107 protein-coding genes (2 of these 107 only partly in view) are annotated in these 113932 nt (G+C 65.8%); 60 read left to right on the top strand and 47 right to left on the bottom strand.

Annotation, left to right across the window (positions count from 1 at the left end):
* Together R9B84_RS33435 and R9B84_RS33430 are read left to right on the top strand one after the other, a co-directional pair.
* Positions 1–220, top strand: partial view of a histone deacetylase family protein gene (locus R9B84_RS33435; protein ID WP_423761691.1) — the end only. It extends 818 nt beyond the left edge of the window; 220 of the gene's 1038 nt are visible here — the last part of the coding sequence; its start codon lies beyond the left edge, outside the window; the stop codon is at positions 218–220.
* 70 nt (positions 221–290) lie between these two features.
* Positions 291–1433, top strand: a complete 1143-nt coding sequence (locus tag R9B84_RS33430; protein ID WP_423761690.1) for a branched-chain amino acid ABC transporter substrate-binding protein — start codon at positions 291–293, stop codon at positions 1431–1433.
* A gap of 60 nt (positions 1434–1493) precedes the next feature.
* Here R9B84_RS33430 and R9B84_RS33425 read toward each other — a convergent pair whose 3' ends face one another.
* Positions 1494–2363 carry a mechanosensitive ion channel family protein gene (locus R9B84_RS33425; protein ID WP_423761689.1) on the bottom strand — a complete coding sequence of 290 codons (870 nt, stop codon included), beginning with the start codon at positions 2361–2363 and terminating at the stop codon, positions 1494–1496.
* 328 nt (positions 2364–2691) lie between these two features.
* Here R9B84_RS33425 and R9B84_RS33420 point away from each other — a divergent pair, with 328 nt between their 5' ends.
* Together R9B84_RS33420 and R9B84_RS33415 are read left to right on the top strand one after the other, a co-directional pair.
* Complete coding sequence (locus R9B84_RS33420) at positions 2692–4065, top strand: M23 family metallopeptidase (protein WP_423761688.1); 1374 nt, start codon at positions 2692–2694, stop codon at positions 4063–4065.
* A gap of 88 nt (positions 4066–4153) precedes the next feature.
* Complete coding sequence (locus R9B84_RS33415) at positions 4154–4261, top strand: hypothetical protein (RefSeq protein WP_423761687.1); 108 nt, start codon at positions 4154–4156, stop codon at positions 4259–4261.
* A 114-nt stretch (positions 4262–4375) separates the two neighbouring features.
* Here the strand turns inward: R9B84_RS33415 and R9B84_RS33410 are convergent, their stop codons facing one another.
* From R9B84_RS33410 to R9B84_RS33400, 3 genes are all read right to left on the bottom strand, one after another.
* Complete coding sequence (locus R9B84_RS33410; RefSeq protein WP_423761686.1) at positions 4376–5215, bottom strand: AraC family transcriptional regulator; 840 nt, start codon at positions 5213–5215, stop codon at positions 4376–4378.
* A 149-nt stretch (positions 5216–5364) separates the two neighbouring features.
* Positions 5365–6105 (bottom strand): fucose-binding lectin II, encoded by a 741-nt coding sequence (locus R9B84_RS33405; RefSeq protein WP_423761685.1) that lies wholly within the window; start codon positions 6103–6105, stop codon positions 5365–5367.
* Between the two features lie 202 nt (positions 6106–6307).
* On the bottom strand, positions 6308–6697 hold the full coding sequence (locus R9B84_RS33400) for a fucose-binding lectin II (protein WP_047901918.1): 390 nt from the start codon (positions 6695–6697) through the stop codon (positions 6308–6310).
* A gap of 928 nt (positions 6698–7625) precedes the next feature.
* Here R9B84_RS33400 and leuA point away from each other — a divergent pair.
* The 6 genes from leuA to arsH all read left to right on the top strand — a co-directional run bounded on the left by leuA (position 7626) and on the right by arsH (position 12866).
* Entirely contained in the window at positions 7626–9335 is a 1710-nt protein-coding gene (leuA, locus tag R9B84_RS33395; RefSeq protein ID WP_423763533.1) for a 2-isopropylmalate synthase, read from the top strand.
* A 123-nt stretch (positions 9336–9458) separates the two neighbouring features.
* Entirely contained in the window at positions 9459–9866 is a 408-nt protein-coding gene (locus R9B84_RS33390) for a peptide ABC transporter ATPase (RefSeq protein WP_321790985.1), read from the top strand.
* A 218-nt stretch (positions 9867–10084) separates the two neighbouring features.
* Positions 10085–10420 carry an ArsR/SmtB family transcription factor gene (locus R9B84_RS33385; protein ID WP_423761684.1) on the top strand — a complete coding sequence of 112 codons (336 nt, stop codon included), beginning with the start codon at positions 10085–10087 and terminating at the stop codon, positions 10418–10420.
* A 22-nt stretch (positions 10421–10442) separates the two neighbouring features.
* Complete coding sequence (locus tag R9B84_RS33380) at positions 10443–10937, top strand: arsenate reductase ArsC (protein WP_423761683.1); 495 nt, start codon at positions 10443–10445, stop codon at positions 10935–10937.
* A gap of 64 nt (positions 10938–11001) precedes the next feature.
* Positions 11002–12072: an ACR3 family arsenite efflux transporter gene (arsB, locus tag R9B84_RS33375; protein ID WP_423761682.1), complete on the top strand. Its 1071-nt coding sequence runs from the start codon at positions 11002–11004 to the stop codon at positions 12070–12072.
* 71 nt (positions 12073–12143) lie between these two features.
* Positions 12144–12866 carry an arsenical resistance protein ArsH gene (gene arsH, locus R9B84_RS33370; RefSeq protein WP_423761681.1) on the top strand — a complete coding sequence of 241 codons (723 nt, stop codon included), beginning with the start codon at positions 12144–12146 and terminating at the stop codon, positions 12864–12866.
* A gap of 35 nt (positions 12867–12901) precedes the next feature.
* Here arsH and R9B84_RS33365 read toward each other — a convergent pair whose 3' ends face one another.
* The 3 genes from R9B84_RS33365 to R9B84_RS33355 form a co-directional block, all read right to left on the bottom strand.
* Positions 12902–13222, bottom strand: coding sequence for a helix-turn-helix domain-containing protein (locus R9B84_RS33365; protein ID WP_423761680.1), 321 nt, complete (start codon positions 13220–13222; stop codon positions 12902–12904).
* A gap of 2 nt (positions 13223–13224) precedes the next feature.
* The gene (locus R9B84_RS33360) at positions 13225–13584 is read right to left on the bottom strand and encodes a type II toxin-antitoxin system RelE/ParE family toxin (protein WP_423761679.1); all 360 of its coding nucleotides are present in this window, start codon (positions 13582–13584) and stop codon (positions 13225–13227) included.
* 150 nt (positions 13585–13734) lie between these two features.
* Positions 13735–14094, bottom strand: a complete 360-nt coding sequence (locus R9B84_RS33355) for a SymE family type I addiction module toxin (RefSeq protein ID WP_423761678.1) — start codon at positions 14092–14094, stop codon at positions 13735–13737.
* Positions 14095–14602: 508 nt separating this feature from the next.
* Between R9B84_RS33355 and R9B84_RS33350 the strand changes: the two genes are divergently transcribed.
* Positions 14603–14794: a hypothetical protein gene (locus R9B84_RS33350; protein ID WP_423761677.1), complete on the top strand. Its 192-nt coding sequence runs from the start codon at positions 14603–14605 to the stop codon at positions 14792–14794.
* On the opposite strand, the gene R9B84_RS33345 is transcribed toward R9B84_RS33350, so the two are convergent.
* From R9B84_RS33345 to R9B84_RS33315, 7 genes are all read right to left on the bottom strand, one after another.
* Complete coding sequence (locus tag R9B84_RS33345) at positions 14784–15593, bottom strand: TlpA family protein disulfide reductase (RefSeq protein WP_423761676.1); 810 nt, start codon at positions 15591–15593, stop codon at positions 14784–14786. The two genes, R9B84_RS33350 and R9B84_RS33345, sit on opposite strands and share 11 nt — an antisense overlap.
* A gap of 19 nt (positions 15594–15612) precedes the next feature.
* Entirely contained in the window at positions 15613–16464 is an 852-nt protein-coding gene (locus R9B84_RS33340; protein WP_423763532.1) for an ion transporter, read from the bottom strand.
* A 581-nt stretch (positions 16465–17045) separates the two neighbouring features.
* The gene (locus tag R9B84_RS33335) at positions 17046–18047 is read right to left on the bottom strand and encodes a hypothetical protein (RefSeq protein ID WP_423761675.1); all 1002 of its coding nucleotides are present in this window, start codon (positions 18045–18047) and stop codon (positions 17046–17048) included.
* Positions 18048–18322: 275 nt separating this feature from the next.
* The gene (locus R9B84_RS33330; RefSeq protein ID WP_423761674.1) at positions 18323–19666 is read right to left on the bottom strand and encodes a type II toxin-antitoxin system HipA family toxin; all 1344 of its coding nucleotides are present in this window, start codon (positions 19664–19666) and stop codon (positions 18323–18325) included.
* A gap of 1 nt (position 19667) precedes the next feature.
* Positions 19668–19931: a helix-turn-helix domain-containing protein gene (locus tag R9B84_RS33325; protein ID WP_423761673.1), complete on the bottom strand. Its 264-nt coding sequence runs from the start codon at positions 19929–19931 to the stop codon at positions 19668–19670.
* Between the two features lie 313 nt (positions 19932–20244).
* The gene (locus R9B84_RS33320) at positions 20245–20721 is read right to left on the bottom strand and encodes a GNAT family N-acetyltransferase (protein WP_423761672.1); all 477 of its coding nucleotides are present in this window, start codon (positions 20719–20721) and stop codon (positions 20245–20247) included.
* Between the two features lie 211 nt (positions 20722–20932).
* On the bottom strand, positions 20933–21970 hold the full coding sequence (locus R9B84_RS33315; protein ID WP_423761671.1) for an aldo/keto reductase: 1038 nt from the start codon (positions 21968–21970) through the stop codon (positions 20933–20935).
* A gap of 133 nt (positions 21971–22103) precedes the next feature.
* Between R9B84_RS33315 and R9B84_RS33310 the strand changes: the two genes are divergently transcribed.
* From R9B84_RS33310 to R9B84_RS33285, 6 genes are all read left to right on the top strand, one after another.
* Positions 22104–22991, top strand: a complete 888-nt coding sequence (locus tag R9B84_RS33310) for a LysR family transcriptional regulator (protein ID WP_423761670.1) — start codon at positions 22104–22106, stop codon at positions 22989–22991.
* A gap of 179 nt (positions 22992–23170) precedes the next feature.
* Positions 23171–23470, top strand: a complete 300-nt coding sequence (locus R9B84_RS33305) for an ArsR/SmtB family transcription factor (protein WP_034181860.1) — start codon at positions 23171–23173, stop codon at positions 23468–23470.
* A 29-nt stretch (positions 23471–23499) separates the two neighbouring features.
* Positions 23500–24852 carry a pyridoxal phosphate-dependent decarboxylase family protein gene (locus tag R9B84_RS33300; protein ID WP_423761669.1) on the top strand — a complete coding sequence of 451 codons (1353 nt, stop codon included), beginning with the start codon at positions 23500–23502 and terminating at the stop codon, positions 24850–24852.
* A 172-nt stretch (positions 24853–25024) separates the two neighbouring features.
* Positions 25025–25492, top strand: coding sequence for a cupin domain-containing protein (locus tag R9B84_RS33295; RefSeq protein ID WP_423761668.1), 468 nt, complete (start codon positions 25025–25027; stop codon positions 25490–25492).
* A gap of 323 nt (positions 25493–25815) precedes the next feature.
* Positions 25816–28284 (top strand): GH92 family glycosyl hydrolase, encoded by a 2469-nt coding sequence (locus R9B84_RS33290; RefSeq protein ID WP_423761667.1) that lies wholly within the window; start codon positions 25816–25818, stop codon positions 28282–28284.
* A 105-nt stretch (positions 28285–28389) separates the two neighbouring features.
* On the top strand, positions 28390–31059 hold the full coding sequence (locus R9B84_RS33285) for a GH92 family glycosyl hydrolase (RefSeq protein WP_423761666.1): 2670 nt from the start codon (positions 28390–28392) through the stop codon (positions 31057–31059).
* Between the two features lie 56 nt (positions 31060–31115).
* Here the strand turns inward: R9B84_RS33285 and R9B84_RS33280 are convergent, their stop codons facing one another.
* Positions 31116–31790, bottom strand: coding sequence for an ArsR/SmtB family transcription factor (locus tag R9B84_RS33280; protein WP_423761665.1), 675 nt, complete (start codon positions 31788–31790; stop codon positions 31116–31118).
* 72 nt (positions 31791–31862) lie between these two features.
* On the opposite strand from R9B84_RS33280, the gene R9B84_RS33275 reads away from it, so the two are divergent.
* Genes R9B84_RS33275 through R9B84_RS33265 form a run of 3 tightly spaced genes read left to right on the top strand, consistent with a single transcriptional unit; the run spans position 31863 to position 34100 of the window.
* Positions 31863–32018: a hypothetical protein gene (locus R9B84_RS33275; RefSeq protein WP_423761664.1), complete on the top strand. Its 156-nt coding sequence runs from the start codon at positions 31863–31865 to the stop codon at positions 32016–32018.
* Positions 32019–32022: 4 nt separating this feature from the next.
* Positions 32023–33264, top strand: coding sequence for an MFS transporter (locus tag R9B84_RS33270; RefSeq protein ID WP_423761663.1), 1242 nt, complete (start codon positions 32023–32025; stop codon positions 33262–33264).
* Between the two features lie 14 nt (positions 33265–33278).
* Positions 33279–34100 (top strand): SDR family NAD(P)-dependent oxidoreductase, encoded by an 822-nt coding sequence (locus R9B84_RS33265; RefSeq protein ID WP_423761662.1) that lies wholly within the window; start codon positions 33279–33281, stop codon positions 34098–34100.
* 265 nt (positions 34101–34365) lie between these two features.
* Here the strand turns inward: R9B84_RS33265 and surE are convergent, their stop codons facing one another.
* The 3 genes from surE to R9B84_RS33250 form a co-directional block, all read right to left on the bottom strand.
* Positions 34366–35145, bottom strand: a complete 780-nt coding sequence (surE, locus tag R9B84_RS33260) for a 5'/3'-nucleotidase SurE (protein ID WP_423761661.1) — start codon at positions 35143–35145, stop codon at positions 34366–34368.
* A 296-nt stretch (positions 35146–35441) separates the two neighbouring features.
* Positions 35442–35750 carry an AzlD family protein gene (locus R9B84_RS33255; RefSeq protein ID WP_321791049.1) on the bottom strand — a complete coding sequence of 103 codons (309 nt, stop codon included), beginning with the start codon at positions 35748–35750 and terminating at the stop codon, positions 35442–35444.
* A complete protein-coding gene (locus R9B84_RS33250; protein WP_423761660.1) occupies positions 35743–36477 on the bottom strand; it encodes an AzlC family ABC transporter permease in 735 nt (244 codons plus the stop codon). The genes R9B84_RS33255 and R9B84_RS33250 overlap by 8 nt, the downstream gene beginning before the upstream one ends.
* A 125-nt stretch (positions 36478–36602) precedes the next feature.
* Here R9B84_RS33250 and R9B84_RS33245 point away from each other — a divergent pair, with 125 nt between their 5' ends.
* The 3 genes from R9B84_RS33245 (at position 36603) to R9B84_RS33235 (ending at position 38701) form a co-directional block, all read left to right on the top strand.
* Positions 36603–37061, top strand: a complete 459-nt coding sequence (locus R9B84_RS33245) for an Lrp/AsnC family transcriptional regulator (RefSeq protein ID WP_006749370.1) — start codon at positions 36603–36605, stop codon at positions 37059–37061.
* Positions 37062–37280: 219 nt separating this feature from the next.
* Positions 37281–37850 (top strand): hypothetical protein, encoded by a 570-nt coding sequence (locus R9B84_RS33240; RefSeq protein ID WP_423761659.1) that lies wholly within the window; start codon positions 37281–37283, stop codon positions 37848–37850.
* A gap of 152 nt (positions 37851–38002) precedes the next feature.
* On the top strand, positions 38003–38701 hold the full coding sequence (locus tag R9B84_RS33235) for a YebB family permuted papain-like enzyme (protein WP_423761658.1): 699 nt from the start codon (positions 38003–38005) through the stop codon (positions 38699–38701).
* 79 nt (positions 38702–38780) lie between these two features.
* On the opposite strand, the gene R9B84_RS33230 is transcribed toward R9B84_RS33235, so the two are convergent.
* From R9B84_RS33230 to R9B84_RS33205, 6 genes are all read right to left on the bottom strand, one after another.
* Complete coding sequence (locus R9B84_RS33230) at positions 38781–39068, bottom strand: helix-turn-helix domain-containing protein (RefSeq protein WP_146254629.1); 288 nt, start codon at positions 39066–39068, stop codon at positions 38781–38783.
* Complete coding sequence (locus tag R9B84_RS33225) at positions 39055–39396, bottom strand: type II toxin-antitoxin system RelE/ParE family toxin (RefSeq protein WP_423761657.1); 342 nt, start codon at positions 39394–39396, stop codon at positions 39055–39057. The genes R9B84_RS33230 and R9B84_RS33225 overlap by 14 nt, the downstream gene beginning before the upstream one ends.
* Before the next feature lie 215 nt (positions 39397–39611).
* Complete coding sequence (locus tag R9B84_RS33220; protein ID WP_423761656.1) at positions 39612–40244, bottom strand: LysE family translocator; 633 nt, start codon at positions 40242–40244, stop codon at positions 39612–39614.
* A 210-nt stretch (positions 40245–40454) separates the two neighbouring features.
* On the bottom strand, positions 40455–41342 hold the full coding sequence (locus tag R9B84_RS33215; RefSeq protein WP_423761655.1) for a PASTA domain-containing protein: 888 nt from the start codon (positions 41340–41342) through the stop codon (positions 40455–40457).
* Between the two features lie 273 nt (positions 41343–41615).
* On the bottom strand, positions 41616–41948 hold the full coding sequence (locus R9B84_RS33210; protein WP_423761654.1) for a DUF2322 family protein: 333 nt from the start codon (positions 41946–41948) through the stop codon (positions 41616–41618).
* Between the two features lie 53 nt (positions 41949–42001).
* Positions 42002–42712 carry a flavin reductase family protein gene (locus tag R9B84_RS33205; RefSeq protein WP_423761653.1) on the bottom strand — a complete coding sequence of 237 codons (711 nt, stop codon included), beginning with the start codon at positions 42710–42712 and terminating at the stop codon, positions 42002–42004.
* A 288-nt stretch (positions 42713–43000) separates the two neighbouring features.
* On the opposite strand from R9B84_RS33205, the gene R9B84_RS33200 reads away from it, so the two are divergent.
* Entirely contained in the window at positions 43001–43327 is a 327-nt protein-coding gene (locus R9B84_RS33200; RefSeq protein WP_176114483.1) for a thioredoxin family protein, read from the top strand.
* Between the two features lie 10 nt (positions 43328–43337).
* On the top strand, positions 43338–43757 hold the full coding sequence (locus R9B84_RS33195; protein WP_423761652.1) for a secondary thiamine-phosphate synthase enzyme YjbQ: 420 nt from the start codon (positions 43338–43340) through the stop codon (positions 43755–43757).
* A 73-nt stretch (positions 43758–43830) separates the two neighbouring features.
* Here the strand turns inward: R9B84_RS33195 and atsR are convergent, their stop codons facing one another.
* Genes atsR through R9B84_RS33180 form a run of 3 tightly spaced genes read right to left on the bottom strand, consistent with a single transcriptional unit; the run spans position 43831 to position 47062 of the window.
* A complete protein-coding gene (gene atsR / locus R9B84_RS33190) occupies positions 43831–45642 on the bottom strand; it encodes a hybrid sensor histidine kinase/response regulator AtsR (RefSeq protein WP_423761651.1) in 1812 nt (603 codons plus the stop codon).
* Between the two features lies 1 nt (position 45643).
* Complete coding sequence (locus tag R9B84_RS33185; RefSeq protein WP_423761650.1) at positions 45644–46147, bottom strand: molybdopterin-dependent oxidoreductase; 504 nt, start codon at positions 46145–46147, stop codon at positions 45644–45646.
* Between the two features lie 42 nt (positions 46148–46189).
* Positions 46190–47062 (bottom strand): response regulator, encoded by an 873-nt coding sequence (locus tag R9B84_RS33180; protein WP_423761649.1) that lies wholly within the window; start codon positions 47060–47062, stop codon positions 46190–46192.
* Between the two features lie 366 nt (positions 47063–47428).
* Between R9B84_RS33180 and R9B84_RS33175 the strand changes: the two genes are divergently transcribed.
* The 7 genes from R9B84_RS33175 to R9B84_RS33145 all read left to right on the top strand — a co-directional run bounded on the left by R9B84_RS33175 (position 47429) and on the right by R9B84_RS33145 (position 57266).
* Entirely contained in the window at positions 47429–48016 is a 588-nt protein-coding gene (locus R9B84_RS33175) for a tetratricopeptide repeat protein (RefSeq protein WP_423761648.1), read from the top strand.
* A gap of 117 nt (positions 48017–48133) precedes the next feature.
* Positions 48134–48961, top strand: coding sequence for a hypothetical protein (locus R9B84_RS33170; RefSeq protein ID WP_423761647.1), 828 nt, complete (start codon positions 48134–48136; stop codon positions 48959–48961).
* 46 nt (positions 48962–49007) lie between these two features.
* The gene (locus R9B84_RS33165; RefSeq protein WP_423763585.1) at positions 49008–49202 is read left to right on the top strand and encodes a hypothetical protein; all 195 of its coding nucleotides are present in this window, start codon (positions 49008–49010) and stop codon (positions 49200–49202) included.
* A gap of 366 nt (positions 49203–49568) precedes the next feature.
* The gene (locus R9B84_RS33160) at positions 49569–52655 is read left to right on the top strand and encodes an ATP-binding protein (protein ID WP_423761646.1); all 3087 of its coding nucleotides are present in this window, start codon (positions 49569–49571) and stop codon (positions 52653–52655) included.
* 131 nt (positions 52656–52786) lie between these two features.
* Positions 52787–52954, top strand: coding sequence for a hypothetical protein (locus tag R9B84_RS33155; RefSeq protein ID WP_423761645.1), 168 nt, complete (start codon positions 52787–52789; stop codon positions 52952–52954).
* 418 nt (positions 52955–53372) lie between these two features.
* A complete protein-coding gene (locus R9B84_RS33150; protein WP_423761644.1) occupies positions 53373–54047 on the top strand; it encodes a response regulator in 675 nt (224 codons plus the stop codon).
* Positions 54048–54221: 174 nt separating this feature from the next.
* The gene (locus tag R9B84_RS33145) at positions 54222–57266 is read left to right on the top strand and encodes an ATP-binding protein (protein WP_423761643.1); all 3045 of its coding nucleotides are present in this window, start codon (positions 54222–54224) and stop codon (positions 57264–57266) included.
* A 238-nt stretch (positions 57267–57504) separates the two neighbouring features.
* Here R9B84_RS33145 and R9B84_RS33140 read toward each other — a convergent pair whose 3' ends face one another.
* From R9B84_RS33140 to R9B84_RS33125, 4 genes are all read right to left on the bottom strand, one after another.
* A complete protein-coding gene (locus R9B84_RS33140; RefSeq protein WP_423761642.1) occupies positions 57505–58545 on the bottom strand; it encodes a fimbrial protein in 1041 nt (346 codons plus the stop codon).
* Positions 58546–58691: 146 nt separating this feature from the next.
* Positions 58692–61181, bottom strand: a complete 2490-nt coding sequence (locus tag R9B84_RS33135) for a fimbria/pilus outer membrane usher protein (RefSeq protein ID WP_423761641.1) — start codon at positions 61179–61181, stop codon at positions 58692–58694.
* A 117-nt stretch (positions 61182–61298) separates the two neighbouring features.
* Positions 61299–62018, bottom strand: a complete 720-nt coding sequence (locus tag R9B84_RS33130; RefSeq protein WP_423761640.1) for a fimbrial biogenesis chaperone — start codon at positions 62016–62018, stop codon at positions 61299–61301.
* 70 nt (positions 62019–62088) lie between these two features.
* Complete coding sequence (locus tag R9B84_RS33125; protein ID WP_423761639.1) at positions 62089–62685, bottom strand: fimbrial protein; 597 nt, start codon at positions 62683–62685, stop codon at positions 62089–62091.
* A 1182-nt stretch (positions 62686–63867) separates the two neighbouring features.
* On the opposite strand from R9B84_RS33125, the gene R9B84_RS33120 reads away from it, so the two are divergent.
* The gene (locus tag R9B84_RS33120) at positions 63868–65271 is read left to right on the top strand and encodes an undecaprenyl-phosphate glucose phosphotransferase (RefSeq protein ID WP_423761638.1); all 1404 of its coding nucleotides are present in this window, start codon (positions 63868–63870) and stop codon (positions 65269–65271) included.
* On the opposite strand, the gene R9B84_RS33115 is transcribed toward R9B84_RS33120, so the two are convergent.
* Positions 65249–65410 carry a hypothetical protein gene (locus R9B84_RS33115; protein WP_423761637.1) on the bottom strand — a complete coding sequence of 54 codons (162 nt, stop codon included), beginning with the start codon at positions 65408–65410 and terminating at the stop codon, positions 65249–65251. The two genes, R9B84_RS33120 and R9B84_RS33115, sit on opposite strands and share 23 nt — an antisense overlap.
* Between R9B84_RS33115 and R9B84_RS33110 the strand changes: the two genes are divergently transcribed.
* From R9B84_RS33110 to R9B84_RS33065, 10 genes are all read left to right on the top strand, one after another.
* Positions 65409–66542: a polysaccharide biosynthesis/export family protein gene (locus R9B84_RS33110; RefSeq protein WP_423761636.1), complete on the top strand. Its 1134-nt coding sequence runs from the start codon at positions 65409–65411 to the stop codon at positions 66540–66542. The two genes, R9B84_RS33115 and R9B84_RS33110, sit on opposite strands and share 2 nt — an antisense overlap.
* Positions 66539–67030 (top strand): low molecular weight phosphotyrosine protein phosphatase, encoded by a 492-nt coding sequence (locus R9B84_RS33105; protein ID WP_423761635.1) that lies wholly within the window; start codon positions 66539–66541, stop codon positions 67028–67030. The genes R9B84_RS33110 and R9B84_RS33105 overlap by 4 nt, the downstream gene beginning before the upstream one ends.
* Before the next feature lie 7 nt (positions 67031–67037).
* Positions 67038–69287 carry a polysaccharide biosynthesis tyrosine autokinase gene (locus tag R9B84_RS33100; RefSeq protein WP_423761634.1) on the top strand — a complete coding sequence of 750 codons (2250 nt, stop codon included), beginning with the start codon at positions 67038–67040 and terminating at the stop codon, positions 69285–69287.
* A gap of 19 nt (positions 69288–69306) precedes the next feature.
* Positions 69307–70485, top strand: a complete 1179-nt coding sequence (gene wecB, locus R9B84_RS33095; protein WP_423761633.1) for a non-hydrolyzing UDP-N-acetylglucosamine 2-epimerase — start codon at positions 69307–69309, stop codon at positions 70483–70485.
* A gap of 28 nt (positions 70486–70513) precedes the next feature.
* Positions 70514–71758, top strand: a complete 1245-nt coding sequence (gene wecC, locus R9B84_RS33090) for a UDP-N-acetyl-D-mannosamine dehydrogenase (RefSeq protein ID WP_423761632.1) — start codon at positions 70514–70516, stop codon at positions 71756–71758.
* 20 nt (positions 71759–71778) lie between these two features.
* The gene (locus R9B84_RS33085; RefSeq protein ID WP_423761631.1) at positions 71779–73065 is read left to right on the top strand and encodes a hypothetical protein; all 1287 of its coding nucleotides are present in this window, start codon (positions 71779–71781) and stop codon (positions 73063–73065) included.
* Between the two features lie 26 nt (positions 73066–73091).
* Positions 73092–74312, top strand: a complete 1221-nt coding sequence (locus R9B84_RS33080) for a hypothetical protein (RefSeq protein WP_423761630.1) — start codon at positions 73092–73094, stop codon at positions 74310–74312.
* Entirely contained in the window at positions 74309–75325 is a 1017-nt protein-coding gene (locus R9B84_RS33075) for a glycosyltransferase (RefSeq protein WP_423761629.1), read from the top strand. The genes R9B84_RS33080 and R9B84_RS33075 overlap by 4 nt, the downstream gene beginning before the upstream one ends.
* The gene (locus tag R9B84_RS33070; RefSeq protein ID WP_423761628.1) at positions 75322–76086 is read left to right on the top strand and encodes a WecB/TagA/CpsF family glycosyltransferase; all 765 of its coding nucleotides are present in this window, start codon (positions 75322–75324) and stop codon (positions 76084–76086) included. Before R9B84_RS33075 ends, R9B84_RS33070 begins: the two co-directional genes overlap by 4 nt.
* Before the next feature lie 97 nt (positions 76087–76183).
* Positions 76184–76846 carry a heparin lyase I family protein gene (locus R9B84_RS33065; RefSeq protein WP_423761627.1) on the top strand — a complete coding sequence of 221 codons (663 nt, stop codon included), beginning with the start codon at positions 76184–76186 and terminating at the stop codon, positions 76844–76846.
* 81 nt (positions 76847–76927) lie between these two features.
* Here the strand turns inward: R9B84_RS33065 and R9B84_RS33060 are convergent, their stop codons facing one another.
* On the bottom strand, positions 76928–77944 hold the full coding sequence (locus tag R9B84_RS33060) for a 1-aminocyclopropane-1-carboxylate deaminase (protein WP_423761626.1): 1017 nt from the start codon (positions 77942–77944) through the stop codon (positions 76928–76930).
* Between the two features lie 198 nt (positions 77945–78142).
* Between R9B84_RS33060 and R9B84_RS33055 the strand changes: the two genes are divergently transcribed.
* On the top strand, positions 78143–78643 hold the full coding sequence (locus tag R9B84_RS33055; protein ID WP_423761625.1) for an Lrp/AsnC family transcriptional regulator: 501 nt from the start codon (positions 78143–78145) through the stop codon (positions 78641–78643).
* Between the two features lie 122 nt (positions 78644–78765).
* On the opposite strand, the gene mdeB is transcribed toward R9B84_RS33055, so the two are convergent.
* Positions 78766–81501, bottom strand: coding sequence for an alpha-ketoglutarate dehydrogenase (mdeB, locus tag R9B84_RS33050; RefSeq protein WP_423761624.1), 2736 nt, complete (start codon positions 81499–81501; stop codon positions 78766–78768).
* A gap of 149 nt (positions 81502–81650) precedes the next feature.
* Here mdeB and R9B84_RS33045 point away from each other — a divergent pair, with 149 nt between their 5' ends.
* From R9B84_RS33045 to R9B84_RS33020, 6 genes are all read left to right on the top strand, one after another.
* Complete coding sequence (locus R9B84_RS33045; RefSeq protein WP_047901851.1) at positions 81651–82178, top strand: Lrp/AsnC family transcriptional regulator; 528 nt, start codon at positions 81651–81653, stop codon at positions 82176–82178.
* 237 nt (positions 82179–82415) lie between these two features.
* A complete protein-coding gene (gene poxB / locus R9B84_RS33040) occupies positions 82416–84137 on the top strand; it encodes a ubiquinone-dependent pyruvate dehydrogenase (protein WP_423761623.1) in 1722 nt (573 codons plus the stop codon).
* Between the two features lie 282 nt (positions 84138–84419).
* Entirely contained in the window at positions 84420–85010 is a 591-nt protein-coding gene (locus tag R9B84_RS33035) for a class I SAM-dependent methyltransferase (protein WP_423761622.1), read from the top strand.
* Positions 85011–85164: 154 nt separating this feature from the next.
* Positions 85165–86598, top strand: a complete 1434-nt coding sequence (locus R9B84_RS33030) for an alkaline phosphatase (protein WP_423761621.1) — start codon at positions 85165–85167, stop codon at positions 86596–86598.
* Positions 86599–86630: 32 nt separating this feature from the next.
* Positions 86631–88022 carry an alkaline phosphatase gene (locus R9B84_RS33025; RefSeq protein WP_423761620.1) on the top strand — a complete coding sequence of 464 codons (1392 nt, stop codon included), beginning with the start codon at positions 86631–86633 and terminating at the stop codon, positions 88020–88022.
* A 33-nt stretch (positions 88023–88055) separates the two neighbouring features.
* On the top strand, positions 88056–88811 hold the full coding sequence (locus tag R9B84_RS33020) for a hypothetical protein (RefSeq protein ID WP_423761619.1): 756 nt from the start codon (positions 88056–88058) through the stop codon (positions 88809–88811).
* A gap of 154 nt (positions 88812–88965) precedes the next feature.
* On the opposite strand, the gene R9B84_RS33015 is transcribed toward R9B84_RS33020, so the two are convergent.
* Both R9B84_RS33015 and R9B84_RS33010 read right to left on the bottom strand, forming a co-directional pair.
* Positions 88966–90105, bottom strand: a complete 1140-nt coding sequence (locus tag R9B84_RS33015; protein ID WP_423763531.1) for an acyltransferase family protein — start codon at positions 90103–90105, stop codon at positions 88966–88968.
* A 278-nt stretch (positions 90106–90383) separates the two neighbouring features.
* Complete coding sequence (locus R9B84_RS33010) at positions 90384–91535, bottom strand: porin (protein WP_423761618.1); 1152 nt, start codon at positions 91533–91535, stop codon at positions 90384–90386.
* 571 nt (positions 91536–92106) lie between these two features.
* Between R9B84_RS33010 and R9B84_RS33005 the strand changes: the two genes are divergently transcribed.
* From R9B84_RS33005 to R9B84_RS32975, 7 genes are all read left to right on the top strand, one after another.
* Positions 92107–93144, top strand: a complete 1038-nt coding sequence (locus R9B84_RS33005) for an ABC transporter substrate-binding protein (protein ID WP_423761617.1) — start codon at positions 92107–92109, stop codon at positions 93142–93144.
* A gap of 70 nt (positions 93145–93214) precedes the next feature.
* Positions 93215–94180, top strand: coding sequence for an ABC transporter permease (locus R9B84_RS33000; protein WP_423761616.1), 966 nt, complete (start codon positions 93215–93217; stop codon positions 94178–94180).
* A gap of 14 nt (positions 94181–94194) precedes the next feature.
* Positions 94195–95016, top strand: coding sequence for a quaternary amine ABC transporter ATP-binding protein (locus R9B84_RS32995; RefSeq protein ID WP_096475285.1), 822 nt, complete (start codon positions 94195–94197; stop codon positions 95014–95016).
* Between the two features lie 688 nt (positions 95017–95704).
* Complete coding sequence (locus R9B84_RS32990; protein ID WP_423761615.1) at positions 95705–96949, top strand: hypothetical protein; 1245 nt, start codon at positions 95705–95707, stop codon at positions 96947–96949.
* Between the two features lie 231 nt (positions 96950–97180).
* Positions 97181–97669, top strand: coding sequence for a hypothetical protein (locus R9B84_RS32985; RefSeq protein WP_423761614.1), 489 nt, complete (start codon positions 97181–97183; stop codon positions 97667–97669).
* 3 nt (positions 97670–97672) lie between these two features.
* Complete coding sequence (locus tag R9B84_RS32980) at positions 97673–98365, top strand: C39 family peptidase (protein ID WP_338640834.1); 693 nt, start codon at positions 97673–97675, stop codon at positions 98363–98365.
* Between the two features lie 8 nt (positions 98366–98373).
* Positions 98374–99084 carry a hypothetical protein gene (locus tag R9B84_RS32975; protein ID WP_423761613.1) on the top strand — a complete coding sequence of 237 codons (711 nt, stop codon included), beginning with the start codon at positions 98374–98376 and terminating at the stop codon, positions 99082–99084.
* A 119-nt stretch (positions 99085–99203) separates the two neighbouring features.
* On the opposite strand, the gene R9B84_RS32970 is transcribed toward R9B84_RS32975, so the two are convergent.
* The 6 genes from R9B84_RS32970 to R9B84_RS32945 form a co-directional block, all read right to left on the bottom strand.
* Entirely contained in the window at positions 99204–100580 is a 1377-nt protein-coding gene (locus R9B84_RS32970) for an acetate kinase (RefSeq protein ID WP_423761612.1), read from the bottom strand.
* 618 nt (positions 100581–101198) lie between these two features.
* A complete protein-coding gene (locus R9B84_RS32965) occupies positions 101199–102866 on the bottom strand; it encodes a GMC family oxidoreductase (RefSeq protein WP_423761611.1) in 1668 nt (555 codons plus the stop codon).
* A 17-nt stretch (positions 102867–102883) separates the two neighbouring features.
* Positions 102884–104101: a mandelate racemase/muconate lactonizing enzyme family protein gene (locus tag R9B84_RS32960; RefSeq protein WP_423761610.1), complete on the bottom strand. Its 1218-nt coding sequence runs from the start codon at positions 104099–104101 to the stop codon at positions 102884–102886.
* Positions 104098–105429 (bottom strand): MFS transporter, encoded by a 1332-nt coding sequence (locus R9B84_RS32955; RefSeq protein ID WP_423761609.1) that lies wholly within the window; start codon positions 105427–105429, stop codon positions 104098–104100. Before R9B84_RS32955 ends, R9B84_RS32960 begins: the two co-directional genes overlap by 4 nt.
* Positions 105430–105543: 114 nt before the next feature.
* Entirely contained in the window at positions 105544–106968 is a 1425-nt protein-coding gene (aldA, locus tag R9B84_RS32950; RefSeq protein WP_423761608.1) for an aldehyde dehydrogenase, read from the bottom strand.
* Between the two features lie 413 nt (positions 106969–107381).
* On the bottom strand, positions 107382–108320 hold the full coding sequence (locus R9B84_RS32945) for a LysR substrate-binding domain-containing protein (RefSeq protein ID WP_047901832.1): 939 nt from the start codon (positions 108318–108320) through the stop codon (positions 107382–107384).
* Positions 108321–108544: 224 nt separating this feature from the next.
* On the opposite strand from R9B84_RS32945, the gene R9B84_RS32940 reads away from it, so the two are divergent.
* Entirely contained in the window at positions 108545–109420 is an 876-nt protein-coding gene (locus R9B84_RS32940; protein WP_423761607.1) for a LysR substrate-binding domain-containing protein, read from the top strand.
* Positions 109421–109595: 175 nt separating this feature from the next.
* On the opposite strand, the gene R9B84_RS32935 is transcribed toward R9B84_RS32940, so the two are convergent.
* The 3 genes from R9B84_RS32935 to R9B84_RS32925 form a co-directional block, all read right to left on the bottom strand.
* Complete coding sequence (locus R9B84_RS32935) at positions 109596–109958, bottom strand: hypothetical protein (RefSeq protein ID WP_423761606.1); 363 nt, start codon at positions 109956–109958, stop codon at positions 109596–109598.
* A complete protein-coding gene (locus tag R9B84_RS32930; protein ID WP_423761605.1) occupies positions 109955–110680 on the bottom strand; it encodes a hypothetical protein in 726 nt (241 codons plus the stop codon). Before R9B84_RS32930 ends, R9B84_RS32935 begins: the two co-directional genes overlap by 4 nt.
* Before the next feature lie 107 nt (positions 110681–110787).
* The gene (locus R9B84_RS32925; RefSeq protein ID WP_423761604.1) at positions 110788–111060 is read right to left on the bottom strand and encodes a hypothetical protein; all 273 of its coding nucleotides are present in this window, start codon (positions 111058–111060) and stop codon (positions 110788–110790) included.
* Positions 111061–111297: 237 nt separating this feature from the next.
* Between R9B84_RS32925 and R9B84_RS32920 the strand changes: the two genes are divergently transcribed.
* Together R9B84_RS32920 and R9B84_RS32915 are read left to right on the top strand one after the other, a co-directional pair.
* Positions 111298–111555 (top strand): type II toxin-antitoxin system ParD family antitoxin, encoded by a 258-nt coding sequence (locus R9B84_RS32920; RefSeq protein WP_047901829.1) that lies wholly within the window; start codon positions 111298–111300, stop codon positions 111553–111555.
* Positions 111552–111851: a type II toxin-antitoxin system RelE/ParE family toxin gene (locus tag R9B84_RS32915; protein ID WP_423761603.1), complete on the top strand. Its 300-nt coding sequence runs from the start codon at positions 111552–111554 to the stop codon at positions 111849–111851. Before R9B84_RS32920 ends, R9B84_RS32915 begins: the two co-directional genes overlap by 4 nt.
* 164 nt (positions 111852–112015) lie before the next feature.
* Here the strand turns inward: R9B84_RS32915 and R9B84_RS32910 are convergent, their stop codons facing one another.
* Positions 112016–113350, bottom strand: a complete 1335-nt coding sequence (locus R9B84_RS32910; RefSeq protein ID WP_423763530.1) for an MFS transporter — start codon at positions 113348–113350, stop codon at positions 112016–112018.
* A gap of 154 nt (positions 113351–113504) precedes the next feature.
* Positions 113505–113932 carry the 3' portion of an NAD-dependent succinate-semialdehyde dehydrogenase gene (locus tag R9B84_RS32905; RefSeq protein WP_423761602.1) on the bottom strand. The gene runs 1024 nt beyond the window's last position, so the window shows 428 of its 1452 coding nt (coding positions 1025–1452); its start codon lies beyond the right edge, outside the window — the gene reads right to left on this strand; it ends in the stop codon at positions 113505–113507.

The following is a 113932-nucleotide window of genomic DNA, read 5'->3' as shown; positions in this document are numbered from 1 at the left end:
GCATGCACCCGACCTGCTCGTCGTGTCGCTCGGCGTCGACACGTTCGAGCACGATCCGATCAGCCATTTCCGGCTGCGCTCGCCCGACTACCTGCGCATCGGCGAGGCGCTCGCGCGCCTGAACCTGCCGACGCTGTTCGTGATGGAAGGCGGCTACATGGTCGACGAGATCGGCATCAACGCGGTGAACGTGCTGCTGGGTTTCGAAGGGCGCGCGTGAGCGCGTTGTTTTGCCTTCAACGAACGACGTATCCAAACACAGACGAAGAGCGACAAGGAAGGAGACAGCCATGAATCGACATCACAAGACGGCATTCGCTACCGCGGCTGCATTGGCGAGCGCACTGTCGGCGTTCCCGGTGCACGCGGATGAAGTCGTGCGCATCGGGCACGTCGCGCCGCTGACCGGCGCGATCGCGCATCTCGGCAAGGACAGCGAAAACGGCGCGCGGCTCGCCGTCGAGGAAATCAACGCGAAGGGGCTCGCGATCGGCGGCAGGACGGTCACGCTGCAGCTCGACGCGCAGGACGACGCGGGCGATCCGCGCACCGCGACGCAGGTTGCGCAGCGGCTCGTCGACGACAAGGTCGTCGGTGTCGTCGGCCATCACAACTCGGGCACGTCGATCCCGGCGTCGCGCGTCTATCGCGACGGCGGCGTCGTGCAGATCTCGCAGGCCGCGACCAACCCGACGTACACGCAACAAGGCTTCAAGACGACCTATCGCGTCGTCGCGACCGATGCGCAGCAGGGGCCGGCGCTTGCGATGTACGCGGCAAGGAACATGGGTATCAAGACGGTGGCCGTGGTCGACGATTCGACCGCATACGGGCAGGGCCTCGCGACCGAGTTCGAGAAGGCCGCGAAGGCGGCCGGCATGAAGGTCGTGTCGCGCGACGCGACGAACGACAAGGCGATCGACTTCCGCGCGATCCTCACGAAGATCAAGGGCGCGAACCCGGACGCGATCATGTACGGCGGGATGGACGCGACGGGTGGCCCGCTCGCGAAGCAGGCGCGCCAGCTCGGCATGCGCGCGAAGATCCTCGCAGGCGACGGCGTGTGTTCGACCGACTTGCCGAAGCTCGCGGGCCCGGCGTCGGACAACGTCGTGTGCTCCGAGGCCGGCATCGCGCTCGAGAAAATGCCGGGCGGCGCGGCGTTCGCGAAGCGCTACGAAGCGCGTTACCACCAGCCGATGCAGGTGTATGCGCCGTTCTCGTACGACGCGGTATACATCATCGTCGACGCGATGAAGCGCGCGAATTCGACCGACCCGGCGAAGGTGCTGGCCGCGATGCCGGCCACCGACTATCGCGGCGTGATCGGCGAAACCAGCTTCACGCCGCAGGGCGACCTGAAGCACGGCGCGATCTCGGTGTTCACATACAAGAGCGGCAAGAAGGCGCTGCTCGATATCGTGAAGATGTGACGGCGAAGCCGGGGCGCGCCGCGCGTGATGCGCGGTTGCGCGCCCCGATGTCGTTACGCGTTACGACGCCCGTACGCGCACGCTGTCCTCACGACGTTCCGCGTCGTGCACGATGTGCAGCTCGCGCGTGCGGATCGGCAGCGCGCAGTCCGCATCGGCGAGCACCTTGCGCACCTGGCGCGCGAGGCGCCAGCGCATTGCCCAGAACGTGTCGGTATGCGTCCACACGCGCATGTTCGCGACGGCCGTGCTGTCGTCGAAGCGCATCACCATCACGTCCGGCGCGGGATCCTGCAGCACGTCGGGATCGGCGGCGGCCAGCGCGCGCAGCGCGTCGAGCGCGCGATCGATATCGTCATGCACGGACACTTCCACTTCGAGATCGAGGCGGCGCGTCGGATTGCGCGTGTAGTTGCGGATCGAGCTGCCCCACAGCGCGCTGTTCGGCACGAATTCGCAGATGCCGTCCGGCTTCGTCAGCCGCGTCATGAACAGGCCAACCTCGTCGACGGTGCCCGCGACGCCGGTGCCGCCGTCGATATAGTCGCCGACCTTGAACGGCCGCAGCAGCAGGAGCATGATGCCGGCCGCGATGTTCTGCATCGTGCCCTGCAGTGCGAGCGCGATCGCGAGGCCGGCCGCGCCGAGCACCGCGACGATGCTCGCGGTTTCGACGCCGAGCTGCGACAGCGCGCCGACGATCGCGACGATGCGGATGCCCCACACGGCGACGTCGCAGAGAATCGGCCGCAGCGTGTCGTCGACGCGCTCCTTGTTCGAGAGCAGCCGGTTCAGCCAGTTGCCGATGCGTTTCGACAGCCACCAGCCCGCGACGAGCAGCGCAAGGCCCGCGCACAGCTTGATGGAAAGGGTGGACAAGGCGTTCCACAGGAACGTCCAGCGTTCCGGATGTAGTTGATCGAGAAACATGACGGGATACCGGGTTGAATGCACATGGCGCAACGCATCGCGCGCCCGCCGTTGTCGGACCGGCATGCGCTCGCGCGGGCAGCCCTCGACTGTACACGCCACGCGATGTTTCGCGCGAATGCATGGGGTCGGGCTGCCGATGCTATCGGACGGTGAAATCCGGAATTCGTTCGAGTACTAAGCGGCGTTTCAAAAAAATAAGACTCGTCTCATTTTGTCGTTTCAAGCATGCCGGTACACTCGGTTTCGAGTTGCCGGATCGCGACGATAGTCCCTCCGCGATACCCGGTCCTTTCCCGATTTTTCATCGATAGCGAGTGACGACGTCATGCGGTTGGACCTGCGTTTCCGTCTCGCACGCGAACAAGGTCAATCCGCCCGACGCGGTGTCCGCTGTTTCCCGATTCGCCGCGTGCTGCTGCGCGGTGTCATCGCGGCGGCCTGTGCGGCCGGTACACAGGGTGCGACAGCGCAGGCGTTTCACGACGCCGCGCCGTTCACGCCCGTGATGGCGGAAACGGCAGACCTTGTCGACGTGCCTTTTTTCAGTTCCGCCCGGACGACGTGGGGCGGCTTGCGGGCATCGTCGGCAGCGCCGCTCGACGTCGCGTACGCATTGCATGCGTCGAACGTGCCGACAGGTGCCGATCGCGACGATCCCGTTGCCCGCTTCGGCGCATGCGTGGCTTACCGCGTGCTCTGCGACGCGGCGCGCGGTGCGATCGAACGTGGATATGCAACGCGGTTCGCCTACGGCATTGCATCGCCGTTGCCGTCGATGGGTGCGCAGCCGGCATTCGGGCGGGGCTCCGTCGATCTGGCATCCGCCGAGCCGTTCATGCTCGCCGAGCCGGATCGCGGTACGCGCGCCGGTGCGATTACCGGCAGCCTGCGGGCGTCGCTGGCGCGCGCCGACCTGCCGGCCGGCGTCGCGGCGCAGGTCATCCGTTTGCTGGCCGGGCGCATCGACCCGAAGCAGCGCGGCGAGGCAGGCGATACCTTCCGCGTCGCATTCGAACCCGACGTCGGCGCGACACGGCAGGGCGGCGTGCGCGTGACGGCGCTCGACATCCGCTTTCGCGGCCAGCAGGTCGCGGGCGTGTGGTTTGCGCCCGACGCGGGTTCGCCGGGTGCGTACTACGACCTCGACGGCATGCCGCTCGCCGGCGCGCGGTTCGCGATGCCGGTCGCCGTGACGCGGATCAGCTCGCAGTTCGGCGCGCGCGTGCATCCGGTGACCGGCGCGCGCCACGTGCATTCGGGCGTCGATCTGGCTGCGCCGGCGGGCCGTGCCGTCCATGCGTCGGAGCGCGGTGTCGTGACGTTCATCGGCACCGAGCCGCGCGGCTACGGCAAGTATGTGGTGATTCGTCATGACGGCGGTTATGCGTCGTACTACGCGCACCTGTCGGCGTTCGAGCCGACGCTGCGAACCGGCGCGCGCGTCGCTCGCGGTCAACGGGTCGGCGCGGTCGGCAGCACCGGGACGGCGACCGGCCCGCATTTGCACTTCGAGGTCCGGCGGCATGACCGTCTCGTCGATCCGGTCGCGCTGGTGCAGGCAGCCGAAGCGGCGACGCTGAAGGGCGAGCGGCGTGTGGCGTTCAACCGCTTGGCTCATGCCGCGCGTACGCAGTTGGCCGCGGCTATGTGGTCGCAGCCGGTCGCAATGTCGACGGCTGCCGCATCGCATGCCGGCTGACCGCTGACCGGACGCCGGTCACGCCGGCCGGCATCGTTGCAGGCGCGCATCGACGGCAGGGCAGATCGGCGCGGGGCTCGTCGCGCAGTTGACGAAGCGCGGCAGCGTGTATGCGACGGTCAGCTACCTGACGAACAACGGCGGCGAGCATCAGCGCACGATTACCGGGAATGCGGGCGCGCGGTGGGCGTGGTGATGACGCGTTGACCGATCGGCCGCGGCGTGTGTCGTCGCGGCCGATCGGTTCGTTGCGCAGCCCGGATTCATCACGAGATCCGTTCTCGCGTCGGCGAATCCGCGCACAGATCGATCACTGCGCGCTTTCGATCGGCAACCAGATTTCGAGCACCCCGGTGCCGGTAACCGGATCGTAGTCCCCGCTGTAACGCTCGAACTCGGGCGCGTCCACCGCGTTGAACCCCGACGTCGGCAGCCAGCCGTTCCAGATGCTGTAGAAGGTCTGGTGAAGCGTGGAGATGTGTCCGCTGTGTTCGAAGACCGCATAACGTTGCGGTTCGAGTTCGACGCAACGAAATGGAGCCGGCAACCGGTCGCGACTCCTGACCTCCACGCCCGCGATGTATTCGAAGCTGCCATCCGCATCCGGGTTGCAGCACACGCCATACGTCACGTCGCCGACCTGGCCGGGGATGTTGCCGATGTACGGGATAAAGGCTTGCCAGAGCGCCGGAATCCCTTCATTGGTTTCGAAGGTATAGCGGCTGCTCATGCCCGCGATCAGCTGCCTTTCGGCGACTTCGAAGCGTGATGGTGCAACGGCGATGATTTTCAGCTCTTTCATGCGAAGCGGCTCCACAAGAGACAATCCGTCGAGAGTGCGCCGTGCCCGCACTTCTTCCGGCGTGACGCCGAACAGATCGCGGAAGGCGCGCGTGAACGCCTCATGGGAGCCATATCCGGCATCGAGTGCCACGTGAAGGATGTCCGGCGCGCCTTGCGCCAATGCCCGCGCCGCACGCGTCAGCCGCCTCGACCGGACATAGCGCATCACCGGCCAGCCGGTATTCATCGAGAACAGGCGCGAAAAACCGAAGCGCGTCATGTCGCAATCGGCGGAGATCCTGTCGAGTGTCAGTTCCCTGTCCAGTTCGGTTTCGATAAACCAGAGTGCTTGTCCAACCGGGTTCATGGTGTGCCAATGAGGGTGTCGGGCGGACTATATGGTATCGGTGGCGGGCGCATTTGATCGTTCTTGCGGCACGCGGCCTGGCCTGGCGGGGGCTCAAAAGCAAATCGCCACGCCGGGCGGCGTGGCGATGGTCGGCAGGATCGCGCTGCTTAACCGAGCGGCCAGTTCAGGACGGCGATGCCGTCGTTGTAGTCGCCGTCCGCACCGTCTTCCGACCCGACCAGCCCGAAGTAGGTCTTCTTGAAGATGTCGACCTGACGCGAGCCGATCTTCGACGGCTTGCCGTTCGCCGTCACGACCACGCGCACCTTCCCCTTGCCCGAATTCAGCACTTGCGTGTTCAGGTTCGCGTCCTGCGTGCCGGCGCCCTGGAATGTCGCGGCCGGTTTCGGATTGTCGTCGACGAAGACCTCGATCGTCTGCTGGGCGGACGAGTTAACGAGCGCCGTCACGCCGAACGCGATGTTCGGCGGCAGGTTGAAGACCCCGTCGCGTTCGCCGCCTGCGTTCGTCACGGGGTCCGGCTGCGCGGGTTGCGGTTGCGCCGTCGCTTTCGCGAAGTACGTGACCACGGCGCCGATGCCGAACCTGGCGGCTGCGCCCGGCAGCACGCCGGGCGCGCCGGCCCACGTCACCGTGCAGGCGACCACCTGCCCCGTTGCATCGGTCTTGACCTTGTTCTGCCAGTTGCTGATGTCGAAGCTGTACGGCACGGTGGAGAGGTCGACGAACACGTCGTATTGCGGCAGTTTCTCCACGAGTTGCGCGGTCATGAACTGACGCATCCTGTCCAGCACCGCCTGGTCGCCGCCGGCCTGCACGGCGAGCGCGTCGTTGCCGGCGAGTTGCAGAAGTGCATACAGGTCGTCATGGGTAAAGGGTTGTGACATGTCGTCCTCGTCGGAATGAAAGGTCTCGCGTCGCGCGGCCGACGAACCGGTTTCGCCGTTTCGCGCGCGGAGCAAAACGTGGGGCAGCCGTGACTGCCCGAACGATTCGCAAGGTGGTTGGCGTCGTCGCCATTGTGATATCGGCAGCGGCGCGCAACGCATGCCGGGCGCCGGATCACCGATCGCGTCGGCGTTCAGCCGTTCAGCCGATCGGCCATTGCAGCACGACGATGCCGTCGTTGTAGTCGCTGTCGTGGCCGTCTTCCGACACGACGATCCCGAAGTTGACCGTGTACGGCGAGCCGTCCGATTTCTTGCCGTTGATCGGCGCGAGGCGCGCGTCGGTGGCCGACGGCTTGCCGTTCACCGACACTTCGAAACGGATCTTGCCGTTGCCGGAATTCAGCGTGACTTCGCGCGTGCCGTCGCGCGTGGTCAGCTTGTGATAAGCGGCGGGTTCCTTGCTGTCGCCGATAAACAGCTTGATGTGCTGTTGTTCAGCGGCATTCGCGAAGAAAATCGCGCGGAAATCGGTATTCGGCGGAATCGAAAATTCGCCGGCGCGATTGGATGACGTTTGAGAATCGGCCATGCTTTCCTCCTGAAGAACAGTGGTGAGGCGTCTCGCCGCGTTGTGCAAACGTTTGCCGTTTGAAACGCGGTTCGGCAAGCATGTCGAAAAATAAATAAAAAAATATTCATCCGAGAATGGTAATTGTTCAGTAAATCGAAAATCGAGGTTAATCGATTTAATGAGATGCGTTTAATCGAGCGTGTTTTTATATATTCCGGAAATTATGCCGACGCACGTGCCGTTTTTCTGAATAGTGCGCGGTCGCACGGGCGGATCGGGAGAGACGGGGCAATCAGGCTTCGGGGCGGACGCTCGGTGTTCGCATATGGCAGCGTTCGTTTCAACATCAGCATCGCTGTCATGGCCACGCCCACCGGCCACCACCGAACACCCACGCCGAAGCCCGATTGCAAAGGGAAGGCGTGCGGCGACCGGCGAAGAGGATGGACCGACTCACTCCGAACATGAATAGGACGTCACCGGCGCCGCACCCACGACGCATATCGACGGGGCAGGTCGCAGCCTATCGGACAAGGCTGATTCCGCAGGCGACTCGGCCACAAGATTCACGCGCGCGCCGTTGACAGCCCCCACCGCCCTGTGATCTGATTCCGGCCATGCAAGCCGCCCAGCCCCTCTTCTCGCTACGACTACTAGCCCGCTTCTCCGGGCTGGGTCTGCGGCTGCGCGCTTTCCATCTGCTTCTTTCCTGAAGCGCGAGATTTCCCCCGCATCACCGACCTGGCCCCGGTTGTCGACCGGCGCCTGAGTTCGTCTTTCCTCCGTATCGCTCCGCTCCGTCCCGGTCGCTCAACCGCCAAGGCTGTCGTTTGCCGTACCGCTTTGCCGTTGTGCCGTTTCATCGCTGCGCGCGCAGCCGGCCTCCGCTGCTGATGGCCGCCGCGCCGCGGTTTCCCGATAAACAGACCGAGGACCGAACACCATGATGCTGAAGAACCCCGCGACGAAGTACCGACCGTTTACGCCTGTCAACCTGCCGAACCGCACGTGGCCGACGCGCACGATCACGCACCCGCCGATCTGGATGAGCACCGACCTGCGCGACGGCAACCAGGCGCTGTTCGAACCGATGGACGCGACGCGCAAGATGCGGATGTTCAAGACGCTCGTCGCGATCGGTTTCAAGGAGATCGAGGTCGCGTTCCCGTCGGCGTCCGAAACCGATTTCAACTTCGTCCGTGAACTGATCGAAGGCGGCCACATTCCCGACGACGTGACGATCGAGGTGCTGACGCAGGCGCGCGACGACCTGATCGAGCGCACGTTCGAATCGCTGCGCGGCGCGAAGCGCGCGATCGTGCACCTGTACAACGCGACCGCGCCGGAATTCCGCAAGATCGTGTTCGGCCTCGACCGCGACGGCGTGAAGCAACTCGCGGTGAACGCAGCGCGCACGATCAAGCGCTGCGCCGATGCGGCGACCGATACGCAGTTCACGCTGCAATACAGCCCCGAAACCTTTACGGCGACCGAACTCGACTTCGCGAAGGAAGTCTGCGACGCCGTGTTCGACGTGTGGCAGCCGACGCCCGAGCGCAAGTCGATCGTGAACCTGCCGGCGACCGTCGAAATCGGCACGCCGAACTTCTATGCGGACCAGATCGAATGGATGCACAGCAACCTCGCGCGACGCGATTCGCTGATCCTGTCCGTGCATCCGCACAACGACCGCGGCACCGCGGTCGCGGCGGCGGAGCTCGCGGTGATGGCCGGTGCGGACCGGATCGAGGGCTGCCTGTTCGGCAACGGCGAGCGCACCGGCAACGTCGATCTCGTGACGCTCGCGCTGAACCTGTACACGCAGGGCGTCGATCCGGGCCTCGATTTCTCGCAGATCAACGAAGTCGCGCGCACGTCCGAGGAATGCACGCAGTTGCCGATCCATCCGCGTCATCCGTACGTCGGCGACCTCGTGTTCACCGCGTTCTCCGGCTCGCACCAGGACGCGATCAAGAAGGGCTTCGCGGTGCAGCGCGCCGATGCCGTGTGGGAAATGCCGTATCTGCCGATCGATCCGAGCGACCTCGGCCGCACGTACGATTCGATCATTCGCGTGAACAGCCAGTCGGGCAAGGGCGGCATCGCGTACCTGCTCGAACAGGGGTATGGCATCGCGCTGCCGCGTCGCCTGCAGGTCGACTTCAGCGCGGCCGTGCAGCGCCTGACCGACGACAGCGGGCACGAGGTGACGAGTGCGCAGATCTGGTCGCTGTTCCAGCAGGAATACGTGGAGGGCGACGCACCGCTGCGTTATGTCGGCCATGAGCTGATCGAACGCGACGGTCGCGAAACGATCGTGCTGACTGCCGACGTGCACGGCGAGCGCCGCGTGCTGCGCGGCGAAGGCAACGGCCCGCTCGACGCGCTGATGCACGCGCTGCGCACGCCGCTGCGGATCCAGCACTACGAGGAACGCGCGTTGTCGCAGGGCGCCGATGCGAAGGCGATCGCGATCGCGGAACTGGCCGGCTCGGGCGTGCGCGGCAGCGCGTTCGGCGTGGGCGTCGACGCGAACCTGACGACCGCGTCGATTCGCGCGGTGATCAGCGGCGTCAACCGCGCGTATGCGCGGGCGGACGAAGCGGCGCAGGAGACGTTTTTCGACGTGCAGCACGCGGTGAAGGCTGTCGCGTAAGCGGTGCGGTGATGGGGGCGGGCCTGACAACCCTGGCAGGTGATGACTTCCTGCAACGGGCGTATCGTGCAAGCGGCGCGCGCGGGGCCATTTTCCCGCGCCCATCACCATGAGGAATGCGTCATGTCGAAGCTCGATGCCCTGCGGGGCGACATCAAGGGGCAGGCCCAGGAAGCGGATCGCCACAACCTGGTTCGGCCGGATGCGAACGGTGCACTGTGGGCGCGCGGCCTGACGACGAAGCGGGTCGCCGACCTGTTCCGGACGCTGCCGGGTTTGCCGGGGCACTGGATGCAGTTGCAGAACGAGGTCAATGCAGGGAATCGCTACTTCTATGGCGGCATCCAGAACGGCAGCGTGACGACCGACGAAGGGAAGGCGCTGATCCGCTGGATCGCCGATGCGGTCGTGAGTGCCGCCGGGAAGGCCTCGTTCGATTTTCCGCTGCAGCAACTGCGCTTCACCGCCGACATGGGCTGGCTCAAGCTGCAGCGCGTGTCGGGGCGCGTGATGGTGTTCTCGCGGCCGTGAGTCGTGAGCTGTGAGCCGTGCGTCGGGCCCGATGCTGACCGCCCGGGAGCGCATCGGGAAGTGCATCGGAAGGCGCGCGACGCGTAGTTGAAGGCTGGGCTGTCGTCGGGCGAAGGGTTCGTCCGCTGGCGCAGTCGTTGTGTTTGTCCCCGTTCGTTGGCCACCGCTTCATCCCGAGGTGGCTTTTCTGAATTCGATATTTCGACTATTATCGAAAAATGGAAACGAACCAGACCATCGCCGCCCTTGCGGCGCTCGCGCACGAATCCCGGCTCGCCGTCTTCCGCGCGCTCGTGCAGGCGGGGCCGCAGGGCCTGCCTGCCGGGCAGATCGCCACGCTGCTGGATGTGCCCCCTTCATCGCTCTCCTTTCATCTGAAAGAACTGACCCATGCAGCGCTCGTCACGAGCCGGCAGGAGGGCCGCTTCGTCATCTATTGCGCGAACTTCGCGACGATGAACGGCTTGCTGGCCTATCTCACGGAGAACTGCTGTGGCGGCAATCCGTGCTCGCCGATGTCGGCCTGTTCGACATCCGGCAAGCAACCTTCCTGAAGCGCCTTCGCGTACCTCGCCCATGACCACGAACGTCCTGATCCTCTGTACCCACAACTCCGCGCGCAGCGTGCTCGCGGAGGGCATGCTCAATCATTGGGCCGCGAAGCTCGGCAAGGACGTGCGCGCGTACAGCGCCGGCAGCGCACCGAGTGGCCGGCTCAATCCGTTTGCGCTGGAAGCGTTGACGAACGCCGGTGTCGACGTCGGCGGCTACAGCAGCAAGAGCTGGGACGAATTCGTCGGCGACAACGTGCCTGAAATGCGCGTCGTCATCACGGTGTGCGACAGCGCGGCCGCGGAGACGTGCCCGTACTGGCCCGGCAGCCCCGTCAAAGTGCATTGGGGCTATGCCGATCCGTCGAACGCCGAGGGCGGCGACGAAGGCAAGCGGCTCGCGTTCGAACTCACGCGTCAGGCGATCGGTTATCGGATGTTGCAGTTGCTGGCGCTGCCGCTCGATCGCATGAGCAACGCCGAACTCCAGGCGGCTCTGACCGATATCTCGCGAAACTGAGTATTCACGCGGCGGCCGGGCGAATCCACCTGCCGCCAGCGACCTCAAGACCGATACCCGTCCAATGAACACGTCCAACGTCGCCCCGCCGGAGCAGGCCGTCGCAAAGCCTTCCATCAACTTCTTCGAACGCTATCTGACCGTCTGGGTCGCGCTGTGCATCGTCGCCGGCATCGCGCTCGGCCAGGCGCTGCCCGGCCTGTTCCAGCAGATCGGCCGGATGGAATACGCGCAGGTCAATCTGCCGGTCGGATTGCTGATCTGGGTGATGATCATCCCGATGCTCGTCAAGGTCGACTTCGGCGCATTGCACGAAGTGCGTCAACACGTGAAAGGCATCGGCGTCACGCTCATCGTGAACTGGCTCGTCAAGCCGTTTTCGATGGCGTTCCTCGGCTGGCTGTTCATCCGGCATCTGTTTGCGCCGATGCTGCCGGCCGAGCAACTCGACAGCTACATCGCCGGCCTGATCCTTTTGGCCGCCGCGCCGTGCACGGCGATGGTGTTCGTGTGGAGCCGGCTGACGGGCGGCGACCCGCTGTTCACGCTGTCGCAGGTCGCGCTGAACGACAGCGTCATGGTGATCGCGTTCGCGCCGCTGGTCGGCCTGCTGCTGGGAATGTCGGCGATTACGGTGCCGTGGGCGACGCTGCTCACGTCGGTCGTGCTCTACATCGTCATCCCGGTGATCCTCGCGCAGCTCTGGCGCAAGCGGCTGCTCGCGAACGGTCAGGCCGCATTCGACGCTGCGATGGCGAAGATCGGCCCGTGGTCGATCGCCGCATTGCTGGCCACGCTCGTGCTGCTGTTCGCGTTTCAGGGTGAGGCGATCCTGAAGCAGCCGCTGGTGATCGCGCTGCTCGCGGTGCCGATCCTGATCCAGGTGTTTTTAAACTCTGCGCTCGCTTACTGGCTCAATCGCGCGGTGGGCGAGAAGCACAACATCGCGTGCCCGTCGGCACTGATCGGTGCGTCCAATTTCTTCGAGCTGGCCGTCGCGGCGGCGATCAGCCTGTTCGGTTTTCATTCGGGCGCTGCGCTGGCTACCGTCGTCGGCGTGCTGATCGAAGTGCCGGTCATGTTGCTGGTGGTGCGCATCGTGAATCGGTCGAAAGGCTGGTACGAACGCGCTTGAGCAAGCGGGTGAACTCATTCGCATGACCACGACTGACACCACGATTCATCGCAATCACACGGAACACAAGCATGTCTGACTACCTGAGCGATCTACCGCAACTCGACGTGGAACTGTTCCGCGTGCCGGATATCAGCCAGTTGCAGCCGGCGTCACCATCGACCCATCCGCCACGGTTCCTGCTTTTGTACGGCTCGCTGCGCGAGCGCTCGTTCAGCCGGCTGCTGATCGAGGAAGCCGCGCGGCTGCTCACCGCGATGGGCGCCGAGGTACGCGTGTTCAATCCGAGCGGCCTGCCGCTGCCGGACGATGCGCCCGAGCGTCACCCGAAGGTCGTCGAGTTGCGCGAACTGGTGCAGTGGTCGGAAGGCATGGTGTGGTGCTCGCCGGAGCGGCACGGCGCGATGACCGGCATCATGAAAGCGCAGATCGACTGGATTCCGCTATCGATGGGCGCCGTTCGGCCGACGCAGGGCAAGACGCTCGCCGTGATGCAGGTCAGCGGCGGCTCGCAATCGTTCAATGCGGTGAACCAGATGCGCGTGCTCGGACGCTGGATGCGCATGCTGACCATCCCGAACCAGTCGTCGGTGGCGAAGGCGTTCGCGGAATTCGACGAAGCAGGGCGGATGAAGCCGTCGGCCTATTTCGATCGTGTGGTGGATGTGCTGGAAGAACTGGTCAAGTTCACGTTGCTGACGCGGGATATCGGCCCCTATCTGGTCGATCGGTATAGCGAGCGGAAGGAAAGCGCGGAGGAACTGTCGAGGCGCGTGAATCAGCGGAGTATCTGACGTGCCATGGTGCGGAGGGCATGACGGTCCGCAACTTACTTTGCAACCGTGATGCCTGCCGCATGTGTGCGCCGCGCAGGCCGCACCACGATTTCCACATGCTGATCCAGCGACACCAGCGCCTCCATCAGTCGTTCCAGCGAAATGTTCTGGAGCTTATAGCGGCGCACCTGGGATACTTTCGGCTGCGTCATGCCCGTGAGAGCGGCCGTCTCGGCCTGGGTCAGGCCGCGCTTGTCGATTAACTGGTTGAGCTTGAGCGCGAGTTCGGCCTTGGCCGACAGTTCCTCCGCATCGTCGAATTCCAGGTCCACCAGCACATTGTCGGTGCCTTGCGGATGGTCATGGCGCTTCATTTTCAATCTCCCGTTCGCCCATAGCGGGCGAGTACTGCCTTCAGCCGCCTCTCGATCAGTTCCACATCCGGCCGCGGCGTGGCAATACCGGACATGGATTTCTTCTGGAATGCATGGAGTACGTGCACCGCATCGCCTATTTGCACGGTATAGACTGCCCGGAAGGCGTCGCCCAGGTGGCTCTCTATCAGTTCGTATACCCCAGAGCCCAGCCCTTTCCAAGGCTTGGCTGAATCCGGCGTGCCGCCCAACTGGACGATGAACAGTGCCACGCCCATGTCTTTCTGTACGTCGACGGGGAACGACTTGAAATCCTTTTTCGACGATCCCTCCCAGTACAGCAGCTTCCGTTTCTGATGCATCGATTATATCCGTTCGGGTATTAACCGCAAGTGCCTGCATGGTCGCGATCGCGTTGCGACCATGCAGGCAGATCGGGCGGTCTCGGCATCCGTCGACGTACCGCACCGCATCTTGCGCGGCACATCGACGATACGAATCAGCGCCCGTGATCAGCGCGAACGGACGTCAGCTTCTTCCATTCCGGCCGGATGCCGGCGGCGCCTCAAACCCGTCTCCGTATCCACCATGGGGAATTCCGGGCGCCCCTTGAGATCGCGATAGGTCTCTTCCATCGGCGTGATCACCAGCCGCCGCTCCGCTACTTCGATCCGCACGCGCTGTGCGGGTTCGAAGCCCGCCGTTTCGATCCAGCGGCCCGACAACTTGATCCACGGATACAGAGGCGGCGGCTTTTTCGGGCGATGCTTGTTGCGGAGAATCGACTTGATCGTCCGGTATCGGTAAGACTCCTGAATCGTCACGAAACGATCGGGGAAAAGGGCGGGTGCGCTATCATTCGCGTCAGCCATGACTAACTCCGGTGTTGAGTTGGTTGTGGTCAGCGGGTCGTGGGTGTTCTAGCACTCACGGCCCGCGCTCGTTTACACGTCGAAATCGGACCAACATCCTTCGCATGACGAATAACCATTCGCGAAGATTCTGTCGTCCGCACGCGCAAACGCATCTCCACTGTAGGGGAATTCGCGGCCGCACAGGGACCCGTTATGTGCGTTTCAACCAACGTTAGCCATTCGGTCTGGTTTTGTATGCATATCGGCCAGGGCGCCAAAAAAACGCCGCCAATGTGTCATGCGCGACAACGCTGTAAAACGTTCTGATGGGACATTCCTGAATTGATCAGGATGACTGTACGATGCACCGCGCCGTAAAATCGGCTCAGTCCGTTTCATTGATCGGACTGGTTCCATTGGGATGGCTCCGCGATCGCGATACCCTTCGGATACCGGATCTGAACGGCGTCCTGCGTGCCGTTACCCGTCTGCCATTCCCGTTCGAGCGACCGCGCGTTGTGCCGCCATGGTGTTTCACCCGGCCCCAGCCGCGTGCCGGATTTTCAGTTCGACGGATCGCGACATTCCCCACACCGTCGAACTCGCCGGCGCGATCGTCTTCGGTTTCGCACTGCTGCTCACCTTCCTCGCGAAGCGCTTCGAAGTGCTCGCGCATCGTCATCCGCGTGATGTGGGCCTGTTCCCCCTCAACGACTGAAGCGTGTATTCACCGTGTCCTTGAGCCGCGCGGCGGTGATCTCCCCCATATGCGACTCGACCAGCTTGCCTTTTTCATCGAAGAACAGCGTCGTCGGCAGCCCGCGCGAACCGTAGGTCCGCATCGCGCCGAGCGAGCGATCGAGCAGCACGTGGTCGAAGCGCAGCCCTTCGCGTTCCAGAAACGCGCGCACGGTCTGCACATCCTCGCCTTGATTGATCATCAGGAAACTGATGCCCGGGTAATCCTGTTGCGCCTGCGCCAGGATCGGCATTTCGCGCTGGCATGGCGGGCACCAGGTCGCCCACAGGTTCACGACGACAGGCTTGCCCGCGTAGCTGTTCGGTGCGACGGGCGTCGCGTCGAGCGTCTCCACGTGCAGCGCGGACAACGGTGCCGCCGTGCGGTCGAACGTCGCCAGCACGCCCTGCGCCGCACCCCATGCCAGCATGCCGGCGGCGATGCCGGCCAGCGCCGGGCGAGCCAGCCCCGGCAGGCGGCGCGACCGCCAGCCGATATAGGCGAGCGCGACCGGCAACCCGATCCACCACGTAAAGCCGCCGTCGCCGAGCGCGACGATGGATTTCGGCGCAGCGAAATAGTCGGGCCACCAGCGTGCGATATAGCCGACGCGCGCGGCGATTAACCCGATCAGCAGCGCGTCGAGCAGCAGGCTCGCGGAAGTCTTGTGCTGGCCGGTGGGGCGGTTGCGCTGCGCGAAGCGCGCGACGATCCATGCGATCAGGGCGGCGACGGCCACGGCCACGACCCTGACGGAAAAGGGGCCGATGCTCAGCATGAGAAAGCGTTCATTGTCGTTAATCGAATGAGGAATGCGTTGATGATGGGCGGTCGGGCGTGCGCTGCGTTGCCCCGGCGATCGCATCGTCGCGTTGCTTCGATGTGCATGCGCCGCAATGCGGACAGACCGCCCCTCCGGCGTCGCTGGACGATGCCTGCTGCGCCCGTCCGCGTTCGAGCGCGGACGCGACGAGTTCGGCACCCATGATACCGGTCGGGAACGCGATGATGCCGTAACCGAGCAGGATCGCGCACGACGTGATCAGCCGGCCGAGCGGCGTGTGCGGCGTCAGGTCTCCGTAACCGGTCGTGCTCATCGTCACGGCGGCCCAGTACACGCCGACCGGAATGCTCGTGATGCCATTCTCGGGGCCTTCGACGAGAAAAATCACCGTGCCGAGGATCACGACGATCACGAACATCCCGCCGATGAACACGAAGATCTTGCGGCGTGCGCGCGTGAGCGCGCGGATCAGCATCTGGCCTTCCTCGAGATAGATCGCGAGCCCGAGGATGCGGAACACGCGCAGCAGCCTGAGCAGGCGCACGTCGATCAGCGCATGCAGGCCGGGGAAGAAAAACGCGAGATAGGTCGGCAGGATCGACACGAGATCGACGATGCCGAAGAAGCTGCGCGCATACGCGGCGGGCTTGCGCGCGGTGAACAGGCGCACCGCGTATTCAGCGGTGAACAGCAGCGTAAACGCCCATTCGGCCGCGTACAGCGCGTTGCCGTATTGCGCGTGCAGTTCCTGCACGCTGTCGATCATCACGACGAAGACGCTCGCGACGATCAGCGCGAGCACCGCGATGTCGAGGCCGCGGAGAAAACGGGGGCGACGGATCGCGTCGCGGATTGCGGCGCGCATCGTCTGGACGAGGGGTTCGGTCGAGAGGTTCACGGCCCGGAGTTTACGAGCGGCCCGATGCCAATCCAATCGGACATGTCCGAATTACCGGTGCGACTGCTTGCGCCCGCAAATCAGACCAGGCTGATTCCCTGATGCGGGGCACTCGTCAACAATGGATCTACCGGACGGCGTGGTAGCCGGACGGCGTCTCCGTCTGAACACGGTAGACCTCTCCTTTACGGCTGCTTCAGGGCGGCCGTTTTTTTGCCGCCTTGCGTACGACGCCGACGGCCGACGCGACAAAGGCACGGAGGAGCGCATGTCGAATCGGAATGCGGCAATCGAAGCGGCGAATCCGCTTGATTTCGGCTATGTCGCGTGCATCAGTGCGGTGGGCGACGGTGCGTGGCTGTTGCTGACGGGCATGCGCGAGCAAGCGTCGACCCGATGCAAATCGTTGCGCTCGAAACCTGCGTCGCGGCCGTTGGATGAGCGCGGCGGTTACTGCCCGACGGGCCGTGAATCCGAACGAGGAGAAGCGGTGGGGCAGGCGCGGGAGACAGGCATCCGCTGCCGTGACGCCAATCATTTGCGTGCGATCACTGGCCGTTGCCGGCCGCCGCGCCGCCGAGCCTGTAGGCCGTGAAGAATTCGTACCACGGCGAACCTTCCGCAATTGGCACCCCGAGCGCCGACGTACGTCGCCTCAGCGCACCGAACACGTCGTTGATGCGGGCCGTCTGCGCGGCATCATTGAACGGATAAGGCCGCGACCGTCCCGCTGCAAACGCGCCATACGCGATCGCGAGCAGGCGTGCGCTGTCGTCGGTGCCCGCGATCGCCGCGTCGATCGCTTCGACGAAACGCGGCCGATCCGCGTCGCGCGACCCGGACAGACACAGGAACACGATGGCCGACAGTTCGTGCAGGTCTTTCACCTGCAGCAGGCCCGGCAGCCGCGCGAGGATCCGTTCGACCAGCTCTTCACGCAGCGCATCGCCGAAGTCGAGCACGGCGCTCATCGGATTCGTGTCCGCTTTCAGGCGATCGAGCGCAGGCGATGTGTCCGACGCACCGTCCGGCAACGATGACGGCGCGGATCGCAATGCGTCGGCCACCTGCTGCGTCCATTCCGGAAAAATCATCCTGACCGCTCCGAACTGCTCGCCGCCTTCGGCCGCCGGATTCCAGCGATAAACGATCGTGCCGCCGCGAATGAACGGCGAATACAGGTGCTCGGGCGTTTGCGGCAGCGGCCGCCGGTTGATCGGCAGCCACGCGAGCGTCAGCCAGTCGTAGCGGCCGGTCGCGGGCACCGACGGGGTCGAACTCGCGACGACCTGCCACGTGCCGCGATTCGCATAACGACGGCGTGCGTCGGGCACCGGGACGGTCCGGCCTTTCGCGGTGTCGAAATACGTCGTGCCGGTCACGTTCGCGCCGCTGTCCGCGGCCGGCGTGATGATCGAGATGACCCACGACGAACCGTCCGCCGAACGGTAGTCGGACGGCTTCAGCGTGGCGACGTCGTGAACCATGCGCGTTTCCGCCGCGACGGGGCTCGGGGGGAGATTGGCGGGAGCGGCGACGATACTCGGCATGGGCTTTCCTCGGAATCGGGTGCGACTCGTCGAACGGGGACGACGCACGGCGGCGCGGGTTGTTTTCTGTAACTGTAGAACTTCGCCGCCGGAAACGGAAAGCGCCGGGTATGGCGCAACCCGGTCACGCGAACCGCGGCCCGACCACGCCGATACGGACCCATTGAAGCAATGGGCGCGCGTAGCGCTGTTTTTGTGGATCAAGGCGCGGCCGGGCGGGTTGAGACAAGCGCGGGAGGCCGGACGTGTTCCTGTCGGCTGAACCTGCGCGGGCATCAGTTTTCCTTGCCGTGATTTGCGAGCAATTCCGAGCGGCCGATCACCTCTCTCGCGTTATCGGCCCGATCCGCGTCCGAGAAACCGGCGGCCTCGATGACCGGCGTGAGCGCTTTGAGCGCCACTTGAGGCTTGGCGCTGCGGAGCGACCCCATGCCTTCGTTCCATGCATGCAGCATCTGCTTCGCGATCCAGTGCCACCGCGTCTCATTTTTCGCCGCTTCGACGATGTCTTTTCCAGTTGATACGGCGGAGTCGCACAGTGCTTCGACCATTTCGCGATATTGCTTCGGCGGAATGCCGAGACGCGTGTTGCAAAAGCGTTCCAGCGTCTTGCCGGGTGCCCACGTTTTGCGACCTTCGATGCTCATCCCGGGAGGATTGTTCGCAAAGCGCGGATAGGCCTCCGTGGTGACAATGTCGTAGGCAGGCGTGTAGACGACGTCGTCGATGTTCGAGTAGAGGAGGGCGATGTTCTTGGCGTGGCAGTCCGCGTTGCGCACGACATAGTTGGTGATCAGTTGCCAGCCGAGTTGCTCGGCCTCGCGTCTCCAATGGGCGGCGCTGATATAAGGCTTCGTTGCGTTGAGGACCTGTTCGGTCGACGGGCGGTATTTCTCATGCGGAGGCAGGCCAAGCAGGCTGCAAGCGTCTTCCACGCCAAACGTCGGGTTGCCTTGCTCGTCGACGTCGAACCGGTCGACGACGAGCACGCGGCCATCGTCCGACATCGTGGTCCTGGCTACCCGGGCGACGCCGAGTTTTGCCAGCACCTGCATCGAGTAATGCTCGTTGAAACCTAGGTAGGGCGTTTGCTCGTCGGATCCCTTGATGACGTGTCGGCTCGTACGGAGTGTTGGCTTGCCGACCGGTGCCGGAGCAGGCGAGCGTTCAGGCGCAAGGAATTTGGGCACGGCCCCTGAAATTGCCGCGCGAGCGTAATACCGTACAAGTTCCGCAAAGCGGGCGGTTGTGATGTCCTCGTGCAGCAGGCGCTTCAGGTCGAGCGGGTCGAGTTCGCCGCCTGGCGCGCCGTCTTCGGGGGCGACGGTTACCCGGCCGATACCGGCGCCGCCGATGATGGCCAGAAGCGAAAGGTCCGTTCCATCGAGATAGGGGCCGAACTCTTCGCGAATCACCTGAAAGAGAAAACCTTCCGGCAAGTTCTGCCGGAAGAAGGGATGCAAGTCGCGAGGCCAGACCCAGGGATCTTCGCGAACGGGCATGGTCAGGCTCGCAAAATCCTCGGCGGTCGTGCCCGCGGTGTAACGCAGCGCATAGTCGTCCGCCTGGCGATAGAGATGCGCAACGAGTCTGCCTTTGACGTAGACGTGAAGGCGCATGTCACGAATCTCCCATCGTGCGTTGCTCAGTCAGTATGTCGTCCAGTGTGCGTCCATGTCCGCGCTTGACCGCTCGCAGGTCGTAACCGGCTGCCTCAAGGAGGCGAACGAGCGCAGATACGCTCATGTCGCCTCGTGCAAGCGTTTCCATGCGGGCGAGCGTCGTACGCGCGACACCGGCGCGCTCGGCCAGCTCTTGCTGTGAAAGACCTGCCGCGCGGCGGCCCTCTTTCAGCATCTCTCCAACGTCGGCCAGTGTTGTCATTTGTAGCCCCAGGGCATCAGAAATTGCCAGATTGATTCTGATTGTAGCCCTTCTGCTACAAAATGGCATGGTTGGTTTGTAGCCCTGGGGATACGAAAACTGGCGGAGACGAAGATTTTGTGGCCCCAGGGCTACCAAGACTGCCGAGGTGACCGTTTCCGGGATTGAGCATGGCATTCAATCGTGCGGGGCAATTCCGGAGGCGACGCTTGCCCACGTTTCGCCGTTTGGCGCATTGAAGCAATGGTCGCGTGTGCCGCCGTTTCCGTGGATCAAGGCGCAACCGCCGGGTTGAGCACCCAACCCACCGCGCTCACCGCGTCAGCTCTTTCCTGTAAACCACGCCCCCCGTTTTTCCCGCGACGGTGTCGTACAACCGCATCGCCGTGTGATTCGTTTCATGCGTCTGCCAGTACACGCGTTCGGCGCGATGCTGGCGCGCGGCGTCGTACACGGCCTCGATCAGTGCGCGGCCGACGCCCTTGCCGCGTTCGCTGTCGAGCGTGAACAGATCCTGCAGATAGCAGGTCGGCCCGGCATGCGTCGTGCTGCGGTGATACAGGAAATGCACGAGCCCGACCAGCTTGCCGCCGCGCTCCGCGACGAAGGCATGCACGGGTTCGTAGCCGTCGAAGAAGCGCGACCACGTGAGCGTCGTGACTTGCAGCGGCAGCGCGGTGTCGCCGAAGCGGCCGTAGAAGCGGTTATAGCCGTCCCACAGCGGCAGCCAGTTGTCGTAGTCGTCTTCCCGGACCGCGCGTACGGTCAGGCCGGCGTCGGTAGCGTTCATGTGCGCGAACCTTTCGATGAGGGTTGGACGTGTTGCCGGCTTGGCCGACAACGACGCAGGCATCAACGATAGGAAGTTCGGGGCGCGATGGGTAGGCCCATGACGGTCGCGGTTTCTGGTGCCACGATGGACGAGTGCGTCGCGGCGTGCCCGCGTTGCGCCGCTTGGGCGCCATCGCGCCTGCTTCCGTCGCGCCGGACTGCGCCGCCGCCTACCCGCGCATTGGCGGATTGAGCCGCGCGAACGCCTGTTGCCGGCGGTACGGGAAGTACGGATACGGCGCTTCCACCGCGCTCGCCGCGTCGAGCTTCGCGACCTGCGCATCGGTCAGCGACCAACCGACCGCGCCGAGGTTCTGGCGCAACTGTTCCTCGTTGCGCGCGCCGACGATCACCGACGACACGGTCGGCCGCTGCAGCAGCCAGTTCAGCGCGATCTGGGGCACGGTCTTGCCGGTTTCCTCCGCGATCGCGTCGAGTGCATCGACCACGTCGTACAGGCGTGCGTCGTCGACCGGCGGCCCGTAGCTGGCCGTTTCATGCAGGCGGCTGCCTGCGGGCAGCGGCGCGTTGCGGCGGATCTTGCCGGTGAGCCGGCCCCAGCCGAGCGGGCTCCACACCAGCGCGCCGAGCCCCTGGTCGGCGCCGAGCGGCATCAGGTCCCACTCGTAGTCGCGGCCGACGAGCGAGTAGTAGACCTGGTTCGCCACGTAGCGCGACCAGCCGTGCCGGTCGGACGCCGCGAGCGATTTCATGATCTGCCAGCCGGCGAAGTTCGACACGCCGATGTAGCGCAGCTTGCCCGCGCGCACGAGATCGTCCAGCGTCGACATCACTTCCTCGACCGGCGTGCCTGCGTCGAACGCGTGCAATTGCAGCAGGTCGATGTAGTCGGTGTCGAGGCGGCGCAATGCGTCGTCGACGGCGCGCACGAGCCGCGCGCGCGACGTGCCCGCATCGTTCGGGCCGTCGCCGGTCGGCAGGCCCGTCTTCGTCGAGATCAGCACCTGGTCGCGGCGCCCGTTGATCGCGGCGCCGAGCACGCGTTCGGATGCGCCGTCCGAATACACGTCGGCCGTGTCGAACAGGTTGACGCCCGCTTCCAGGCAGATGTCGACCAGGCGGCGCGCTTCGTCGACGCCCGTGTTGCCCCATGCGCCGAACAACGGGCCGGTGCCGCCGAACGTGCCGGCGCCGAAGCTCAGGACGGGAACCTTGAGGCCGGAGCGGCCGAGCATACGGTATTCCATGTGCGTTTCCTTTGAATGGTCGAAGCCCGGCGCGTGCCGGACGGGCGCGCATCGGCGGAATCACACTGTATCGCTTGCGGATATTTCAGATAATTGGGCAGACTTCGAAAATATCCTTCGGAGAGAGCGAATAATGCTGCTCGATAACCTCGCGCTGTTCCTGCGCATCGTGGAGAAGGGCGGGCTGGCTGCGGCGGGCCGCGAGGCCGGCCTGTCGCCGGCCACGGTGTCCGAGCGGCTGGCGGCGCTCGAGCGCCACTACGGTGCGGCGCTGCTCACGCGCACGACGCGCGCGATCAGCCTGACCGACGAGGGCCGCACGGTCGTCGCCGGCGCGCGGCGCCTGCTGGCCGAGGCCGACGAACTCGAAAGCCGCGTGCGCGTCGGCGCGCAGACGCTGTCGGGGCCCGTGCGCCTGAGCGCGCCGGCCGATCTCGGGCGCGAGCGCGTCGTGCCCGTCGTCGACGCGTTCCTGGCTGAACATCCGGGCGTCACGGTCGACCTGCATCTCGGCGACGGCTACGTCGATCTTGTCGGGCAGGGGCTCGATTTCGCGATCCGTCGCGGCACGCTCGCGGACAGTTCGCTGCGCAGCCGTTCGCTCGGCCGAGCACGGCGCGTGGTGTGCGCGTCGCCCGCATATCTCGCCGCGCGCGGCACGCCACGGCATCCGGACGATCTCGCCGCGCACGACTGCATCGTGATGCGTTTCGGGCCCGACCTGTATGCCGAATGGCCGTTCAGCATCGACGGCGAATTGAAGCGCGTGATGGTGCGTGGCCGGCGCGTCGCCAACGATGGCGCGCTCGTGCGCGCGTGGTGCGTCGCGGGGCATGGTGTCGCGCTGAAGTCGCTGGTCGACGTCGAACGGGATCTGGCGTCCGGCGCGCTCGTCGAGGTCCTGCACGCGTTCTCGCCGGGCGACGTCGATTTGCAGATCGTCTATCCGGGCAGCGCCGTGCAGCCGCGGCGCGTGCGCGCGCTGATCGAGCGGCTGGCGCAGGCGCTGGCGGGCGCGTAAAGGCGCGTTGCTCACGTTGCCAGCCGGACGTTGTGACAGCCGTCTTGATGCAATCGCATCGAATGCCGACGTCGTGATCCCGAACGCGACACGACAGCGTGAAATCGGACTTCGAACAGATTGCCTACGTTTCGTCATTTAGCTAATATACGAAACGTTAAACGCAGCTCTCACTCCCCATGGACGACGTCACCCGCATCAGCGCACTGGCCAACGAAAGCCGTCTGGCCGTGATGCGCTGGCTCAAGCAGCCGCGCAAGCATTTCCCGCCGCAGCCGCACGGCGATTTCGACGAACTCGGCGTGTGCTGCACGTACATCACCGAGAAGCTCGGCATCGCGCCGGCCACGACCACGCGCCACATGCGCATCCTCGCGGATGCCGGGCTCGTGCAGGCGACCCGCGTCGGCAAGTTCACGTACTACAAGCGGATCGACGGCGCGCTGCAGCAGCTCGGCCGCGATCTCTCGCAACTCTGATTCGATTGATTCCCACCGAGGCAACCGACATGGACGAACTTGAATTGCTGGCCGACGCCGACCGGCGCGCGCATGCGTATCTCGCAGCGACGAACGAACGGCGCGCGTTTCCCGACGCGGCCGCGCTGGGCGGCCTCGCCGCGTTCGACGAGCCGCTGCCCGATGCGGGCCGCCCGGCCGACGACACGCTGCGCCTGCTCGATGAAAAAGGCTCGCCTGCCACCGTCGCGTCGAACGGCCCGAACTACTTCGGCTTCGTGATCGGCGCGGCGTTGCCGCCGGCCGCCGCCGCCGAACGGCTGATGCTCGCGTGGGATCAGTGCGCGTCGTCGTACGCGAATTCGCCGGTGGCCGCGACGCTCGAGCGCCAGGCCGCGCGCTGGGTCGTCGACGCGCTTGCGTTGCCCGAAGGCAGCGCGGTCGGTTTCGGCACGAGCGCGACGGCGTGCACGCTCGTTGCGCTGGTGGCCGCGCGGCGCGCGCTGCTCGCGCGCAAGGGCTGGGACGTCGACGAGGACGGCCTGATCGGTGCGCCCGAGGTGAAGGTCGTGATCTCCGAGCTCGCGCACATCACGGTGAAGAAGGCGCTGCGCGTGCTCGGCTTCGGGCTGAAGCGTCTCGTCGTCGCGCCGGTCGATGTACACGGTCGCATCGACCCGGCGCAGTTGCCGCCGCTCGACGACATGACGATCCTCTGCTTGCAGGCAGGCGAAGTGAACACCGGCGAATTCGATCCGTTCGCGGCGCTGATTCCGCGCGCGAAGGCGGCCGGCGCATGGGTGCACGTGGACGGCGCGTTCGGCCTGTGGGCGCGTGCGTCGTCGAAACGCGCGCTGACGGACGGCATCGACGACGCGGATAGCTGGACCACCGACGGCCACAAGTGGCTCAACACGCCGTACGACGGCGCGATGGTGATTTGCCGCGACGCGGACGCGCTCGCGACCGCGATGAACAGCGATGCCGTCTACCTGAGCGGCGCGAAGGACGCGCAGAAGAACCTGAACCTCGAGTTCTCGCGGCGCGCGCGCGGCATTCCCGTGTGGGCCGCGCTGCGCTCGCTCGGCCGCGCCGGCGTGGCCACGATGGTCGAGCGGCATTGCGCGCAGGCGGCGCGTGTCGCGGACGGCCTGCGCGCCGCCGGCTACGACGTGCTGAACCGTGTCGTGCTGAACCAGGTGCTCGTGCGCGCGGGCACGGATGACGAAACCGTCGCGATCCGCGAGGCCGCGCAGGATTCGGGCGACGTGTGGTTCGGCGCGACTGTATGGCAGGGGAGGCCGGCGTTTCGTATCAGCGTGTCGTCATGGCGCACGGAAGACGCGCACATCGATCGGCTTGTCGCGCTGCTGACTGAACTGCGCGGCACGCCCGTGCGCTGAAGGGTGGCGGGGGCGAACCGGTGTCGCGATGCGATGCCGTGTCTCCACGCGGCCGGAAATATCGGACAATGCCGGAGCGCGCTCATGCGCCGCATCGCCCGCCGGCCGGTTGCCCGTTCGCCGGCCCGGGTGACGCGTCCAAACGATGCAGTCACGCTAACGAGAGCCCCCCATGTCGACCATCCCTCCCCGGGAATTGCTGAAGGCCGCCGATATCGCGAAGATGGAACCGACGCGCGCCGTGCATTCGCTGAATCCCAATGCCGTCCGCCTTAAAAGACAGCTGAGTGACCTGACTGGCCTGACGCAGTTCGGCGTCCACCTGCTGACGCTGATGCCTGGTCACGAATCGGCCGAGTATCACCGTCACCTGTACGAAGAAGAATGCGTGTACGTGCTGTCCGGCACGGGCACGGTCACGATCGGCGAACGCCAGTACGACGTCGGGCCCGGCGATTTCCTCGGCTTCGCGCGCGGCGGCGAAGCGCACACGCTGCAGAACACCGGCGACGCGTCGCTTGAATTGATCGTCATGGGCCAGCGTCTCGAACACGACGTGTGCGAATACCCGAGAATCGGCAAGCGGCTGTACGTGGCCGGCGAGCTCGAGGATTTTGTCGATCTGCCGAAGCAGCCATAACCCGGCTCGGATTATCTAAACATCGCGTAAAAATCGGTATAACGGAAATTTGTTTAGATAAACAAAATAAAAATTCGTAAAAACACGGGGTAGAGAAATCACGTTTATTTGGGCACGCTTGTGCCCATTGTTCGTTCCTGGGCGCCGGTATTTCGACATGCCGGCGCGTATTTTTTCCAGGCAACCGAATGCGGAAATAAATACATGCGCCCGGGATTTTCGACCGATTGACCGGGCAGGCGACAAGTCACGAAAAGATTCCTGGTTGAAAGCTCAGTAGTTCGAAACAACAGCTTGATTCAAGAACGATACGGAGACAGGCGATGTCGAGGAACTGGGGGTTGGGAACGGCGCTGCTGGCGCTGTGCGTTGCCGTGACGTCGTGCGGCGGCGATGGCGATTCACCGTCGGCAGCGGCTGCAAACCTGTCGGCCGCTGCGCAAGGGCAGGGCAATGAAAACGGCAACGGCGGCGGCAACGACAACAGCAACGGTAACGAGAACGGCAACGCAGCGTCGAAGAAGAACGCCGACATCCGCGTCGTCCAGTACGTCGATCCGTTGATCGGCACCGACTACGCCACCGACCAGCCGGCCGATCCGGTCGGCTCGGGTCTGGGCGGCGGCACGTTCCCGGGGCCGACGGTGCCGTTCGGGATGATGCAATGGAGCCCGATGACGCCGACCGCGCAATACGACTCGCGCAAAGGCGACGGTTCCGGCTTCTCCGGCGGCTACTGGTACGGCGATACGTCGATCAACGCATTCAGCATCCTGCACCTGAGCGGTACCGGCTGCTGGGCGAACGGCGGTTACCTGAACGTGATGCCGCAGCTTGCGCCCGGCGACGCCGGCACGCCGGCCAGCTTCAGCCACGCAAACGAAACCGCGCAGGCCGGCTATTACGGCGTCACGCTCGGCAACGGCATCGAGGCTGAATTGACGACCACGTTACGCACCGGCTTCGCACGCTTCACGTATCCGGCGCTCGCGCAGGGCCAGCAGGCGACCATCGCGATCGATCCGACCGTACAGAACAACCGCTCGCAGGGCACGACGGCCGATACGGTGAAGCAGGTCGGCGATCGCGCGCTGTCCGGGACGATCGCGGGCAGCGGCTTCTGCTGGGCCGGGCACGCGGTGCCGCTGTACTACTACGCGGAGTTCAGCCAGCCGTTCGCGGCGAAGCCGTCGCTGGCCGCCAACCGTCCGATCGCCGTCACGTTCGCGGTCGACAAACAGCACCCGGCCGTGATGATGAAGCTCGGCATCTCGTTCGTCAGCGAAGCGAATGCGAAGGCGAACCTCGACGCGGAAAACCCGGGCAGCGATGCGCACGGCCGCGCCGGATGGCATTTCGACAAGGTGCGAAACGCGGCGAGCGCCGCATGGAGCGCGCGCCTGAACGCGATCCAGGTGCAGGGCGGCAGCGACGCCGACAAGACGAAGTTCTACACCGCGCTGTATCACGCGTCGCTGCATCCGAACGTGTTCAACGACGTGAACGGCCAGTATCCGGACTTCTATGCGTCGAACGGCACATCGACCGCGCCGACGCGTCAGGTCGACAAGGGCCGCACGATGTACGCGAACTTCTCCGGCTGGGACATCGACCGCTCGTTCATCCAGTTGCAGGCATTGCTCGATCCGGTGCGCACCAGCGACATCGTGCAATCGCTCGTGCTCGATGCGACCGCGTGCGGCGCGTTCCCGCGCTGGGCGTACTTCAACACGGAGACGGCCGTGATGCCCGGCGATGCGGGCTCGATCATCGCCGCGAACGCGTATGCGTTCGGCGCGACGAATTTCGATACGCAGCGCGCGTTGTCGATCATGAAGAGCAGCACGGCGCCGGGCGCCGCGTGCGCCGGCACGCCGGTGATGGGCAGCCGCGCGGATTACGACCGGCTCGGCTACGTGCCGTCGTCGGGCAACGGCGACAACCAGACCGCGTCGAACACGCTCGAATACGCGCTGCGCGATTTCGCGGTGTCGCGCTTTGCGACGGCGCTCGGCGATTCGGCGACGGCCGGCGCGCTGCTGAAGTCGAGCGGCAACTGGCGGAACCTGTTCGACAAGAACGCGATCCAGCCGAAGACGTCGGCGGGCGCGTGGGTCACCGACGGCTCGGGCTTCATGGAGGGCAACTCGGAGCAGTACACGTGGTACGTGCCGCACGATCTCGCCGGCGTGGTCGCGCAGGCCGGCGGCGCCGCGTCGGTCGTCAACCGGCTCGACACCTTCTTCACGCACCTGAACATCGGCACCGTGCAGCCGTATTTCTACGTCGGCAACGAAGTGACGATGGCCGTGCCGTGGGTCTATGCGTGGGCCGGCGCGCCGTCGCATACGCAGCGCGTGCTGCACGCGTCGCTCGCGAACGAGTTCGGCACCGGCGCGGCGGGGCTGCCCGGCAACGACGATCTCGGCGCGATCTCGGGCTGGTACGTGTGGGCCGCGCTGGGTCTCTACCCGGTCGTGCCGGGCGTGAGCGGCGTCGCGGTATCGAGCCCGCAGTTCGAGAAGATCGACGTGCGTGTCGGGCAGAGGGACGGCAGCTACCGCCTGCTGCGGATCGCCGCGCCGGGCGCGGGCTCGGCCGATACCGCGTCGTTCTACGTGAAGTCGCTGCGACTGAACGGCGCGTCTTGGCCGGCCGCATGGCTGCCGCTCGACAAGATCGCGAAGGGCGGCACGCTGTCGTATTCGATGACGGCGGACGCGAGCGCCGCGACGTGGGGCACCGATGCGTCGGCGATGCCGTCGTTCCCGCAGGCGGCCGGCGCGCCGTAAGTCGCGAACGGCGAAACACAACCGGTACATGTTGCAGACGGAGGAAGTTCAACGAGCGGTTCTGGCGAACAGGGTCGACGCAGAGAGAGAGGGAGGGACGAACGAATGAAGCTACGTCATGTGGTGGGTATCGGGTGCCTTGCCGTGTTGTCGGGTTGCGGGGGCGATCAGGCTTCGACGGATGCGAGCGTGCTTGCGCAGATGTCGAACCCGGCCGGATCGGGATCGTCGCAGGGCGACCAGAACGATCAAGGCGACCGGAACGATCAGGGCGAGCACGCGGATGCGCGCGGAAGGTCGATCCTGCGCAGCGTCGATCCGATGATCGGCACCGCGAATCTCGACATCAATGCGGACTGGAGCAGCGGCGTGCGCGGTCACGGCCATGTGTACCCGGGTGCGACCGTGCCGTTCGGGATGGTGCAGCTCGGGCCGGACACGACCGGCGGCGCGCATACGCTGCCGTGGAACTGGGATCGCACGTCGGGCTATCAGTACGACGATCCGTTGATCACCGGCTTCACGCATACGCACCTGTCGGGTATCGGCATCGGCTCGGGCGGCGAAGTGCGGTTCCTGCCGACGCTCGCGCCGGTCGACAAGGCGACGCTGGCGAAGGTCGCCGCCGATTCGTCGATCACCTACAACGCATCGTTCAGCCACGACGACGAAAGTGCGAGCCCCGGCTACTACCGCGTGCGGATGTCGCCGCAGGGCACCGGCAACACGCCGTGGAACGTGCAGGGCGCGAAGATCCTCGCGGAGATGACGGCGACCACGCATGCGGGCGTGCACCGCTACACGTATTTCCCGAGCGCGGCCGCGCAGAAGCGCAGCATGATCGTGAGCATCGACAACCCGATCGGCGGCTCGACCGCCAGCGGCAAGATCCAGGTCATCGACGCGCAGACGATCGCCGGCTGGGAGATCACGAACAACTGGGCGAACAACAAGCCGACGTATTTCGTCGCGCGTTTCTCGAAGCCGTTCGATACGAAGAACGTCACGTTCAGCGCGGACGGCTTCAACGCGTATCTGACGTTCGCGGCCGACGGGAACGATGGCGGCGGCGCGGTCACGGTTAAGGTCGGCATCTCGCCGTCGAGCATCGCGGATGCGCAGGCCAATCTCGCGTCGGAAGTCGGCGCGAAGTCGTTCGACCAGGTGCGCGGGGCGGCCGAGCGCGTGTGGAGCGCCGCGCTCGACCGGATCCGGATCAAGGGCGGCAGCGCTGACCAGCGGACGATGTTCTACACGTCGCTGTATCGCACGATGCTCGCGCCGACCGTCTACAACAATGCGGACGGCAGCTACGTCGGCATGGATTCGACCAACGACGGCACGACGTCGCCGCCGACGACGAGCAAGCACGCGAATCCGGGCTTCGACTATGCGTCGACGTTCTCGCTGTGGGACACCTTCCGCGCCGAATCGCCGTTGATGACGCTGGTGCAGCCGGAGCGCGTCGACGGCTGGGTCAAGTCGCTGCTGACGCAGTTCAAGCAGAACGGCAAGGGCGAGCTGCCGGTGTGGCCGCTCGCGCAAACGGAAACCTTCACGATGGCTGGCCACCCGTCGATCCCGATGATCGCGGATGCGTATCTGAAGCATCTGACGAGCGCAGGCATCGACGACATCTGGATCGCGTTGACGACCACGCAAAGCGCGAGCGCGCACGGCTTCGACCAGTATCGTCAGAGCGGCTACGTGTTCGCCGGCGACAACGCATCCGTGTCGACGACGCAGGACTATTCGTTCGACGACTGGGCGACGGCCGCGGTCGGCAAGGCGGCCGGCAAGAGCGCGGCCGACTACCGGCCGTACCTGCAACGCAGCCAGAACTACCGGAACGTGTTCAACCCGGTGCCGAACAATGGCTGGAAGTTTGCGCAGCCGAAGGATGCGCAGGGCAACTGGGTGCCCGGCTTCGATCCGACGGCTGCCGAGAAGACGGACTTCTCCGAATCGAATTCGTGGATCGATACGTGGAACATCTTCCACGACTTCCCGGGGCTCGTTGCGCTGCTCGGCGGGAAAAGCCAGTTCATCGCGCAACTCGACCGGACGTTCGATCCGGCCAATCCGCTGACCTTCCTCAATAACCAGGGCTTTCCGGACCTGACCGGGCGCAGCGGCCAGTTCTTTGCCGGTAACGAACCGGCGAACCACCTGCCGTACCTGTACGACGTCGCGGGCATGCCGTCGAAGACGCAGGATCGCGTGCGCACGGTGATGGACGACATGTACTCGCTGACGCTGACGGCGGGCGACCGTGCATTGCTGAGCGGCGACAGCCTGAAGGCCGCGCTGGCCGATCCGCGGCGGGTGCGGAACGCGGCGATTCCCGGCAATGACGATTGCGGCCAGCTTTCCGCGTGGTACGTGCTGTCCGCGCTCGGCATCTATTCGCTGAACCCGGTGGGCGGCGTGTTTTACCTCGGCACGCCGCTGTTCGAGGAAGCGTCGGTCGATATCCCGGTTGCGTCGGGAGGCGGGGCAAGCGGGCCGTTGAAGTTCGGCGGGTCGCGGCGCTTCAAGGTGACCGCGCATACGGCCGGTGGCGGTGCGCCTTCGGCAGTCAATCGCTACGTTCAATCGGTCAGCCTGAACGGCGCGCCGCTGCATCGGCCGTACATCACGTACGACGAGATGAAGGCCGGCGGCAGGCTCGACTTCGTGATGGGTTCGACGCCGAACGATGCGTGGGTCAGCCAGTGGAACGGGCAGGATCCGAACAGCGCGCTCGCGCCGTCGCTGGCGGTGGCCGGCAAGTAGCGGCTGGCAACGGCAGGCAGCAGCAAGCGGCCCGCTTCGACGCGGGCCGCATCCGATTACGCCGTAGCGCCGGTCTCGACCGCGAGGCCGGCCGCCTTCCACTCCGGAAACCCGTCTTCCAGCCGCGCGGCCTTGAAACCGCGTGCGCGCAATGCGGCGACGGCCTCGAACGCGAACACGCAGTAAGGGCCACGGCAATACGCGACGATCTCCGTGTCGGCCGGCAGCTCGCCGATGCGCGCTTCGAGGTCGCTCAACGGCATGTTCACCGCACCGGGCAGGTGCCCGAGCGCGAATTCGTCGTGCGGGCGCACGTCCAGCAGCATGACGAGCCCGTCGGCCAGCCGCGTCGCCAGTTCGTCGCGCGACACCGGCTCCAGCGCGTCGCGCGCGTGGAAGTAATCGCCGAGCACTTGGTTGACCTCGGCGACGTTGCGCTCGCCCACGCGGCCGAGCGCCTTCATCAGCACGACGACCTCGCTGTCGCCGGCGAGGCGATACACGATGTGCTTGCCGCGCCGCTCGGTATCGACGACGCGCGCGCGCCGCAGGATCTGCAGGTGCCGCGACGTGTTCGCGAACGTCATCCCCGACAGCGTCGTCAGCTCTTCGACCGACCGCTCGCGTTGCGCGAGGTGCTCCAGCAATTCGAGCCGGTTCGGGTGGCCGATCGCCTGCGCGACCTCGGCGAGGCTCGCATAGATCGCTTGCTTGGGTCCCGTGCTTGACACGTGGCCTCTCCTTGGTCAATCATTCATCAAATTGATTGAATGTTACCGCATCCGCGGGCCCACGGCAATCCGATGATCCTGAGACCATTCCTGCCTCCCGATACGGGACGCATTTCATACCGGTTCGGTTGCGGCGGCAAGGCGGCCGGCGCGGTCGTCGATCCGGTCGACTTGCCCGACGACTCCCTGCGCGCGGCCAACGCGGGGCGCCGCGTGACGGGAGGCTGATGCGATGGCGAATCTGGCGGTGGCGCGCGGCGGGCGCGCGATCAGGCTCGGCCTGCGCGAGAACTGGCGGCAGTTTTCGCTGCTCGTGCTGGTCAACGCATTCGTCGGCGGGATGGTCGGCATCGAGCGCACGGTCGTGCCGCTGATCGGCTCGGAGCAGTTCCATCTCGAATCGACCGCACTGATCACGTCGTTCATCGTCAGCTTCGGGCTGGTCAAGGCGTTCGCGAATCTCGTGTCGGGCCAGCTCGCCGACACGTGGGGGCGCAAGCGCGTGCTGGTCGCCGGCTGGCTGCTCGGCCTGCCCGTGCCGTTCATGATCATCGCGGCGCCGGACTGGAAGTGGGTGGTCGCCGCGAACGTGCTGCTCGGGCTGAGCCAGGGGTTCGCGTGGTCGATGACGGTGATCATGAAGGTCGACCTCGTCGGGCCGAAGAGCCGCGGGCTCGCGGTCGGCCTGAACGAATTCGCCGGCTATTTCGCGGTGGGCGTGACCGCGTTCCTGACCGGTTATCTCGCGAGCCGCTACGGGCTGCGGCCGATGCCGATCTATCTCGGCGTGTTCTACGCAATCGCGGGCCTGCTGCTGTCGATCCTCGTCGTGCGCGATACGCGCGCGCATGTGCGGCTCGAAAGCGGCGGGCCGGCCGGCGCATCCGGGCTGTCGTTCCACGACGTATTCATGCTGACGTCGTTTCGCGACCGCAACCTGTTCGCGGCGTCGCAGGCCGGCATGATCAACAACCTCAACGACGGGATGAGTTGGGGCATCTTCCCGCTGTTCTTCACGACGCTCGGGCTCGGCATCGAGCGGATCGGCATCCTGAAGGCCGTGTATCCGGTCGTGTGGGGAAGCTGTCAGATCGTCACCGGCCCGCTGAGCGACCGATGGGGGCGCAAGGGGCTGATCGTCGCCGGGATGTGGGTGCAGGCGGCCGGGCTCGCGCTGACCGCGCTGACGGGGCAGTTCCGCTGGTGGCTCGTCGCGAGCGTGCTGCTCGGCCTCGGCACGGCGATGGTCTACCCGAGCCTGATCGCGGCCGTGTCCGATGCGTCCGAGCCCGGCTGGCGCGCGCGTTCGCTGAGCGTGTACCGGTTCTGGCGCGATCTCGGTTATGCGATCGGCGCGCTGTCGGCCGGCCTGATGGCCGACCGCTTCGGCTTCACCGCGGCGATCCTCGCGGTGGCCGCCGTCACGTTTGCGTCCGGCTGCGTCGTCGCGCTTATGATGCGGGAACGCCACTGACAGGGTTCCCCGATATGGACGCGCCGCTCCCGCCGCTGCATGCCCCGATTTCCGAAACCGCACCTGAAACCGAAGCTGCCGACGAGCCGCGCGCGTCGCGCCTGCATCGGCCCGTCGCGCTCGTCACCGGCTCAACGTCGGGCATCGGCGCGGCCATCGCGCGCCGCCTGACGGCGGACGGCTATGCGGTGATCCTGCATTCCCGCAGTTCGGCCGACACCGGACGCGCGATGGCGCGCGAACTTGGCGCCGCCTATGTGCAGGCCGATCTCGCCGACGATGCCGAGCGCGTGCGGCTGATCCGCGACGCGCTCGCCGTGCACGGGCGGCTCGACGTGCTCGTCAACAATGCGGGGAGCAGCCGCGTGATTCCGCATGAGGATCTCGCAGCAGCGACGCCCGACGTGTGGCACGAGATGCACGAGATCAACGTGATCGCGCCGTTCCGGCTCGTCGCCGAGGCGCAGCCCGCGCTGCTCGAAGCGGCGTCGCGCGGCCGGGCCGGTTGCGTCGTGAATGTCAGCTCGCATGCGGGCGTGCGGCCGAAGGGCGCGTCGATTCCGTATGCGGCGGCGAAGGCTGCGCTCAATCACACGACGCGGCTGCTGGCGCGCACGCTTGCGCCGGCGATTCGCGTCAATGCGGTGGCACCGGGGCTGGTCGATACGCCGCTGACTGCCGACTGGACCGAAGCGCAGCAACTCTGGCGCGAGCGCGCGCCGATGCGCCGCGCGGCGACGCCGGACGATATCGCGCAGACGGTCGCGATGCTCGTCGCGTCGGATTACGTGACGGGCGAGATCGTGATGCTCGACGGGGGATTGAACCTGACGTGACGCAGTGCGGGCGACCACGCGCGCGACGTTGCGCGCCGACGCGACCGGGCAACCGGGCCGCCTCGCGCAGGCGTCACGCGCAAGCGCCGAAGCCGCTGTCTGGCTAACGCGACCAACGCGACCAACGCGACCAACGCGGCCAACGCGGCCAACACGGCCAACACGGCCAACGCGGCCAACACGGCCAACACGGCCAACACGGCCAACACGGCCAACACGGCCAACACGGCCAACACGGCCAACCCGGCCAACCGGACCAACCCGATCAGCCGAGATTCGACCGCAGCCGCGCGAGCGCGCCGTCGTGCGTGCGCTCGAACTTCAACGGAGTGACGGCCACATACCCTTCGCCGAGCGCGACCGTTTCCGAATCCGCATCGTCCTCTCGCGGCGCGCGCGCGAGCTTCAGCCAGTGATAGTCGATCTCGCGCGGGTCGCGCCCCGACACGATCTCGACACCCTGCAGCGTGCCGGTGCCCTGGTTCGTCACCTTCAGTCCGAGCACGTCCTGCGCGGGGCGGGCGGGGAAACTCACGTTGAGGCACGCGTCGCTGTCCCAGCCGGCGGCGACCAGCCTGCGTATGACGTCGGGCGCATGCGCGAGCGCCGTATTCCACGGCACCGCGTTGCGATCGGTGAACGCCTGGCTCAGCGCGATGGCCGGCACGCCGACCAGCATGCTCGTCATCGCCGCGCCGACCGTGCCGGAAAACACCGTTTCGGTGCCGAGATTCGCGCCGCGATTCACGCCGGACAGTACGACGTCGGGCCGCGCGTCCTTCATCAGGTGGCTGACCGCGATCGCGACGCAATCGCCGGGCGTGCCGCGCACCGCGAAGCGGCGTTCGCCCTTGCGATGCACGCGCAGCGGTTCGTGCAGGCTCAGCGAATGCGACGTGCCGCTCTGGTCTTCCGCCGGCGCGACGATCCACACTTCGCGCGCCAGTTGCGTGGCGACCTGTTCGAGCACGTCAAGGCCGGGGGCGTCGAATCCGTCGTCGTTGGTCAGCAGGACGCGGTCGAAAAGCGGGCGGGTTTCTTGCATCGGGGCGATCCTCGCGGAGATGGGCGATGGGAGGGAAGTGCAGCGTGGCGCAAGCCACAAGGCTAGCATCCCGGCGAGAGAATCGTCGTGTCGTGTCGCCGGCGCGGATGCGAAAACGGGCGCATTGCGCGCCCGTTCGTCGAGTGGTGCCGCGTACGCGGCGGGTCGGAACCCGGGGCCTGTTCGCGCTGATAGCGGGCTTGCGAACGTGCGTTGCCGGTCGTCCCCTTGGGGGACAAGCGAGGATCGATGCCGCAATACGGCCAGCCCAAGCCCGCAAGCAGCGGGAACCGGCTCTATCCGAGCAAGTGCCGCAGCAGCCCCGCGGACACGACGCCGACGATGACGGTCGGCAGGATCGACAGGCGCGTCGCCGCGAGCAGCGTGACGGCGAGCGCGAGCAGGTCGGCCGGGCGCGTCGACACGAAGGCCGGCGCGATCACCGAAATCAGCACGCAGCCGGGCACGTTCTCCATCACCGATGCCATCCGTGGGCTGAGCGTGCGGTTGCGCAGCAGTACGTAGCCGAGGATGCGCGACAGGTAGGTCGTCGACGCCATCAGCACGATCGTCGCGACGGTGCTGAAATCCGGAAGCTCAGGCATCGCGCGGCTCCCACAGCAGCGCGGCGATCAGCCCGGCGCATGCACCGGCCGCGACGTACCACGCGCCGGGCACGGCCAGGTGCGTGGCCGCCGCGACGACGAGGCTCACGAACCACGGGCGGCTCGCGCGCATCCCCTTCCACATCCCGCGCAGCAGCACCAGAAACACGGCCGTGAACGCCATGTCGAAGCCGTACTGCTCGACGTTGCCGATCGTCGGGCCGACCGCGGCGCCGAGCGTGGTCATCGAGATCCACGTCAGGTAGAGCCCGACACAGATGCCCGCGTAATAGGGCACGCTGAGGTGCGTGGCCGAGCGCGAGCGCGCGTCGGCGAGCGACATCGCCCAGCTCTCGTCGCACATGAAGAACAGCGCGACGAACGCGCGGCGGCGCGGCAGGCGCCGGATATACGGCTCGAACGCCGCGCCCATCAGGATGTGGCGCGAATTCACGAGGAACGACATCGCGACGATCAGCGCGATGTGCGGCGGCGAGGTCCACAGATGAATCGCCGCGAATTCGGACCCGCCGCCGAAATTCAGGCCCGTCATCATCGGCACCTCGAACAGGCTCAACCCTTTTTGCGCGGCCTGCGCGCCCAGCACCAGCGCGAACGGCACGAAACCCAGCATGACGGGCAGCGCCGCGCGCAATCCGCGGCCCATCTCGGCGACATAGGCGGGCTTGTCGCGAAGCCCGGACGACGTTGAAACGCTACTGCTCATTACTCCTCCTTCGGGGGAGGAATTGTCTGCTTTTTTGACTCGAATCGGGTTGCGTTGTGGCCATAACTTTCGGAGAATTTGGCATTGAACGCGTGATTTGTGATTTTTTTGGAATCGGATGCCAAATGAAACTGGATGCCATCGACCGCCGGATCCTGAGCGCGCTCCAGCGCGACGGCCGGATGCAGAACGTCGAGCTTGCACACGAGGTCGGGCTGTCGCCGTCGCCGTGTCTGCGACGCGTGCGGCTTCTCGAGGAAGCCGGCGTGATCGAGAAATACGTGGCCGTGCTGAATCCTGCGAAGGTCGGCAAGGGGCTGACGATCTTCACGCGCGTGTGGCTGAAGGGGCAGGACGCGGAATCCGTGAACCGTTTCGCCGATGCCGTCCAGCAGATGCCTGAAGTCGTCGAATGCCACCTGATGGCGGGCGACTGCGATTTCCTGCTGCGCGTCGTCGCGGCCGACATCGACGACTACCGGCGCTTCCAGATGGAAACCCTCACGCGCATTCCCGGCGTGCTGAGCGTGAAGACCGACATTCCGATGCAGAAGGTCAAGCTCACGTCGGCGCTTCCGACCTAGCGCCGAGCGAGTGCGAGGCGATGACTCGACGAACGGTCACGGCTCGGTGACAATCGCCCGGTAATCTGGCGAGTCACGCCGCTTCGAACGTATTGCTCGCGCTGCCGCGCGACGTTCGATGCGCAAGCAACTAACGGTCAGTGTCGACGCGATCGGGCAGGCGCCGCGCGCACCGAATCGTGCGCCGGCGCGGATGCGTTTCTTCTTGTCGGGCCATTCATGCAGCCATTCAATAATCCGTGGAATTCGCTGGAAATCGTCAAGCTCGTGCTCGGCGTGCTGACGCCGTTGTCGGTGGCCTGTCTCGGCTGGCTCGTCGCGCGCCGGCTGAAGCGGCTCGAACTCGTGCAGTGGACCAACCAGCGGCTGATCGAGAAGCGGCTCGCGCTGTACGACGCGGTCGCGCCGCAGCTCAATGCGCTGCTGTGCTTCTACACGTGGATCGGCTACTGGAAGGACATTTCGCCGGACGACGTGATCCGCGCGAAGCGCGAACTCGACCGCACGTTTCACATCTACCGCTACCTGTTCGACGACGATGTGTACGACGCGTATCACACATATATTCACGCGCTGTTCGACATGCACACGGGGCCGGGCCGCGACGCGCGGATTCGTTCGCTGATCCAGGCGCCCGACGGCGACCGCAGCGTGCACGGCTCGTATGAATGGAAGCCGGCGTGGTCCGATCGTTTCGCGACCGCGAATGTCGTGCCAAAGGACGACGTGCTGCGGTATTACACGCAACTGATGGAGCGGCTGCGCGTGGCGCTGGGCGCGACGCGCTGACCGTTCGGCATCGCGCCGCGCGCCTCACGCCTCATGCCGGTATCGAAATCCGACACCCGGCGGCACGGATTCTCACCCTCACGTTCGCGGCGGATGCGCGGCGCGGCTGCGGCTGACATGCTGTCCCGCATGTTCACTTGCGCGAGGTCCTCATGTCCGTCGATACCGGTTGCCAGCCGCTGATGAGCCGCCCGTTCGGCGTCGGCCGGCGGCGTCTCTTTACCGTCGATTCTGCCGATTCTGTCGATACGCATGAAGTGTCGTTGCCGGCCGAAGCGGAGATCGGCGACATCGTGTTCATCCGCGTGACCGTGAGGCCGTTTCTCGAAGTGGCGAGCGCGACGCGGTCGTGGACGAATCACGTCGGGATCGTCGTCGGCCGGCGCGGTGTCGAGCCGCTGGTCGCGGAGAGCACGTTTCCGCTGTCGCGCGTCACGACGATGTCGCGGTTTCTCGCACGCTCCGATCGCGGCGCATGCGTGATCGCGCGCCTGAAGCAGCCGCTCGATGCCGCGCAGCGGCGCCGGCTCGTCGATGCGGCGATGCGCCGGGTCGGCGTGATTTACGACACGGGTTTCAATCTCGCGTCGCGCCGGCAGTTCTGCTCGCGTTTCGTGCGGGAAGTCGTGCGTGACGCGACGCGGATCGCGCTCGGCGACGTCGAGACCTTCGACATGCTGTTGCGCAGGAATCCAGATCATCCGCTCGGCTTCTGGAAGATCTGGTACTTCGGCCGGATTCCATGGCAGCGCCGCACGGTGACGCCGGCAAGCTTGATGGATAGCCGGGAACTGCGCGTGGTGGTGGATACGCGCGATCGTGCCGACGATGCGTGCGCGGGCGGGGATTAGGTGGGATGCGGGGCAGGTGGGCCGTCAGTTGCTCGCGTAACCGACGGCCGATTCAACCCTGTGCGGGCGTTGGTGCGACTCAGGCGAACGAGATCACGAGTTTCTTGCCGCACGCGGCGGCGTACTTGCGCAGCGTATCGATCGACGGCGAGTGCTGGCCCGTCGCGAGCGCGCGTTCGAGCCGCGTGACGGCGGGCGCCTTGGTGCCCATGCGCTCCGCCACATCGGCTTGCGAAAGACCGGCGGCTCGCCGGGCGGCCAGCATCGCGTCGAGCAGCGCGAATTCCTCGCGGTTCAGCCGGTCGTATTCGGCGCGTACCGTCGGATCGGCCAACGCGCGTTCGCGCAGTGCCTTATAGGTTGCCATATCGAATCTCCTTCAACCGACGGCGCGCGGTGTCCAGTGCTTTCTGCGGCGTTTTCTGTGTCTTCTTCACGAAGCAGTGAAGCATGACGATCCGCCGGTTGACGACCGCGCAGTAAAACACACGGGCGATACCTTCGAGGCCCTTCAAGCGCATTTCATACAAACCGTCACCCATCGGCCTGGTGTGAGGTTCGCCCAGGTTCGGGCCGTACTGCTCCATGCGATCGGCGAGAGCGAAGAACCTGGCGGTCAGTGTCTTGGGTAACGCAAACACGCCTGCTTCGACCTGCTCGCTGAAGAAATGGATTTCATACGCGACGGTTCGCATAGTAACAAATATGTTATTTCCTTGCAAGAAGGAGCGCCGTCGTATGCGTCGTGAGGGCGGCTCGCCGGATGCACGGAAGCAGCGGAGAAACGTCCGTGCGCTTCTCCGCTGCTTCGTTGCTGATGTGCGAGCCAGATTGTTGGCATGTGGCCTGAATTCGGCCAGTTATCCGAATGGATATCGGGCCTGCCCGTGCGTCCCGGGAGGACGCCGGATCAGTTCCGTCCCGCCACCGCGAGCCGTGCGGCGAGTCCGACGAACACCGTGCCGAGCAGGTACTGCGGCAGCTTCGACGGGCGGCGACGCGTGCCGATCCGCTGGCTCAGCCGGCTCGCCGAGAGAATCACCGCGCCGTTCACGACGAGCCCGATCAGGTTGAGCACTGTCGCGAGCACGAGAATCTGCACGGCGATCGAACCATGCCCGGGTCGCACGAACTGCGGGAACAGTGCGAGCACGAACAGCGCCATCTTCGGATTCAGCAGGTTCGTCGTCAGGCCCTGACGGAAGATCGCGACGGTCGAGTGCCGGCGCTGCGACGCGACGGGCGATAGCGAGGTTGCGTCGGAACGGAACGTCTTCCACGCGAGATAGAGCAGATAGGCGGCGCCGGCGAAACGCACGATGTCGTACGCGATCGGCACCGCGAGAAAGAGCTGCGACAGCCCGAGCGCGGCGGCGAGCGCATGACAGTAAGTGCCGGCCTGAATGCCGGCGAGCGTCGCGAAGCCCGCGCGCCGGCCCTGGCTCACGCTGCGGGACGCGATCAGCAGCATGTCGGGGCCCGGCGTGGCGGTCAGCGCGAGACACGCGCCGGAGAACAGCGCGAGCGTGGAGAGGTCGATCATGGGAGTCCCTTTAGTCGGAGCGACGTAAAAGGGAGGTCAGTTTAGGAGGGCGTGCGAAGCCGGTCAATCGTGCGGATTGACGATGATCGGGCGCCAAGGCGAAGCCGATCGCCAACTCACGAGTGCCCTGCCTTCGGCACGACGATGCGGCCAGCCGCAGAATCGACGGCGCGCAGGTACGGCGTCATGCGCGCACGACGGGAGCACCGGTCAGGGCTTGCGGCACGCGACCTGATAGTCGATCACGGTGTTTTCCGACGGCTTGTCCGGCTCGCCGCCTGCCGTCGTCACGCCGAGCACGCCGGCCGCGTTCCGGTACCGCAGCGCGCAATATCCCATGCCGGTGCCCGAGCAGGCTTCGGCTTCGATGATGCCGTGTTTCGCGAGCCTCGCGGCGCCGTCCGTCGGGTCCGGCTTCTCGTGCGGACGCAGCGGCTGCCAGCCATGCGCGATCAGGATCTTGCGCGCCGCGTCGAGCGGCTTGCCGTAGACGTTGGGCACCGCGGCGCGGCCGTGGCAGTACGTGTGTTCGGCGGCGACGCGGGTCAGGCGCAAGGTGCCGTTCTCGTCGCGCAACTCGGCGACCGGCGGCGCGGGCCCGTCGCCGCCCCAGAGCAGCAGCGCGCCGCTTTCCAGCGAATCCACCGGGCCGAGTTGCCAGCCGGAGGCGCGCGAGGTATAGCCGAGCGCGACAAGCGTCGTGCCGTCGAACACGCCGATGTTGCTGTTGCGCGCGAAACAGATCGCACTCGTGCCGGGCTTGAATCCGCTCGCGAACGTGACGACCGTGTAGCGGCCGAGCGGCGCTTCGGACGTCACGATCCAGTCGCGCTTCGCGACGTCGCGGCCGGCCGCGGTGGTTGCCTTGACGCGGTAGCGCGCGCAGAACGCGTCGAGCGCGCCGTCTTCCGGCGAGCGCGGCAGCGCAGAGAGCGGCACCAGCGATGCGCCGGCGATCTCCGACGCGGTGTGCAGCGGCTCGGCCGATGCCGTGCCATTGAGCGCGACGCACGCGAGTGCGGCGCTCGATGCGATGCGGCGGATGAAAGGCAGGGCAAGGAAGCGGCGCACGTGAACGTCTCCGGATAACAGGAACATGCGCGCCCGACGGGCGCGGTCGCGATGATCGTGCGTTTCGCCGCCGCTGTCACGCACGTGCGTTCCGATGTCCGCGATGCATCGTCCGCCACGTCGGTGCGACGACTCGCCCCGATGCGGCACGTTCTCGAAGACGGCCTGCGCGTGTGCGGCGGACATGCCGCGTTGGAAGTCGATCGACAGCGGGGGGCGGTCGTGTCCGGTTCGACGAGCGGCGTAGACGCAGGCTTCGCCGGCGCATCGGCCGGCTGCGCGCCTGCGTGCGCCGGTGACTCAGCCCTTCGCGACGACGTCGATCTGCAGCGCTTCGCCGCCGGCGACGATCGCCAGCAGCAGGTCGACGTTCGGATGCGCGCCGGGGCGGTTGCGCGCGTCGGCCGTGTGCTCGGCGAACACCGCGAGGCCGTGCTCGGCGGCGTTGGCGTCGAGCGTGCCGAATGCCTGCTTCAGGTAGTTGTACACCGCGAGCGAGCCCTGCTTGCCCGGCTGATTCTCGATGGTCGCGACCACGTCGCCGTTCGCGCCGACGAGATCGATGCGCGCGACGCCGTCGATGGCCGGCAGTTGCGCGAGGTTGTCCTTGAATACTGGGGTCGGTTGAATCACTGAAAACACTCCGTCGGTTCGGTCATGGGCCAAAGAGCGTGGCCGGCCGTATCTTATCCGATCGGCATCGGCGCGCCGGCCGGCACGCCCGCATCGCGCGAGCGCTCGATGTCGGGGCTGCGATACGCGCGCTCGGGAATCTCGGCGAGCCGCGACGCATGCACCTGCCGTGGCTCCAGGCCATAGAATTTCTGAAAACTCATGATCAGCGGCGACCATTTGTCCGGATCGATGCGGTCCGGATGGCCATCCATCAGCAGCGCGGGATGCACGTGCACGCGCTGGATGCGCACCTCGAACACCGTGATCTTCCCGCGCAGGTCGGGTGTTTCGTCGGCGAGGCCGTGCGTGGCCGCGACGACCGCTTCCAGGTGAATCGGGCACTCGAGCGCGCGCGGCGGCGACACGGTCTGCGATGCCGTCTCCGTCAGGCCCGCCGTGCCGAACTTGTCCGGCTCGTACACATAGCCGCGCGCCAGCTTCGATTCGGGAACGGGATGCGTGCCCGTCGTGCGCGCGATCCGGTCGACCGCAGGCGCCTGCGAGGACGACGGCAGGTTCAGCACGCATTCGCCGGTGCGCAGCAGGTTGCGGGTGGTCTGCGAGCTGGCGGCGATGCCGATCACGCCGCGCCAGCCGAGCCAGAACGCGGACGAGATCGGCGCGAGATTGGCCGTGCCGTTCGGGTTCAGCGTGCTGACCAGCACGACGGGCGTGCCGAAATAGAGGATGTTCGGTTCGGTGACGCGATGCGGAGCGTTCATGGTCGGAGCCTTCGCTTTGTTGAGGGATCAGTTCGCATGCTGATCCTGTCGCGGCCGCACGGCGCTCCGATTCTTGTCGTGTCATCCGGATGGCAGCGGCGCGATGGAGGAACGGGAATTGCGCGTCATGCGCAGGTGGTGCCCGGAAGGCGGCGGGCTATCGCGATGGACGGCTTCCGCGTCCGCGTGCGCCGGCATCGCGCCGGCTTTTCCGCTACAGTAGGGCATCGCCGACCGCACCCGCCGACCCGGCGCGGTCACGTTCCAGAATTGCACACGAGGGCCCCGATGCACACCCCGCAACGCTATTCCGAAGAGGCGCCCACGCGCGCGGAAGTCGACGCACTCGCAGGTGCGACCGTCATCGAATTCGGCGCGAACTGGTGCGGCATCTGCGCGGGCGCGCAACCTGCGATCGTGGCGTCGTTCGCCGCGCATCCCGCCGTGCGCCACCTGAAGATCGAGGACGGGCCGGGCCGCCCGCTCGGCCGCTCGTTCCGCGTCAAGCTGTGGCCGACGCTGGTGTTCCTGCGCGACGGCGTCGAAGTCGCGCGCGTCGTGCGCCCCGCCGATGCGAAGCAGATCGAAGCCGACGGCTTCGCCGCGCTGGCCTGACGTCATCGCCATGCAACAGGCCATCACGCATATCGAAGTCGACACGCGCGGCAGCGGCCTCGTCGAATTCACATCGCAGGTGCGCGCGTTCGTCGATCAGCAGACGATCCGCACGGGCCTGCTCACCGTGTTCTGCCGCCATACGTCGGCATCGCTGCTGATCCAGGAGAACGCCGATCCGTCGGTGCGGCGCGATCTCGAACGCTACTTCGCGGCGCTCGCGCCCGAGGACGACACGCGCTACGAACACGACACCGAAGGCCCCGACGACATGCCGGCGCACCTGCGCACGGCGCTCACGCAGGTGCAGCTGTCGATCCCGGTCGAGCATGGACGCATGGTGCTCGGCACCTGGCAGGGGATCTACCTGTTCGAGCATCGACGCGGCGCGCATCGGCGCGACATCGTGCTGCATCTGATCGGCGAATAAACCGGAACGTGAGCGGGAACGCGTGATGCAGCGCCGGCGCGCGATGTCGCGCGTTTGCACGCGGCGCACCGATTCAGGCGAGCAGCTTTTCGACCAGGGCGCCGAGTTCGCGCAGGTGCACGGGCTTCGGCAGGAACTCGTCGAACACCTGCTTGTTCTCGCGCAGCGCGGTCGATTCATACGCGCTGACGCCGAGGATCGCCGGATGGCGGCCGTCGTCATCCGGCTGAGCGACGGCGCGAATGCGCCGCGCGACCTCGAAACCGCTCAGGTCCGGCAGTTCGAGATCCAGCATCACGATGTCGTAGCGACCCGTGCCGAAGCGCGCGACACCTTCCTGGCCGGTGCTGCACAGATCGGCATCGATGCCGAGCGCCGACAGCATTGCGCCAAGCGTTTCGCGCGCGTTGTCGTTGTCGTCGACGACCAGCGCGCGCCGGTCGCGATGCATGGCGGCTGCCGACAACGCGGGCGCTTCGCCGGCGGCCTCGACGAAGTCGGGCACTTCGACAGGGAGTGTCACGACGAATTCGCTGCCTTCTCCGACCACGCTGCGCACGTCCACATGCCCGCGCAACGTCGTGACGATTTCGCGTACGACGGCGAGCCCCATGCCGATCCCGTCCACGTGCAGCCCGACCGCGTCGTTCGCGCGATAGAACGGCTCGAAGATCTTCGGCAGGTGCTGCTTCGCGATGCCGGTGCCCGTGTCGCGCACGGCGAGCTTCAATTGCTGGCCTGCCGGCGCGTCGGCGAGCATGATCGATACCTTGATCGACCCGCCGAGCGTGTATTTGACGGAATTCTCGATCAGGTTCGACAGCACCTGTCGCAACAGCTTGCGATCCGAGCGGATCGCGAGATCGTGCGGCGCGACTTGCTGCGTGACCGCGATCCGCTTGGCCGCGATCTTCTCGCGCAGCGGCTCGATGACTTCGGCGAGCAGCGATGCCATGCCGACGGTTTCCAGTTCGGCGAGCCGCTTCGTCGAGCGCAGCTTGATGTAGTCGGTCAGATCCTTGACGAGCGCTTCGAGCGACAGCGCGGAATTCTGCAGCCGCCGGATCGTCTTCAGGTTTGCGTCGGATTGCGGACGCGCGAGCAGGATCTCGATCGACCCGCAGATCGCCTGCAGCGGCGTGCGCAGCTCATGGCTGACCATCCCGAGGAATGCGTTCTTCGCCTCGATCATCTCGAACGCGCGATCGGACGCCTTGCGCTCCGCGTCGAGTGCCGCGTCCTGCCGTTCGAGCAGGTCGTCGCGCGTGCGCATCGTATAGAACAGCAGCAGGAACAGCGCACACAGGATCACGCCGAGCACGATGCCGAGGATCAGGATCGCGCGTTGCTTTTCCTTCAACTGATGGAACGTGAAATCGCGCTGCGCCATCTCGATCGCGCGGAAGTAGTTCGCGAGGCCGTTGACCTTCGGCCAGTACGCATTGACCTCGTCGATTACCTGCTGCGCGTGCTTCGGCGCGCCGCGCAGCAACGGCACGTCGCGCTTCAGGCGCGCCATGAATTCACCGAGCGCGTCGATCTCGTTGCGCGCGCGCGGAATGCGCAGCCAGTATCGGGATACCTCGGACGGCCGCTGCAGGAACCCGAACGACACCGACAGGCTGTCGAGCTGCATCTGCACGTGATCGAAGTCGTCGTCCTCGTGCGTCGCGTACAGGATCAGTTGCCGGTCGAACCGCGTATAGGCGTTCCGGTATTGCGCGGCCGTCCAGAACACGCCTTCGCGCGGCCCTTCGAGCACGCCCTCGTTGACCGATGCCGCCAGGAGGTCCCACAGCAGGAACGCCCACGCGGCGAATCCCATGATCCACAGCGACCCGAGGACCAGGATGATTTTTCTGCTTTTCCGCCGCCGCCGCGTCATGTCACTTCACGGTCAGGCCGATGATCTGCCACGCGAACTTGGCTTCGCCGAGCGGCGTCTTCAGCTCGTCGGGATACTGATCGCGCGGATACATGATCCACAGCGGGCCGTAGTTGTCGTTGCCGAGCACCTTGCCGTTCATCGTTCGCGCGAGGATCACGCCGTATCGGTCGGCGTCGGACACGGGGATCGTGAACGTGTATTCGTCGATGCAGCGGAATTCGATCTGCGTGCCGTGCGCGCCGACGGCCTTCAGCACGTCGGACAGGCGCGGGCCGGTGAAGGTCGCCTTCGGCGTCCAGCTCGTCGACGTGACGATCGTATGCTGCGGCAGCGCCATCAGCGCCTGCTCGGAAAACACGTACGCCGTCTTGCCCTGCTGGTTGCTCTTGTCGATCTTGCCGTCGACGGTGAACGTAAACGACGAAGCGGCCCAGGCCGCGGCAGCCATGCCGAGCAGGCAGGCCGTCAACAGGCTCTTGGTCCAGATGGTCGCAACTCGCATGTCTTTCCCTTGGTCGTGTAGTCGTGATGTTTCGTCGTGGTCTCAGCTCGCGGCGGCCACGGCGGGCAGCGCGATCTTCAGTTCGCGCGCCACTTCGGCGAACAGGATCGGCAGGCGCACCGGCTTTTCCTCGCAGCGCGCGTTGTAGTGCGACACGATGTGCGCGATTTCGTCCTCGCTGGCTTCCCCGGTCGAGATCTTGCCGGTCAACAGGAAGATCGGCGCGCCGCTGTTCTCGCTCGAACGGATGCCGCGCACGAGCTCGGCGGCGGTCTGGTCGCCGAGCATCCAGTCGAGGATGTAGCCGTCGAAATCCTCGACTTCCAGCGCCTTGCGGAACGTGGCGCCGTCGAAATACGGGATCGCGTTCACGCCTTTTTCGATGAAGTATTCACATACCGTTTCGGCGACGTCCCGCGAATCGTCGACCACGGCGATCCGCGCCGCGTACACGTTCGGCTGGCTCGAGCGCAGCTCGACGACATCGACCGGATACGTGCGCCCTTCGCGCGCGTGTTGACGCTCGGTGACGATCCATTCGCCTTGCCACTGCAGCGCGACGAAATCCGTTTCGATCTGGCTGCTGGCCTTCGTCGAGATCGCGGCACGGCAGCGAAAGCGTCGCGACTCGATCACGAGCGTCGCGTCGACCATCTCGGCGGCGGCCGGCTGAGCGCCCTTGTCGTCGAGCAGGATCGCGGGCGGCACGCTGAAGTGCGTCGCGATGTCCTGCAACTGCGACAGGTTCCACGGGATCAGGCCTTTCATCTTGCGCGTGACGACCGAGAAACTGAGGCCGAGCACATTCGCGATCGTCGTGTTGTGACTTCGCGGCGGAATGCCGTTCCGGTTCAGGAGGTCGCGCACCTTGTTGGCGGTGATCAGATCGACGTTGGCCTGCTCGCTGTTGGACATCTCGATGGGGTCTCCAGGGGGTTTTGGCGAGGAAGAGCATATCAAAAGTGACGCATCACGCAAACTTTGAAAACGCGAAGGACCTTGACATGCCGTTTTTCTCCATTATTATTGCTCACCACGTCACTATTGTTTGTCGCGTCATGTTTGGAGACCGATGTTGGCAGCAGCCGGCACAGCGAAAAGCGACGGCAATGACGCAGTGACTGAACGATTCGAAGAGAGAACCTGAGAGAGCCTTGGGCTGCGTGTCGGCGTCGGCGGATTGTATCCGCTGCGCCGCGCGCGACCGGGTGTGAGGCGAGCTCGCGGGGGGGAAAAGCTCGAAGAATTGCGGCGCAAATAAAACTTGAGGAAAGTACCAAAATGTACCGCCGTTTACTCGCACCAGGGCTGCTGTTGCTATTGGCCGCGTGCGCGCAGGATCCGTCCGTGACCGGCAACACGGTGCGGATCTGCGACGACACCGGCTGTTCCTATCGTCCTAAAGATCAGGTCTCCTACCAAAAGAAGGACGATGCGGAAGATCGCGAAGACCCGCGCATCGCCGCACTGAAGCAGGCCGCGAAGGCCCAGCCGAAGGCGGCCTACGATCTCGGCCTGCGTTATTTCCGCGGCGACGGCGTGCGCCAGGACAGCTACCAGGCACTCAAGTGGATGCGCGACGCCGCCGAGCGCGGCGACCTGCGGGCGCAGAAGGCGCTCGGCAGTTTCTACCTGTTCGGCCTTGAGGAGATGGGCTCCGATCCGCGCGAAGCGGACAAGTGGCTGTCGATCGCGGCCGGCCGCGGCGACAAGGAATCGAAGAAGCTGCTCGAGCTCGCGCGCAAGGCGAAGAAAGAAGACGAAGAAGACTGGAAATGGCGCACGCAATGGCGTGACGTCTATTACGGCTACTGGTACTCGGGCTATCCGTACTACGGCGTCTGGAATCAGACGGACTGGTACTACTGACCGGGCCGGAAGCAACGGGGCGGCAGCGGGGAGACCACCATCGCGCCATGCCCGGGGGGCTTACGAAGGTCGCACGAACCCATAAGCCGAACAACGACTCTATCGATCGATAACGACATGAAGACCACTCTTTCCCATCGTCTTACTCAAGGTGCGCTGGTCGCAGCGCTTGGCGCGTCCGTCGCGGGGTGCGGCGGCGTGGTGACGCCCGGCGGTCAGAACGCCGGCGTGACGGGCGCCGCGGCAGGCGGCACGAGCGCGGGCGCCGATTCGGGGCTGCAGCGCTGCGCGTCGCCGCTCGGCACGATCGCCGTGGACGACGGCCGCAACGCCGACTGGTGGGGCCCGTTCGGCAGCGCGACCAAGATGACGACGATCGACCCGCTGCTGCGCCTGGCGGTCCAGCAGTCGAACTGCTTCGTGATCACGTCGATCGGCAACCAGAAGAGCGACGCGCGGCTGTCGCGCATCACGCAGCTGCAGCGCGGCTCGGGCGAATACCGCGCGGGTTCGAAGCAGCAGAAGGGCCAGCGTGTCGCGGCCGACTACTACATGGAACCGCAGATCGTCATCAACGATTCGCCGATCGGCGGCATCGGCAGCATGATCGGCGGGCTGATCGGCAACGGCGCGGTGGCGGCGGTGGCCGGCCATCTGCAGACGAAGGCGTCGGTCGTGACGTTGACGCTGTTCGACGTGCGCTCGGCGGTGCAGATCGCGGCGTCGGAAGGCAGCTCGACGGCGACCAACTACGGCGCGGCGCTGGGCGGCTTCGGCGGCGGCGTGGGCGGCGCGCTTGCGGGCTTCTCGTCGACGCCGGAAGGCAAGGCGACGGTCGTCGCGTTCATCGACGCGTACAACAAGATGGTTGTCGCACTGCGCAGCTACAAGGCGCAGGACGTCAAGGGCGGCCTCGGCCGCGGTGGCCAGTTGCAGGTCAACTGACGTCCCCGGGCCGGCGGTGCGCCGCCGGCCGAATCCCGGTATGTGAATGTCCGTGCGCGTGGTGCCATCCGCGTGCACCGGCTTCGTCCAGCCGTCGAACGATGTTGGCGCGCAGGGCTCCGCGTATCCGGGCGATCTCGCGCTCGGCACGACGACCCCGGTGATGGCGTCGCTCTATTTCAAGCCGGCCAACTGCACGGGTTTCCTGTGCACGACGCTGAATCCGCTCACGCAGAACTGAACCGGCTGTCGTTCGCCGGTTGCCCAAGTGCCTCGCCGCCTGTGCGGCGTTTCCGCGGGGGCACGCCGATTCCGGGCTCGCCCCCGCTTTTTTCCTCGCTCCTTTCCGCTCCCGGCTGCGCGTCGCGTGTTTCGGCTCGCGGCCGGGACGTGTCGTATTGCGGCCCTTTCCGGCATCGAATCTAGGTCAAGTTCTAAATGTAGATTCATTGAAACTTGACTTGTACGAAACGGTTCATTCGGGGTGGACGCTCGCATACGCGTTTGGCATCGTCGGAATTCATTCCATCTTTTCACTGGTGAGTTCCGGCACGGATCTCGCGATCCGAAGCGGCATTGTTCGAGGTCGCGATCCACGTCGCGCGTCATGCCGCAGAGTTCGCTTCAATCCCTCCGCCGCTATCTGAGCATTTCCGTGTTTGGTGGCGGCATCGTCGTTACGGTCCTGGTCCTGATCGCTTGCGGTCTCGGGATGGTGGCGATCGTCTCGGGCCATGTCGAGGGCGAACGGCGCAACTACCTGAACGGGCTGGAGCAAACGCTCAACGAGATCCAGGTGAGCGAGACCTCGTTCCGCAACGGCGTCGCGAATGCGCAGTTGATCTGGCGCGAGGCCGATAGCGCACCTGCATCGGTCGTCGATGCATTCTTCGGCGACGACCAGCGCGTCGCGATCCGGCCGCATCCGTCGCTCGTGCTCGGCGTGCCCGGGCAAACCGGCGACCGCGCCGAGGTGGCGCGCTACCTGTCGCTGTCGGTGCTGCTGTCGCGCATCTGCGCGGCGAGCTCGATCAATCGCGGGCGCACGCTGGAGGGCTACCACTACAGCACGCGCACGGGCATGTTCGGGCTGGTGCCGAACCGGAACCGCGACGATCCCGCGCTGGTTTCGCCCGACGATCGCGCACGCGTGCTGGACGCGCTGCGGATCGATTTCGAGCGCGCGTATCCGGGTGCCGTCGATGCCCGTCCGCACGTGCGCTGGCTGGCGCCGTTCACCGATCCCGTATCGGGGCAGACGCGCATCCGGATCGCCGCCGAGGCGCACGACAACGGCAAAACGTTTGCCGTGCTCGTCACCGAATATCCACCCGATTACCTGCTGTCGTGGTTGGCCGACTATCGTCCCGACGGCGCGTTCACCATCACGACGGCCGATGGCCGGCTCGTCGCGATGGACCCCGCCGCCGGCGGCGCCGGCCGCGAGGCGCGCCTGCTGGAACTGGCCTCGTGGCGTGGCGGCGGGCCGTCAGGTGCGCCGGTGTTCCGCGACGGCTTCCTGCTGTTTCACAGCACGCTCGAATCGACGGGCTGGACTTTCACGTATGCGTTGTCGTGGGCCGACGTCGCGGCCGGCGTCGCGCGTTCGGCCGGCACGCTGGCGGCGGCGACGCTGCTGACGCTCGCCGTCATGTGGGGGTTGCTGCTGCGTTTTTACCGGCGCGAGTTCGCGCCGCTCTACGCGCGCTCGCAGCGCGTGTTCGACAGCGAGGCGCTGTGCCGCAGCGTGATCGAGATGTCGCCGATCGGGCTCGGGCTGATCGCGCGCGATGACGGGCACTTCCTGCTCGCGAGTCCCGCGCTGACGGAAATGGTCGCGCGGCTCGGCGGCGACTATCACGCGCTGTCGAATCAGGTGGCTGCCGCGTGGCAGGCGCATGTCGCGAGCGGCGACGCGAGCACTGTGCTGCACGACGATCTCGTGCTGAGCGGCGACGAGGCCGCTCACCTGCATTTCGAATTCCTCGCATGCGGCGCACGTTACCAGGGCGCGGACGTGCTGATTGCCGCGGTCGCCGACACGACCGCGAAGCGGCAGCTCATGCAGACGCTCGAAGAGGCCGTGCGCGCGGCCGATTCGGCCAACACCGCGAAATCGTCATTCCTCGCGGCGACGAGCCACGAGATCCGCACGCCGCTCAACGTGATCCTCGGCAACCTCGAACTGCTCGAGCGCTCGGCGCTCGATGCGGTACAGCACGGCCGGGTCGACACGCTGCGCACGTCGGCGACGAGCCTGCTCGCGCTGGTCAACGACATTCTCGATTTCTCGAAGATCGAGGCCGGCGCGATGCAGGTCGAGTCGATCGAATTCGATGTGATCGCGACGGTCGCGCGCGAGTTGAGCGCGTTCGCGCCGATCGCGAAGGCAAAGGGGGTGCAACTGTTCTGCGAGGTCGACGCATCCGGCACGCAGCGGATGCGCGGCGATCCGACACGGCTCGCGCAGGTGCTCGGCAATCTGCTGAATAACGCGATCAAGTTTACGGACGCGGGCCGCGTGACCGTGCGTGTCGCCGTCGTCGCCGTCGTCGCCGGCGGCCACGAGGCGCCGGCGTTGTCGATCGCGATCGAGGATACCGGGATCGGCATTGCCGCCGGGCATCGGCACAAGCTGTTCAAGGCGTTCTCGCAGGTGGATACGTCGATCATGCGGCGCTATGGCGGCACGGGGCTCGGGCTCGCGCTGTGCGACCGGCTCGTCACGGCGATGGGCGGCCGCATCGATGTGGCGAGCGAGCCGGGCGTCGGCAGTTGCTTCACGATTCGATTGCCGCTCGGCACGGACATCGCCGCACCCGGCCGGCCGCGCAGTGCGCACGCATGTGCGCTGACGCTCGTCGCCACGCATCCCGAGTGGCGCGAATTCGCGTTGCCGCATCTGCGTGCGTGGGGATTCGACGTCGATGTGTACGACAGCCCGTCGAGCCTGCCGGGTGACCTGGCGGGCCCGGTCGTGCTGTTTGGCGATCTCGACACCTGGTCGCACGTGGAACTGGGCAGCCTGCGCGGCTGTGCGCCGCTGATTCTCGCCACGCGCGACGGCCCGCTCGAGCCGCATCGCGCGGGCGGTACGGTGCGCGTATCGAGTTATTCGCTTGGCGGCCTGCGCGCCGCGCTGACGTGCTGCGAATCGTGTCCCCGCGAAAGTGCGATCGCCCCTCCATCCGCCGGCGAGCCGTCGCATGTCGATATGTGCGGCCAGCGGCGCACCGGGCCCGTGCGGCTGCAGCCGTTCGTCTCCCGTGCATTGCGCGTGCTGGTCGCCAACGACGAAGCCATTGACGGGTCGATTTTCCGCGAGCAACTGCATGTGCTCGGCTGCACGGTGGCCGAGGTCGGGTCCGGGCACGCGGCGCTCGAATCGCTGGCCGGCGGAGGCTGGGATGTGCTGCTGATCGGCGCCGACCTGCCCGACCTGCGCGCGCACGAACTCGCGGAAGCCGCGCGCGTCCGAGGTGTCACGTGCGACGTGCTGGTCATCACGTCGCACGTGACGCCGGATGGCATGCGCCGCTACACGGCGGCGGGCGTGCGGCGTGTCCTGACGAAACCCGTGACGCTCACGCACCTGCGCGGCGCGCTCGCGCCCGCGTGGCAGCGGTGCGGCGCGGCTCGGGGAAGCGCGGCGAGCGGGCCGGTCGATCGCGAAGCATCATTGCATGGCAAGTAACCGACAACAGCGAACGCGGTAACGCATGTTCGAGATAACAGAGGCAGAGTGCCGGCGCTCGTCGGACGGCACATTTCAAAATCACACTGAGGGGGAAGGCCGTGCGTCACTTGGGGAAGATATTCGCACTGTTGCTCGATTTCGCGACGCTGTCCGAGCGGTCGCGTAAGGAATTTCTGACGATGATGAACGAGTACCTGCTGATGTCGCCGGCCCAGAGGCGGCGTGCGATCAACGAATGGAAAATGCGACAGGAAGGCGGGCGGCATGACGACTCCGGCGAATCGGTGCACCGTTAGCGCGCGGCGTCGGGCGGGCGCGCGTCGAGATAGTTCGGCGTTAGCGTATCGGGTCGCACCGCGTACGACATTACGCGGGTAGGCGCTCGGTTCAGGTCGACCGTCCGTACCGGCCACCGCGGTCGCAGACGGTCGGGCAGTACGGCCGATTGCCTCGGCAGCCTGGTCGATCCAGCGATCCGGAGATTCTGAGATTCGGCGAGCCGCAGGCGTCGAAGCGTGCCCGTTTCCGGCGCGCAAGGTGTGCCGAGCGGCGCGCGGGCGGCCCGACCGGCTGACGAAGCCGGATTTATCTTAAAATTGAGTCACTATTGTCCGGTGCGACAAATGCGGCCGACCGTCGACTGACGGCGCGAGCGTGCTCCCGTCGCGGCAGGAACCGGATGCATGACTGAAAGCCTCGGGGAGAAACAGGAACATGGACGAATTCTCAGTGCGCGTAATGGTGGCGGACGATCATCCGGCCTCGGCGCTCGGGATGTCGCAGGCGCTGCAAGGGAACAGCACGATCAAGCTCGCGGGCACTGTTTCGAACTCGACGGATCTGGTAGCGGCGCTCGACGCCCAGCCGAGCGATGTGCTCGTGCTCGACTACGTGATGCCCGGCGGCAAGTACGGTGACGGTCTCGTGCTGCTGTCGTTCCTTCAGCGTCGTTTTCCCGCGCTGCACATCGTGACGATCACGATGATCGACAACCCGAGCGTGCTGCGCGCGATCCAGAAGCAGGGCGTGAGCTGCATCCTCAGCAAGTCGGACGCGATTTCGCACCTGATCGGCGCCGTGCATGCGGCCTATGTCGGCGCGAACTACATGTCGCCGTTCGTCAAGCAACTGCTCCAGGACGGCGATTCCGTGCCTGTCGCGCGTGCGCTGACCACGCGCGAGATCGAGGTGGTCCGGCTGTTCGGCGCGGGTTATACGGTGGGCGAGATCGCCGTCCAGTTGCATCGCAGCAAACAGACCATCAGTTCTCAAAAATCGAGCGCGATGAAGAAGCTGGGGATCGTCCGCGACGCGGACCTGATCCGGTACGCGGACGAGGGCAATGTGCAGGATCCGCCCGTTTCGGGCGGGCCCGCCGCACGTGACTGACCCAAGCACGCGACGCCGCACGGGCTACGGGCGGGTGTGCTGCGCGGGCGGCACGGCGCCGATTCCGGTCCTGCGTGCATGCTCGACGTGTGACAGTTGCTCCTGCGACAAGCTGTCGCCAGCGCGGGCGAGTGCCGGCTCGCGTCCGATGACAGTGAAACCACGGCGAATCGTATGCCCGACACATTGAAAAGGCTGGCCGAGCAGGCCGCTGCCGTTGGCCGCAAGCCGTTCGACCCGGGGCGGGTCCGGCGCCAGCAACACGCGCTGCTGTACGGTGGCGGCGTGGTAACCACGGTGTTTATCCTGCTGTGCGCGCTGTTCGTCGTGCGGCTGGCCGTCGGCGACTACATCGGCCAGATGCGCTCGTCGTTCCTGCGGGAAGCGGCGCAAATGTACGGCGAGTTGCAGGTGACGAAGGTGTTGTCGGTACGTCTTGCCGACAGCGTGACCGAGGCTAGCCGGTCCCCGGACGTCGCGCCGCCGGCCGTCGCGCAGCGGTTCATCGACAACGGCGGCAGGCTGATCTTGCCCAATCGGTTCGGACAACCCGGCGTTGCCGTGTTCGCCGATATCGCGTCGGGGCAGCCGCCCGGCGCGTACCTGCGCTATATCGGCGCGCTCTACCGGCTGGGCAGATACGTATCCGCACCGTCGCCGCTGACGATTGCACCGAAATTCACCGCTTACCTGATGGGCGTCGACGGCGACTATCTGATGCTGCTCGGCGCCGAACTGGCCGGACGGGCGCCGGCGCGACTGGCCGGGGCGGATCTGAAGGCGCTGATGCGCCGGCTCGAGCCGGATAATACCGGCGGCGGCGTCATCATCGAGACGCGAGACGATCCGTTGCTCGGCAGGCCAGTGACCCGTTTCGTACAACAGCTACGCAACGTGGACGGAAAACCGTTCGCCTGGCTCATCTTCAACGGTGGTCCCGAACTCGACCGGGCCATGGCGCCGCGGACACCTGACGAGGAGAACGTGCTCGTCGACACGAGCGGGCATATCGTGTTCGGACGGCCGCACGACGACGCGCTCGTCCCGCGCACGCTGCAACGCGTGCTGAATCGAAGCCCCATCCCGATCATCCCGCACCGCATCGGCGGTCGGTTCGTGCTGGGCGACCGCCTGGCCGGCTCCGACCTCGTGCTGATCAAGAGCTACACGTGGCAAAGCGTGGCGATCGCCATTGCCGCGCGCATCGGCATTACGAGCGTCCTCGCGCTGTTAGGCATCGCGGTGTTGTGGACCGGGGTCGTGATGTTCGACCGGCGCGTGCTGCGGCCCGCCAATCGGCGCGCGGTGCGGCTGATCGAAAGCGAAGCGCTCAACCGGACGCTGATTCGCACGGCCCCGGCCGGGCTGGCGCTGCTGTCGCTTGCGGACGGCAGCGTGATCGTGCGCAACGACGCGATGGCCGGCTATGAGCGGCCCGAATCGGGGCCGCCGCTCGGCAGGCGGTTGTGGCAGGTCTATCGCGACGAGGTGCGTGACGACAGTGCGCTCAAGCTCGTCACGCACGAGTTCGCGATCGAACGCGCGGAACACGGGACTGCGTATCTCGACGCGCACATGGTGCGCGCCAAGTACCGCGGCATCGACGTGTTGCTGTGCACGTTGATCGACATCACCGCGCGTAAGGAAGTGGAGGAGACGCTGCGCGAAGCGCGCGAGGCGGCCGAGCAGGCGAACAAGGCCAAGTCGACGTTTCTCGCGACGATGAGCCACGAGATCCGCACGCCGCTCAATGCGATCATCGGCAACCTCGAGCTGATGGCGCGCGCGTCGCTGCCGTCGGCGGAGCGGCGGCGACTGAATACGGTCGCGTCGTCGTCGGACACGTTGCTGCGCGTGATCAACGACGTGCTTGACCTGTCGAAGGCCGAGTCGAACCAGATGGTGCTCGAGAGCATCCCGTTCGATTTGCGTCGCATGCTGGACGACGTGACCGCGATGTTCCGGCCGCTTGCAGAGGCGAAGAATCTCGAACTCGCGTGCCGTATCGCGCCGGAGCTGGCCGACGGCTACGTGGGCGACCCGACACGGCTGCGCCAACTGGTGTCGAACCTCGTCAGCAACGCGATCAAGTTCACGAAGCGCGGCGGCGTGACGGTGGAAGCGCGGCCCGCGCCGGCCGGGCGGCGTGTCGAGATCGTCGTCCGCGATACGGGCATCGGCATTCCCGAAGACGGTATGCCGACGCTGTTCGACGTCTATGTCCAGACCGATGCATCTGTTTATCGCCGCTTCGGCGGCACGGGGCTCGGGTTGCCGCTGTGCAAGCGCATCGTGACACTGATGGGCGGTGAACTGAGTGTCGACAGTCGCCTTGGCGAAGGCACGACATTTACCGCCGAGTTGCCACTGCCCGAAGCCGCGCAGGGTTGGTGTATCGACATGCCGGAACTGCCGGCGTTTTCGGACGCGGTACGCGGCTATGGATCGGTATCCGAAGCAGATGACGTGTCCCGTTCGACGGCGACAACCGAAATGGCCGCGCTGGCCCGGGAGAACGACGAGGAGCCGCTGCGCGTGCTCGTCGCCGAGGATCATCCGGCGAGTCGCGCATTGCTGCGCGACCAGCTCGATGCGCTGCATTACGACGCGACGATCGTTACCAACGGCGTGGAGGCGATGCGGGCGTTCTTCGAGCATCCGTACGACGTTGTGCTGACGGATCTCGGCATGCCGGAGCTCGACGGTTTCGCACTGGCGAATTTCCTGCGGGAGCAGGGTGCGACGGTGCCGGTGATCGCGATGACCGCGCATGCGACCGATGAGGATCGCCAGCGCTGCGAACGGGCCGGCGCGGTGGAGGTCGTGTTGAAACCGTTGTCGATTGCTACGCTCGAGGCGGTATTGCGGCGGCATGGTGGGCGACGGGCGGTGGCGGGCGGTGATGCACATGCGCCGGTGCATGACGGGCCGCCAGGCGTGACCGACGAGATGCGGCGGACGTTACGCGCGGCGACGCTGCATTCGCTGGCGGTGATCGAAGCTGCGATGACGGAAAACAAGATCGACTCGATCAAGGTCGAACTGCATTCGATGCGGGGCGGGTTCGCGATGGCGGGTGATGGAGACACGCGCGATGCTTGTGCGGAGATGGAGGCCGTTGTAGGCGAGGGCGGTGTGGGTGCCCTCAGCGCGCGGTGGCCAGGTTTTCGGGATGAGATCGGATTGGCAGTGCAGCGACTGGTTCAGCCGCGGATGTGATACGGGCGTGCGCAGGTAGCATAGTCCATTGCGAACTGCCTGGCACGCCGCCAAACTGTTTGCCGTCGGCAATGCGACCGACAGCAAACAGGCGGGGAAAACCGGTGTATCGACAGGTTGCGTGTGCTCGCTTGCGATACACCGCGGCGGCGGGGGAGATGAGCGGTAGCATGGATGCTTCTACCGCGTGATGCGCGAACGGTGGCCGGCGTGGCTCGAGACCCCGCACGAAGCCGGATTACTGATAACTCATCGTGAACGTTGCAATCGCGTCGGCGGTGCCACCCTTGAGTTTGGCGCCTGTCCTGACGTAACGCGCAGTGAGCGGAATCTCGACCTCTGTGTTGCCGGTTTCCGTAACGAACCATTGATTCTGGGTACCCGTCGCGCTCGAATCGGGGCCATACGAGACAGTCGTCGTGCCATTCTTGATCTGGACGCCCACGCCCTCTGCGGTCGAATTGCTCGTCAGATTCAGAATATTGCTCCGATTGGCAGATTTGGTCGCGTCGGTCAACGTGATGTACATCCGTGTCTTCGCCGTGCCCGTGCCGCCGGAGCATTTCAGGCCGATCTTGAACGATCTTTCCGGCCCGCCAGCGGTGTCGGTCATGCTCACCTCGCCGAACGGAATGTTGACCGTTTTCGTCGTGACCGCGCAGGTTGGCACGGTGGGCTTGATCTGGATCGAGCCGCCGATTTTGTATATTGCATACGTAAATGTCAATTTTTGAGGTCCGTATTGCGTTATCCAGGATCTTGCAAGTTCTCCGGTAAGCGAGCCACCCGCGGTGACCCGTCCGGTTTTGACAAGTTCGACCAAGAGTCTCGTGTTGGGGGCGACGAAACCCAAGGTGGTACTGAGGCCCGGAAATGTCCATGGCCACCAGTTGGTGAGGCCTTGTGAAAATCTCATCCGGACACCGATACCTTGCACGGACGTTGGCAACGTGTTGTAAGTTGGGTCGGCTGTTGCGCCACCGTATCGGCCATGCGTGAAACTTTCGAAAAAATTCTTGCACCGGACTTCGGCGTTCGAGTCGCCAATAAACTCCACTTCCTGTGATGCGATGACGGTGCCGTTCGGTGTTTCGGGATCGAAACTGGGCGCATTGTAGGCGGAAAGTGTGAATTCGCGGGGTTCCGTAGATCCGCCGGATGAACTGCCCCTTGGGTAGATTTTGCAGTCATCTGTCCAATCTGCCGCCAGTGCCGTACCGTGGTAGAGCATCGGCAAGAGCACTACCGCCAAACTGATCGAGAGTTCTTTTAAGTTCATGTTGCGTATCCATTTTCGATTGAATGGGTGCCGCTGGCACGGGAGGCGAACGACGAAAGTGTTTCGTGCGGCGGGCTGACTCGGTCATTGCTCGACTCGTGTTACGGCACACACGTCGTCTTGGATGCGATTCGTCTCGGTGCCACTTAGCCCCCTGCCATGCGGCAGCTCATTGAGACACGCTCATAGGCGCGTGCCTTGTCCTTCGGCGGCAGCACATAGTTGCCTTCACACGTACCTTCGCTCCAGCGAATGGACAGGCGCCCCTGATCCTGTACACCGAACACGAGCACGCGCGAATCGCTGTCGACCATGCCGAGCATCTTCCCGTCTGCGCTGTACGCGGTTGCGCCGAACGGCACCTTGCCGCCGTTTGCCGTCTTCACGTCGAACTGGATCCGGCGCCCGGTTTCCGCATCGAAACGCGCGGTCACGATCGCGCCTCGTGTGGGCACGACCGACTTCGAGTTGTCGATCAGTTCGGTATCGAAGCCGAGGCTTTCCGTATCGACGTTGAGCCAGTTGTAGCGATACGGCTGTACGTACGGCAGGACCGCATAACCGCGCCGATCGGTGCTGATGCTCGTCGACGCCGAGAAACGCGCGCCGCGCACGCCCGGAACCTCGGCGATTGCAAAGGTTTCGCCGACGGTCTGGCCGAGCGTGATGCCGCCGCGGTGCGCGACGATCGAACCCGATGCGCCGACGTCCACGTGCTTGCCGTGACCGGACTGGTTGTAGTTCGAGCTCAGCTTGACCAGCGGCGTGTCCCATCCGAGGCTCGCGCCGCCGGAACCGCCGGCATCCTTTGCATAATTGCCCTGAACCGAATAATTGACCGTGTTCTGGTCGTTCAGGAAGCCGCTGACGCCCGCCTGGACGTTCACGTCGCCGCCGGTCGACGCGACCGTATTCGCGAACGCGCGATGCGAGCGTGCGCCGCCGCCGAGCGGAATGCTGATCGATGCGGTGAACTGTGTATCGGAGCGCCCGAATGGCCCGGTATCCTGCGTACGCGCGACCGCAACGCTGTAGCTGAGGTTCTTCAGCGCGCCGCTGTAGCCGAGCTGGATATTGCGGCTCGAGCCGCCGCGGTTCCAGTAGCTCGTTTCGCCGATGCTCGCGTATACCGACCCGTTACTGCCGAGCGACTGGTTGATGTTCAGGTCGATGCGGCTCTTCTGGCGCTGCAGGCCGGTGCCCTGAATGCGGTCGAGATCGTCGACGTGCTGGCTGAGCGTGCGATACCCGTCGGTCGAGTAGCGATAGCCGACCATCGTGAGCGTCGTGTCGGTTGCCGTCAGCGTTTTCGAATACAGGAACCGGAAGCTCTGGCCGCTTGCCTTGCGCCCCGGCGCATTCGACTGGCTGTGCGTGACGTCGAACGACACGCCGCCGAGCGGCGAGTTGTAGCCGACGCCGAGTGCGATCGCGGCATAACGCTCGGCGCCGATGAGGCCGCCGTAGCCGGTCAGGTTGTCCGACACGCCGTAGACCACCGAGCCTTGCGCGAACTTGGGCCGCGATTGGCCGTAGCCGCGATACTGACCCGCGGAGAACGCGTAGCGCATCGTGCCGCGGCGGATCATCACCGGCAGGTATGAATACGACTGCCGGTAGGTGCGCACGCTACCGTCGGATTCGATGATCCGGACCTCGAGGTCGCCGTTCGAGCCGCTCGGGTAGATGTCGCGCAGTTCGAACGCCCCCGGCGTGACGGAAGTCGAGTAAATCACGTAGCCGTTCTGGCGAATCTCCACGACGGCGTTGCTCTGCGCGATGCCGCGCACGACCGGTGCATAGCCGACCTCGTTGTCCGGCAGCATCCCCGTATCGGAACTCACCTGAACGCCAAGGAAGCGCACGCTGTCGAAGATCTCGCTGGACGAATACACTTCGCCCATCGCCAGCCGGCCCTTGATGCGCTGCAGATCGCGCTCGACATAGGTGCGGTTGGCGGTGAAGCTCGATGCCGTGCCGCGGCGCCCCGTCAGCGACGACTCGTTGCGGAACCGCCATGCGCCGACGTTGAGGCCGTTGCGCAAGCCGAGGTAGTAGTAGTCGCTGCGATACCCGGAGTCGGTATCGTGGCTGAAGGTCGCCTGGTAGTTGGTGTAGGCCGCGGTGACGCCCTCGTTCCAGTGCGACGGGTCGACGTAGCCGCGCGACTGGCCCGGCACGTAGGCTTGCGGAATACTCACGTTGAGCGTCAGCATGCCGACGTCGAAATCAGACGACGCGCCTTCGACGAGATCGGCGAGGTTCACCTGCGCGTCGTCCGCAAGGCCGGATTCCAGCTTGTGTTCGCGCTCGAGGCGATTCGTGTCCACGCCGAGCGACTTGAGCAGCCCGTACGTGATGACCGGCTTGACTTCGCCCGAAGCGTTAGCCGTAAAGACGACGGATGCGCGCTTCGCGCTCCGCTGGTTCAGCGACACGTCGACGTCGTACGTTCCCGGCGGAACCGCGCTGCCTTGCTCGAAGTACTTGAGTTCGACAGGCGCTTCGCCCTTCTTCAGGAACATGTCGTTGAACTCTGCAGCCTCGACGGCGGCAGGCATGGCGATCGCACCGAGCGCCATCAGGCAGTACGCTCCCTGGCAAGCCGCTGCAATTTTCTTTACGGTTGTATTCATGCCTTGTTCGCGTGCGTTTCCCACCTGCCGATGTGTCAGGAATGCGCGCCCTCTAGTAAGTTAGTAGACCGGAATATGCGTGATACTTGATCGAGGCGGCGACGTGCTTCAGCCCGGTTACTTCGAGATAACCGCTTCGGTGCTGACGGTCGCGCCGAAATCGTTGATCGAATCGAATTCGACTTTCGCGTCTGCCGCGACCGACCGACTCGAGAAATCCTTGACGGCGACGCGTTGCGTCGATTTCGGTGCAACCATTTCCGGGGCAACCGTGTAGGCGTTCGAGCCGATATGGAGGCTTGCCCGCACGATGGACACGAAGTAAGGCGAGTCGTTGACGATCTCCATGGCCGGTTTGCCGTCGTTGCCTGCCCAGTGCCACTTCAACTGGCCGGGTGCCTCTTCGGGTTTGCCGGGAAGATCGGCGGGTCGATAGAAGAGCTTGATGCGCTGCCGAACCGCAATCTGCAGCGAGTTGTCATCCTTCGGTTTCTGCGGAATTTCCTGCACGTTGAGCCAGAAGACCGATTCGCGATCGGCCGCCAGGCCCTCGCCCGAGTAGAAGATGCGCAGCATTTGCTGCTTGTTGCCGCCGAGGCGGCTGAGGGATGGCGTGATGGCGAATGGAAGATCACTGCGCGCGTTGTTCGGCGCTTCCAGCCACGACTGGATCATTACGTCGTCTTTCGCCTGGTTTTTGACGAGGATGGACGCTTCCTTGCTTTTCGCGGTGTAGACCACCCGGGTGCTGGACAGTGAAATGCCGGCATGGGAGGGAGCGGAAAAGGACAGCAGAGAGCTGGCCGCGACCAGCCCGGCAATGAGCTTTTTTTTCATGTCGGAATCTGAATCTGGGCGTGGCAGCGAGATGGCATGAATTGCCATCCTGCTGCCTGGTTGGAACGATTTACTCGTACGTGAGCGTGAAGGGCAGCGTGCCGTTCGCGGTACCTGCGTCGATCGTCTCGCCGTTCGCGACGTAGCCGGCGCGCATGTTCAGCGATGCGGTGTAGACCGTTTCCGCGCCGGTGCCAGTCTTGACCAGCGGTGCATCGAACGTTTCGTTGGCCGCCAGGTCCAGCAGTTTGTTGTCGGCGTTATAGATGCCGATGCCGACGCCCTTGGCCGTGCCCGTCGTCTTGAGCAGCTTGTTGTTCTTCGCATCGGTGCCCGAACCGGCCAGCGGATCGAACTTCACCTTGACCGTGGTCAGATCCGTTGCGGTGTTGCCGCAATCGAGGTTCAGGTTGATCGCCGTGCCGGCCGCGATGCCGTTGCCCGCGGTGCCGCCGAGTGCGTCGGCGCTGACGGTGCCGAGGTTGACCGCGATGTTCTGGTCGCCCTTTTCACCCGTCACCGTGGAGCCTGCGCCGCCCGCGATCGAGCACGAGGCTGCCGTGATCTTGCCGGTGAAGTTGAGCGTACCGTCAGCCGCCATGGCCGAGCCGGCTGCGAACATGCTTGCGAATGCTGCCAGTGCGAGAATTTTCTTATTGAAAGCCACGATTTTCTCCATTCGAGATTGAGGTGAATTAACTCTTGGAAGAGTCAGGAGAAATTTTATCGAGGCCACAAAAATTCTCTTATAGGACGAGTACGAATGAAATTTCCCGTATCAATTGATTCGTACGATTTCGCGCTTTTTCGCTGAAGATGCCGCGCGTGGCGGTGAATGATTAAAGGGATTTGACATTGGTGGCGTGGTCGGATGGTAATCGTCAGATGAATCGTGCGAGAGAGCGATCATGCGAACCGATCTGCGCCTCCCGGTTTCCCGGAATCGCTTCGATCGAGTGACCTTGGCCGAGTGAATTCATGACGAATCGGCGCGGAATCGTGAAATCAAGCGTTCGCGGCACGCGGTCGTTGATGATTCGGAGCACCGGGGGCGAGTCATGCCCGGAAGCGAGTCGTATCCGAACGGCAAGCAGGAAGGGCGATGTTGTTGACCGGCGGTAACCGCGCGACGCGCCGTTTGCGAGCCGCTCGACCAAACGGAAACTCAATTGCCTGAATGTTGTTCATGTCCGGCGCGAACAACATTCAAGCCCCCTGTGGTCGTCAGACATTTCATGTATCGCGCGACCAATGAGGGCGTAAGCAAAGTTCCGGACGTTCCCGATTGTGCGACATGTGATTGGTGCAGGGTCCGCAATACGAAGGAATCGGGGTCAAACCTCAATGCAACGTCATTCCGTCGCGAAAAAGCTTCGGCTTGATCCTCGATGCAGTTGGTGTGTCGGATACACCGGCACGTCGTTCGGGTGTTCGCTGACAAACTTACCAAAGCACCGTGTAGATGCCTCCGGAGGCCCTACCGGTAGACGACGATTCGTCAATGGCCCCGGTGTTCTGGCCAACTGGACCGAGACAGACGGTGCCCGTTCGGTGTCGCTTCGAAGAATGCGACAGCACGAAGCCTTGACTGCTGACTCAGCAACGTGTGAGTCATACAAGAAATAGCAAGTCTCATCGCGAATAGTACAAGAACGATTAAAAATTCCCTTCATTTTGGACGTGTCTCATTTAATGGATGAAGCCGCAATGGCAGTATCAACGCATCCAAGGCTCTGGTTGGTGATTTTCTCAGAGAATCGTTATCTGAAATTTGATCGCCATCTGATGACGTGGTGCTTCTGGTGCGATCGAATTAACAAATGATGACGTAAGAAATCAATGAGGCGTTATGAGTTCGTTTGATCATGCGCAGTACGGCCCGGTCCTTCGGAAGAAGGCTCTCCGCGGTCAACTGCCCGATATTGGCTTGCTAGTCGTCACCGCTGTCGTGGCGGAGTACTGGATCGGAAGTTCGTCGAACTTCCTGTTCGATCATCTGCTGATCGCGCTTTCGGTGCTGTTCGCGTTGTTCCTGTTTCCGCTCATCGGAATCGTCGCCGGGCGGATGAGCGGTGTTTCGTGGCGTGCCATCGGAGTGTCGCTCGTTGGGCTGGCGATTGTTCAGAGTGCCGCGCTGGGCGTCATGTATGCGCTCGACCAAGCGTACTGGCCGATCCCGGACTGGGTCGCCAGCTGGTTCGTTATGTCGGCGATGGGGCTGGCCGCGTTACGCGCATTCCGGATGTGGCGCAGCAACCGCATGAAGCCGTCGCATGCGATGCGCGATGCCATCGCGATCATCGGACATGGCTGGCTCTGCGGGGCGCTGGCAAATCGCGTCATCCCATCGCCGTTTAGCGTGGCTGCGGTCTTCGATACGTCCGGTACCTCCACGCTCGACACGGGTGATGTGATGGTTCATCGCGAACTGACGCATTTCGTCGAATGCGTGCGTTGCGAAGGTATCAGCGAAATCTGGATCGTCCTGCCACTGAAGGATGCGGATCACATCAGCGATTTCGTCAACGCGTTTCGCAACGATCTCGTCGATATCCGTTTCGTGCCGGACCTGACGGGCGTGGCACCGTTCGAGTCGCGTCGCACGAATCTTTCGGACATGCCCGCGCTGGATCTCGTCGCGTCCCCGTTGTCGACGCGGGCGCGCGTTGGCAAGGCGGTGTTCGACCGCATCTTTGCCGGTCTTGCGCTGATGGGGATCGCCCCGCTGATGGCCGCGATCGCCCTCGCGGTCAAGCTGTCGTCACCTGGCCCGGTGCTGTTTCGGCAGAAGCGCATGGGGGCGTACGGCCGCATTTTCACGATCTACAAATTCCGGACGATGTACGTGAACGACGTAAAGCCGTCGGACGAGGTGCGCCAGGCGACTCGCGGCGATGCGCGCGTTACCCGCGTCGGCGCATTGCTGAGACGGACAAGTCTCGACGAGTTGCCGCAATTCCTCAATGTGCTGAAGGGCGACATGTCGGTGGTCGGCCCGAGGCCGCACGCGGTCGAGCACGACGTTGTCTACAGGGATCTGGTGGACGGCTATATCCACCGCTATCGCGTGAAACCGGGCATCACCGGCTGGGCGCAGGTCAACGGGTTACGTGGTGAAACGGATCGCGTCGAAAAGATGCAGAAGCGGGTCGAGCACGATCTTTATTACCTGAACAACTGGTCGTTTGCGATGGACATGCGGATCGTGGCGGCGACCGTTCTTTACGGGTTCACGCATCGCAACGCGTATTGAATGACGCGTCGATGTACGCGGTCTGGACAACGGAAATGGAAACAGGAAAACGACCCGGTTCACGGGCGCGGCGCTTGCGATCGGCGATCGCGGTCTTGCCCATCGTACTGCTGTCAGCTTGCGCGGTCGAGCCGGGCATGCATATGAATCTCGCGCACGATGCGTCGCAGGATGGCGATATCGCGACGCAGGCATATGAAGGCGGCTTGACGGTGTCGATGCATCGCATCGTTGCGGGGTCGCTCAGCCAGCTGCAAGACGGGCCCGCTTCGCGTGAAGCGACCCCGTCGGTACCGATCGGGCCGATCGACGGCCAACTGATCGCGGCCCAGCGGCACGAGGCACGCATGCAGGACGAACACGCGCGCGCGGCGCTCTTTGCTGCGCCGGCGCCATACGCGATCGACGCGGGCGACGTGCTGCAGATCACCGTGTGGGATCACCCCGAACTGGCTGCGGCGCAGGGCAACCCGGGCACGCAACAGGTGCGGGCTGCCGATCCGCCGGCGGGCTTCGTCGTCGATCAGGCCGGCAACCTGGCTTTTCCGTACGTGGGCGAACTGCATGTCGCCGGCATGAGTACGACGGAGATTCAGTCCGCGCTTCGCGCGCGGCTGTCGAAGTGGTTCGTCGCGCCGCAGCTGACGGTGCGCGTCGCGTCGTATCGCGCGAATCGTATTTACATCGACGGCGAAGTCCACGCGCCGGGCGCACAAGCGCTCAACGACACGCCGATGACACTGCTCGAAGCTGTCACGCGTGCGGGCGGCTTCACGGCCGATGCCGATCAGAGCCGCATGATGCTCGTGCGCGACGGCGCCGCCTATCCGGTCGACCTGCCGGGCCTGATTCGCGAGCGCGTCGATCCGTCGCGCATCGTGCTGCGCAACGGCGACCTGCTGCAGGTCGGCGCGCGCGACCAGTTCGGCGCGTACGTGATGGGCGAAGTCAACAAGCCGACGACGGCGCTGCCGCTGCGCAACGGCCGCCTCACGCTGGCCGACGCGCTGTCGCAGGCCGGCAGCGTGAACCAGGGTACGGCCGATCCGAAGCAAACCTACGTGATTCGCGCCGGCGCGAACCAGCAGGCGCAGGTGTTCCATCTGGATGGCACCTCGCCGGTGTCGATGGTGCTCGCCAACGAATTCGAGCTGCAGCCGCGCGACGTCGTGTACGTCGACAGCACGAAGCTTGCGCGCTTCGGCCGCGTGCTCGCGCAACTGCTGCCGGCCATCAACGCGGGCCTGACGGCCGCGATCGTCACGAAATGATGAAGCGAATCCTGGTGGTGTGCACCGGCAACGTATGCCGCAGCCCGGCCGCGCAGGCGCTGCTCGCGCACGCGTTGCCCGGCCGCTCGATCGCGTCGGCAGGCACCGCGGCGATCGGCGGGATGGCGGTCGACCCGGTGATGAACGCGCTGTTTGCCGAGCGTGGTTTCGACCTGTCGGCGCATCGGGCCCGACACATCGATGATCGGGCTTCCCGATGGGCCGATCTGATCCTCGTCATGGAGGCTGCGCATCGGCACCTGATCGAGCGGACTTACCCGATGACGCGCGGCCGTGTGTATCGCCTGACCGAGCGCTACCAGACCGACGTTCCGGATCCGTACCGCCGAAGCCGCCACGTCTACGACTACGCGACAAAGCTGATCGAGCTCGGCGTTGCCCATTGGGCTGCGCGGATCGCCACCTTCGAACCCAACCTGCAACAGCATCCGGATACCGGTGCGGATGCGCCGGAACACTTGCAGTGAGCCTCAAATGAACGCATCGAACCCACGCCAACCCCATTTACGCGACGCCGATGAGCTCGACGTGCGCGGCATTCTCGATGTGCTGATCCGGCATGCAGGCCGCATCGTCGCGGTCACGATGGCGTGTGCCGCGCTCGGCGCCGGCTATGCGTTCGTCGTGAAGCCGGTCTACAAGGCAGATATTGCCGTGCAGGTCGAAAGCGGCGGCTCGGACCTGCGCAGCATGGCGGGAGGCGGGCTGGTCGGCGGCCTCGGCGCACTGTTCGACGTGAAGTCGACCGACGACGGCGAGATGGAGATCCTGCGCTCGCGGCTCGTGACCGAACCGGTCGTCGACGGGCAGCATCTGCACATCGAAGCGCGTCCGCGCCGCGTGCCCGTGATCGGCCCCGCCGTCGCGCGCTTCAATCGCGGGCTGTCGACGCCCGGCCTGTTCGGGTTCGGCGGGTTCGTTTGGGGTAACGAGCGCATCGGTGTTCCGCAATTCGACGTGCCGCGCGGCTTCCAGGAGCATACGTTCGTCGTTACGTCGCTTGGCGACAGGCGTTATCGCCTGTCCGGCGGCGATCTCGATCGCGATGCGGAAGGCGCGATCGGCGAGCCGCTGCGCGTGAAGACGGCCGCCGGCGACGTGACGCTGAAGGTGACCGGCATCGAAGCCGAAGTGGGCGCGCAGTTCGTCGTGAGGGCCGACTCGAGGCAGGTCGTGCTCGCCGAACTGCAGAAGAAACTGACGATAGCGAACCGCGGCAAGGATCAGTCCGGCGTGATCGGCGTGTCGTACGAAAGCCACGATCCGGTGCGCGCTGCCGCCGTGCTGAACGCGCTCGCCGACAACTACGTGCGGCAGAACGCGAATCGCAAGGCGGCTACCGCCGAGAAGTCGCTGGCGTTCCTGAGCGACCAGGTCCCGACCGTGGAGCATCAGTTGCGGACTGCAGAGGATCGTCTCAATTCATACCAGGCCCGCCATGAAATCGTGGACCTGACCGAGCAGGCGAAGGCGATGCTGACGCAATCAACCGCCGCACAGATGTCGTTGTTCGAACTCGAACAAAAGCGGCTGGCGCTGGCATCGACGATGACGCAGGTTCACCCGGAACTCGCGGCGGTCGACCGGCAGATCGCCGCCGCCAAGGCGCAGATCGGGACGATCAACGACACGATCCGGCGTTTGCCCGACGCGCAGCAGAACGTCGTGCGCCTGCGCCGGGACGTGACCGTGCAAACGGAGATCTATGTCGGCTTGCTGAACAGCATCCAGCAGCTTCGTCTGGCGACCGCGAGCAAGATCGGCAACGTGCGCGTGATCGATCGCGCGATCGCGCCGGACGAGCCCGTGCGGCCGAAGCCGGCGCTGGTCACGGCGATTGCCGCACTGGTGGGGCTCGTGCTCGGCACGTGCGCCGTCGTCGGCCGCGCGGTGCTGTTCGGCGGCGCGACCGATCCCGCGGAGATCGAGCGCGACACGAACCTGAACGTGATGGCGACGATTCCTCACAGCGTCGTGCAACGCCGATTCTCGCAGCGCGCCGCTGCCGTAGACGGAGCGACGATCCTGGCGCTGGCGCGACCGAACGAACCCGCGGTCGAGGCGCTGCGGAGCCTGTGCACGGCGCTGCGGTTCCAGTTGATGGACCGGCCCGAGGGTAACCGTGTGCTGATCACGGGACCGTCCGCGGGTATCGGGAAATCGTTCGTGTCGGCCAACCTGGCCACGCTGCTCGGACAGTCGGGCACGCGCGTGCTGCTGATCGACGGCGACCTGCGTCGCGGCGAGCTGGCCAAGCGCTTCGGCATGCGGTCGGATATCGGCCTGTCGACCGTTCTTCGCGGTGACGTAGCCGCTGCCGACGCCATCGTGCGCGACGTCGCGCCGAACGTCGATCTGCTGCCGACCGGGCCGCGCGCCGACCGGCCGGTCGAACTGCTGACGTCAGGTCGTCTCGCGGCGTTGCTGACGCACGTTGCACGTGATTACGACGTCGTGCTCCTCGACGCGCCGCCGCTGCTGCCGGTGACGGACGCCGTCGTCCTGGCCGCGCATGCGGACACGATCCTGCTTGCGGCACGCGCCGGCGTGACGACCTCGGACGAACTGCTCGAATCGGCGAAGCGGATCGAACGCGTCGGCGCGCGCGCGACCGCTGTCGTGTTCAACGGCTTCCGGCCGGGGCTGCGCTCCGCTCGGTACGGCGACTACGGCGCGTACGGGTATGGCAACGCCGATTCGCAAACCGCTGCGGATCGCGCGTGATCCGCCGACGGAGATTCCGATGACCCATCACCACGAAAACATCCTCGTTACGTTCGGCACCCGCCCGGAAGCCATCAAGATGGCGCCGCTCGTCCACGCGTTGCGGGCCCGCGAAGGCGTGCACTGCGGCGTCTGCGTGACGGCCCAGCATCGCCAGATGCTCGACCAGGTGCTCGACCTGTTCGGCATCGTGCCGGATTTCGATCTCGACCTGATGCGCGCCGGGCAGACGCTCGGCAGCCTGACCGGGCACATCCTCAATGCGCTCGACCCGGTGCTGGAATCGTTCCGGCCCGATCTCGTGCTCGTGCACGGCGATACGACCACGACGCTCGGCGCGACGCTCGCGGCGTACTACCGGCGCATTCCGGTCGGTCACGTGGAAGCCGGGCTGCGCACCGGCAACCTGTATTCGCCGTGGCCGGAAGAGGCGAACCGGAAGGTGACGGGCGCGCTCGCGCTGCATCACTTCGCGCCCACCGAAACCTCACGGGCCAACCTGCTGGCCGAAGGCGTCGAAGCCGACCGCGTGCACGTGACCGGCAACACCGTGATCGACGCATTGCTGACGATCACCAAGCGTCTCGAGCACGACCGAGCGCTGGTGCAGCAGATGCGCGCGCGGTTTCCGTTCGTCGACGACGAGCGGCGCATGATCCTCGTGACCGGCCATCGCCGCGAGAACTTCGGCCGCGGGTTCGAGCAGATGTGCGAAGCGATCGCGACCATCGCGAAGCGCTATCCGGAGTGCCGCATCGTCTACCCGATGCACCTGAATCCGAACGTGCGCGAACCCGTCACGCGGCTGCTCGGCGACATCGGTAACGTCGTGCTGATCGAGCCGCAGGAGTACTTGCCGTTCGTCTATCTGATGAGCCGCGCGTGGCTGATCCTGACCGATTCCGGCGGAATCCAGGAAGAGGCACCGTCGCTCGGCAAGCCGGTGCTCGTGATGCGCGACACCACCGAGCGGCCGGAAGCCGTCGCGGCCGGCACGGTGCGGCTGGTCGGCACCGAAGTCGAGCGGCTGGTCGGCGCGGTGGTCGAGCTGTGGGAAGACGGCCGCGCCTATCGCGCGATGAGTCGCGCGCACAACCCGTATGGCGACGGCCGCGCGAGCGAGCGGATTGCGGATCTACTGGTCTCGCCGCCGATCTTGACGCAGGGGCCGACATACCTGGCCGGCTCGCCCTGCTGAATCCCCCGACGTCTGGAGAACCTCATTCATGTCATTCGAAACCGTTTCCGTCATCGGGCTGGGCTACATCGGCCTGCCCACCGCGGCGGCCTTTGCCGCGCGCCGTAAAAGCGTGATCGGCGTCGACGTGTCGCAGCATGCGGTCGACACGATCAATCGCGGCGAGATCCATATCGTCGAACCCGAACTGGACATGCTCGTACATGCCGCCGTGACGCAAGGCTACCTGCGCGCGACGGCAACGCCCGAGCCGGCCGATGCGTTCCTGATCGCGGTGCCGACACCGTTTGCCGATGGCAACAAGCCGGACCTGACCTATATCGAGGCCGCATGCCGGTCGATCGCGCCGGTGCTGAAAAAGGGCGACCTGGTGGTGCTGGAGTCGACTTCGCCGGTCGGCGCGACCGAAAAAATTGCCGAGTGGCTCGCGGCGCAACGCCCGGACCTGAGCTTTCCTCAACAGGCCGGCGAGCGCTCGGACATCCGTATCGCGCATTGCCCCGAGCGCGTGCTGCCGGGTCATGTCGTGCGCGAACTCGTGGAGAACGACCGCGTGATCGGCGGAATGACGCGCAAATGCGGCACGCGTGCGCAGGAGCTGTACGAGGTGTTCGTGCGCGGCGAGTGCATCCTGACCGATGCGCGCACTGCCGAAATGTGCAAGCTGACCGAGAACGCGTTTCGCGACGTGAACATCGCGTTCGCGAACGAGTTGTCGGTGATTTGCGACCAGCTGGGCATCAACGTATGGGAACTGATTCGGCTGGCGAACCGTCATCCGCGCGTCAGCGTGCTGCAGCCGGGGCCGGGCGTGGGTGGCCATTGCATCGCGGTCGATCCGTGGTTCATCGTCGATTCCGCGCCGGAGCACGCGCGTTTGATCCGCACCGCGCGCAACGTGAACGACGACAAGCCGCATTTCGTCTACGAGCGCGTGCGGCAGGCGGCGAGCCGGTTCCGCGAGCCGGTGATCGCGTGTCTCGGGCTTGCGTTCAAGGCGGATATCGACGATCTGCGCGAGAGCCCGGCGATGGAGATCGTCGAAGCGCTGGCAGAGAGCGCCTGCGCGGCGCTGCTGGTCGTCGAACCCAACATCGTCGCGTTGCCGGCATCGCTGGAAGCAAAGACCCGACTGTGCGATCTGAACACGGCGCTGGCCGAAGCCGACGTGATCGTGATTCTCGTCGATCACGCACCGTTCCGGCGCATGGACCCGGTGCGGCTGCAGACCAAGGTCGTGATCGACACGCGCGGCGTGCTGGCGCGCGGGTAACGGACGGGCGCGCGAAAGTCATGCGGAGGTATGCCGACGCCAAAAAGCTGCTGGGCCGTGTCGAGGCGCTAGTCTGTACCGGCGCGCCCGGCCTCTATTGCGTGCTGACATTCTGGCTCGTCCAGCGAATCTATTCGCTGGACGAGCTCGGGCATGCGGCGTCCAACCTGTCGATCGCACAGATCATCGGCTTCTTCACGGCGATCGGCTGGGCGACGCTGATCCTGGTACGCGTACCGGCGACCGACGGGAAGCAGGCGGCGCGTGGCGTGTTCTACACGCTGGTGTCGATGGCGGGATGGACCGCCGTGGCCGCCACGGTCGCATGCGTGCTGGTGTCCGCTACCGGCCTCGCCGCGTTCGATCTTGGCGGCGTGGTCGCGCTGATGTGGGGCTGGACCGTGTATCAGCTCGCGCGACATTTCTTCGTGTCGTACCGCCGCTACCGGATCACGATCGCGTTCGACTGCCTGCTGATCGCGGGCTCGTGCGTGATGCTGTGGGTCGGCGCGCGCTATGGCTATTCCGCGTCGCTGTGCCTGGCCGTTGTGCTGGTCGTGGTGGCGGCCGCGATGTTCGCCGCGATCGGCACGCCCGATCGTCGCACGTTCTCGATGCGCATCGACGTGACGGGGCTGCAGTTCGGGCTGACCAATTTCCTGTCCGGCGGCATCGCGCTGGTGACCGTACCGGCGGCGAAGGCGATGTGCGGCGCGTCGTTCGCGGGGATGCTGTCGTTGTTTTCTTCGGTGACCGCGATCGGCAACCTGCTGCCGCGCGCCATTTCGATCGCGCAGTTGCCGGACCTCGTGAAGCGGAAGAAGGACAAGGCACCGCTCGACGCGACACTGGGCGCGATGCGGCGCGATATCGACCTGTCGAATCTGGTCGTGCTTGTCGTGAACGTGGCGATGGTGGGGGGGCTGACCTACCGCTACGGGCTCGACGGAAACGGCGTGTACACGGTGCTCGCGGGCGGTGTGCTGCTGTCGATCCAGTGCGCGGCCGGCGTGCTTGGCGTCGTCGGCAGCAACGTGATGATGGCGTTCGAGCAGAGCGCGGCGACCGCGCGGATCAACATCGGCACGTCGGCGCTGTTCGTTGTGCTGTTCGGTGGTTGCGTCGCCATCGGCGGCGAAACCGGATTCTTCTGCATGCTGGTGTCCGCAGTGGCCGTGACGCTGATCCGGAACACGATCGTCGTGCTGCATGCACGGCGGGTATGCGCGACCTATGCGGAATCGATCAGGGCGTTGGACGTTGCCGATATGCAAGCGATGCCGGCGGCGGCAGGAGCGCGTCCATGAATGCGGTCGCCCGATTTCCGGCGATCGTGCCGCATCGTCGATCGAGCGTAGCCGACCTGGGCGCCGGACTGCTGGCGCTCGCTTACTTCGTCTTCTGCGTCAGCGATACGCTGCTCACGCTCGACGACGAGCGTTCGCAGATCGTAAAGATGAGCGCGTTCGGCCTCGTGTTCGCGGCGATCCTGCTGCGTCCGCGCTTTCACCGACTGGCCGTCGTCGTGCTCCCCATCGCCGTTTCGCTCTTCATCGGGATGCTGTTGTCGTTCAACGTCCATGCCGGGATCGAGGAACTCGTCCGCTTCCTCTTTCCGGTCGCGATCACGGTGGCAATCTTCCCGTACCGCGACCGGCTCGACGTGCTGGTCAGGACGTTCATCGGCGTGGTCGTGAGCAACGACTTGTTCCAGCTGTATTTCTACGTGTCGTATGCGATCGGGTTGCCGCTGTTCATGCCGGTGCGGATCGATTCGGGATTGTTCCTGCGTGCGCAGGGGTGGATGGGGTTCTTTTCGGAGTTCAGCTTTATCAATCTCTGCGCGTTTCTGCTGTGCCGCTGGTACTGGTCCGGCCGTCGCGCGGCGATCGCGTCGTGGGGGTTTCTGTTCTTCGCGTTGCTCGGCTTCTCGTTCAAGCTGTTCGCGGTACTGGCGCTCTATCCGTTCGTGAGGAACGTCAGGGATGTGCGCGCGTGGCTGGCTGCTGCCGGCATCGCGAGCATGATGCTCGTGCTGATGTCGGTGGGCGTGCTGGATTCGCTGTTGAAGGTCGGCATGGCGAAGATCCTGTTCTACGTCGTCGCGGGCAATTCGGCGCGGGCCGAATCCTATCGCGTGATGTTCGAGTCGATCCGCAACGGCAATCTGCTCGGCGAAGGGCTGGGCAGCTTCGGCGGCCCGGCATCGGTGAAGTTCTCGTCGCCGCTCTATCAGCTCTATCACTTCGACTGGTACGGGCTCGGCGGGCTGTTGAAGACCACCGACACGTTCTACCCGCACCTGTTCGTCGAGATGGGCGCGTTCGGCGCGCTCGCGTGGCTGGTGTTCGTGCTGGGGTACGGACAAGGGCGGCGCAAGCCGGCCGTCTGGTTCTATATCGTCGGCGCATTCTGCTTCGACAACATCTTCTCGATGGCATTTGTGTCGCCGTCTTACGTATTTTCCGCGCTGCTGGCGATGTATGCATTCTCGTGGGGGCGGCCGCGCGTCGGCCCGGCGCATCGCGGCGGGGCGGTGGAGGTTCGCTCATGAAAATTCTCGTCGTTACGAACATGTATCTCGGCAGCAACCGCGCGAGCCCCTGGCAAGGCGTGTTCGTGACCGAGCAGGTCGAGGCGCTGCGGCGTTCCGGCGGCTGCACGGTCGATGTGCTCGTCGTCGAGGGGTATCGCGACAAGCGTGAATACCTGCGCTCGATCGGGCAGGTCTGGAAGGCCGCTCGTGCGGGCCGGTACGACGTCGTGCATTACCACTTCGGCCTGAGCGCGTGTTCCGCACCGCTGGTCCGGCTGTTCACGAAAGCGCGGGTTGTCATCACGTTCCACGGCACGGATATCCTGGGTCCGCTCTGGATGCGCGCGGTGTCGAAATCGATGGCCTGCTTCGCGCATGCGTGCATCGGCGTGAGTGCGGAAATTTCATCGCGTCTGGTCCGGCTGCGCCGCCGCTGCGTGACGATTCCGTGCGCTGTCGATGAGGCGGTCTTCGCTGCGGATCGCGACGATGCGCTCATGAAATCAGCCGTGCCGATCGTTGTCTTCCCGTCGTCGCCGAAGCGTCCGGAGAAAAACTATCCGCTGTTTTCGCTGGTACTGCGGCAGCTTGCGGAACAGCACGGCATCCGGGTGCAGGAGCGGCATATCGACGGTCTCGATCGCGGCGAGGTGCGCGACCTGCTGGCGCGTGCCGCGTGCCTGCTGATGACGTCGACCCGGGAAGGGTCGCCGCAATCGGTCAAGGAAGCGATGGCGCTCGATCTGCCGGTCGTATCGGTCGATGTCGGCAACGTGCGGCAACTGCTCGACGGCGTGTCGCCGGGCATGGTGGTGTTCGACCACGACGCGGGCCGTCTCACGAACGGGCTTGCCGACGTGTTGAAGGCCGGCGCGCGATCCAACGGGCGCGAGAAGCTTGCTGCGCTCGGTTGCTTCTCCGCCGATGTGTCGGCGAAGTTGAAGGAACTGTACGCGTTGCTGCACCGGCCGTCGCGATTTGCCGACGATAGTCCGGATGTCAAAAAAAACGATGGCGAGGCCTTGCAATGAACCGCGCTGAAATCTTTTCATGCCCGATCCATCTGATGTCGATGAACGAGACGGTCGACTGGATCGGCGCGAGAGTCGAGAAACGGCAATTCACGCAGCACGTCGTCGTCAACGTCGCAAAGATCGTCAACCTGCAGCGCGATGCGGAACTCGCCGCGTCGGTCCGCGAATGCGACATCGTCAACGTCGACGGCATGGGCGTCGTCTGGGGCGCGCGGCTGCTCGGCATCCCGGTGCCGGAGCGCGTCGCGGGCGTGGATCTGTTCGATCGGCTGCTGGCGCTGGCCGAAGCGAAAGGGTTGCCGGTCTATCTGCTCGGCGCGACGCCGGAGGTCGTCGAGCGGGTCGTCGAGTTGACGGCGGCACGCTATCCGCGGCTGCCGGTCGCCGGATATCACCACGGCTATTTCTGGGACGACGAACATGCGATCGTGGACGACATTCGTCGGTCGGGCGCGCGGCTGCTGTTCGTCGCGATCACGTCGCCGCGCAAGGAAAACTTCATCAATCGCTGGAAATCGCAGTTGGGCGTCGATTTCGTGATGGGCGTGGGCGGGGCGTTCGACGTGGTGGCGGGGAAAGTGAGGCGGGCGCCGCTGTGGATGCAGCGCAGTGGGCTGGAGTGGGCGTTTCGCGTGATCCAGGAGCCGGGGCGGATGTGGAAACGCTATCTGTCGACCAACAGCCGCTTCCTGGTGATGCTGACGCGCGCGTATGTGTCGCGGTTGTTTCGGCGAAACGGAGAGCGGAATGCGCGGTAGATTCTTCGTTGCCGTATGCGTGCTCGTCGCATCGGGTTGCCATGCGGGCCCGGACGGCGGCAAGCATGACGATGCGCGCGTTTATCGGTCGGACTGGGTGCGCGGCATCGATTCGCGGCTTCGTTTGCAGGAGCCGGTGGTGCAGAACATCACCACCGGCGAAGTTTCCGGTATTGACGGCACGCTGTTGAGGGTGACGATGAACCGCTCGCAGGACTTCAGCAGCGTGGCGAGCGGCACGCCACGTTCCGAGATCAGCTTCTCGCCGGTGTTTCGCTTCGTCAACGGTCGCGACTACGAGGTGCGTTGGTCGACGGTCATTCCCGCCGGCTACCGGTTCGATTCCAGACAGCCGGAACTCATTGCACAGTTGCATCAAGGCGGCAGCGACGGATCACCGCCGTTTGCGTTGCTGCTGAATAATGGGAAGTACGAAGTCGATGTGCGCGGCGCGCCGGGCATGCCGAGCCGATCCATTGCGTTCGGCGACCCGTCGGCGGATCGCGGGAAACGGGTCTGGTGGGTGCTGCGGTATCGACCGGACGATCAAGGCGTCGACGCGCTGACCGATGTTTTCCGGAACGGCGAACGCGTCGTGCATGTTACGGGCGTACCGAACGCGTATCCGAACGATCGCGACGCTTACTTCAAGCTCGGCCTCTACAAATGGTGGTGGAAGACCCGCCCGTCCGATGTGACCGAGCGAACGATGTATTACGGCGACATCGAGATGAAGGCACTGGGCGAGACGGCCCGATGAGCGGAGCCGAACCGGGCGGATGCCGTGCCGGTTCGACGGAGGCGTGACGCCGGTGCGCGCCGCACCTCCACCCGGCCCGCATCACCCCTGCCGGAAAATCTCCGCGTAAGCGCTCAACGCCGGCACGCCGCCCAGGTGCGCATACAGCACCTTCGACCCGGGCTCGAATTCCCCCTTGCGCACCTTGTCGATCATCCCGTGCATCGATTTCCCTTCATAGACGGGATCGGTCAGCACGCCTTCGAGCCGCGCGCAAAGCCGAATCGCTTCGAGCGTGCCGTCGTTCGGCAGCCCGTATTCGGGGCCCGCGTAGCGCTTGTCGAGCACGACGTCCGCATCGGTAATCGTGCGCCCGAGTTCGACCAGTTCGGCCGTATGCCGCGCGATCCGCGTGATCTGTTCGCGCGTCTGCTCCGGCTTCGCCGACGCGTCGATCCCGATCACGCGATCCGCGCGCCCATCGGCCGCGAAGCCGACGACCATGCCGGCCTGCGTGCTGCCCGTCACCGAGCACACGACGATGTAGTCGAACTTGAAACCGAGCTCGGCCTCCTGCTGCCGCACTTCCTCGGCGAAGCCGACGAAGCCGAGCCCGCCGAGCGGATGCTCGGAGCAGCCGGCCGGAACCGGATACGGCTTGCCGCCCGCCTGCCGCACGCTCTCCATCGCTTCTTCCCAGCTACGGCGGATGCCGATGTCGAAACCGTCGGCCACGAGCCGCACGTCGGCGCCCATCATGCGCGACAGCTGGATGTTGCCGACGCGGTCGTACACGGGGTCTTCATAGTTGACCCAGTGCTCCTGCACGAGCACGCATTTCATCCCGAGATGCGCGGCAACGGCCGCGACCTGACGCGTCTGGTTCGACTGGACGCCGCCGATCGACACGAGCGTGTCCGCGCCCTGCGCGAGCGCATCGGGGATGAGGTATTCGAGCTTGCGCGTCTTGTTGCCGCCGAACGCGAGGCCGCTGTTGCAGTCCTCGCGCTTCGCATACAACTCGACCTTGCCGCCGAGGTGCGCGCTCAGGCGCTTGAGCGGCTGGATGGGCGTGGGGCCGAACGTCAGCGGATAACGGGGGAAGCGTTGCAGGTTCATCGACTCTTGTCTCCGGAAAGGCGGGGTTGGCGCAGGCATCGGTGCGCTCGGGAAGAGCCGGCACGCCGTCTCCCGATGGAAAAATGATAGGCAAGCACGCGAGAAATGAGCTTGCGAAATAAATATCGTCGGCCTACGTTGATGAAGTGGAAAGCGCCATTGGCGCAATACAAGTTCTTTGAAACGGAGGAAGACGCAATGAAATTAGGCAGCCGATCGATGATGGCACCCGATGCCGCGCCCGCGCTCGATCGCATCGATCGCGCGATCCTCAGGCAGCTTCAACAGGACGCGTCGATCTCGAACGTGAGCCTCGCCGCGAAGGTGAAGCTGAGCGCGCCGGCGTGCCTGCGGCGCGTCGAGCGGCTCAAGGAGATGGGGATGATTCGCGGGATCGTCGCGCTGCTCGACCCGAAGCCGCTCGGGGCCGGCATGCTCGTCGTGATCGGCTTCGTGCTTGACCGCTCGACGCCGGAGGCGTTCGCTGCGTTCGAGAAGGCCGCGCAGAAGGTGTCGGGATGTGTCGAATGCCACGTCGTGACCGGCGAGTTCGACTATTTCATGCTGGTGCGCACACGCGACAACGAGAGCTTCAACCGGCTGCATGCTGAACAACTGCTCTACCTGCCTGGCGTTCGGCAGGTGCGGTCGTTCATGGTGCTCAAGGAAATTCTGTCGACGCACGCGTTGCCGGTGTAGCGGAGCGTGCGTGGCGAGTGGCCGGCCGGGCGCGCTGCGTCAGCGGCGCGTCGGCGGAAACGGTGCGTGTTGGTGGCGCTGCCTGACAGGGCAGCGCATCGTGGCGGAAATGACTTGCGTGCCTAGCGCTGCCAAGGCGCCGTGCCGGGCTGCGGCACAGTCTTGCCGAGCCGTTCGCGCGCGGTGCGTACGATCGATGCATCGAGCTCGCCATCATCGGCCAGCGCCTTCAGCGCCGCGAGCACGATGCTCGCGCGGTCGACCTCGAAGAACGCACGCAGCGCATCGCGCGTGTCGCTGCGGCCGAACCCGTCGGTGCCCAGCGTCACGTAGCGGCGTGGCAGGTACGCACGGATCAGTTCCGGCACAGCGCGCACATAGTCGGTCGCGGCGATCACGGGCCCGCGCGTTGCGGCGAGCGCGGCGGTCACGTACGGCGTTGCGTCGGCATCGTCACCCAGTCGCGTGCGCCGCTCGGCTTCCATCCCGTCACGTTGCAGTTCGGTGAAGCTCGTGACGCTCCACACGGCCGCATCGATTCCCCAGTCGTCCTTCAGCATCCGCTGCGCGGCGAGCACTTCGCCGAGGATCGCGCCCGAGCCGAGCAATTGCACGCGTGCCGTCGCGTTCGAACCGGACGGCAGCCGGTGCATGCCCTTCAGGATGCCTTCGCGCCGCGCGGCCGGATCGTCGTCGGGCATCGACGGCTGCGCATAGTTCTCGTTCATGACGGTCACGTAATAGAACACGTCGCGCTGCTGCTCGACCATCTCGCGCATGCCCGCATCGACGATCGTCGCGACTTCGTATGCGAACGCCGGATCGTACGCGCGGCAGTTCGGGATCGTCGACGCGGCGAGGTGGCTGCTGCCGTCCTGGTGCTGCAACCCCTCGCCGCCGAGCGTCGTGCGCCCGGACGTCGCACCGATCAGGAAACCGCGCGAGCGCTGGTCGGCGGCGGCCCAGATCAGGTCGCCGATGCGCTGGAAGCCGAACATCGAGTAGTAGATGTAGAACGGCAGCATCGGCAGGTCGTGCACGCTGTACGACGTCGCGGCGGCGATCCACGACGAGATCGCGCCCGCTTCCGAAATGCCTTCCTCGAGGATCTGGCCGCGCGTGTCCTCGCGGTAGTAGAGCATCGAGCCGAGGTCTTCCGGCTCGTAGCGCTGGCCGAGCGGCGAGTAGATGCCGACCTGCCGGAACAGGCTGGCCATGCCGAACGTGCGCGCTTCGTCGGCCACGATCGGCACGACGCGCGAGCCGAGGTCGCGATCCTTGATCAACGCGGCGAGCATGCGCACGAGCGCCATCGTCGTCGACATCTCGCGGCCGGCCGCGTCCAGCGCGAATGCTCCCCAGGCCGGCATCGAAGGGACGGTCAGCCCCTTCGATGCCGCTATCCGCCTTCTGGGCAGATAGCCTCCCAGGGCAGCCCGGCGGGCATGCAGGTAACGCATTTCCGGGCTGTCTTCCGCTGGCTTGTAAAACTTCAACTGTTCGACGTCGCTGTCCGACAGCGGCAACCGGAAGCGGTCGCGGAACGCCTTCAGATCGTCGACGTCGAGCTTCTTCTGCTGATGGGTCGTCATCCGGCCCTGGCCGGCCGTGCCCATCCCGTACCCCTTCATCGTCTTCGCGAGGATCACGGTCGGCTGGCCGCGGTGCGCGAGCGCGCTCGCATACGCGGCGTGCAGCTTGCGCGCGTCGTGGCCGCCGCGGCGCAGGCGGTCGATCTCCGCATCGGTGAGTTGCGCGGCGAGCGCTTCGAGCGCAGGGTCCTGGCTGAAAAAGCGCGCGCGGTTGTATGCGCCGTCGTTCGCGGAGAAGGTCTGGAACTGCCCGTCGACCGTATTGGCGAACGCGCGCGCGAGTGCGCCGGCGTGGTCGCGCGCGAACAGCGGATCCCAGTCGGACCCCCACAGCACCTTGATCGTGTTCCAGCCGGCGCCCGCGAACTGCGCTTCGAGTTCGTCGATCACGCGGCCGTTGCCGCGTACCGGGCCGTCGAGCCGCTGCAGGTTGCAGTTGATCACGAACACGAGGTTGTCGAGCCCCTCGCGTGCGGCGAGCGACAGCGCGCCGAGCGATTCGGGTTCGTCCATCTCGCCGTCGCCGAAGAAGCCCCACACGGTGCGGCCCGCGGTGTTCGCGAGGCCGCGATGCTGCAGGTAGCGCATGAAGCGCGCCTGGTAGATCGCGTTGATCGGGCCGATGCCCATCGAGCCGGTCGGGAACTGCCAGAAATCGGGCATCAGCCACGGATGCGGATACGAGCACAGGCCCGGGCCGGCGATTTCGCGGCGGTAATGCTTCAGGTGGTCCTCGGTGAGGAAGCCTTCGAGATACGCGCGCGCATAGACGCCCGGCGACGAATGCGGCTGGAAGTACACGAGATCGCCGCCGGCCGTGCCGGGTGCGTCGCCGGTCGCGGGCGACGCCGCGCGGAAGAAGTGGTTGAAGCCGGTTTCGAACAGGTCGGACGCCGATGCATAGCTCGCGATGTGGCCGCCGAGTTCGCCGTACGCGCGGTTCGCGCGCACGACCATCGCGAGCGCGTTCCAGCGCAACGCGGCGGACAGCCGTTCCTCCAGGTCGAGGTCGCCCGGATACGGCGGCTGCTCGGTGAGCGGAATCGTGTTCAGGTAGCGCGTGACGGGTGTGCGCGGCGACGCGAGGCCGGTCGCGCGCGCATGCTCGGCGAGCCGGTCGAACAGGTATTGCGCGCGGTCGCGGCCGACGTGCGCGACCACCGCGTCGAGCGCCTCGAGCCATTCGGCGGTTTCTTCCGGGTCCGCATCGACGCGCGCGAGGGCCGCGCGCTGCGCGTGTTCGATACCGTTCGACAGATCCGTCATGAGAGTCTCCCGCGCGCCGGCGGCGGCACGCATCAATGGGACTCATGCTACGCGCCGATCCCCAGAATATGCGTCTGATTTCATTGGGAATTTGCCGCCGGATAGTGTAAATATTCCGGAATCGTCGCGAGCAAAGGAATATTCAGACCATGAGCACCTCCCCCAAGCGGCTCGACCGCATCGACATCGGCATCCTGAACCAGCTTCAGCAGAACGCGCGGATCACGAACGCGGAACTGGCGCGCGCGGTGAACCTGTCGACGACGCCGTGCTTCAACCGCGTGCGTGCGCTGGAGAAGCTCGGGCTGTTCCGGCAGCAGGTCACGCTGCTCGATCCCGAGCCGCTCGGGCTGCGGATCAACGTGTTCATCCAGGTCAGCCTCGAGAAGCAGGTCGAGGACGCGCTGCAGCGTTTCGAGGAGGCGATCTCGCAGCGGCCCGAGGTGATGGAGTGCTATTTGATGTCGGGCGATGCCGACTACCTGCTGCGCGTCGTGATGCCCGACATGCGCACGCTCGAGCGCTTCATCATCGAGCGGCTCACAACGATTCCGGGTGTGTCGAACATCCGCTCGAGCTTCGCGCTGAAGCAGGTGCGCTACAAGACCGCGTTGCCGCTGCCGGCGGCGGGGCTGACGCTCGTCGATCCGGACGAGTCGGCGTCGGACTGGAGCTGAGCGCGGCGCCTGCCAGCCGGTCCGTTCGCCGACGCGACGGTGACGAAACGATGACACCCGCCGCGCTGCGCGGCGACGGATCGAACCGGTCGCGTGCCTGCGTCTCGTACGGCAGTCAGCCCGCCTGCGTCGTCGCGACGCGGCGCGAATCAATCGCGTATGCTCGTCCGATCGGTGCCGGCTGCGAACGTACGGCCGGTTCATGCATGTCTCGATCAATCGACGAGTGAGGGCATCATGGCTAGACAGACGATGGCGGAATACCTGGCGAAGACGCTCGCGGCAGCGGGCGTCGAGCGTATCTGGGGCGTGACGGGCGACAGCCTGAACGGGCTGTCGTTCAGCCTGGCCCAGATCGGGTCGATTCGCTGGATGCACACGCGGCACGAGGAAAGCGCCGCGTTCGCAGCCGGCGCGGATGCCGCGTCGACCGGGCGGCTCGCGGTGTGCGCAGGCAGTTGCGGCCCCGGCAACCTGCACCTGATCAACGGGCTGTACGACTGCCACCGCAATCACCAGCCAGTGCTCGCGATCGCCGCGCACATCCCGTCGACCGAAATCGGGCTCGGCTACTTCCAGGAAACCCATCCGCAGGAACTGTTCCGCGAGTGCAGCCACTTCGCGGAGCTCGTGACCAATGCGTCGCAGTTCCCGCGCGTGCTCGCGCGCGCGATGCGCACTGCGATCGAGGAGCGCGGCGTCGCGGTGATCGTGCTGCCGGGCGACATCGCACTCGGCGACGGCCCGGAAGAGGCGCCGGCGTGGAGCGAATCGGCGCCGCCGTCGATCCTGCCGGCCGATGCCGATCTCGACCGGCTCGCGGCATTGCTCGATGCGTCCGACGCGGTCACGCTGCTGTGCGGCAGCGGCACGCAGGGCGCGCACGACGAAGTGGTCGCGCTGGCCGATACGCTCGGCGCGCCGGTCGTGCATGCGCTGCGCGGCAAGCAGTTCGTCGAATGGGATAACCCGTTCGACGTCGGGATGACGGGGCTGATCGGCTTCAGCTCCGGCTATCACGCGATGGAATCGTGCGACACGCTGCTGATGCTCGGCACGGATTTCCCGTACCGGCCGTTCTATCCGTCGAACGCGAAGGTCGCGCAGATCGACTGGAAGGGCTCGCAGCTCGGCCACCGCGCGCCGCTCGCGCTCGGCCTCGTCGGCACCGTGAAGGAAACGATCGCCGCGCTGTTGCCGCGGCTGACGCGCAAGACGCAGCGGCGCTTCCTCGAGAATGCGCTGAAGCATTACGCCGCCGCGCGCAAGGGGCTCGACGATCTCGCGGTGGCCGAGCCGCCGGGCCGTGCGATCCATCCGCAATACCTGACGAAGATCGTCGACGAAGTCGCGGCCGACGACGCGATCTTCACGGCCGACGTCGGCACGCCGACGCTGTGGGCCGCGCGCTACCTGACGATGAACGGCAAGCGGCAACTGCATGGCTCGTTCAATCACGGATCGATGGCGAACGCGATGCCGCAGGCGCTCGGCGCGCAGGGCGCGCATCCGGGGCGGCAGGTGGTGTCGCTGTCCGGCGACGGCGGGCTGTCGATGCTGCTCGGCGATCTGCTGAGCGCGCGCCAGCTCAACCTGCCGATCAAGATCGTCGTGTACAACAACAGCCTGCTCGGCTTCGTGTCGATGGAGCTGAAGGCGGCCGGTTATCTCGATACCAACGTCGACCTGAGCCCGACCGATTTCGCGGCGATCGCGAAGGGCGCGGGCATCTTCAGCGTGCGCGTCGAGCATTCGGAAAACGTCGAGCAGGCATTGCGCACGGCGTTCGCGCACGACGGGCCGGCGGTGGTCGACGTCGTCACGTCGAAGTACGAACTCGCGATGCCGCCGAAGATCGAGCTCGCGCATGCGAAGGGCTTCAGCCTGTTCATGCTGCGCGCGATCTTGAGCGGGCGTGGCGACGAGATCGTCGAGCTGGCGCGAACCAACCTGCGGTGAGGCGGTGCCGCGCGCGACGCGGCGTGCCGTCGTTCCCGATCGGTTACGCTGCTTCGTTCCCGTCGGCGGAGCACTCACGGATGCGGCGGCGCGGGCTATTAGGGACAATCTTCACGTCGCCTTAAGATTGCATTTCCTAGAATCGATTTGATCGTCGCTCTTCCTGCGACGGACCGATTCGTCCAGGAGGATGCACGTGAAAGAGCCCCGTGTCGCCGTAGCCCTGTTCCATGAAGTCATCGGCACGTCGAAGCCGACGGCGCAACCGCTCAAGGCCGGCCAATGATCTGGCCAAACGCGTGGCGTGTCTCGGCACTGTTCGTGCGCGAGTGGGTCGGCCGCCCGGCCGCGGTGGGGGCGTTGTGCCCGAGTTCGCGGCATCTGGCGCGCGAGATGGCCGACGCGGTGCCGGACGGCGGCGGGCTGGTCGTCGAACTCGGCGGCGGCACCGGTGCGATCACCGCGGCGTTGCTCGAACGCGGCGTCGCGCCACGGCGCCTCGTCGTGGTCGAGCGATCGCCGGCGTTCGTGCAGCACCTGCGGCGACGCTTTCCGGATGTGTCGATCGTGTGGGGCGATGCGCGGCAGCTCGAACGGCTGCTGCCGCCCGCCGCGCGGGTCGATGCGATCGTGTCGTGCCTGCCGTTGCGCACGCTGCCGCGCGAGGACGTGACGGCCATCGTCGATCAATGCCGTCGCGTGCTGTCGGCCGACGGCGTGATGATCCAATTCACGTACGACTTGCGCTCGCCCCGCCGTCATCCGTTGGGCGATTCGGCATTTGTTGCCTGCGGCAGCCGTATCGTCTGGGCAAATATTCCGCCTGCGCGCATCGTGACCGTACGCAGCACCGCCGCCGACCACGCCGATTGACGCGGCCGCGCGCAGGGCGCCCGGACACGGCGCCGCGCCGGTTGCTTTCATAAGTCATACCGATCCTTCCAATTCCCATTCATATTGCCGTCACATCAGGTTCCTACCATCGCCTTTCATTTCGAAAGCATCAACACCGGGGGGAACCGGCAACATGAATCGAATCAAAATGGCGGCGCTGCTGTGTGCCGGCGCCTTTGCGCTTGCCGGATGCAACAGCGACGACGGCCCGACCAGCTCGACGCCTGCACCCGTGCAGGCGGCGGCGCGCAACGTGATCTTTTTCCTCGGCGACGGCATGGGGATGACGACGCTGACGGCCGCGCGCATCTATGCGGTCGGTGAAGACGGCGCGCTCACGCTCGACACGCTGCCCGAATCCGCTTTCGTGAAGACCTATTCCAACGATGCGCAGGTGACGGACAGCGCGCCGTCGATGTCGGCGTACATGACCGGCGTCAAGACCAACAACGAAGTGATTTCGATGTCGCCCGACACGAAGGCGATCGAGCCGAGCGCCGGCCTCACCGGCAACTGCGGCGCGAACAACGGCAAATCGGTGTCGACGCTGCTCGAGATCGCGAAGGCGAAGGGGATGGCCACCGGTGTCGTGACGACCACGCGCGTCACGCACGCGACGCCCGCCGCGACGTATGCGCACGTGTGCCATCGCGATGCCGAGAACGACATCGCGGCCCAGCTCGTGCCGGGCGGCGCGGGCTACAACGGCGCGCTCGGCGACGGCGTCGACGTGGTGCTCGGCGGCGGCACGCAATTCTTCGTACCGAAGGACGGCGGCGGCAAGCGCACCGACGGCCGCAACCTGGTCAACGAACTGAAGGCGAAGGGCTACGCGTTCGCGCAGAACCGCGACGACCTGCTGGCCGCCGATGCGACGAAGAGCGGGAAGCTGGTCGGCCTGTTTTCGTCGAGCCACATGAGCTACGACCTCGATCGCGGCGCGACGAAGGAACCGAGCTTGTCCGACATGGCGACGCGCGCGCTCGACGTACTGCAGAACAACCCGAACGGCTATTTCCTGATGGTCGAGGGCGGCCGGATCGATCACGCGCTGCACGACACCAATGCGAAGCGCGCGCTGCAGGACACGGTCGCGTTCGACAACGCGATCAAGGCGACGCTCGACAAGGTGCGCAAGACCGATCCCGACCTGAAGAACACGCTGATCGTCGTCACCGCCGATCACGATCACACGCTGGTGCTGAACGGTTATGCGGCGCGCACCGGCAAGACCGAAGCGGGCAAGCCCGGCGTGCTGGGCGTGCTGCGCAGCTACCAGACGGGCGCGGTCGCGAAGGACGCGGACGGCGCGCCGTACACGATCATCGGCTTCGGCAACGGCGAGAACCGCGTGCAGGGCAGCCGCGCGGGCACCGCGCTCACCGATGCGGTGACGGGCGCCGACGACTATCGCCAGGAAGCGGTCGTGCGGACGGACAAGGGCAGCGAGACGCATGGCGGCACGGATGTGTTCCTCGGTGCGATCGGCCGCGGCGCGGATGCATTCCACGGCGTGATCGAGAACAACAAGGTCTTCGAGCTGGTGCGCAACGCGGTGCAGCTTTGAGCGCCGACCACACGGGTACAGGGGAATACAGGATGTCGACCATCAAGTGCATCGCGGCGGCGTTGGCCGTCGTGGGTTTCGCATGCGGCCCGGCGCACGCCGCCGGCCAGGCGAAGAACGTGATTTTCTTTCTCGGCGACGGCATGGGGCCGACGACCGTGACGGCGAGCCGGATCTACAAGGTCGGCGAGTCGGGGCAACTGACGATGGAGAAGCTGGCCCGCACCGCGCGCGTCAAGACCTTCTCGAACGACGCGCAGACCACCGACAGCGCACCGTCGATGGCCGCGTACATGACCGGCGTGAAGATGAACAACGAAGTGCTGTCGATGTCGTCCGACACGCGCGCGGTCGCGCCGGGCAGCGACGTCAACGGCAACAAGACCGTCAACAACTGCGCGCCGGGCAACGGCCAGCCGGTCGCGACGCTGCTGGAACTGGCGAAGGCGCGTGGTAAGGCAGTTGGTGCGATCACGACGACCGAGCTCACGCATGCGACACCCGCCGCGACCTATTCGCACATCTGCCATCGCGATGCGCAGTTCGACATCGCCGCGCAGGCGGCGCCGGGCGGTGCCGGCTACAACGCGGCGCTCGGCGACGGCGTCGACGTGCTGATGGGCGGCGGCCGCAATCACTGGACGCCGTTCGATCCGGTAGCGAACAAGCGCGGGCGCGCGGACGGGCGCAACCTGCTCGACGAGATGAAGACGAAGGGCTACACGGTCGTGGCCACGAAGGACCAGCTCGCGCAGGCCGGCAACGGCAAGCTGGTCGGTCTATTCAGTTCGACTAGCCATCTCGAATACGAGCTGGATCGCGTCGCGGGCAAGGGCGAAGGGCCGACGCAGCCGAGCCTCGCGGACATGACGTCGAAGGCGATCGACGTGCTGTCGAAGAACTCGAACGGCTATTTCCTGATGGTCGAAGGCGGCCGGATCGATCACGCGCTGCACGGCACCAACGCGAAGCGCGCGCTCGAGGATACGGCGGCATTCGACGAAGCGATCCGCGTCGCGCTGTCGAAGGTCGACCTGTCGAATACGCTGATCGTTGTGACGGCCGACCACGACCACACGATGACGATCAACGGTTATTCGAAGCGCGGCAATCCGATTCTCGACATCAGCCGCAACTATCGCGACGGCCAGCCGAGCAAGGATGCCGACGGCAATACCTATACGACGTTGGTGTTCGGCAATGGCGCGAACCGGCCGAACGTGCGCGCGTCGGTCGATTCGGCCACGGCGATGAACGACGCGTACCTGCAGGAAGTCGGCGTGCGGATGGGCAGCGCGGGCTCGGAGACGCACGGCGGCGGCGACGTGATGCTGTTTGCCGACGGTGCGGATGCGAAGGCGTTCAAGGGCACGATCGACAACACGAAGGTGTTCGGTCTCGTGCGATCGGCGTTCGGTTTCTGAGGCCGGTGACTTCATGATGAACGGAAACCTCCGATGAAACGCCACTTCCTCTGCGCGCTCGCGTGCGGGCTGGCCGCGCTCCCGGCCTTCGCGGCGGCGGACCTCGACGCCGTGCTGCTGCACGAAAGCCGCACGGTGACGGCCGACGGCGTGACGCGCACGACGATGTACCGCGAACGGATGGTTCGGCGCGACGGGCACGTGTGGGTCGAGCGCGTGCTGCCCGTCGCAGCGGCGGGCGGCGGGCATGGCGACGATCACGACCATGACCACGACGTTGGCCGTGTGCGTCCGGATCAGCAGCGCACCGGTGTGCAGCCGGCCGCCGCCCATGCCGGACACAAGCATTTCAACTTTCAGGCAGCGGCGCGACACGTCACCTACGACGGCAAGACGGCGCGCATCGAGTATGTGGACGCGGCGAACCGGACGGTCGTCAGCGTGCCGCCGGCCGAGTACGAAACCACGGGCTTCGACGGCTCGTGGGACAACGCGTACTACGTCACGCCGCCGTCGCAACTGAAGCGGCTCGGAGTGGCGAAGCCCGGTGATGCGCGCGGCACCCGCTGGTACGAGCAGGCGGTCGAGTCGCCCGGTGCGCGCGGCGTGAACCGGATCCTGTGGAGCGAACGGCTGCAGGCGCCGCTGTCGGTCGAATACCGGAGCGCCGACGGCCGCGTCGTGCGCAAGCTGACGCTGACGCAGGCACCGGACGCGCGGCGTGAGCCGTTGCCGTGGCAGGCGCTCGCCGGCTATGCGCACAAGGAATACGCGGACTACCTGGATTGACCGATGCGCGACCGATGACGCGGTCGCGCGGTCGATCGACGTTTCGTAAGCGGGGCTTGCGGTCAGGCCGGCCGGTATCGTCGTGCGATACGGCCGGGCCCTGGCCGGTTTTTTTCTGTCCCGCCGCCGCCCGGCAGGGATTGCCGACGACGCGCTAGAAGCGCGCGCCGTCCGGCACGCGCGCGGCGGGCCGCGACGCGATTCGTTTGATGAAGCGGTCGAGCGGCGTCGCATAGCCGCGCGCGATGACCGCGCTCAAGCCGGCCGACAGCACCAGATACGCGACGAGCAACGCCAGCTTGCCGTCACCATGCGTGGCAGACGGCGGCCAGAATGTGCGCAGTGCGCCGAGCACGATCAGGTGGAACAGATACAGCTCGTAGCTGAGCCGGCCGCTCCAGCGCAGCGGCGCGAGCACGCGGCCGTGCGTGCGTTCGCGTTCGGCATGCGCACCGATCAGCAGCACGCCGGTGCCGAGCGCCATCGCGGATACCCCGATCACATGGCTTTCCGCGATCGGCCACGCGAGATAGAGCGCAGTCATCGCCGCTGAGGCGAGCCATTGCACCGGCGCTGCCGCGAGCACCTGCCAGCGCGCGCGTTCGGCGAGCAACGCTGTGCAGCAGCCGATGGCGATGCCGTCGAAACACGCGAAGTACGCGTAGAGGAACCCGCCTTCGTCACCCGGATGCGCGAAGCGGTACACGGGGCCGATCGCGGCAATCAGCAGCCAGAACGCGAACAGTCGCGAGTCGCGGCGCAAGGCGATGCACAGCAGCGGAAACGACAGGTAGAACACCTCCTCGACCGACAGCGACCACAGCACGCCGAGCGCATAGTTGATCCATCCGTACGTGCCGATCAGCACGTTCATCCAGAACGTGAGCGACGCGAGATTCACGAGCCAGAACGACACGGCGATGCCCTGCGGCGCATGGTTCGTGAAGATCGGCACGCCGGCCGCCGCGAGGCCGTTGACGAGCGCGAGCAGCAGGAGCAGGCACGGGACGATGCGCGCAACGCGCGACACGTAGAACGCGCGCACGTCGAGCGCGCCGAGGCTGCCCCGGCGGCGGCGCGCATTCGACGTGATCAGGTAGCCCGAGATCGCGAAGAACATCGTCACGCCATAGTTGCCGTTGCGCACGATCGCATGGACGGTATCCCAGCCGAGCACGCGCGCGAGCGCCGTGTCGCGCAGCGGATACGCGATGTTGAAGTGATGCAGCAGGACGAGCAGGATCGACACGCCGCGCAGCAGGTCGATTCGCGCACTGCGCGGGCCGGTGCTCATTGCGGCCGGGCTGGCGGTGCAGGCGAACTGCACGCGGTGCCGATGCTTCAAGTGACACTCCTTCGAAGGGGGCGGCACACAGTGTATCGGCGGATCGCGGACTGTCGACCTGTCACGGTTGACGGGGCAGGCTAGCGGCTTCGATCGATTCGGGCGGGCCGGGCACGCGCTGCCGCATCCACGAAAAACCCCGCCGGCAGGCTTGCGCTTGCGGGCGGGCAAAGACACCCCGGCAGACCGGCGCGGGTGTCGCGTGAAGAACGGAGAACCGGGTTGCGTCAGAACTTGTGGCGCAGCGCGAGCCGCACGGCGACCTGGTTCGACGTCGACGACGGCGCGTCGGTGCCGGGGATGAATGCCTGGTCGAGGATCGAGTTGGTCTTGTCGCCGGCGATGTGCTGGTACGCGGCCTGCACGTACACGTCGGTGCGCTTCGACAGGTTGTAGTCGGCCATCAGCCCGACCGAGTGGATCTTCGGCTTCGCGTTGCCGGTCGACGCGTCGTACTTCTCGAGCGACAGCACATACTGCGCGCCGACCATGAACGCCGGCGTGATCTGGTACGAACCGTTCACCTCGAAGTTCTGATACTTGATCGCGCTGACCGTCGCCCCCGGCGCGATGATCGCGCCCGGCGTGCCGAGGTAGCCGTTGCCGGTCGGGTTCTTGTAGTTCGAATTCGTGTACGCGAAGCCGACCGTCGCGGGCCCGAACGTGTAGTTGATGCCCGCGCCGAACACGCGCATGCGCTCGGCGATGTAGCTCGCGTCGTTCGCGGTGATCGCGCCGGCCGAGCCGTTGCCCGGATGGTTCGCCTGCAGGTATGCGGCGCCGATTAGCAGCCCGTTGTTCTGGTATTGCGCGCCGAAGCTGTATGCGCGGTTGTCCGAGAAGCTCGTGCTGTTGCTGAAGCTGTACGCGCCGCCGAACTGGAAGCCGCCGAAGTTCGGGCTCGCGTACTTCACCGTGTTGTCGAGGCGGAACGAGTTGTCGGTGTTGTCGTTGTCGAACGGGTGCGCGAGCAGGTAGCCGCCCCAGTTGCCGTTCGCGGTGGTCGGCGCGAGATAGTCGACCACCGAGTCGTACTGGCGGCCGAACGTCAGCGTGCCGTACTGTGCCTGGCTCAGGCCGACGTATGCCTGGCGGCCGAACATGCGGCCGCCCTGGTTGAGCCGGCCGCTGTTCACGTCGAAGCCGTTCTCGAGCTGGAAGATCGCCTTCATGCCGCCGCCGAGATCCTCGCTGCCCTTCAGGCCCCAGCGGCTGCCTTGCGCGTAGCCGCTTGCCATTTCGTAGACGTGGCCGGTGCCGACGTTGTTCGTGTAGTTCAGGCCTTCGTCGATCACGCCGTACAGCGTGACGCTGCTTTGTGCGAACGCGGGGGACGCGAAGGCGGTCGTTACGGCGAGCGCCGTCAGGGTCTTTTTCATTGAGATCTCCGGGGTATTCAGCTTGTATCGGTTGTCGTGAGCGCGTCCGGCGAGGCGCGTCCCGTCATCCGGGGCGACCCGGCGCAGCACGCGCGGCGCCGGAAACGCGCAAAGCGCGGCGGCGCGGCGACCGGCCGTGTCGGGTCGTGTCTCCTCCGATTGACACCGCGCATTCTTCCGAAGCCGAAACGGAATCGAAAGCGAGTAATTTCGATGGATGGGATCGGGATCGCCAATGGGGGCGCGACGAGCGGTTTCGGCAGCCGGAACGGCGTGCGCGCAGCCATGGTTCAGGGCCGGCCGGGCAGCCGCCGAACGGGGTCGCGACGCAGCCCGCGTCGGGTCATCAACGGCCTCGGTAAATCGGCCGCGAGGCCCGTCCGGCGGGCCTGACGGGGCGCCCGACGATCGATTGGCGCTGCCGATTGCAGTGATCGGAATTACTCGTTTCCCTAAACAAATTGGCGGTTGAAACATGCAGGCTGACCGGACGTGGAGGGATTCACGATTCGCCGGTCGCCGCGCATGCCGCGACGCACAAACAACAGATTCGATTTGGAGACGACCCACCATGCAGATTCGACGACTGAAAACGGTCCTTCTCGCCGCCGCGGCGATCCTGTCCGCGCCCGTGGCCCATGCGGCCGGCGGCGCGTGCGCCGACGGCAAGACGGTCCATTTCGCGGGCATCACGTGGGAGAGCGGGTCGTTCGCGACCGAAGTGCTGCGGCAGATCATGGAGAAGGGCTACGGCTGCAAGACGGACGTCGTGCCGGGCAGCACGGCCGCGACGGAAACGGCGCTCGCGCGCAACGACCTGCAGATCTGGGCCGAGCAGTGGACGGGCCGCAGCGAGATCACCGCGAAGGCCGTCGCGTCGGGCGCCGTGAAGCTGATCGGCGACACGCTGCCGGGCGGCACGACGGAAGGCTGGTTCGTGCCCGAATACGTGGTGAAGGGCGATGCTGCGCGCAACATCAAGCCGGTCGCGCCGGGGCTCGCGTCGATCGACGATCTGCCGAAGTACAAGCAGGTGTTCGCCGACGAGGAGGAACCGGACAAGGGCCGCTTCCTGAACTGCCCGACGGGCTGGGACTGCGAGCGCGTGAACTCGCGCCTGTTGCGCGTGCTGAAGCTCGACCAGTCGTATACGAACTTCCATCCGGGCACGGGCGCGGCGCTCGACGCGGCGATCGCGTCCGCGTACCAGCGCGGCGCGCCGATCGTGTTCTATTACTGGGGCCCGGCCGCGCTGATGGCGAAATACAAGTTCGCCGCGCTGAAGATGCCGGCCTATAACGAAGCATGCTGGAAGACGCTGCGCGACGAGAGCAGCACGCACCAGTGCGCATCGTCGTACATGGTGTCGCGGCTGACGGTCGGCGTGTCGAAGCCGTTCGCCGATGCGAACCCCGATCTCGTCGGCGTGTTCGGCAAGGTGCGCTTCCCGATGGACTTCCTGAACCAGACGATCCTCGAGATGACGACGAAGAAGATCGACGGTGCGGCGATGGCCACGCAGTTCCTGAAGACTCGCCAGGACATGTGGAAGCAGTGGGTGCCGGCCGACGTCGCGCAGAAGATCGCCGGCAGCCTGAAGGGCGCGTAACCTGCGCGCGGCGGCAGGCCCGCGCCCGCCGCCGCCGTCACGCGCCTTTGCGGCGCGACGGAGATTCAACATGAATGGCTTCTTTCTGCACCTGTCGATCGCCGACTGGGTCAACAGCGCGCTCGAGACTTTCGTCGCGCAATACGGCGACAGCTTCCATCACTTCAGCACGATGCTGCTGCGCTACCTGCTCGTGCCGCTCGAAGGCGCGCTGCGCGTGGCGCCGCCGTGGCTCGTGCTGCTGGTCGTCGGCGCGATCGCGTGGAATGCGACGCGCCGCATCGGCCTCGGCGTGCTCTTCATGCTGCTGCTCTATGCGATCGGCTGCTTCGGCCTGTGGGACAAGCTGATGCAGACGCTCGCGCTGATGCTCGTCGCGACGGTGTTGTCGGTCGCGCTCGGCGTGCCGTTGGGCATCCTCGCGTCGCGCAGCGCGTGGCTGCGCCGGATGCTGCTGCCGGTGCTCGACGTGATGCAGACGCTGCCGAGCTTCGTGTACCTGATCCCGGTGCTGATGCTGTTCGGCCTCGGCAAGGTGCCCGCGATCCTCGCGACGATCATCTACGCGCTGCCGCCGCTGATTCGCCTGACCGATCTCGGCATCCGCCAGGTCGATCCGGACGTGACGGAAGCCGCGCGCGCGTTCGGCACGACGCGCTGGCAACTGCTCGTCAACGTGCAGTTGCCGCTGGCACGGCCGAGCATCATGGCCGGCATCAACCAGACGACGATGATGGCGCTGTCGATGGTTGTGATCGCATCGATGATCGGCTCGCGCGGGCTCGGCGAGGACGTGCTCGCGGGCATCCAGACGCTCGACGTCGGCAAGGGCACGCAGGCGGGCCTCGCGATCGTGATCCTCGCGATCGTGATCGACCGGATCAGCCAGGGCTTCGGCCAGGAGCGGCGTGCACGCCGCCGGCTTGCGCAGCAGCGCCGGCAGAAGGGCGCGTCGCGCGTGCCGTACCGGCTGCCGCGCAAGGCGCAGTCGACGGGCGTCGATTCGAATCAGGCGACGCAATCGTCGCGCGCATAGGAACGGAGGCAGACATGGCGACCATCGACGTCAAACACGTGTACAAGCTGTTCGGGCCGCAGGCCGCGCATGCGCGCGTACTCGACCTGCTGCGCGCCGGCAAGCGCAAGGCCGACGTGCTGGCCGAAACGGGCTGCAACGTCGGGCTCAACGACGTGAGCCTCGGCATCGAGTCGGGCGAGATCTTCGTGATCATGGGGCTGTCGGGTTCCGGGAAATCGACGCTCGTGCGGCACTTCAACCGGCTGATCGAGCCGACGGCCGGCGAGATCGTGATCGACGGCAGCGACGTGATCAAGCTCGACGCGCACGGGCTGCGCGAGCTGCGCCGCTACAAGGTCAGCATGGTGTTCCAGAACTTCGGGCTGCTGCCGCACCAGACCGTGCTCGACAACGCCGCGTATGCGCTGCGCACGCGCGGCGAGAAGCGGCACGACGCGGCCGACGCGGCGCGCAACTGGCTGACGAAAGTCGGGCTCGACGGGTACGGCGATCACTATCCGGACGAGTTGTCGGGCGGGATGCGGCAGCGCGTCGGGCTGGCGCGTGCGCTGGCGGCCGACACCGACGTGCTGCTGATGGACGAGGCGTTCTCCGCGCTCGATCCGCTGATCCGCACCGAGATGCAGGATCAACTGCTCGAACTGCAGGCGACGCTTTCGAAGACGATCGTGTTCATCACGCACGACCTCGACGAGGCATTGCGCATCGGCGACCGGATCGCGATCCTGCGTGACGGTACGCTCGTGCAGGTCGGGACGCCGGACGACATCCTGTCGAGGCCGGCGGACGATTATGTGCGGCGGTTCGTGGAGAAGCGGACGAGCATGAACTGAGCCGGCGCGAGAACGGCCAACGAAGCACGGGGCGCCACGCCTGCATGTTGAGCGGCAGCCGGCGGGCGCCCGCACACGGTTGAACCGCCGGCGGCGCGTGGGTTCCGTGCGGTGCATCGCAGCGGAATGTGCGTCGCCATTCCTTCGCGCCTGCCGGCCGGCATCCTCGTTCCGGCCGATAATCCGACCCGCGCACGCCAACGCTCGCCGCCAACAGGATCCAAAGAAAAAGCGTCCTATCACAGTCGAAACATTTCTGAATGGCGCTCCATGCGGGTTTTTAACGCCTTGGCGGAATGAATCCGCGCGCGTCCTTGCCGGGCGTGCGTTTGCGATCGAGATCGAATATCCGGCGCCTCGGGCATACCCGAATGCACCCCTACTTCAGCCTCAAAAGTGAAACATTCCGCGCTTGCCGGGTCCGCCTTGGGCCGATCGGGCAAGCGACTGAATACAAAGGGGAAATCCACCCACACATCACAGATGTCCCGGCGCCGTGCCGATCGACACGTTTCAGACTTGAAACATAAATCGCATGCCGGAATCGGGCGGGGCGGGCCATGTCGCATGAAGCATCCAACGGTTTCTTTGTAGTCAGGCCGCTGGCAGGACTGGCATCGCCGATGCGTGTTGTCGTCCGGATTGGTGCAGTCGGCCAAGCCGTTCCTCGTTACTTCAGGAGGATTTCATGCGCAAAACTTTATTGGCGTCAGCTGCACTCCTCGCCTTAGGATGCAGTGGCTACGCGATGGCGAATCCATGCAGCAGCGATACCAGTTCGACATGCAGCCAGAAAGCCGATGACGGATCGAACACCCTCAGCAACGCAGTCAGCTCAAGCCAGACCAGCAGCACCGGGTCCAATGCAAATGAAGTTTCGCCCGGCGCGAGTGTCTATCAGGATTCGTACAACAGCACCAAGATCGTCGCGATCAGCAAACTCGACGGGTACGTGAGCAATGTCCAGGTCTGGGGCATCGGCAACAACGCGACCAACTCGGGTAGCGCGGCAGGCGGAAGCGGCGGCCGGGGCGGCAATGGGTATGGCCGCGGCGGCACGGGAGGTAACGGCGGCGGAGGCGGCGCGGGCGGTGCCGGCGGGAGCGGCGGCAGCGCGCATAACGGCAGCGCCACGGCAGGCAACGCCAGCAATGGCAGCGCGACGGCCGGCACCGGCAACGGCGGCGGCGGCGGAGCCGGCGGTTCACCTGTCGCCAGCGGCGGGGGTGGCGGCAATGCCACTGCGAGCGGCGGCTATGGCTCCGGCAAGGGCGGCGGCGCCATCTCGGCTTCGGTCGGCGTAGGCGGCTCCGGCACGGGCAGTGGCACGGGCTGGGGCGGCGGCGCCGGCACAGCCGATCCCGGTTCCGCGTGGGCCAGGAATCATGGCAGCGGAAGCGCGTCGGCATCGGCCGGCAGCGGCACCGGCACCGGGACGGGTACCGGCAGTGGCTCGGGTAGCGGCACAGGCGGCGCAGGGTCGGCGGGTACGTCGACCGCTTCGGGCGGATCGGGCTCGGGCACCGGCGGCTCGGGTGCGGCGGCGGGCGGCAATGGCGGCGCGGCGACGGCCGCTGCGGGCAACGGCGGTGCCGGCGGTGCGGGCACGGGCGGCAGCGCGGCGAACGGTGGCGCGACGACGACGGCCAGCAACGGCAGCGCAACCGCGGGTAGCGGCGCGGTGGGCGCGATGGGCGGCGCGGGCGGCGCAGGCGGCACCGGCAACGGCGGCACCGGTAACGGCGCGGTCGGCGGCACGGGTGGCGCAGGCGGAGCCAATGCGGTCAACGCGGGGACGTTCAACATGTCCAACGCGATGGCGAGCGTCGGCCAGACCGCGGCGGGCATCATGGTCGCCAACCAGAACAGCGGCATGGCGTCGCTCGTTCAGCAGGCTGTGACCGTGCAGGCGAACCTGTCTGTAGGACGTTAGAACGGCCGGTTGGTCCTGGCGAGCCGGATGCATCGACGCGGGCGCAGGCGAGCCCGCGGCTTGCATTCCATCGCCGCTGGACAGGACTGCCGGCGAGGGCGGGATGGCCGGATGGCCGTCTCGCTCTCGTTGGCACAGGCCGGGCCGATTTCCGTCGATCGACGGTCACGCGGATTCCGCTCCCGGTGCGTCGGGTTCGAGCCGACTCGCGCAGGGACCAAGGAGACAGTCATGCGAATCCGAACGGCACTTTCGCTGGTGATATTGCCTGCGGCGCTGCTGCCGGGCCTGACGGCCCATGCCACGGCAGACGGGTCGCAAACCGTTGCGGCGGAGGCAGCCGTCGGCGTTGCGCCGGCAGCCGCCCCTTCCCCACCCGCCGCACGCGCGGATCAGGCCGATCCGGCCGCGGCCGTCGCCCCCCCTGCGACAGCTATACCTTCTGCGACCGGCGCCGCGACCGCGCAAGCGGGCAGCTTCGGCGTCGCGATGTCGCCCGACCAGCTCGACGAGCATCGGGGCGGCGATGCGCTGATCGGCCAGAACTATCTGACCGGCGCGGTGACCGACAACGTGGCGAACCGGGTGTCGACCGGCTCGAACTCGATCACCGACGGCTCGTTCGCCAATGCGAGCGGCCTGCCGACGGTCATCCAGAATACCGGCGCCAACGTGCTGATTCAGAACGCGACGGTGCTCAACGTGCGCTTCGGGAACTGAGCGATGAGACAGGTCGCCGCAGCGTGCATCGCGGCGCTCGCGTGCGCGTTATCCGGCCCGGTTGCACAGGCGGATGAGATGACGGTCGTCGATCCGGCGGGCGCCGGTTATGCGATGCACGTCACGAGTCTCAAGGAGGCGCGCTTCAAGCGCACCATCAAGCAGCAGTTCGATTTCAGCTGCGGGTCGGCTGCCGTCGCGACGCTGCTGACTTATCAGTACGACTATCCGATGACCGAGCAGACCGCCTTCGCCCAGATGTGGGAGAACGGCAATCAGGAGAAGATCCGCCGGCAGGGCTTCTCGCTGCTCGACATCCGGCGTTTTCTCGACGCGCACGGCTTCGTCGCGGACGGCTTCGAGCTGCCGTTGCAGACGCTCGCGAAGACGCACACGCCGGCGATCGTGTTGATCACCGAGCACGGCTATCACCATTTCGTGGTCGTGAAGGGGTTGCGTGACGGGCGTGTGCTCGTCGGCGATCCGGCCACCGGTACGCGGCCGATGTCGCTGGCGAGTTTCGAGCAGAAGTGGGAAGACCATGTGATTTTCGTGATCCACAACCGGCCCGAGCTGGCGGTGTTCAACGATCCGCGTGACTGGCGCGTCGCGCCCAGCGCGCCGCTCTACACCGGCATCGCCCGCGACGGCCTGTACAACGTCGTGATGCCGAAGCACGGCCCGAGCGACTTTTGAGGACCGTCATGAGACCCGAGACCAGGAAGATCGCCGGCATCGCCGCGATGGTGTGCGGCGGGGTGGCGTCCGTGAGTGCGGCGGCGATACAGGGCGACGCGCCGGCCGCGACCGTCGAGCCTGTCGCGCAGACGAGCGGCGTCGTGCCGGCATCCGGCACGAATGCGGGCGCCGACACGGCGCCTGCGGAATCGCGGGCCGGGGGCGCGCCGATCCTGCGTGCCGCGCCGCTCGCGATGGCGGAGGGCGCGGCCGGGCCGCCGGCCTCGGAACCGGGCAGCGCGCAAGAACGGAACTGGCCGGCAACCGGCGCGATCGCGCTCAGCGACGCGCGCCTCGATGCGATGCGCGGCGGCTTCGATATGCCGGGCGGCCTGAAGGTTTCGTTCGGTGTGTCGCGTGTCGCGTTCGTGAATGGCAATCTGGTCACGACGACCAACTTCAACATCCCGGACATCAGTCATATCACTGCGCAACAGGCGCAGGCGCTGGCGGCCGCGAACGCAGGCGCGCTGATCCAGGTTGGCGCCGGCAACGCCGCGCAGCCCGCCGCGCTGCCGGCGCTGACCGGCGCGGTGATCCAGAACACGTTGAGCAACCAGCAAATCCAGGCGGTGACGACGATCAACACGACCGTCAACACACTGTCGACGTTCAAGAACCTGAACGTGATGTCGACGCTGAACAATGCGCTGATCGGCGCGTTGCCGGGACGATGAAGGGGCGATGAAGGATCGGTGAGCGACCGATGAATGGCAGGTGAACGTGCAGATGAGCGGGCAACGGCACGCCGGGGCCGGCGTGCGTCGCGCGGCCCGCCTTCGGCGCCGTCCGGCGATCAGAATGCAATCGGCACGCGCAGCGTCATGACCACGTCCGGCGTGTCGCGCGTGAGGCCGGCGCCGATCGAAAGATTCAGCGTGGTCTTCGGCGACAGCCGGTACGAGTAACCGAGGAGCAGCGAGCCGAGGATCACGCGCACCGAGCTCGGTACCGTCTGGCCGTTCTGTTTCGTGGGCAGCACGATGCTCTGGTCGTAGCCGAGGCTCACCGACGCTTTCTCGTTCAGCGCGAGGCCCATGCCGACATTGAAGCCCCAGATGTCGCCGGGCTGCAGTTTGCCGATGAAGTCCTTCTGCCCGTCGCGAATCGTGAGGCTGAGATTGTCGCGGCTGAAGCTGTGCAGATAGCTCAAGTTGCCGAAGAACACCACCGGGTCCGACGGAAAGAGCCACGTGAGGCCCGGCTGGATCGCGTAGAAGCCGGAGCCCGTCGGCTGCTCGAGCGGCAGGCCGGTGCCGGTGGCATTGCCGACGCAGCGCGTGACGCAGTCGGTGACCACGTCGAACGGGCTCTTGCCGGTGGCGGTCTTGAAGCGCAGCCAGCCGATGTAATAGAACTTGTCGGGGCCGCCGGTATTGAACTGGTAGCGCAGCGTCATCTCGACGTCGCCGAGGCCCTTGCCGTGGCTGTTGAACGCGTTGTCCTGGGCGGTACCGGTGAAGATCTCGCGGCTGATCGTGTCGTTCGTCGAGTACACATAGGGGACGCGGACTTCGACTTCCATCCGGTTGGTGATCCCGTAGCGCACCGCGACCGCGCCCGTCAGCGTGGTCGTCTTGACTTCCCGTACGTCGACCAGGCCGATCAGCAGCGCCGGGATGATCGTGTAGCCGACGAGTGCGACGCGGTTCGACGACGAATAGTTGAACTGGAACGACGGCTCGACGACGAACTTGTTCTTCGGCGTCAGCACGCCGGGCTGATCGAAGATCGGCGCGACGGGCGGCGGTGCGGTGTCCGCCACCGGCGCCTGGCCGACCGGCCGGCTCGGCGGCGCGGCGGCCCCGGCCGCGGATTGCACGTTGCCGGGGGCGTTGCCTGCCGTGTCGGGTGCGCCGCCCGGGGTGCCGGTATCGGCCTGCGGCGCTGCGTCGCCGGGGCCGCCGGCGTCACCGGGGCCTGCACCGCGCCGGGCCGCGAGTTCCCGGTTGTCCAGCGCCCGGCTCAGGCGCGAGAGATTGGCTTCTTCGTCGGCCAGTTTGCGCTTGAGCGCGCTCAGTTCCTGCAGATGGTGATCGACTTCCTGGCGCAGTGCGGAAATGTTCTCCTGCGTCGACTGGGCGTCCAGCGACTGCGCCTGCGTTTGGGCCTGAAAGAGCAGCACGCTTGCATAGCTGATGGCATGGATGCAGCGAAATGGCATGCGTTTCACGGTGCGTCTCCACGATCGGGCCTGCGGTTCCCCCGGCGCACACCGACGGCAAGCCGGCGCGCGCGTGGCCCCGGATCGCTTCGCTTCGCGTCACGTCACGCGAGCGCTGAACGCGCGTCACATCGCATGTGAGCCAAAGGATGTTGCTCCGGCGCATCGATGTGCGTGATCGAACGCAATGAAACTTCGGCAGCGAGGCCGCGCGCCGACACCCGATTGTCAATGTGCACAACGTCACCACAACGTCACGTCCTGCCGGCCGAACGATGCGGCGACAGACCTCACGAGGCTAGTGCAGGCCGGCGTCGAAAGCCAACCAGACAAACCCTTGCTCGCGTATGGCGGACACGGACGACACGGCGACACCTGTTTCGCGAGGACTTCCGTCAAAACCGAATGCATGTTTCGAGCCTGTGCGTACGGGCCGCGCGGCGTGTCCATGGCGGTGTTTTCCCGTGTGCCGGCGGGCATTGTTCTGACCAGACGATGCATGGGGCCGGCCGCCGTCGCCGGAGACGCGATCGCGCGGAAATCGCGCGTTCCGTTCCCTCCGCGTGGCGCGTCGATTCCGCTGGAAACGGTTCGCGCCAGGGTTCGCGCGAGCGTCGGGCCGTCGCGTCAGTGCGGGACGGTTTCGCGGGTGCGCATCCGCGCGCCGGCGGTTTCCGCGCGTTGCGCGTCCGCCAGAATCAGGTCCGCGCCTTTCTCTGCGACCATCATCGTCGGTGCGTTGATATTGCCCGATGTGATGTTCGGGAACACCGACGCGTCGACGATCCGCAGCGCCTGCAACCCGTGCACGCGCAACGACGCATCGACGACCGACGTCGCCGCATCGGGCCCCATCGCGCACGAGCCGCACAGGTGGTAGATCGAACCCGACTGCTCGCGGAAGTACTGCAGCATCGCTTCGTCGGAGTCGACCTGCGGCCCCGGCGAGATTTCCTCGACGGTCATCGACTTCAGCGCCGGCGCGCGCATCAGCGCACGGATCACCTTGCTGCCCTGCACGGCTTCATCGAGATCCTTCTGCGTGGTCAGCGCGTTGATGCGGATCTTCGCGGCATCTTCCGCGCGGTTCGACGCGATCTCGATCGTGCCGCGGCTCGTCGGCCGGCACGGGTTGAACGCGATCAGGAATCCCGAATACGGCTCGGGCTTGATGCTCGCGCGGTCGCTCTTCGGAATCCGGTACGACAGCGGGTTGAAGTAGAGCTGCAGGTTCGGCTCGCGCGCATCGTCCGTGCCGCGGAAGAAGCCGCCGGCCTGGTTCACGCTCATCGCAAGCGGGCCGCGTTTCGTCAGCAGGTAGCGCAACCCGATCTTCATCTTGCCGAGCAGCGTGCCCATTTCGTCGTTCAGCGTCGGCCGGTTTGCCTTGAAGTAGAAGCTCACGCACAGGTGGTCCTGCAGGTTGCGGCCCACGGCCGGCAGCGCATGCACGAGCGGTACGCGCTGGCGTGCGAGCAGCGCCGGATCGCCGACGCCCGACAGTTGCAGCAGCTTCGGCGTATCGACCGCGCCGGCCGCGAGAATCACCTCGCGCGCGGCGACGAGCGTTTCGTCGCCGTTTGCGCCGGCCACGACCACGCCGGTCGCGCGCGTGCCGTCGAACGTCACGCGCCGCACCAGCACGCCCGAGCGCAGTGTGAGGTTCGCGCGGCCCAGCGCGGGCCGCAGGTACGCGAAGCTGCTCGAACAGCGTTCGCCGTTTTTCGTGTTCAGGTCGTAGATGCCCGCGCCTTCGAACTGCGCGCCGTTGAAGTCGTCGGTGCGCGGCAGGTTCAGTTGCGCGCAACCCTTCAGGAACGCGTGGACGATCGGATGCACGTTGGCCTTCATCGACGTGATGTGGATCGGCCCCGTCGAACCGTGATGCTGCGGGTCGGTCGCGCCGGCCGCGTGGGTTTCGAGCTTGCGGAAGTACGGCAGCACGTCGTCGTATGCCCAGCCCGGATTGCCGGCGTTCGCCCAGTCGTCGTAGTCGCTGCGCTGGCCGCGCACGTAGACCATCGCGTTGATCGAGCCCGATCCGCCGACCACCTTGCCGCGCGGGCAGTACAGCTTGCGCTCGGCGAGCTGCGCCTCGGGCTCGCTGTAGTACATCCAGTTGTAGCGGCGGTTGTAGTAGGTCTTCGTGAAGCCGACCGGCACCTTGAACCAGAACGACGCGTCGCGTTCACCCGCTTCGAGCAGCAGCACCGAGTGCCGGCCCGATTCGCTCAGGCGGTTCGCGAGGATGCAGCCGGCCGAGCCCGCGCCGACGATGATGTAGTCGTAAGTCATGGTCGCGTTTTTCCTGGTCAGCCTTTCGCGGGGGCGAGATCCTTCACGTCGACGGGCTTCTCGCCCATCTGCAGGTGCAGCCGCGCGCCCGTGTACGGCGTGTGACGGCGCACGACGTCCATGTCGAGCTCGATGCCGAGGCCCGGCTCGTTCGACGGGATGATGTAGCCGTCTTCCCAGCGGATCGGCGTCTTCACGACTTCGGCATGGAAACCGCCCCACGTCATGATGCTTTCCTGGATCAGGAAGTTCGGCGTGCAGGTCGCGAGCTGGATGCTCGCGGCCGCGCCGACCGGCCCGTTGTACAGGTGCGGCGCGATCTGCGCGTAGTGCACTTCGGCGAGCGTCGCGATCTTCTTCGCTTCGAGCAGGCCGCCCACGCGTGCGACATTCAACTGCAGGATCGATGCGCCGCCCGCCTGCAGCAGCTTGTGAAACTCGTACTTGGTCGTCAGGCGCTCGCCCGTCGCGATCGGAATCGACGTGTGCTTCGCGACTTCGGCGATCGCTTCTTCCTGGCCTGGCGGCACGGGTTCCTCGAACCACAGCGGGTCGTATTTCTCAAGCCGCTTCGCCAGCCGGATCGCCGACGACGGCACCATCTGCCCGTGCGTGCCGAACAGCAGGTCGGCCTTGCTGCCGACGGCCTCGCGCACGCGACGGCAGAACAGCTCGCAACGGTCGAGCACGTCGAGCGACAACTGGTGGCCCGAGTAGGCCGTGTACGGGCCGGCCGGGTCGAACTTGACGGCCGTGAAGCCGAGCTTCACGTTCTCGGCCGCGCATTCTGCCGCGAGGTCGGGATCGTCGTAGTCGTATTCGCCTTTCGCGTTCTTCGGATACAGGTACGTGTATGAGCGCAGCCGATCGTGGATCTTCCCGCCGAGCAGTTCGTATACGGGCTTGCCGGCAGCCTTGCCGATGATGTCCCAGCACGCCATCTCGAGGCCGCTGACGACACCCATCATCGTGAGGTCGGGCCGCTGCGTGAAGCCGCTCGAATAGGTCTGGCGGAACAGCCGCTCGACGTGATGCGGGTCGTGGTTCAGCAGGTAGCGGTCGAACACGTCGTCGATGATCGGGCCCATCGCCTTCGGGTGGAACGTCGCCGAATAGATCTCGCCGACACCTTCGATCCCGTCGTCGGTCTTCAGCTTCACGAAGATCCAGTACATCCCGCCGACATGCGGCGGCGGCACGGCGACGATGTGGGTTTCGAGCGAAACGATCTTCATGCGGACTCCTTGATGCGGTTGAGGCGGACTTTGAGGAACGCGGCGGCGCCAGCGCCGCAGAGCGCAATGGCCGCGATATAGCCGAAATAGAGCTGGTAGCCGTGCGCGCCCGGGTAGGTCTGCGTCACATAGCCGTTGATCAGCGGCACGAATACGTCGGGCGAATAGCCGAGCACCGAGATCAGGCCGATCGCGAGGCCCGCGCAATGCGTCGGCACCTTGCAGTCGTCGAGCAGCGACCAGTACAGGCCGCGAATCGAATAGGTGAGGATGCCGATGAACAGCACGAGCACGACGAGCATCGCCTGCGGGCTGTGCGGCGGTGCGGCGATCAGCCCGACGAGCGACAGCGCCGCGAGCACGAGCGCCCAGAACAGCACGGACACCTTCGATACGCGGTCGCCGAGGAAGCCGCCGCCGATGCCGCCGACGGGGCGCATCCACAGCTTGAGCGTCGTGATGAAGCCGGCCGCCGTCGCGCTGAGCCCGAAGTTGCCTTCGTGCAGGTACGCCGAGAAGCTGTAGGTCGCCCAGAACACCTGGTAGCCGCAGAACACGATCGCCGCGACGAGCCACAGCTCGGGAATCGCCGCGAGCGTCTTCAGGTCGGTCAGCACGTTGCCTTCGCGGCGTTTGGTGGCCGCCGCGCGATCGTTCGCGTGGGACGGATCCTTCACCAGCGCAAGCAGCACGCCGAGCGCGATACAGAAGAACGCATACAGGTGCACGACGAGCTTGAAGCCGGCTGCATCGGTGCCGCCGTGCGCCTGCGTCACGTACGCGAACAGCGTGATCGCGATCGTCGCGAGCAGCGCCTCGACGAGCCCGCGGCCGCCGTCGAGCAGCCCGAAGAAGCGGCCCTGTTCGTCGGGGCCCGCGATCATGTTCACGCGCTTGATCACGGCCGCCCAGAACGTGAGGCCGGTGGTGAGCCCCCAGCCGCCGAAGATCAGCACGAGCGTGTTGAACGACGGCCCGGTCGCATAAACGAGCCCGAGCGCGCCCGTCGCGAGCAGCGAGAAGCAGATCAGCCAGCGCGGCGACAGGCGGTCGGCGAGCCAGCCGCTCGGCAGGTAGCTGATGAGGAAAATCGTGCCGAGCGACGAGTACAGGTAACCGAGCTGCACGTCGTCGATACGGAAGAACTGCAGCATCGTCGGCTGGTACACCTGGCGCAGGTACAGCATCGGGTAGATGGCGCCCGCGGCGATCACGAGCAGCAGCAGTTGCAGGTAGCGCTGCGCGCGCGTGTCTTGCGATGCGTGCGCGTCTTGCGTGTTGTCCTGCAACGCGAGCGACGCGGCGGGCGTCGACGGTTGGGTCGGCATGATGTCTTCCTCCATCAGACTTCCTTCAAGCGGAGGTCTGCAGATTTGTTTTGTGTTCGATCGGATCGGGGGCGGCGCGCGCGGCGGTGTCGTGGCCGCGCGCGCCCGGATGCGTCAGTACTTCATGACGACGAGGCGCGTCTGCGTGAATTCGAGCATCCCGTGCTTGCCGTCGTCGCCGCCGAGGCCCGAGCGCTTCCAGCCGGCGTGGAAGCCCTGGTACGGATCGGCCGGCGTGCGGTTCACGTACAGCTCGCCCGCCTCGATCGCGTTCGCGACGGTCATCGCGGTGCGGTAGTGCTCCGTGTACAGCACCGACGACAGCCCGAACTGGTGGTCGTTCGCGAAGCCGATGGCCTCGTCGATCGTCCGGTAGCGCAGCACGGGCATGATCGGGCCGAAGGTTTCCTCCTGCACGATCTCCATGTCCTGCCGGCAGTTCGTCAGCAGCGTGGCCGGGTAGAAGAAGCCGGGGCCGTCGGGGATCGCACCGCCGGTTTCGAGTGTCGCGCCGGCCGCGACCGCGCGTTCGACCATCCCGTGGATGTGCGCGCGCGCCGATGCGCTGACGAGCGGGCCCATGTTCGACGGATCGGCCGCGCGGCTGCCGCTGCGTACCGCGCCCATCTTTTCCTTCAGCAGCGCGACGAAGCGGTCGTGCACGCTGTCGTGCACGTACACGCGCTCGATGGCCGTGCAGAGCTGGCCGCAATGCGTGGTTTTCGACGCGACGAGCGCGGCGGCCGCGCGTTCGAGGTCGGCGTCGGGCTCGATGATCGCGGGCGTCTTGCCGCCGAGTTCGAGCGACGGCTTCGCGATGTTCGCCTTGCAGTAATCGAGCACCTTGCGGCCCGCGTTCACGCTACCCGTCAGCGTGATCATCCCGACCGCCGGATGCGTGCACAGTGCCTCGGCCGTTGCATGGTCCATCGTCAGGATGTTGACGACGCCCGGCGGGAACCCGGCTTCGTCGACGGCCTTCGCGATCTCGAACGCCGACACCGGCGTGTGGTTGCTCGGCCGCACGACCACGGTGTTGCCGGCGATCAGCGCGGGCGCGACCTTGCGCAGCAGCGTGTAGACGGGATAGTTGAACGGGATCAGGCACGCGACGACGCCGATCGGCTCGCGCTGCAGGAACAGGTTCTCGTCGGGCGTGTCGCTCGGGATGATCTCGCCCTCGATCCGGCGCGCCCATTCGGCGTGGTAGCGCGTGATCTGGCCGGCGTAGACGGCTTCGTTCGATGCGTCCTCGACGCTCTTGCCGGATTCCTGCGCGAGCGCCGCGCCGATGTCGGGCGCGCGTGCGGTCAGCGCGTCGGCGAGCTTGTGCAGGTAGGTCGCGCGTTCGGCGCTCGGCAGCTTGCGCCACGCTTTTTGCGCGGCGGCCGCGGCGTCGACGGCGGCAAGCGCGTCGGCCGGCGTTGCGGCCGGCACGCGCGCGAACGGCGCTTCGGTGGCGGGATTGTGGACGACGATGGTCGCGTCGCTTTCCGGGACGACGAAACGGCCGTCGACGTAGTTGCGTTCGATGCGCATGAAGTGGCTCCTCCGATGGATGCGGGCGGATCGCTTCGAGCGGCGAAACGCGCGGCACGGGACAGGGGCCATTCTGTTCATGCGTTTAGTGCACGACAAACGACTTATTTTCGCGTTGAGCATGAGAAAAACGCACGTTACTCGACGAATCGGCCGGAATCGCCCGTCCGGCAAGGCCGGTGCGGTGGTGGCGGGACAGGGGCGGGCGGCGGCCGGGCCGGATTTTCCGATTGGTCCGACGAATGCGGACGGGCGCGGGAGCCGGCAAGGTGTCGCGTGTTGTCGGCGGCTGGGGACGGGGTCGGCGCTGGGGCCGGGGCCGAGGCCGAGGCCGGGGCCGGGGCTGGGGCTGGGGCTGAGGCTGGGGCTGGGGCTGAGGCTGAGGCTGAGGCTGGCCGGGGACGAATCGCGCGTTAGGCCAGCGGCACCTGCGGCAGCGGCGACGACGGTTCGAGGTGGCGCTTCGCGAGCCACACTTCCTGCTGCAGCCAGTCGCGGAACTGCACGATGTGCGGCAGGTTCGTCTGCTCGGGCCGCGTGACGAACCAGTACGACTGGTGGCCGTCGACGTGCACGTTGAGCACCTGCATCAGTTGCCCGGTCGCGAGCTCGCGCGCAACCATGTGGCGGTCGGCGATCGTGATCCCGAGCCCGTCGATCGCCGCGCGGATCGCATGGTCGAGCAGGTCGAATTCGTAGCCGCCGCGCGTGTCGACGTCGGCGATGCCGGCCGCCTTCAGCCAGTGTTGCCAGGTCAGGTAGCGCTGGTCGTCGGTCGCGAGCACGTGCAGCAGCGTGAAGCGGTTCAGGTCGATCGGCGCGCCTTCCTGTCGCAGCCGCGCATACAGCGCGGGCGCGCAGACGGCGATATGCTGCTCCTGCATCAGCAGCGCGTTGTCGAAGCCGTCCCATTCGCCGTCGCCGAACCGGATCGCGCAGTCGAGCACGCGCGATTCGCCGAGGCTGTCGTGAATGCGCGTCGTGAGGCTCAGCTCGAATTCGGGATGCGCGTCGCGCAGCCGGCCGAGGCGGGGCATCAGCCAGCGTGCGGCAAAGGTCGGCGGCACGTTCGCGCGCAGGCGGTTCAGATGGGTTTTTTCCTGCAGGCTGCGCACGGTCAGCTCGATCTTGTCGAACGACTGCTGCAGCGCGCGCAGCAGCACGCGGCCGGCCGCCGTCAGTTCGAGCTGGTGATGGCGGCGCTCGAGCAGCGTTTCGCCGAGCTGGCCTTCGAGCTGGCGAACCTGCCGGCTCACCGCGCTCTGCGTCACGTTGAGCAGTTCGGCCGCGCGCGTGAAGCTGCCGGTGCGGCCGGCCATCTCGAAGGCTTTCAGCGCGTTCAGCGCCGGCATCTTGCGTCTCACGGGGCAGTGTCGTGTGTGGTGCGGGATGCTTATTGTAGGCGGGCGGCCGGCGAGACGGGGACGACGAACGACGAGGCGGATGCCCGGAGCCGCGCGCACCGGACATCGGGGTTTTCACGGCCTGACGGCCGGCGCGCTTTTCTGCGATAAAGCTGCCCGCGGGATTGCCGGCGGGCCGGCCGGCAGCCGGACGAAAGAGAGGAACACACATCATGCGACGCCTGCCATCGTTGATCGCGCTGCGATTTTTCGAGGAGACCGCGCGTCACCTGAGCTTCAATCGCGCGGCGGTGTCGCTGTGCGTGACGCAAGGCGCGGTGAGCCGGCAGATCCGGCTGCTCGAGGAAGCGCTCGGTGCGCGGCTGTTCGAGCGCGATCACAAGGGCGTGCGTCTGACCGATGCGGGCCAGCGGTTGCTGCCGTTCATCGGGCAGGCGTTCGACACGATCGAGCGCGGCGTCGGTGAAATCGCCGCCGCGCGGCCGGGCGCGAAGCGGCGCCTGACGGTGTCGCTGCCGCCGACGTTCGCGACGCAGTGGTTTTCGCCGCGGCTCGGCACGCTCGCGGAGGCGTTGCCCGACGTGGAGCTGTCGATCCGCACGGAGCCGGCCGACGATTGCCATTGCCACATCCGCTTCGGGCGCGCGGCCCGGCCCGGCATGCAATCGGAACTGCTGATGATGGAGCGGCATGCGCTCGTCGGCGCGCCGCGTTATCGCGGCGATGCGCTCGATGCGCTGTTTGGCCGCTTGCCGTCGCTGCATGTGCTGCACGAAGGCAAGCGCCTGACGCTGTGGGCCGACTGGTGCGAGCAGGCAGGCGTGCCGGTGGCGCGGATCGGTGACGGCATCGAGTTTTCCACGCTCGAACAGGCGATCCGCGCGGCGCGCAAGGGCGCGGGGCTCGCGGTGGTCGACCTGAACATGATCGAGGAGGAGATCGGCGAGGGCAGCCTCGTGCGGCTGTCGCTGGTGCAGCCGATCGGGCCGTTCGGGTACTGGCTCGATGTCGAGCCGGAGAGCGTCGCGGTCGAGCATGTGGTTGCATTTGCCGCGTGGTTGAGGGAACAGGCGGGGAGGCGGGGGTAGGGGCGTGGGCGCGGCGCTGAGTCGCGGCTGATCAGGACGTGCAAACAATCGGATCCGTCCATGTTTGTCTTGCCATGCTGCCGGTCGCTGTATCTGTCAACGATCGTTACCGAGAACAGCGATCGGCACGATCGTTGGCGACTCGGGCCATGCGGTTTCTTTCCGTCGCTGCCGGTTACGAGTCGGGATCCAGCCCGAAGTGCATGAGCGTTTCACGGCGGGCCATGGCTTCTGCTTCGGCGTCCGTGAAGATCGGCAACTGGGACTTCGAGAGATCGATGCGTCCCACGTTGAAGACGGCTCGTTGCGGCGGGGATGCGGCTGCGGCGGCTGCAGCCGCCGCTCGTGCGTCGTGCTCGACGGCGGACTTGCGCATGACGCGCGCCAGGCTGTGATGGAGTTCGCGTGTGACGAATGTGTCAAGGAGTCGGCGGGCTTCCGAGAGGCGAACAGGACGATGCTCGCTCGTCGGGCGGCCACGCGTCGCCGCGGGCCGCGTAATTCGGAATCCGGTGATAGGCGTGTGCTTTGCGGTCATTCGTAAATCTCCTTTTCGATCAAGTATTCCTGCAACGTCCGTACGGACTTGCTGTGTGGCGTAACGTCGAAAGTCATCCAGCGATGTGATCCCGCTACGCGCCAGAAATCTCGCCCGAATCGCGTTGAGTAGAGCGCGCGCAGCGACCGTAACGATCCGTCGGCCAGACCGGCCGGGTCCTCTTGGAAATACTGAAACAGTGCCGCTTCGTCGCCGTGCGGAGCGGGAATGGGTGCATCGAAGCCGAAGCGCGGCCACGCGTAATATCCAAACAGCCGGCGCCCGCCTGGCTTCGGTGCGGCCTTGCGCCCGCCCGCCGCAAGTGTTCGGATCTGGACGATCCCCAACGTATCGCATGCCCGAACGATTCGCCACAACATCACCGCGCCGAGTCCGGCGATCGCTTGATCGACGAGATCGATTGTCCTGAGTTCGAGTGCGGATACGTCCGATTTTCCAACGACGGATACGCGGTTTTCGGATCGGATCAATGCAGGATGGGTCACGCTGAAAGTCAACCTGTTTGCGCTGTCGAGGTAGGCTTGAATCTCCGATCCAGCAGGTGCTCCGCACAATGAAACGAGCAGTCGGTCGGAGATGTCGCCGTTCACGCCCAGCAACGCGGAGATATCCAGATCGTTTCGTTCGACCGCGAGCCGATCGTCGAAGTACGTCGTCTCGTACGGCAGGACATGGCTGAGATCGACAAAGCGGGCGGGCATGGCGGCGGGCGAAAAGCGGAAAACCCCAGCATATCGCCGCGAATCCGGCGGGCCGAGTCCGCCGAACGGCCAGGTCGAACGCGCGGAGGCTGCCCCTGCTGCCCGCTTTACGACCAGTCGAACGTCAGCAGCGCAACGCTGCTGACCGGTTCGTAGAACAAAATAATCCAGTCGGCGCCCATCGCGCGGTACTCCCGGCCGGTCACGCCGGCGGCGAGCAGATGAATCCGGCCTTGCCATGACGGATCGACCGCCGACAGGTCGATCGACACGAGCGGATGCAGGTGACGCGCGAGCCCGGAAGCGAGCTCGGCGAAGGCGTTGGCGTCGGACGTATAGACCTTCAGGCCGGATTGTGGCGTGACGATGTCTTCAATCATGATCGTCGTTCGCACCGGGAGGGCCCGGCAACGCGACCTGAAAGCACGCGAGAACCGGATGACTGCCGACGACCGCCGGGTGCTGACGCGGCTTGCCCGGCGCGCGTCCCGTTCCGTCCATCGGCCCGATCGGCGGCGCCTGCATTCATGCCGATCCGTCTGGAGTTCATCCCTTGATAACTGTTGATAACCGGGTTACCCTGCATGCATCGAATTCAATGCCGTCGGGAGGTCGACATGATCAGTGCCGAACTGGGCCAGCAGCTGGAGGCTTACGTCGCGAAGCTGGTCGAATCGGGGCGTTACGGCTCCAAGAGCGAAGTGCTTCGGGAAGGCGTGCGCCTGATTCAGGATCGCGAGGCGCAACTGAATGCGCTGGACGCAGTCATCGCGCGCAGCCTCGCCGATGCGGAAGCAGGACGCGGCGCCGATGCGGAGGAAGTATTCGATCGCCTCGAGGCGAAGTATCGGGCACAGGCGGATCGTCAGGCGTGATCGTCCGCCTGTCGGGCTTCGCGATTGACGAACTCGAAGCGATTGCCGATTACATCGCGCGTGACAATCCGCAACGAGCCGTGACCTTCGTGCGGGAGATTCGCGACAAGTGTCTGGGCCTGGCCGGGATGCCGCTGGCGTTTCCGCTGGTGCCTCGCTTCGAGCCCCACGGCGTGCGGCACCGCGTGTACGGCAACTATCAGATCTTCTATCGGGTCGTCGGCGATCCGCCGACGCGGATCGATATTCTCCACATCCTGCACGGCGCGCGGGATTACGCATCGATTCTGTTCTGAGCGTTTCGCGATTCCCGTCTCGCCGGGAATGCAAAAAACTTGCGGCAAGAATGCAAGAACCCGGCCTCGGCCGGGTTCATTCGGATCGCATCGCATCGCCGCGGCGCATGATCAGTATGACGATGCGAAAACCCTGGGCGTGCCGACGCAGGCTGCCTACATCGTCAACGCCCCGAAGCCTCCTCGAGCGTCAGATGCTTCGTCTCCGGCGCCCATGCAATCGACACGATCATCCCCACCAGCAGCACGCCGGCCAGCGCGAACATCGTCGCGTGAAAGCCGAGCGTCGCGATGCCGACCGGCAGCAGGAACGTGCCGATCGCCGAACCGAGCCGGCTGCACGCGATCGCCAGCCCGACGCCGCACGCGCGCACCTCGGTCGGAAAGCACTCGGGCGGGAACACGCCGACGAGGTTGCTGAACGCCGACATCGTCAGCGTGAAGATCGCGAACGCGACGATCATCGCGACGGCCTCCGACGACGGCAGCACCGCCAGCGCGACGAGCGACGCGCACGTCACCGCGAACGAGCCGATCAGGAAGCCGCGCCGCGACAGCCGGATCGTCAGCCAGATGCCGATCAGCGCGCCGAGCACGAGGAAGCCGTTCAGCAGCAGATCCGCGCCGAAGCCTTCGGCGAGGCCGATCGTTTTCAGGATCGTCGGCAGGAACGTGTAGATCGCGAAATACGGAATCACGAGACACACGAAGAACGCGCAGTTGAAGACCGTCCGGCGGATCAGGTCGTGCTGGAACAATCGCGAGAAGCCTGCATTCGCATGCGGTTCGGCCGAGCCGTCGAGTATCACGTGCGGCCCGAAATGCTTCGCGACGATCGCGCGCGCTTCCTGCGCGCGGCCCTTGCCGAGCAGCCAGCGCGGCGATTCGGGTGTGCCGATTCGCAGCACCAGCACGATCAGCGCGGGCAGCGCGGCCGACGCGAGCAGCCAGCGCCATGCGTCGGGCGCGGCGTCGCTGTACGCGAGGCCGAGCACGTTCGCGGCGACATAACCGATCGTCCAGATCACGCTGAACGAACCGAGCAGCGCGCCGCGATGCTTGCGCGGCGAGAATTCGGCGAGGATCGCATGGCCGACCGTGAAGTCACCGCCCATCCCGAAACCGATCAGCACGCGCAGCACGCACAGTTCGAGCGGCGAGCTCACGAAGAACTGCGCGAACGCGGCCGCGGTGATGATTACGAAGCTCGTCAGGAAGATCTTTTGCCGGCCCATCCGGTCGGACAACCAGCCGAACACGAGGCTGCCGAAGAAGATGCCGATCAGCGCCGAGCTGCCGATCATCCCCATCCAGAACGCGTCGATCGGCATCTGCTTGCCGAGCGCCGCGAGCGCATAGCCGATCGTGCCGAGCGTGTAACCCTCGGTGAAATGCGCGCCGAACGTCAGGCCGGCGATCTTCACGTGGAAACGGTTGAGCGGCACGTCGTCGAGCGCGACGGGGCGGTGCGGTGCATCGGCGCCGCGCGACAGCGGCAACGCGCGCGCGGTGCCGGATTGAACGTTGGCTTGGGTCAAGCTGCCTCCGGATTGGGTATGCATGCGGCGCGCGGGCGTCGAACGACGTCGCGAGAGCCGTGCGGGGCGCCGCGCTGCCGGGCGGCGCGGATCGACCGCGGAGAGCGGTCAGCGGTCAGCGGCCGAGGCCGGCCATCAGCGTGTACTTGAGTTCCACGTATTCGTCGAGGCCGTACTTCGAGCCTTCGCGGCCGAGCCCCGATTGCTTGACGCCGCCGAACGGCGCGACTTCGGTCGAAATGATCCCGTCGTTGACGCCGACCATCCCGCTTTCCAGCGCACCCGACACGCGCCATGCGCGGCCGAGGTCGCGCGTGTAGAAATACGCGGACAGCCCGAACGGCGTGTCGTTGGCCGCGGCGACGGCTTCGTCCTCGGTCGTGAAGCGGAAGCAGCCGGCGACCGGGCCGAAGGTTTCCTCTTCGGCGATCAGCATGTCGGGCGTCATGCCGGTCAGCACGGTCGGCTCGTAGAACGTGCCGCCGAGCGCGTGACGCTTGCCGCCGGCGAGCACGTTCGCACCCTTCGCGGCGGCATCGGCGA

This window comes from Burkholderia sp. NLJ2, from assembly GCF_049487195.1.
GTDB classification, from domain to species: domain Bacteria; phylum Pseudomonadota; class Gammaproteobacteria; order Burkholderiales; family Burkholderiaceae; genus Burkholderia; species Burkholderia pyrrocinia.
The sequence above is the reverse complement of the archived record's forward strand: the minus strand, read 5'-3'. Positions and strand labels throughout refer to the sequence as shown.

Bases quoted from the DNA above. Each gene is read 5' to 3' on its own strand.
- R9B84_RS33365 (WP_423761680.1), bottom strand. From the start codon at position 13,222: ATGAAGCGCCATGACCATCCGCAAGGCACCGACAATGTGCTGGTGGAC.
- aldA (WP_423761608.1), bottom strand. From the start codon at position 106,968: ATGCGCATCGAACGCAACTACGTCGACGGCCGTTTCGTCGTCCCGGAA.
- wecB (WP_423761633.1), top strand. From the start codon at position 69,307: ATGACCCATCACCACGAAAACATCCTCGTTACGTTCGGCACCCGCCCG.
- R9B84_RS33120 (WP_423761638.1), top strand. From the start codon at position 63,868: ATGAGTTCGTTTGATCATGCGCAGTACGGCCCGGTCCTTCGGAAGAAG.
- R9B84_RS33215 (WP_423761655.1), bottom strand. From the start codon at position 41,342: ATGTTCCTGTTATCCGGAGACGTTCACGTGCGCCGCTTCCTTGCCCTG.
- R9B84_RS32920 (WP_047901829.1), top strand. From the start codon at position 111,298: ATGATCAGTGCCGAACTGGGCCAGCAGCTGGAGGCTTACGTCGCGAAG.
- R9B84_RS33035 (WP_423761622.1), top strand. From the start codon at position 84,420: ATGATCTGGCCAAACGCGTGGCGTGTCTCGGCACTGTTCGTGCGCGAG.
- R9B84_RS33180 (WP_423761649.1), bottom strand. From the start codon at position 47,062: ATGTCCAACAGCGAGCAGGCCAACGTCGATCTGATCACCGCCAACAAG.
- R9B84_RS33085 (WP_423761631.1), top strand. From the start codon at position 71,779: ATGCGGAGGTATGCCGACGCCAAAAAGCTGCTGGGCCGTGTCGAGGCG.
- R9B84_RS33060 (WP_423761626.1), bottom strand. From the start codon at position 77,944: ATGAACCTGCAACGCTTCCCCCGTTATCCGCTGACGTTCGGCCCCACG.
- R9B84_RS33340 (WP_423763532.1), bottom strand. From the start codon at position 16,464: ATGCGCGCCGCAATCCGCGACGCGATCCGTCGCCCCCGTTTTCTCCGC.
- R9B84_RS33195 (WP_423761652.1), top strand. From the start codon at position 43,338: ATGCAACAGGCCATCACGCATATCGAAGTCGACACGCGCGGCAGCGGC.
- R9B84_RS33015 (WP_423763531.1), bottom strand. From the start codon at position 90,105: ATGAGCACCGGCCCGCGCAGTGCGCGAATCGACCTGCTGCGCGGCGTG.
- R9B84_RS33020 (WP_423761619.1), top strand. From the start codon at position 88,056: ATGAAACGCCACTTCCTCTGCGCGCTCGCGTGCGGGCTGGCCGCGCTC.
- R9B84_RS33385 (WP_423761684.1), top strand. From the start codon at position 10,085: ATGGAAACGAACCAGACCATCGCCGCCCTTGCGGCGCTCGCGCACGAA.
- R9B84_RS33110 (WP_423761636.1), top strand. From the start codon at position 65,409: ATGCATATGAATCTCGCGCACGATGCGTCGCAGGATGGCGATATCGCG.
- R9B84_RS33265 (WP_423761662.1), top strand. From the start codon at position 33,279: ATGGACGCGCCGCTCCCGCCGCTGCATGCCCCGATTTCCGAAACCGCA.
- R9B84_RS33335 (WP_423761675.1), bottom strand. From the start codon at position 18,047: ATGCCGAGTATCGTCGCCGCTCCCGCCAATCTCCCCCCGAGCCCCGTC.
- R9B84_RS33425 (WP_423761689.1), bottom strand. From the start codon at position 2,363: ATGTTTCTCGATCAACTACATCCGGAACGCTGGACGTTCCTGTGGAAC.
- R9B84_RS33360 (WP_423761679.1), bottom strand. From the start codon at position 13,584: ATGCATCAGAAACGGAAGCTGCTGTACTGGGAGGGATCGTCGAAAAAG.
- R9B84_RS33070 (WP_423761628.1), top strand. From the start codon at position 75,322: ATGAACCGCGCTGAAATCTTTTCATGCCCGATCCATCTGATGTCGATG.
- R9B84_RS33115 (WP_423761637.1), bottom strand. From the start codon at position 65,410: ATGCCCGGCTCGACCGCGCAAGCTGACAGCAGTACGATGGGCAAGACC.
- R9B84_RS32985 (WP_423761614.1), top strand. From the start codon at position 97,181: ATGCGAATCCGAACGGCACTTTCGCTGGTGATATTGCCTGCGGCGCTG.
- R9B84_RS33025 (WP_423761620.1), top strand. From the start codon at position 86,631: ATGTCGACCATCAAGTGCATCGCGGCGGCGTTGGCCGTCGTGGGTTTC.
- R9B84_RS33420 (WP_423761688.1), top strand. From the start codon at position 2,692: ATGCGGTTGGACCTGCGTTTCCGTCTCGCACGCGAACAAGGTCAATCC.
- R9B84_RS32955 (WP_423761609.1), bottom strand. From the start codon at position 105,429: ATGCCGACCCAACCGTCGACGCCCGCCGCGTCGCTCGCGTTGCAGGAC.
- R9B84_RS33075 (WP_423761629.1), top strand. From the start codon at position 74,309: ATGAAAATTCTCGTCGTTACGAACATGTATCTCGGCAGCAACCGCGCG.
- R9B84_RS33255 (WP_321791049.1), bottom strand. From the start codon at position 35,750: ATGCCTGAGCTTCCGGATTTCAGCACCGTCGCGACGATCGTGCTGATG.
- R9B84_RS32975 (WP_423761613.1), top strand. From the start codon at position 98,374: ATGAGACCCGAGACCAGGAAGATCGCCGGCATCGCCGCGATGGTGTGC.
- R9B84_RS33175 (WP_423761648.1), top strand. From the start codon at position 47,429: ATGTACCGCCGTTTACTCGCACCAGGGCTGCTGTTGCTATTGGCCGCG.
- R9B84_RS33100 (WP_423761634.1), top strand. From the start codon at position 67,038: ATGAACGCATCGAACCCACGCCAACCCCATTTACGCGACGCCGATGAG.
- R9B84_RS33030 (WP_423761621.1), top strand. From the start codon at position 85,165: ATGAATCGAATCAAAATGGCGGCGCTGCTGTGTGCCGGCGCCTTTGCG.
- R9B84_RS33165 (WP_423763585.1), top strand. From the start codon at position 49,008: ATGTCCGTGCGCGTGGTGCCATCCGCGTGCACCGGCTTCGTCCAGCCG.
- R9B84_RS33275 (WP_423761664.1), top strand. From the start codon at position 31,863: ATGATCCTGAGACCATTCCTGCCTCCCGATACGGGACGCATTTCATAC.
- R9B84_RS32980 (WP_338640834.1), top strand. From the start codon at position 97,673: ATGAGACAGGTCGCCGCAGCGTGCATCGCGGCGCTCGCGTGCGCGTTA.
- R9B84_RS33350 (WP_423761677.1), top strand. From the start codon at position 14,603: ATGGTGTTTCACCCGGCCCCAGCCGCGTGCCGGATTTTCAGTTCGACG.
- poxB (WP_423761623.1), top strand. From the start codon at position 82,416: ATGGCTAGACAGACGATGGCGGAATACCTGGCGAAGACGCTCGCGGCA.
- surE (WP_423761661.1), bottom strand. From the start codon at position 35,145: ATGCAAGAAACCCGCCCGCTTTTCGACCGCGTCCTGCTGACCAACGAC.
- R9B84_RS33145 (WP_423761643.1), top strand. From the start codon at position 54,222: ATGCCCGACACATTGAAAAGGCTGGCCGAGCAGGCCGCTGCCGTTGGC.
- R9B84_RS32945 (WP_047901832.1), bottom strand. From the start codon at position 108,320: ATGCCGGCGCTGAACGCGCTGAAAGCCTTCGAGATGGCCGGCCGCACC.
- R9B84_RS33130 (WP_423761640.1), bottom strand. From the start codon at position 62,018: ATGAAAAAAAAGCTCATTGCCGGGCTGGTCGCGGCCAGCTCTCTGCTG.
- R9B84_RS33205 (WP_423761653.1), bottom strand. From the start codon at position 42,712: ATGAACGCTCCGCATCGCGTCACCGAACCGAACATCCTCTATTTCGGC.
- R9B84_RS33185 (WP_423761650.1), bottom strand. From the start codon at position 46,147: ATGCGAGTTGCGACCATCTGGACCAAGAGCCTGTTGACGGCCTGCCTG.
- R9B84_RS33290 (WP_423761667.1), top strand. From the start codon at position 25,816: ATGTCGAGGAACTGGGGGTTGGGAACGGCGCTGCTGGCGCTGTGCGTT.
- R9B84_RS33320 (WP_423761672.1), bottom strand. From the start codon at position 20,721: ATGAACGCTACCGACGCCGGCCTGACCGTACGCGCGGTCCGGGAAGAC.
- R9B84_RS33245 (WP_006749370.1), top strand. From the start codon at position 36,603: ATGAAACTGGATGCCATCGACCGCCGGATCCTGAGCGCGCTCCAGCGC.
- R9B84_RS33055 (WP_423761625.1), top strand. From the start codon at position 78,143: ATGAAATTAGGCAGCCGATCGATGATGGCACCCGATGCCGCGCCCGCG.
- R9B84_RS33250 (WP_423761660.1), bottom strand. From the start codon at position 36,477: ATGAGCAGTAGCGTTTCAACGTCGTCCGGGCTTCGCGACAAGCCCGCC.
- R9B84_RS33330 (WP_423761674.1), bottom strand. From the start codon at position 19,666: ATGCGCCTTCACGTCTACGTCAAAGGCAGACTCGTTGCGCATCTCTAT.
- R9B84_RS33295 (WP_423761668.1), top strand. From the start codon at position 25,025: ATGTCGACCATCCCTCCCCGGGAATTGCTGAAGGCCGCCGATATCGCG.
- R9B84_RS33240 (WP_423761659.1), top strand. From the start codon at position 37,281: ATGCAGCCATTCAATAATCCGTGGAATTCGCTGGAAATCGTCAAGCTC.
- R9B84_RS32990 (WP_423761615.1), top strand. From the start codon at position 95,705: ATGCGCAAAACTTTATTGGCGTCAGCTGCACTCCTCGCCTTAGGATGC.
- R9B84_RS33400 (WP_047901918.1), bottom strand. From the start codon at position 6,697: ATGGCCGATTCTCAAACGTCATCCAATCGCGCCGGCGAATTTTCGATT.
- R9B84_RS33390 (WP_321790985.1), top strand. From the start codon at position 9,459: ATGTCGAAGCTCGATGCCCTGCGGGGCGACATCAAGGGGCAGGCCCAG.
- R9B84_RS33005 (WP_423761617.1), top strand. From the start codon at position 92,107: ATGCAGATTCGACGACTGAAAACGGTCCTTCTCGCCGCCGCGGCGATC.
- R9B84_RS33310 (WP_423761670.1), top strand. From the start codon at position 22,104: ATGCTGCTCGATAACCTCGCGCTGTTCCTGCGCATCGTGGAGAAGGGC.
- R9B84_RS33160 (WP_423761646.1), top strand. From the start codon at position 49,569: ATGCCGCAGAGTTCGCTTCAATCCCTCCGCCGCTATCTGAGCATTTCC.
- R9B84_RS33220 (WP_423761656.1), bottom strand. From the start codon at position 40,244: ATGATCGACCTCTCCACGCTCGCGCTGTTCTCCGGCGCGTGTCTCGCG.
- R9B84_RS32995 (WP_096475285.1), top strand. From the start codon at position 94,195: ATGGCGACCATCGACGTCAAACACGTGTACAAGCTGTTCGGGCCGCAG.
- R9B84_RS32965 (WP_423761611.1), bottom strand. From the start codon at position 102,866: ATGACTTACGACTACATCATCGTCGGCGCGGGCTCGGCCGGCTGCATC.
- R9B84_RS33325 (WP_423761673.1), bottom strand. From the start codon at position 19,931: ATGACAACACTGGCCGACGTTGGAGAGATGCTGAAAGAGGGCCGCCGC.
- R9B84_RS33285 (WP_423761666.1), top strand. From the start codon at position 28,390: ATGAAGCTACGTCATGTGGTGGGTATCGGGTGCCTTGCCGTGTTGTCG.
- R9B84_RS32935 (WP_423761606.1), bottom strand. From the start codon at position 109,958: ATGACCGCAAAGCACACGCCTATCACCGGATTCCGAATTACGCGGCCC.
- R9B84_RS33235 (WP_423761658.1), top strand. From the start codon at position 38,003: ATGTCCGTCGATACCGGTTGCCAGCCGCTGATGAGCCGCCCGTTCGGC.
- R9B84_RS33305 (WP_034181860.1), top strand. From the start codon at position 23,171: ATGGACGACGTCACCCGCATCAGCGCACTGGCCAACGAAAGCCGTCTG.
- mdeB (WP_423761624.1), bottom strand. From the start codon at position 81,501: ATGACGGATCTGTCGAACGGTATCGAACACGCGCAGCGCGCGGCCCTC.
- R9B84_RS33105 (WP_423761635.1), top strand. From the start codon at position 66,539: ATGATGAAGCGAATCCTGGTGGTGTGCACCGGCAACGTATGCCGCAGC.
- R9B84_RS32960 (WP_423761610.1), bottom strand. From the start codon at position 104,101: ATGAAGATCGTTTCGCTCGAAACCCACATCGTCGCCGTGCCGCCGCCG.
- arsB (WP_423761682.1), top strand. From the start codon at position 11,002: ATGAACACGTCCAACGTCGCCCCGCCGGAGCAGGCCGTCGCAAAGCCT.
- R9B84_RS33430 (WP_423761690.1), top strand. From the start codon at position 291: ATGAATCGACATCACAAGACGGCATTCGCTACCGCGGCTGCATTGGCG.
- wecC (WP_423761632.1), top strand. From the start codon at position 70,514: ATGTCATTCGAAACCGTTTCCGTCATCGGGCTGGGCTACATCGGCCTG.
- R9B84_RS32925 (WP_423761604.1), bottom strand. From the start codon at position 111,060: ATGATTGAAGACATCGTCACGCCACAATCCGGCCTGAAGGTCTATACG.
- R9B84_RS33345 (WP_423761676.1), bottom strand. From the start codon at position 15,593: ATGCTGAGCATCGGCCCCTTTTCCGTCAGGGTCGTGGCCGTGGCCGTC.
- leuA (WP_423763533.1), top strand. From the start codon at position 7,626: ATGCTGAAGAACCCCGCGACGAAGTACCGACCGTTTACGCCTGTCAAC.
- R9B84_RS33000 (WP_423761616.1), top strand. From the start codon at position 93,215: ATGAATGGCTTCTTTCTGCACCTGTCGATCGCCGACTGGGTCAACAGC.
- R9B84_RS33405 (WP_423761685.1), bottom strand. From the start codon at position 6,105: ATGTCACAACCCTTTACCCATGACGACCTGTATGCACTTCTGCAACTC.
- R9B84_RS33170 (WP_423761647.1), top strand. From the start codon at position 48,134: ATGAAGACCACTCTTTCCCATCGTCTTACTCAAGGTGCGCTGGTCGCA.
- R9B84_RS33315 (WP_423761671.1), bottom strand. From the start codon at position 21,970: ATGGAATACCGTATGCTCGGCCGCTCCGGCCTCAAGGTTCCCGTCCTG.
- R9B84_RS33225 (WP_423761657.1), bottom strand. From the start codon at position 39,396: ATGCGAACCGTCGCGTATGAAATCCATTTCTTCAGCGAGCAGGTCGAA.
- atsR (WP_423761651.1), bottom strand. From the start codon at position 45,642: ATGACGCGGCGGCGGCGGAAAAGCAGAAAAATCATCCTGGTCCTCGGG.
- R9B84_RS33010 (WP_423761618.1), bottom strand. From the start codon at position 91,535: ATGAAAAAGACCCTGACGGCGCTCGCCGTAACGACCGCCTTCGCGTCC.
- R9B84_RS33200 (WP_176114483.1), top strand. From the start codon at position 43,001: ATGCACACCCCGCAACGCTATTCCGAAGAGGCGCCCACGCGCGCGGAA.
- R9B84_RS33380 (WP_423761683.1), top strand. From the start codon at position 10,443: ATGACCACGAACGTCCTGATCCTCTGTACCCACAACTCCGCGCGCAGC.
- R9B84_RS33140 (WP_423761642.1), bottom strand. From the start codon at position 58,545: ATGAACTTAAAAGAACTCTCGATCAGTTTGGCGGTAGTGCTCTTGCCG.
- R9B84_RS33135 (WP_423761641.1), bottom strand. From the start codon at position 61,181: ATGAATACAACCGTAAAGAAAATTGCAGCGGCTTGCCAGGGAGCGTAC.
- R9B84_RS33410 (WP_423761686.1), bottom strand. From the start codon at position 5,215: ATGAACCCGGTTGGACAAGCACTCTGGTTTATCGAAACCGAACTGGAC.
- R9B84_RS33355 (WP_423761678.1), bottom strand. From the start codon at position 14,094: ATGGCTGACGCGAATGATAGCGCACCCGCCCTTTTCCCCGATCGTTTC.
- R9B84_RS33270 (WP_423761663.1), top strand. From the start codon at position 32,023: ATGGCGAATCTGGCGGTGGCGCGCGGCGGGCGCGCGATCAGGCTCGGC.
- R9B84_RS33300 (WP_423761669.1), top strand. From the start codon at position 23,500: ATGGACGAACTTGAATTGCTGGCCGACGCCGACCGGCGCGCGCATGCG.
- R9B84_RS33150 (WP_423761644.1), top strand. From the start codon at position 53,373: ATGGACGAATTCTCAGTGCGCGTAATGGTGGCGGACGATCATCCGGCC.
- R9B84_RS33230 (WP_146254629.1), bottom strand. From the start codon at position 39,068: ATGGCAACCTATAAGGCACTGCGCGAACGCGCGTTGGCCGATCCGACG.
- arsH (WP_423761681.1), top strand. From the start codon at position 12,144: ATGTCTGACTACCTGAGCGATCTACCGCAACTCGACGTGGAACTGTTC.
- R9B84_RS32940 (WP_423761607.1), top strand. From the start codon at position 108,545: ATGCGACGCCTGCCATCGTTGATCGCGCTGCGATTTTTCGAGGAGACC.
- R9B84_RS33045 (WP_047901851.1), top strand. From the start codon at position 81,651: ATGAGCACCTCCCCCAAGCGGCTCGACCGCATCGACATCGGCATCCTG.
- R9B84_RS32930 (WP_423761605.1), bottom strand. From the start codon at position 110,680: ATGCCCGCCCGCTTTGTCGATCTCAGCCATGTCCTGCCGTACGAGACG.